Origin of the sequence: Acutalibacter sp. 1XD8-33 (assembly GCF_003612555.1) — a bacterium.
Taxonomy (GTDB): domain Bacteria; phylum Bacillota; class Clostridia; order Oscillospirales; family Acutalibacteraceae; genus Acutalibacter.
Genome location: NZ_RAZF01000001.1, coordinates 1 through 111,144 on the forward strand (window position 1 = coordinate 1; position 111,144 = coordinate 111,144).

Genomic DNA, 111,144 nt, shown 5'->3' on the forward strand with positions numbered 1-111,144 from the left:
TCTGTCATCGAGCTGGAACGGTATCTCTCCGGCGGTAGTCAGGCCGGAACCGATTTTTCAGAAAGTAGTCAATCCGTAAAAGACCACACCTGACCACACAAAGCAAAAACCCCGGAAGCCACATAGCTTCTAGGGTTTTCGTGGTGGGCGCTAACGGACTTGAACCGCTGACCCCCTGCACGTCAAGCACTCCGGGTCAGTACACACTTGTACAAAAACCCGCATAAAATCTGGATTTTTTTGACTTCCCGGCACGGGCGGGAATGGGGTATTTTCAGCCGCCGGGTAGTCAAAAAGTAGTCAGATGCAGGAACACACCAAGTACCAATTTGCCGCGCCCGGCAAATTGGTACTTGACTTTTTGCAACGCAAGTAGTATACTTATTGCGTTGCAGAAAGTGAGGTGACAAGATGCCGCCCAAAATGGGCCGGCCAAAAGCAGACAAGCCAAAAAGTGTAAACTACACTATTCGCATGGATGTTGAAACAGAAAAGCGACTGCAAGCCTATTGCCTTAAACATGAGATTCCTCGAAGTGAGGCAATACGGCAAGGGGTACATCTCCTTTTGGCCCAAGATAAATAACGGAACTGCCCTCCCGTGGAAAGTTGAGCAGTCCGTTGCACACCAATCCCCGAAAGGCTTGGTAAATCTATTCTACCAAACCTCCGGGGAAATTACAAGGAGGTAAATCAAAAATGTGCATTGAAACTGAAAGCACAGCCGAGCCCGCAATGACCACCAAAGACCAGGAGCGTGAGGCCCTGCAGCAGATCAAGGCCCTGGTGGCCGACCTGGGGCCGAATAGCTACATCGCCACCGCTTTCCGCGGCGTGTTCGATATCGCCGAAGAGAACATCGACAACGACTTCTCCGGAAACCCGGTGGACCACGCCCAGGAGCTGGGGGAGCAGCTGGCCCAGCGCACGGTGCAGGTCGGCCAGCTGGCAGATGAGCTTGCCGAGTACAAGGCCCGGGCCGAAACGGCAGAGGCCCAGTTGATTGTTCTGAAAGCCAAACTGTACGACTACATGACAGCCTAAAGAAATACACAAAAGGGGCGGAATAACTTTCCGCCCCTTTGCTATGCCCTGCCGCTTTCCCCTTGCGCTATCCTGTCCAGCTCCAGCAAGTCCTCAATGTGGCACCCCAGCACCTGCGCCACCTTATACAGCTGGTAGACATTTGGGCTGGTGCGCGTCCTCTTGGCCCAGCCCTCTATGGTGCGGATCGGCACCCCGCTCTGCCGGGCCAGTTCCCGCCGGGTGATGCCCTTCTCCACACAGAGCTTGTCCATTGGAGTCATGTCCTCGCTATAAGTCATACGCCTCATTATAAGCGCCTCCTTCTCCATTTTACTCTATTATCCCTCAAATGCGTGGTTTTGTCAAGCCGGCATATGCACCAGGTATCAAAGCGAAAGTTTGTGCGCCTTAGCCTCTTGTAATTACGGCGATTGCATGGTAATATACAGACACAATCAAACCACGGAGGTAAACAAAATGAACGCGAAACTTGCTAAAATGGTCGAGGACATGAAGAAACAAACCATCGGCGTGGAAATCGAAATGGCGGAAATCACCCGCCAGCAGGCCGCAAAGGTGGTAGCAAAATATTTCGGTACCGAGCGCACTGTCCGGCACGATGGCGGCAGCTATGATTCCTGGAGCTGCCAGGACCGGCAGGGCCGGACCTGGAAAATCACCCGGGACGTAAGCATCCATGCCAGCTCCGATATCAAAAAGGCCGAACTTGGCACTCCGATCCTTACTTACGATGACCTGGAGGACCTGCAGGAAATCGCCCGCCAGCTCCGTCACGCCGGGGCCATCAGCAACCCGGCCCACGGCTGCGGGGTACATATTCACATCGGAGCCAACGGCCACACACCCGCTTCCCTGCGGAACCTGGCAAACCTCATGGCCAGCCACGAGAGCCTGCTGGCCAGCGCCCTGAATCTCGACCAGAATCGAATGGGCACCTACTGCAAAACCGTTGACCCCCGCTTCCTGGAGCGGCTGAACCGGGAAAAGCCCAGCACGATGGCGGCTCTGTCCGATGTGTGGTATAAAAGCCAGAACGCCGATTATGGCCGCACCCACCACTACAATTCCAGCCGCTACCATATGCTGAACTTCCACGCCACCTTCACCCACGGCACCGTTGAATTCCGGCTTTTCCAGTTCGACAACCCCGGCGAGGGCCGCAAGGGTGGGATCCACGCAGGCCAGCTGAAGACCTACATCCAGCTGTGCCTGGCCCTGAGCCAGATGGCAAAGGTCGCTAAAAGCGCCAGTCCCCGGCCCCAGCAGAACGAGAATCCCCGGTACGCAATGCGGACATGGCTGCTCCGCCTGGGCTTCATCGGGGAGGAGTTCAAAACGGCCCGGGAAATCCTCACCCGGCGCTTGAGCGGCGATACCGCTTTCCGGCACACCAGCCGCCCTGCAGCTTGAAGGACTTAGGTGCAGTTAATGCAGTTAACTGCTATGCCCATACCGAGAACCCGCCAAAGAGCGGGCTTTCGGTGGTAGGAGAACTATGTTATAATAAACCTGAAAGGAATGTTGAATCATGAAAAAATACTACCTTGCTTATGGAAGCAATCTGAACCGGGAGCAGATGGGGTACCGCTGCCCCAATGCCCAGCCTGTGGGCACTGTCCAGCTGGAGAGCTGGCGGCTGATTTTCCGGGGGAGCGGAACCGGGAACTATCTCACCATTGAACCGGCTCCCGGCTATTCCGTGCCTGTGGCCGTGTGGGCCGTTACAAAGGCCGACGAAGCGGCCCTGGACCGCTATGAGGGCTTTCCTGTGTTCTACCGTAAAGAAACCCTACCTATTACTTATACCGGCCTTAAAACGGCGCAGGAGCGGCAAGTGGAGGCTTTTGTCTATCTCATGAACGACGGGCATCCGGCGGGCCTGCCCACCACCCGGTACATGGACACCTGCGAGGTGGGCTACCGGGACTTTGGCTTTGACCCCGAGGCGCTGCTGGGGGCCAGGGCATACACGAGGGAGGTGATGGCGCTTGAAAGAAACGAGGGATAATCTGTACCAGCTGATGGTCTGCCCCAAATGCGGCAAGCCCTACCGGGGCGCCCCGGCGATCTCACGGGACAACACCCGGCTGATCTGCCCGGACTGCGGCACCCGCGAGGCCCTGGAGGGGCTGGGCCTGAGCCAAGAGGAACAGGAGCACATCCTGGGGAATATACACCGATACCAGGAGGAGCAAGAGTAAAGGCATGGAGCGGTCGAGTTGGCAGCCAACTCATGGGCCGCTCCCATGCGTTATTCCTATCAATTATTTGCGTAAAAAAACAAGCCGTTTGTGTAGACACACACACGAATTCGTGCTATAATGACAAAAAAACGGAGGTGGAGGATGTGCTAACTATTTTGAATAATGTCTCACCATCATGCTGGGAATCCTTTTGCAAATTGGTTTCTGCATCTCCATTTGAGTTTATTACTATGCTTATTGCTGGCTTATCGGCTATTATCGCTTTTTGTGCGTATGTGCATCAACGCCGGCAATCAAAAAAGGCATCAGCCTGTAAATTGGCGCAATACTATGCTGAGAGCATCATTCCCAGAGCATCTTATACTTCTTCCGTTTATGTGGCAAATAAGTATGCTGAAACTAATAAGGTTGCCTTTCCTTTGGACAAGATTACATCATTCTCAAAAAAGGAAATGGATAGACTAATTTCTGAGGCTAAAAAACAGTTAGCAATCGAAGAAACTGAAAAAATTTCACCCACGTCTTTGAGGATAAACAAGATTATATTTGCTAGTTCTGAAGATGAGCGCAAAATGTATGTAGATATGCGCGTCGAAGAAAACAGTGTAGGCAAGTCTCCTGAAAACTTAAATGCAATGCTTTTGCAACGGGACTTTGATAGAGAAGTCAATCTATTATTGAATGATCTTGAGTGGTTTTCAATGCAATGCCGATATAAAGTTGCAGACGAGAAACTGATTTATCAATCCTTACATCAAGTTTTTTTATCCGAAGTACAGATGTTATACCGCTGCATCTGTGCACATAACATTAATGGGGAAGATAAATATTACACTAATTTGATTTGGTTGTTCAATATTTGGAAGAAACGATTGCTAAAGTACAGAAAAAAGAATGATAGAGCACGGAAAAAGGCTCAAAAGCAGGTTGTTTCTGCCACCAGAAAAGCTGAGCAAGCAGGAGAAACTACTCATCACGGAAAGTCTGTATAGAACTTGACATTTCACATCTTTTCGGTTATACTAAAATACGTGTAGAGGTATTCTGCACCTGAAAGGAGGGCTTTCGATGTGGTCTACGGCAGCAGAATTCTTTAATCCGTATGAGGAAATTTTGCCCAAGACTTTCTCGAAAGACGACAAAGGCAATTCCTCAGAAGAAAAAGCAAAGGACCGTCAAGAAGAGAACGGCTAAAACAAAAAGCCCCCGACCCTCCCAGCCGAAACATCGGCCCGGGAAAGCCGGGGGCTTCCGTATGTCCTTATGCGCTAAACGTCAAAGTGCCCACGCCCATCTTCTGATTCCGCACCTCCGCCTCAATCCGGCTCTTGAGGTACTCATTCAAGTCGCCGTAGGCGTTCTCGAGAAAGGCCGCGGCTTCGGCAGTCAGCAGGTTCTTCGCCTGAGCCACCGCAATCCCCAAGGCCTCCCGCTGGTTCTCTTTGGTGAACTGGCCGGTCTCCTTCAGCTTGTCTACATACACCTGGCTGGTGTACGTCACGGCGGTGGCCACCGCGTCAGCCGCAGCGGCCAGATACTTCTTTGCCGTCTCGTTCTCGGACTTCTGGCCCAGGTATCCGGCCAGAGCCTTGAGCCCCTTACCGATGAACGCCGCGCACACGGGCACGGCGGCCACCAGGACAGCCTGCAGCAGGGTTGTCAGAAATTCATTCATACAGATTCCTCCTAGCCCATCGGGCCCTCAGTATTGGTTTCGTCAGCTACGAAGCTATTCGCTTTTGCGCTCTCAAAGGTGATACCGCCCTCCTTATGGTCGGACTTGGCCATGTTCAGGTAGAATGAACACACCACCCCGTGAGCCGTCCAGGGCAAACCCACCATCGCCGAGAGCCAGGGCAGCGACCCCACATAGCCGTTATGGATGCAGTACGCTGCCAGCAGCAGGCCGCCAATCGTTACGGCCCACAGCAGCCAGCGGATGTCGGTAATCAGCTGCTTGGAGTAGTCGGGACGGGTTTTCACCTTGACAGTCTGCTCCTTCATGTGCGCGGCCATTACAACTTCTCCCGGATGCGCTTGGCAATCACAGCGGCCTTGCAATCGGACTTGGTGAGGCCCAGCTTGCCGCCGCCAGTGCCGGCAATAACGCCCTTGTCCACCAGTTCCTTGATATCGGCTCTCCAGTAACTGGGCACTTCCTCCAGCGTGTTGTAGGTGGGATTGATTTCATCGTACATTTTCTTGAAAGTCTTGCCGTCCATAATCGTTTCCTCCTTAGCCGCCGGGTCTTTGGCCGACGCGATTTTGTTGATGTAGTCCAGGCACACCCAGCCCTCGCCGCAGTAGCCCCAATTCCCATCCTCTTTGGTGATGGTCAGCACCGTACCGTCAGGATAGGTCTTGAGGACTGCGCCGCTCACAGGGGCCGTGCGGCAGTTCAGGCCGTCATCGGCATTTACCTGGCCCTGGTACGCCTTGAAAGGCTCGGCGGGAGCGCCGCTGAGTTTTTGGTTGACTTCCTTTGCCAGCTGGCCGTACCGGCTATAAAGGTAATCGCCAGGACAGGATTTGTTGTCAAACCAGCGATGGGCGCTGAGCACCATTTCGTTTGCTTTGGGCGAGTAGGCCAGGGTAGCCTCTTTGCTCCCCAACCAGAGCACCTTGTTTTTGCCGTGTCTTTTGCAGATGTCCGCACACAATTCCACCAGAGATTTCCAGACGTTGGCGTTGACGGCGTAGGGATAGAACGCGTCACTGGCGCACTCGATGGTGATGGCCCGGTTGTCGTTGCTGGGGCTGGAAGAGCACCAGGAGCGGTCGCACTCATCCACTACGACGCCGCTGCGGCCATCGCAACCGATGCCATAGTTGCAGCTTGCGCCTTTGGACGTCCGGCTGAACTCATTGCATAAAGCCTCTACGCTCATCTGCCCAACCGCACAGTGGGGCGTGAGCGTGTCAGTATCGTGATTTCTGGGGCTGTTGCGGTTGGGGCTTATCAGCCGCATACAGCTGAGTGGGCTGTTGCTCATAGAAAAAACCTCCTTGTCTAATTCCGATTCGCGCTTTCCAGAGTGGTGATCCGCACCTCGTGGTCGTTCACCTTACCATCTACGGCATCAATGCGCTCATGGAGCCGCGCCCGGGCTTGGCGTGTGGATTCCTGAAAATCCTTGTCGGCCACCTCCAGCTTGTTCAGCCGATCAGTGACGCTGTCTAAAATGGTGGAAATTTTCGTCAGGTTGGAGCTGACTTTTATCATGGGCCCAGCCACGGTCACGATCAGGCCCACAACGGCAATCAGCACGCCGACTACACCCCATTCGTTCATGATCTCACCTCCTTCCGCGCGCAAAAGGAAAAGCCGGAGCACACACCGTGCTCCGGCCACAGCCTTTGTTAAATTTTCGCGCCCACCAAGTCTGCAATGTGCTGCAGATCCCCGATGGGCGCGTTGTAGAAGTCCTCTGTCCATATCCAGTGTTCTTCCAGGTCAGGGCGCTTGTAGGCCCTGCATCTGCGGTCGGCCCATATCTTCTCCCACCTTGCGTTGGAGGCCCCTTGCCGGGCCTCCTGCGGGTCGAGACAGGCAAGGATAGCCGTTACCAGCCGCCCCCGCGTTTCACCCTGCCCGTCATCATCCTGCACAAAGAAATCCTTTGTGTTTTGGGCGCTGGCCGCACACAGCAGCTTGTCGCCGCGCCAGAGAAAACCGTCCCGCTTCTCGGCCGCCGTGCCCCAGGGGAGATTCACCACCCCATTCAGGCTTTGGAACCGAGCACGCCTGCGTGTGATGTACCGTTTATACATCAGTCTGCTCATCTCCCCGCAGCCTGCCCAGCATGGCCGTCAGTTCCAGGTATTCCGCCTGGGTCAGCCTGTTGGCGGCGAAGAAGATATCCAGCTTGCTGTCCATCCCGTCAAGCTGGCCGCGCTCGATCATGCGCTTCAAGGTCCTATACAACATTCTTTTTCCCTCCCCTCTTTAGTTATTCTCATCAGCCGCGGCCAGCCCCAAGCTCACCAGGGTCAGCCGGTACTCATGGTCTATGTTCATGGCGTCAATGTCGGAAAGAGCGTCAGTGGCTATGAAAAGGTCCGGGCCGCTGTCCATTTCCTCCAGCATGACGGTTTCGGCGCCCTCCAGCTCATCCCGGCCCAGCAGATGGAGGGGCGTCCCCTCCCAGACTATGCCGACGGCCTCGCTTTCCGGGCATAAAACAAGGCACCCATTGGGTGCCTGCTTAATATAGGTGGGGCGCTCGGTCAGGCCGAGGCTGGCCCCGTCTCTTGTGATTTTATACACTTTGTACCTCCTGTCTTGCTCATGATATCCCCGAACAGAGCGTAGCAAAGCTGCAAGAGCCGCAGCTCCCGTCCGTGGTCGTTATAGCCTTTGTAGTACGCCAGCTGGCAGTCCATGAACTGCTTCACGGTTTTGATATCCCGCTTGCCCGCTGCCACCTGTTCCTTAAAGAGCCTCAGCTTGCGCCGGGCGCGTTTCACTCCGTCCCGGCAGCCGTTGACGATTACCTTCCCGGTTTCGCGTAAACGAAACTTAGCCTTGCAAAACTTGAAAGGCTTCGTCAGGGGGATAATTTTGCACTTGCGCTGGTTCACTGGGATCCCGATGGCCGCGAACCGCCGGACCATCTCATGGGCCAGCTTCTTGAGTTGGTCGATGTCCGGCAGAATCACATAGTAGTCGTCCATGTAATGGCCGCAGCAGTGGATCCCCTGCTGGCACTTGAGCCAGTTATCCACGGGGCTTGGCAGGGCCACCATCTCCTGCTGGGACGGTTCCACACCCAGGGGCATACCCCTGCCCGGCGCGGATGATGGCACACCCTCCACGATGGCGTCCCCCACCCACCTCAAATCCGGGCTGGTTATCAGCTGCTCATGCCGCTGGAAGATGGCCTTTCGCGGCGCGCTGGGGAAAAACTGCTTCAGGTCCATCAGGAGAACCGCGCCCGCCCGGCCATAGTGCCGGAAGTGCCAGCGGAGCTGCTCCTTCAGCTCCCGGAAATGCCAATGCAGGCCCTTGCCCTTTTGGCTGGCTCCATTGTGCTTTATCATGCTGGGGCTGTAGAGCGGCACCAGCACCTTGTTGCAATACACCTTTTCAACTTGCCTGTCCGTTACATGGGGCGCGTCAATAGGCCGCACCTTGCCCCGCTCACACAGGGTGAAGTGCGTACACTTTTGCGGCTTCCACTTCTTTTCTAGTATCAGCCTCCGGCGCTTGGCCGTGCCGGAGAAAAGGTGCATTTCGTAATTCTGGACGGATTGTTTCCAGCGGACCCCATTGCAGCACTTGGTCCCATACTTGAACATATCCCGGTATGAGAACACTTCCTCAATGGGGCCTAGCCGGAAACACCTCTCGTCCTTATTCGCCGCCCGATATGCCTTGCGGCGTTGGTATCGCGCCTCCCGGCGCTGTTCGCTTGTCAAAATGATTCGCTCCTCCGAACAGATATCTTGTAGGGTGCCGTCTAATCTGCTTTGCCCCAGCACATGAAACGGGATAGGGCACATCCACCCGCCATGCAAGCAGCGTCCGTGCAAGGGCGTCAAAGGGCACTTTCGGCCTTACGACCGGGAAGCATCTCTCCTTCTGAAGAGGTCGTCTTTCACTTTTCAGCTACTCCGTTTGACCTATGTTATATCAGAATCCGGCGCGCACGCCGCCAGAGTAGTAGGCGTTGTTGTTGTTGTTGTAGTTGCCGTTGTTGTTGACAATGCAGAAGTTATTGTTGTTATTGTAATAGGGCGACCGCAGCCACCACCACACCGCAGAGCACGCATTTACAGAGATACACCCATATCAGGAATTACTTTTTCAGTTCACGCCTCTTTTTGGCTACATAGTCCAGAGCTCCTTTCAGCAGGTCGTTTTCTTTATCGATAAGCTCTCCCAGCTTCTGGGCCATTTTGTCCAGCTTTTCCTCAGCTTTTTTAGGCGGCAGATACTGGCCGGCCGAGTTGGTGAAAGCTCCCTGGGGATTCTTCATCATGAGCCGGTAGCACCGGCCCAGCCGAACGTCCAGGGCCATAAGAGCGGCCCTGGCTTCCAGCAGGTGGACTTCCCGCCGGTCTACCCGCAGCAGACTGGATGGGAAAATGCTGTTTGCCTTTTCCGCCTCATCCAGAACTTCCCCGGCAAGGTCGGCGGTCTTATCCGCTATCAGCCGGGAATACCGGGCCGAAAGCCGGGACAAAAACGCCACGGTTTCATCGAATATCTCGCCGGCTGTGTTCACAAATTCCGCCTTGCTGACAGCGCGCATATCTTTCAGGACCGACAAAAAACCACCTCTTTCCGCAGAACATTATAGCACAACGGCGGCAGGCGGAAAACCCCTATTTTTGAAATTTCGCGCGACCGCCTTACGGCGGTATGGGGTAAGGGCTTTAAGGGCATTTCCCGCCGCCTCGCTGCCCTGCAGTACGGGCCGCTGGCGCGTCCCTGATGGTGGGGCCGATCAGGCCGCCGATACGCAGAAGCCGGCGCGCACGCCGCCAGAGTAGTAGGCGCTGGTGTAGAAGTCGTAGGTGCCGCCGGTGTTGACAACGCAGAAGCTAGTGTTGGTATTGTAATAGGGCGACCGCAGCCACCACCACACCGCAGTAGTCACTGCGGTGTGACGATTTGCTATCTTCGGGTTTCCTGCCTTAAAGTAATCATACTGCTGCTGGTAGGTTTGTTCGGCGCTATTTGCATAGCTTCTGCCTCCGAATACCTCAAACTCCGATAACAAGAACAGTTTGCACGGTTTGCCGGTTACACTGGCAGCATTGTTTTGATTTCCACCCACATTGTCAGTGTATTTGGTAATAGACTTGATGGCACTCTGCAGGGCCGCAGGCAGGGCTTTCAGCAGGCTGTTGCTGGCACCGTTCAGCAGTGTCTTGTTCATGTAGCAGCCATCCCAACCACCACTGTTGCTGTTATTCGTATTCATGTTGAAGTAACCGCTGCTAGTAGTATTACTGCCGTGCTGACTGTCACACAGCGCGATCTCCGCCGTGCCTATCTTGCCCAGCAGGAAATGCACGCCGTTGCCCTCCCGGCTGCTGTTGTGGTTGATGCCAATGATGAACGCCTTGACCGTCAGGTTGGAGAATGTGAAATTACCCACCTTGCCGTTTATCACCACGTCCTTGCTGTCGCCCACGCTCCAGAAGTTGGCGGCATTGCCGGCCGCGCCCACGTCCGCTATCACGTCCCAGCTGTTATCGGCCATAGACGTAGTGGGCAGAGTAACCGTTACCGGAACCTGCTTGCTCTCGGGAGCCGTGTGGTTCGTCCCCTCCGACACGTTGATGGTGATAGTGGCGCTGCCCTTGGTTTTGGCCTGCACCGTTACCCTCTCACCGCTCACCGTGGCCGTAGCCACTGCCGCGTTGCTGGAGGTAGCCGTAATCACGCCGTCACCGGGCCGGGTCACCCCTATGATCTGGCTCATGGCCGAGGCTTTCAGGTTTAGGGAGCTTACGGACAGGGTAATGCTGCCAGGGGCCTTTGCAATCGTCCACATGACCTCTTTTGTTCCGTGCGTCCCATCCGGCCACTGATAGTTGCGGCCTGGCGTGACGTCTACCGTGTAGCCGCCCGCGTCCGTGGCGCTGGTGGGGCCGGTCATCGTCATCTTGGTTTCATCATAGCCCGTCCAGCTGGGAGACTGCTCCGCGCCGGTATACACGTTCTCCACGCTCTGGCAGGGGACGGACTCCAGCGTGATCCGGGCGATGCTCCACGGGAAATCCTTTTCACCGCAGGTACCGTCCGGCCAGCAATAGTTGTTGTCCAGCGTGATTTTCTGGATGTACTCCCCGGCCTCTGTCCCGCTGACATCCCCGGACACAGTCATGATATCCTCCCGGATGCCCTCCCAGGTAGGGGCTTGTTCCTCCCCGGTGTACGTCAGTTCATTGCTCTGCGTCACTGCCTCTACCGGCTGCCGGCCTATCTTCCACTTGATGGGCTTGGTGTCGTTAGAGCCGTCCGCGCCCCAAAAATAGGGCTGTTTCGGCGTGGCCAGGGCTTCATATTCACCCGCGTCCGTGGCCTTGAGGACGCCTGTCAGCAGCACTGTGGCACTGTCGTAACCGTTGAGCACCAGGGCCTGTTCCTCGCCGTTGTAGGTCAGTTCCCCATACTGCGTGGGGATATTCTGGATGGCGCGGTCCGTGCTGGCCGATTCTTCCAGGGTTTTCAGAAACGCGGTCAGGGGCTTGCCCTCATACATGATCTGGCTGGCGTCCACACCAGCGCCGGTGATCATCCACAGGTAGTTTCCTTCCTCGTCCTGCCCGATGCAGATGTACTCCTTTTTCGCCTCGGCGTCAAAGTAGTGCTGGCCGGGTTCCGCGGGGGTGTCCGGGCCAGGAGGCTCCGTCCCCGGCTCCAGATTACCGCTCCCCGCTTCCTCCAGCGCCTGGTCCAGCACCTGCTTAATAGCCAGCGTCAGCCCAGGATGGGCCTGGGGGTCGGCGTTGTGGTCGGCCAGCAGCTGGGCCAGCATAGCCGGGGTTACCATGGCCTTGCTGCCCTCCAGGCTGATTTTTATCTCCACATCGTTGGTGATGTAGATGAGGCCCTGCACCTCCAGGGCAAAGCTGGGGTTGTCCGACACCGAGGGGATCTCGATACCGTTCTCATGCTCGTCCTGCAGGATGAACAGCAGCTGTTCCGGCTCGTCATCCAGACGCGCATACACGCCGATCTGGTGCAGCTGGTAGCCCTGTTCAATGCCCACATTGTTGATCTGCACCCGGACCATCTTGCCCTCCGGGGTCTTTTCCAGCCCCAGCAGGCCCAGCTCATGCCGCTCCCCGCATACGTCCGTAAGACCGGCCAGCTCGTCCTCCGCGGCCTTTTCCGTGCCGCCCCAGGCGCTGCAAATGGTCATCTTCCGGCCGGCCATCAGGTCATTGAGCATTTCATTGCCCACGTCCGTGACAGCTCTCTGCTGCCAGTAGGCCATTACAACCACCTCCCCGTTTTCGCCCACTCAAAAGTTTTGCGGTTTTGCGAAGCAAAATTGCGGCGCTTCGCGTCGCAAAGCGAAACTTGGTAAGTTGAAAACACAGTTTTCAAGCTTATCATCTCCTTATACTGATAATTTTTGATATACTCCCAGCACGGCCACGCCGAACTTTGTTGTGGCTGTGCTTTTGGGCCATGATAATTTCCCGGGCCGTACCGATGCCCGGTGACGCATGGTCTGACTCAGCACTACCATTCCCGCGGCCCCGGACACCTCTGCTTTCGGCCAGCGGAGCGTCACCCTGGGGACATCCACGGAACACACGCTGGACATCCCCAGCAGAGCGCCGCCCAGCAGCGCCCGGGTCTTTACCCTGGGCCATTGCAGGCTCACTCTGGGAAGTTCAACCGAACACACGCCAAAGGCGCCCAGATGGACCGCCCCAGCCAGAGCGCCTGTCCTGACGCGCGGCCAGCTGGCCTTTATCTCCGGCAGCTCCACCGAGCATACGCCTGAAGAAGCCAGAAACACAGCGCCGGATGCGGCGCCGACCTCCGACCGGGGCCAGTGGGCATCGGGCTTCAGGTCAACGGATACTTGCCCCGCGTGGCTCAAAAGGACAGCCCCCGCATATGCCAGGGCTGTGGGCGCTTTTATGAAATATTCGATACTGTCTAAATGGGAGCGCAGATTTTTACATACGTTGATTGCATTGATGACCTGGCGGTCTTTTTCCAAGCTGAAGATGTCATCCGTTATATTCACCCGCATCTTGAAATGGTACGGCTCCCCGCCATACTCAAACCATTCCTGCATCTGGCTCCCGCCGAAGATGGTTTGCGTAGCCCAATTGATAGCCTTTGGCGTCCCCAGCTTGGCATAAAAGGGCAGGGTACCCGCTATCAGCTCCCGCTTTATCTCAATGGGGAAACTGTCCTCATAGGCCGGAGCCCGCAGTTCTACAGCCAGGTAATCCAGTACCCACTCATCCAGATTTTCCACCACGGCCATGAGCCTGGTACGATCCACAAGGGACATGAGCCTCTGCTTCTCCTGCAGGATGGCATACCCGATGGACATGGTTTCCGGGTTATAAGCCATCTGGTTGTTTATCAGGTCTGTGATTTTACCGTCCCGAAGGTCAATCATCTTCCAGCCCCCCATACTTCACGGACAGCTCGCCCAGCTGGGCCACCTGGGTTTCCATTACCGGGGTGAAGATGGGGCTTGCCAGCTCCACCCTTTTTGCCCCGGCCTCCCGGATCCGCCGCACCAGCTCCGTAGGGTTCACGTCCCGGCCTATCTCTGTGGTCTGCCAGATGATGAACTCTTGGATCGCTTTCTGCACCTCTGCCTGGATGGCAGCCGCTGTGGCCTGGTTGGAGCGGGCGATGCGGTAGGTGAGCTTGAGGTCAAAGAACTTGACATCCGGCGCAGACACAGTCACATGGTCGGTCATGGGCCGTACTTCCTCCCTGGCCAGATACTCTGTCAGGCCCTGCACCACTTCCTCACCCGGCAGACTTCCATCCCGCATAATGATGTACACTACCACTTCACCTGGCGTGGGGCTAACAGGCCGCACGGAGCCGATATCCGTGTTGTAGGTCTTGGTCCAGAAGGTATAAGCGTCCTGAGAACCGGCGGTACTGTAGCCGGAGGGGGCCAGGAACGTGCGCTCCGCCAGGCTCTTGTCGTCCTCCACATCCGTGCCGCCAGCCGTAATGGTGACATTTTCCACGCTCTCAACATAGGGCAGGGGATCTACCAGGATATTGAGCTGTCCCGGCAAGAAGCCGTTGCCATCCACACCGCTGACGGTACACTCCGCTTCCACGTCCGCGAACATCTCCCCGGCGGGCACCTCCCCATACTGCAGGGTCTTGAAATACAGATTATTTCCGTTGGTCACCCGGGTTTCCGCCGGGATGGCGCTGGCGTAGGGCTTCTCCGCCGAGAGAGTAAACCGCAGGGTAGTCCGGGCCGGGCTGGCCCCGTGCCGGGTGACTCCCCTGGTTCCGGCCAGGTTGTCCAGAAAGCCGCCATAGCTGTACTTGAGCAGGTCCTGCTTCCCGGCCCTGTCCACGAACTGTTCTATCTGGTACAGGTCCAGGGCGATAGCGTAAAGCTGCACCCGCACAGGGTCGGCGGCGCCCAGGCTTACGGTTTTCCCTGTGACCTCCTTATACCGCTTTTCATAGTTGCCCACCAGCCTCTGCATCATAGCGTCCAGGCTGTCGTTCTCTATGAAGGAGATATCCGGCAGGTCATACACCGATTTTAAGAGGTTATCCACTTCCAATCACCACCTTTACGCCCAAGCTGCCCGACGGATCGGGGACAAAACTCACATCCCGCACACGCACACGGGGCTCCCATTTCTCTATGGCGTCTATCACCTCCACAGCCATCATGCTCTGGGCCGTGTCCAGCGGGTAATCCAGAGCGGAGGTATCAATGCCGAAATCCCGGTAGAGCGGGTCAGTGCCCACCGGGGTCAGAAGGATGTTTTCGATGTTTCGGACGACCTCCCGCCGCAGGGCCTCATCGCCCCCGGCGCGGTCAAAGGATATTTCTATTCCGGACAGGGTGATACTCATACACGCGCCCCCTACAGGTATTCTTCCATCGTCACAGTGACTTTGGCCCTCACCAGCTCGCCCCGGTTCAGCACGGTTTCCCATGCCTCACTGAGATTGGTGATGCGCCACTTGTTCTTCCCGATGCGCCTGCTGCCTATCACCAGAGGATACACCCGGCCTGTTTCTGTATACTCGGAGAGCCTGTCCAGCATGGCCCGGGGCCGCACCCCCAGAAGGGCGTTGAGCTCCATCGTGAAGGTCAGTTTCTGCAGCGCCGGCCGGAGATACTCCACCTGATCCTTCAGCCCGATCCGGCTGTGGGTGGCCCACTCGGAGGCCACGGTCCGGCTCATATCGTTAAAGGTAAGCACTTTTTTGTCGCTGACAGAAAACACCAGGCCCGGCCCCCAGCTGCCGATTGCCATACGCACACCTCCCCTTAATGCGGTTTACTCGTTTCTCCATGCACACCAGAATGGGTGTGGTTTTCCAGGCTGATACCGTCCGCTATCACATCGCCGTTCACGGTCACATTGCCCGGAGCGGTAATGCTGATATTCCCGCTGTCCCGGTTCATCTCCAGGATGCAGGAGCCCACCTGAATCTTATAAACTCCGGTATTGGCGTCATACCGTTCATAGGCTTCTCCCGGCTTTTTGTAGTTATACTCTTTGCGGTACAGCCCCTTGAAGCCCTCCACCGGGCGCCACTCGTTATGCCAGGTAGGGCCCAGGATGAACGCCATGCCGGTACCGTTGGACAGGTGTGCCACCAGCACCTGATCCCCAACCTCCGGCATCATGTACTGCCAGGAGAGAAAAGGGAACTCGGCGGTGGTGCTGCCGTCCTTGTCCTCATAGGTCACCCGGGCTGTGCCTTTGGGATAGTTAAAGCTGGATATTTTTCCGATACGCAGGTATTGGGTCTGCATGGTATCACCTCTATGAAACCGTACTTGAGGCCGATTTGGCCGCTGTCACCCTGGGCTGCACCAGCCGCATATCCAGGGCCATCTTGTAGCCGCTGCCGATATCGTGGTCTATCTTCTCCACATAGAACTTGCCGGAGAGCTTGCCCAGGCCCTTGATCTCCACGCAATCAGAGGCAATCAACCCGGGCCGGGCCATCATGGTGATGCTCATAGTGGTGGCGTCCCGGTTGGCCTTGTTCAGCGCGGCCAGGGCTATCAGTGTAGCCTCTCCCAGATTCTCGGCGGCGTCGTTCACCTCCAGGATGCGGTCGCCGCCCCCGGCGGTCACTGTGAAGGTGCGGTTCTTTTCGCTGTTGGTGTACTGGTACTTTACCCCAGTATAGGTCTGGTCCAGTTTGGTGTTCCAGGACCAGCCGGGCTCAAAGTCCTTTTCGGTGAGGGTGAATTTCGGGGCTTTGGCCTCATATTTCCCCTCATCGAACACCACCAGCTTGTCATTGTAGATTTTCAGCGCGTAGCCGTACTTCTCCACCAGGGAGCCGAAGAACGCGCAGTCGGTCTGGTTGTTCTGCTCCACTTTCTCAATGCTCACCGCCCCTGCCTCATAGTGCAGCGCTACTTTGGCCCTGGAAGCCACGATTTGGCCGATTTCCTTGAGGGTGGTACTCTCATAGGTTTCTGTGCGTTCAGTGGCCTTAAAGCCGCTGGCAGCGGGCAGAGCGAGGCCCTCCAGGTCCAGGCGGATGGGCCCGCCCTTGAAGCTGAAATCGTCCACCAGAAACTTCCCGCAGGGAAACTTCTTCTTTTGGCCATCCCTCTCCCAATTATAGGTTTCTATGGTGGGCTGCAGCCGGTCCCCCTTTTGGGGGAACCAGCCGTTTATCCACTTGCGGTCCCGGTCATTGATGGAGATACTGATACTGTCGCTGGAGCCGGAGGCCACGTCCGTATACTTAAAGGCGCTGAGATAGGGGGCCAGCTGTACCTCGGCTTTCACACCGTTGTACAGTATGTCCACCGTTGCTTTTCTTGGATCCATTGGCTATTTCCTCCAATCGGGCAGGCCGTCCACCCCGTCATAATCGTCCGCCACCGGTACCGCTACCACGATGCCGGTGGGGAACACCTGATAATCCAGAAGCCGGATATTCTCTCTGGCCTCCATAAGAAGCTGGGTGTGCCGGGGGAGAGCGCGAGGCTCTCCCCCATAGGCCCGCAGCGCGATGGTGTCCCAGGTATCGCCCATTATGGTGGTTATGGTGTTCACGGCCTGCACCTCCTAGAAGTCTTTCCTGCTATGGTCTTTCATCCACTTGCTCATCATCTCATTGAACTTGCTCTGGGACATTTCCTCCGCGCCCTCCAGGTCCTCTTTGGTGGGAGCCTCGCCCTGGAAGTAATACTGGGGCGAATAGTTTATCTGCATGGGGGGCCCGCCCGCGGCTGCAGGCTGCGGCCCGCCTTTCACACCGTCCAACAGGTCGGCAAAGGAAAGCCGCCTGCTGTTTTCCGCAAGCCCCAACTGCTGGCCCAGAGAGTTGATGCGCTCACGCACACCGCCGATGGACTCAGCGAACATCCCACGCATCTGCTGCCACAGCACGGAAAGGGGCAGTACGGCCTCTTTCCCGTCCTCGCCGCCGCCCAGAAGGTGGTTGCCCTGCATACCGAATATCTGAGCCCCGCTCAGGATGCCGCCATCCTTATACCAGCTCACGCTGAAATTGGGAGCGGTAGGCGGCTGCAGGCTGAAAGCCCCGCTGATATTCACATGGGGCACCTTCAGGTGGGGCAGCGACCAGGAGAAGTTCATGGCCGCCCGCATCTTGCCTACGGCGTTGGTGACTGCCGTAGCCGCGGCGTTCATCTTGGTTTCCACAGCGGACCGCACCCGCTCGAAGCTGGAGGTGGTCTGCTGCACCACCGCGTCACAGCCGGTCTGAGCGGCGCTCTGTACGCCGGGCATACCGCTCTGCAGGCCGGCGGTCATACCGTCCGTGTAGGCCGTACCGGAAGCCACGGCAGAGGTATTCACGGAGGCCAGGCCCTGACTGATGGAGCCGTTCAGGGAGGCCGTGGCGGACGCGCCCATGCTGGCTACCGTGCTGTCCAGCTGGCCCGCGCCGGACGCCACCCCGGAGTTGATCCCGCTGGTAAGCGCCGCGCCGGCCGCGTTGGCGCTGGCGGTCATGCTGGGCAGGGCCGTGTTCAGGCTGTTCTGCATCCCGGTCACGGCGGAGCGCCCCACGCCGCTGGCAGCTTCCTGCACTGCCGGAGTGGTGCTCTGTATGGCCGCCGCCGTGCTGTCGCCGGTTTCCTTGCCCTTGCCGGAGAAGAAGCTGGTCACATTGTTCCAGATATTCCCCACAGATTCGAACAGGCCGCCAACCGCTGACAGGATACCGTCCTTAATTCCGTTGAGAATATCCATGCCCAGCTGGAGCCAGTCAATGCTCAGAACACCGTCCACCAGGGTCATGAAGATGTCCCAGCCCACCTGCAGCCAGTTCACCGAGGTGAGGGCCGTAATGATGGACCAGCATATCTGGGGGATAGCTGCCAGCAGGGAGGGGATCGCCTGCAAAAGCCCTTGGGCCAGCGTGACGATCAGCTGAACGCCTGCCTGCAGGATAGTGGGGATATTGGAGATGATGCCGTTTGCCAGGCTGGAAATGATGGATGGTACCGCCGAGATAATTGCCGGCAGTCCCTGCATCAGCCCACTCACCAGGCCGTTGATAAGGGCGACCGCCCCATCAATGAGCATTCCCGCGTTGGCGCATATGGAGGCCACCAGGTCGACCACCATCTGCACCCCCTGCTGGATGACCGTCGGCAGGTTCGCCTGCAGCTGGGAGCCGAAGTCGCTCATCAGCGTGAAGGCGGCGGTCGCTATCTGCGGTATGGCGGTGAGGATCCCCTGCACCAGCTGGCCTAAGATTTGACCGCCCATAGAGAGCAGCTGGGGCAAAAGCACACCGATCCCGCCGATGAGCTGGACAATGATGTCCGTCCCCGCGGACAGGATGGCGGGCAGATTGGCTGTGATTCCGGCTCCCAGGCTTTGGATCGTCTGGGAGCCTATTGCAATGATGTTGGGTATCTCCCCGGCCATGCCCTGCAGGAATTGGGCCAGAAGCGCGGCCCCGGCGCTCCAGAATTCCGCGTAAAAACTGCCGAAAGCTCCCAGCCCCTGAACTACCAGCTGGGAGAGGCCCTGCGCCAGCACCGGTCCGTTCTGCACCAGGCCGTTCAGTAAACTGGTAGCGATGACCGAAGCCATCATCACGAACTGTGGGGCAAAGTTTACCGCTTTCGCCAGCACGTTGCTCAGCACGTTTCCGACGGCGGAGGCCATGCCCTCAAAGCCGCCATTGGTGAGAGCGTCCGACAGGGTGTATATCTGCTCTGTGGCAAACTGCGCCGCTCCCCGGAGAGGCTCCTGCAGGTTCTGGTATACCCTTATCCCGGTATCCTCCAGGGCCGATTGCAGGGTAGCCAGGTCACCGTTGAGGTTGTCCAGCTTGGTGGCCCTCATGGCCTCCAGCGCGCCGTCCGCGTTATACAGCTGTTCGCTCAGGGCCTCCCATTCCGTCACGCCGTCCGCCGTAGTGGTGTTCAGGCCGGACATCAGATCGTTCAGCGCGTCAATATGCTGCTTGCCACCTATTGCCGCAAGCGCCGCGTTGCGCTGTTCCTCCGACAGCCCGGCGGTGGCCTGGTTTACTTTCTGGAGGGTAGCTTCCAGGCCGATAAACTTCCCCTCACTGTCAAAGGCAGAGATGCCCAGGCTTTCCATCATCTTGCCCGCCGCGCCTGTGCCCGTGGTCAGATTCGCCATGATGGCGTTCAGAGCGTTGCCGGCCTCCGAGCCCTTCAGGCCGCGGTTGGCCAGCACACCCAGCACAGTGGCCGTATCCTCTATGGGGATATTCAGCCCCTTCATGGTTCCGCCTACGCCGATGAACGCTTCCATCATCTGTTCGGCGCTCTGGTTGGATTTGTTCTGGGCCTTTGCGGCTATATCCAGATATCCAGCCAGATTGTCCACGGACACACCCGCCGCAGACATGGAGTCCGTTATCATGTCAGAACAGTGGGCCAGCTCCATACCAGATGCCTCGGACATTTTCAGCACCGAGGGCAGAGCCGATATGGAGGTGTCCACGTCCCAGCCCGCAAGGGACATATACTCCAGGGCGTTAGCGGATTCCGTTGCGGTCTTGGAGGTAGTGCGGCCCATTTCCATTGCCGCCGCCTCCAGCTTTTTGTACTCTGCTTCGGTGGCGCTTGCCGTAGCCGCCGCGGAGGACATAGCCGCCTCAAATTCCCGCCCTGTGTTCACAGAGGCCACGCCAGCCGTGGCCAGCGCCCCGCCTACAGCGGCCAAAGAGCCGGCGGCGATCTTCATACTGCCCGCCGCCATGCCCCCCAGCCCCTTCAGGCCGGATACCGCTTTCTGTGCTGCGGAGATGGCAGAGCCAAAGTCCTTTTCCAGCTTGGCCGCGATCTTTATTGTTACTTGGGACGGCCCTGCCATACTCTCACCTGCCCTTGTTGGCCTTTAGGTTCTTCACATAGTCCGCTAGTTCTTTGGCTACCTGCAGAAGCTCCAGGTAGTCCATGTTCATCAGCTGGAATAAGTCACAGCGCATAGAGAAGGAGAGCTGCACACACAATTTGCGCAGCTCCCCTCCGTCTCCCGGTCTTATTCCTCGCCGTAGAAAAAATTTGTTACCTTATTCTTGACCTTCTCCATCTCCCTGGGGGGCAGGCCCTCGAAGAACTCCACCGGGAGCTTTGCCGCCTTTGCCGCCATGATGCACACATAGTTGATGTTCATCTCCGGCAGCGGGGTGAACACCCCGGTGCGGGCCAGCCGCTTCTCCGCCTCGATCATATCTTTGGTGGAGAGGTCCTCCAGGCCCGCCAGGTCCACCTCGGTGTAGTCTTTGTCCTCGAAGCGGTACGGCTTCTTAAACTCTACCAGGGTATCGGGTATAGGCTCCGCCTCGGGGGCCGCCGCCAGCTCGGTCACGTTCTCGGTCACGTCAATGATGTTGTTGTCTTTTGCCATGATGATTGCCTCCTAAAATTTTTTTTGCTTTCTATCAGGTGAGGGCGCGGACCTTTGCCAGCTGATCCACACCGTTTACCACGTACTTGGGGTTGAGCTTGTCCAGCTCCAGCTTCTTTTCGTCGCCCATCTCAATGAGAATGTAGGTCAGCTCCAGAGTGACGGAAGCGTCCATCACGTCATGCAGCTTGACCGTGCCGGGCTTGACCTTCTTGCACTTCCCCCGGAACACCACACGCAGGCCCATATAATTGGTGTTCTGCGTGGCCTGGTCCGTATACTGGATGGCGCCCCGGAGGGTAAGGTCTACCGCTTTCGTGGGGGCGATCATGTCAAAGAAATCTTTGTTGACCACCCGGAACGGTACCTCCTGCTCCAGGCTGCTGAAGTGCCCGGCTACCACAGCCTCGTATTCGCCCAGGATACCGGCCCCGGATACAGAAGCCGTGAGGGCCTCCAGGTCGGGGAGCGCAACCTCGCCGGTTACACCGACCTGCTTTTTACCGGTATTATAGGTGTTGAAGTCATGGACGACTTCGGGGATTCCTGTTACTGCCATTTCAATTCATCCTTTCCAGAGTTTTGCGGTCCCGCATAGCGGGATTGCGGTTTTTCAAACCGCAAAGCAAAACTCATTAAGTTGAAAAATTTATTTTTCAATCTTATCAACCCCCAGTCAGAGCCGCGCTGAGAGCGTCGGGGTCAAATTCCAGAATGTTCAGAATGTCCTCCGCCGGCACATAGGGGGCAAGGTGCTGGTGGAAGGTGAGCTTGCCGTTGATCAGGTCCGTCACCGCGTTTTCCTCGGCGTTGAACTCAATATAGGCCGCCGCGCACTTCCCCTGGGCCACATAGGCCCCGCCCCGGATATTCTCCGTGTCCACAATGGCCTGGATCAGCCGGGGGTCAGCGGGATCGTCCACCTTCTGGGCGTAGGTCAGGATGAAGCTGTTGCCCCACCAGCTGAAGAACCGGCGGCAGCAGAACCACATATCTTTGGGGTCAGAGTTGGCCGGGTAGGCCGCCGTGCGGTTGCCCCAGGTTTTCCAGCCGTTGTTGTTGATGGCCGCAGTCACGCCAAAGCTGTTGACGGCGTTCCCCTGCAGCTGGTCCAGAATGACCTCCGTCCCGTCCGCCAGCACGGTGCCGGTAGCGCCGATGAGCTTGTTGGAAGGGGAAAGGTTCGGCACATCATCGTTGCTGGCGTCCAGCTGGGCAGTCACAGCGGCCATAATGGCGGAGTACCAGAACCGCTGGGAGCCCACCTCGATGCAGGGCCACAGGGCCATAATGTGGATGGAGGTACACCCTGCCGACTCTTTGGACATCTTCACCTTGTCATAGGAGGTGCAGCCCTCGGAGGTGCTGTCGATGTCAATGAAGCCCTCGCAGGAGAAGTAGCCGTTGACCTCCACACACTTGGCCGCCAGAGCGATGCCCACGTCCGGGATATGGCTCCAGCCGGGGGCCAGCAGCAGGCCGGGGGTCATACCAAACCGGGGGTACACCTGCCGGAGCACCTCCAGGCCCTTCTCGCCGCCGGAGGCGCTTGCCCCGATGATGTCCCACTGGTCTACGGCGTCCGGGTCGATGGAGGTACACTCCACCTTGAGGGTGGCCGCCGCGGCGCCAGCCCCTGCAGGGGTAAGACTTACAGCCAGCTGGCCGTCATCGTCAAAGGAGAGGATGTAATCCACGTCCGGGGCCAGGTCGGTTTCCGTGGCCGCGTCCCCCTCGCCGGATACGGCCTTGATCGTGACCGTGTCCGGCAGGATGCCGGTCAGGGGAACTACGGCCTCCATATCCTCCACAGTGACGGTCTGAGGGTCGTTTTTCTTCTTATGGGTCTTGGGGTCCAGGACGTTCACAAAAATCACCGGGGCTACCGCCGCCAGCTTGAAGCTGGCGTACATGGCTTCACACAGGGTGTACTTGTGATGCCCCAGCTCATTCAGTTCCTGACTGTACCCCAGCTTCTTCACCGCCTCCGCCCAGGAGTAGGCGATCACCGGGGTGTTGGTGACGGAGTAGGGATCCTCCGCCAGATTGACAGGTGCGGTACCGAACACTACCTGCAGCCCGGCAGTCCCCAGAATAGGGGCCACCAGGCTTGTGGCCTGTTCCTGCACCCTTACGCCATGCTGAAACGCCAATTAAATCACCTCTTTCTGGACGATTTCCTGAATCTTGGCGCTGTCCTCCTGCGCCTTGCAGAACAGGGTATAGCTGCTGCCCGCCTGCCGCTGGATCTGCGTCATGGCCTTGCCAAGCCCGGAGAAAGGAATGCAAAGCCCCGCCATGTACGGCAGGGCCTTTACAACCTTATTCAGTTCCTCCGGCAGGTCGTCGTACACCGTGTTCCTTGCGGCCACGCCGGTAATGGTGGGGCCGATGTACACGGTCTTGGTTTTCTTTGCGGCCTTTTCCGCCGTCTTTACGGCTTCCTTTTTGGTCACACTAAATCACTCCATTTCGCTCTGGGAGCCTGCATCGCAAAGGTCAGCTGACAGGCCCCGAAATAGTAAGGGTAGCTTTCTTCTTCCTGAAGCGCCCACTCAAAGGGTTCCTGGCACACGAACTGCCCGGCGAGGAGGGACGTTTCCTGGTAGTGCATCTGGATGCGCTCGATGATCTCCAGAACGGCCTCATGGCCCTGGTTTTTAGGGTCGTCGTCAAATATCCCAATGAGCAGGATAACATCGGCCTTGTGGGCCGCTGTGGGGTCCTCTATGCCCCCTTTGTCCGCCCGGACGATAATGTAGGGGAACGGGTCCTCCGCGCTGGGGTCAATGGCGCCGTTGTCCATCGTCTTGAGGGGGAGATACTGCTCATAGGCTTTGGGGGCCGCCATACGGTGCAGATGCCAATCGGGCACCGGCTGGGGCAGCTCCTTCAGCCATTCGGGCCATTCTTCCTCCGGGGCCGTTTCCGGGGTCTTGAAAAAGTCATTCTTGAACAGGGCCTCCAGGTCGGCGGCCACAGCCTTTCGCAATGCGCGGACGGTCATTTACCCATCAGCTCCCCGATTTTCTGATTCACTTTCTGGCTATAGATCTTCTGGATCTCAGGTTTTAGCGCCCGCTTGGCCGCGCCCCGGCCCTCATACACCATTTCCAGCATTTTGGGCACCGACACCGAGTGCAAGACCTGCACCGGGTACCGGGCAGCGCCCTGCCGCTGAAGGATCTGCTTGGTGCGGCTTTTCCCGGATGGGACGGTAGAGGAGAACGCCTTGATGCCGCTTGAGCCGCGAATCTCCTTCAGCCCGCCGCCGGCCACCACCTCGGCCTTTGCGCCGGGAGCGCCTTTCTTGTGGCTCCTGGGCCGGGTGACATGGAACCGGGGGATGTCCAGCCGCTTGCCGCCCGCCTGGATGGTGGCCACCAGATTGCTCACTGTGGCCCGGCGTATCTTGGCCGCGGAGTTAAAGCCGGGGTTTTTCACCGTGTACCGGCTCTGGGCCTCCTGGGCCAGTATCTTCCGGGCCTCCACCGCCGTGCTGTTGATGGCGCTACGCAGCACCTTCGGGGCCTGGTCTTTCATTTTCCCCAGCCGCCGTTCTACGTCCTCCACGCCGGATACCGTTACATCGATATCTATCATCGGCTTCTGTTCACCTCCAGCATGATGGCGTACACGCCGCATTCGTCTGTGGCGTCCGTCACCCGGTATTGCTGGCCATCCAGTTTGATAAGGACGCCCTGGGGCGGCAAACTGCCGAAATCCTCAGAGGCTACATAGAGCAGGAGCTGACGCACATACACACCGTCCATGTTGGACTTCATGCGCTTCTCCCGCTCGATGTGCTCCATATCGTCCAGGACCGCCATCATCTTGCGTCCATTGACCACATGAGGCTCCCCAAACTCAGCCGGGTTCAGGAACACCGCCTTGACGTCATTCTGGAGGGTCTCCTTAAAATTCAGCGGCCTCATCCCAGCAGCTTCACCAGCACAGACTTCTCACTGGCCTCACTGGGGGCCGCGGCATAGCCCGCCGGGGTGGTGGTGCCCTCCGCCGCCGTGGCGGTAATACCAGCGCCGTCAAAGTGGACAGCCGCGCCCATCTCGATAGCGCCCTCGCCGCTCTTGGGCAGCTTGAACACACCCACCATGTGCAGGGAGCCCAGCTCCCCGGGCTTTATCTCACCGCCGGTAATGCCGAGCCTGCCGCCCACGACTACCACTGTATTACAGGGGATGGCCGTGTCTGTGGCGTTCTTGTAGTCCAAGGTTTCGCCCCGCTGGACATATTCAGCGGTCACACTGGCCTTTGAGGCCTCTTTTGCAGTTGCCATAGTTTATCTCCTTCCTTTACGCCAGAAGCGAGTTCTCAATTTTAATACCGGGATTCTTCACCGCGCCCCGGAAGTCCATAACCTGGATACCCCAATCCAGATAAATATCCCACACAAAGCCCAGCTGGCCGGCGGTTTCCATGCGGCGGATGCTGGGGATCTCCTGGCCGTTGAGGTAGTCCACCTCGATAAAGGCGGTGTCCTCAGTAGCGCCCAGCAGGAACCAGGGGGCCGCGCCAGCCCCAGCCAGCCGGTTGATCTCCGGGTCCTCCACCTGCTCCAGGCCGTAGCGGTACAGAGGGTTCACCGCCTGGGTGTTGTCCGTGGTCTGGATGGTGGGGGAGTTGAACAGGGTGAACAGGTCGAAGCCCATACCCACCGGCAGCACCAGCATGGCGGGTCGGATGGTGATGGCCTGTTCGAACTGGTCTTTCTGGGTGGAGATGGCCATAATCATGGCCTGCACAGCCTCTTTGGTGATGCCGGTGCCGGTTTTGAGCAGGTTCTTGTGGTCCGCGCTGAACAGCACCTTGTCATCGTAGATTTTGGGATTCTTCATGAGGATCTCGTAGCACTGGCGGTTGATGGTGCGCCGGGCCGCGGCGGCGTGGCGGGCGGGGATGGAAGTCACCAGCCCGATATCGTCATTGATGAACGCCTGGCGGGTAAGGGTGAACTGCTTGCCGTAGGTTTTGAGCTTACGGGTGGGCAGCTTGGCGTCCACCGGCTTGTCATGTTTCAGCTCGCCGCCCTCGGGTACCTCCACAAAGTCGCCGATAGGCCCGGCCAGGTAGTTGTTGTCGTGGGTCTTGAAGTCTGGCAGAGTGCCCTTCTTCGTCCACTTGTCAAAGGTGACAGGCACCTGCTTGTGTCCGGCCACATACGCCTTTTCGATGGCGTTATCGAGAATAGCCGGGAACGCCGCCGTGGGGGTCAGGTACTGGCGCTGCATGATGGCTGTGAACAGCTCATCCGAACTCATACGCCGGGCCCCGGCCTCGCCGGCCCGCTCCAGGCACTCAATGGCCAGGTCACGAAAACTCATAGCGGCAAACTGCCGCGCACCGTCCCCGGCGCCCTCGGGGGTATACCCGCCCCGCATGACCAGGCCGTCAGCCGCATCCCGGCGGAACTCATCCTCGCCGCTCTCACCCACAGTGATTCTACTGCCCAGAGGCGCGCCGTTCTTCTTCAGGTGCTCCAGCACGGCGGCGCGGGTTTCATCCAGGGTCTTGCCCTCGGTGATGAATTTGTCCGGCTCCATACCGAACTCCCGGCACAGGGTGGTGATTTCCGCGCTGCGCTGGCGTTCAGCCTGCAGAGCCTCATCCACCAGCTGCCGGGTGTTCTCCGGGGGAACAGGTTCGCCGTCCGGCTCCTTTTCCTCTGCCTCGATTTCACGGGTCAGGTCGTCGATCTCTCTCTGGAGAGAATCGAACTCTGCTTGTTCCGTTGCGGTAAGGTCGCGGTTTGCGTCCTTTGCAGCATTTACAAGCTCCTGCTGGCGCAGCAGCTTCGCCGCCCGAATTGCTTTTCTGCCCATTTCACATACCTCCAATGATATTTTTGTTTATTTGTAACTGCCGCTCATACACCGAAAGGGGAGCGCCAGCGGTCAACGTTGCCCTGCGGGCAAGTTGCGGAGTTTCCCCCAATGGGGAAAACTCCGGGCCGTCCCATTCCCGGCCCACACCAACAGTGGAATCGGCGGGAATGCTTACTATGCTGATCTCATAGGGCTGCCACTTTTTCATCACGCGGCATGGGCCGGAAAATCGGCCATCCTTGGACTTCTTTCCGGCCCGGACGTCCTCCGCTTCCCTCATGTTGACCATATAGCCCACGGATACACCCTTGAGGGAGCCGGATTTCACCTTGCGGTATATGGTGTCGGATTCAGCGTCATCATCAAACTCCACCTCAGCCTGCCCCCGGCCGTTTTCCACCCAGGCGCGGGTGATTTTGCCAATCACCTTATCCCGGTTGTGGTTGTAGAGCACACACCCGATGGAGTTGAGCCGGGAGAGGTCCACCGCCCCCTCGGAGTGGTCCAGAATCTCCGGGCCGAAGATGCGATCATAGGGCTCCTCACTGGAAAAGGAGAGGGTGACCTTGCGCCCCTCTCCTTCCTCCGCCCGGATGGCCGATACCGTCATGTCCCGGTGGAAATTATTCTCCGTCTCCGCTGCCCTTGTCATCGGTATCGTCATTCCCGGCAGCATCGTCCTTATCTGGCTCATCTCCGTCGCCGTCCTCTTTGTCGGGGTCAGTATCATCCTCGCCGCCGGAGCCTGCCTGTATTGCCTGTCCAAAAATCATCCCTCCCAAATCCAGGCCGTGTTCGTCCTGGGCGTATTGTAAAACCTCCGCGATATCGTCTATCTGATCCCGCCAGTCAGCGCCGTTCTCAGCCGCCACCTGCTTAAAGGTTTTCTGGCCGGTTTTCAGCGCGGTCATCACCGCCGTGGCCTCTTTTGCCGGATCGATCCAGGGTTTGGGCGGCTTTACCCATTTATGGGCAAAGTACACCTCTTTCTGGTTCCAGAAGTCGGGAGCAGAGATTTTTCCCGCCAACATGGCCGAAATGACAAAGGTTTCATATATCTCATCAATGACCTCCACCAGCAGTTCTACCTCGTCAGCATAGGTCATGCCGTCCTCAATAAGATTCTGCCGGGTGGAGCTGTAGGTGCTGCCGCTCATGTCACGGGCCACGGCCTCATAACTCAGCCCCTGGCCGGAGGACACCAGCCTCTGGAGCAGCTTGATATAAGTGGCGGCGTCCGTGGCCTGCCCCTGGGGGTTGATCATGTCCACCTCATCCCCCACGTTCAGCTCACTGACCATGCCGGGGGTGAACATGGCCCGGGAGTAAGTCTTTCCCGTCTGCCCTCCCGCGGCGCGGCCCAAGCCGGTGGGGTTCAGCCTCTTGATGAACAGCGCCACACACGCCTGGATGCGCTGCTTGGTGTCCTCCGCCACCATGAACTCATTGGCGTCCCGGATGCGGGGGAGGGTCTGGCTCATGTCGCTCATCTCCCGGAGCTGGGAGGGCCGGCGCTTGCTGAAGTAGAAGATCACGTCCTTTGCCTCCACATACACCGGCTCCGGGGCGGTAATACCGTCAATGGAGTACTGCCGGAACCAGTACCCCACCGGCTTATTGTAGGGGGTGTACTCGATGCCCCCGCACACACGGTTGCCCTTGTGCTTTGCCACAATGGCGCTGCCGTCCAGCTCGTCCACCTCCATAGCCTGGAGCTTGAACGGCAGCAGGCCGTCCCCGGTGTACCGCTTGACGAATAGCATACCGCCGTCCACCTTTTTTCGGCGGATGGCCATGCGCAGCATCTGGCTGAAGCTCTGTGTGCCGGTGACGTCGCAGTTGCGCTTTTTGCACCACTGAGCCCACAGCTTTTCGATCTGCTGATTGAGGCCCGTGTCCCCGGTTTCCGCCTGAAGAGTAAAGCCCCCGCCCACCACATTGCGGACGAAGGCCCCCATCACTCCATTGAGCATATCCGAGTTGCGCTCCAGGTCCCGGGCCCGGGCGCGCACCGTGTCCCGGCTGTAGCGGTCGGTCTGTTCCGCGCTGGCATTGATGGCCCGCCAGTTTGCGTTGAGCCGGGAATCGTCCCCGGCATCGTAGTTGCGCAGGGCGTCCCGCCAGGCCAGCCGGGTAAAGCCCCGCTGGGGGCTCACCCAGCCCACCACTCTGTCGATTATATTCATGTAAATCACCTCCCCTCAAAAAATGCCGCCACCGTTCCCGGCAGCAGGCTTCCATCTCCAGCGTTTTCCTGAGCCAGCAGTTCATTGCGCATCTGTCGCAGAAGCCCCAGGTCGGCGCGGGTCAGGCTCCGGCTCCCCAGCTTGTAGCTCTGCCCACCCACCAGGATGTTTTGGATGGCGGCGTCAACATGGGCCAGCAGTTCCCGGTTGGGGAAGGTTTCCAGGTTGATAGCGGTGCCCTCGTTATTCTCAGACATGTGAATTCCTCCCCGAACTTCCCGGAGCCAAGTCGACAATAATTTTTGCTTGAGGATATTTCTCCAGTAAGCGGTCGATAAATTCACAGATGTGTTCTAATTGCGATCTCCCGGTCAAATTTACATGAATTTCCAGGCTTCCGTTCATATGGCATTCCTCCCTATATCCAGTTCTCGTGGGTCTTGATCCATTCTTCCTCCGGCGCGGGCGCGGGTTCAGGCGGCACCGGGGGCTGGGCGATATCCTCCAGATACAGTTTCCGAACGTCCAAAATATCAGCCGCCGCGGCGGCATACACCTCGCAGTCCAGATAGTGGTTGTCGCCGTGGGAGTTTTTCTGCACCCATGTCAGCACGTTCTTTTTCCCGGAACGCACATTCACCTTGTGTTCGGCGGTCACCTGTTCAGCATATTCCCGGTCGCAGCCCTGATACACCATCCAGCTCCCTTTGTCCGCGTTTTTCTTGTGCATCCGGCCCGCTATCATATCCTTGTATAGCCCGGTATTCACCAGTACCATCTGCATACCGTGGGCCCGGCTGGTGGGCCGGTTCACCTGAGTAATACGGTAGTGGTCGTTCATGGCCCCGCTGGCCCCCTTGCTGGGCAGTGCCCACTCAGAATTTTCCGAGCAGAAGTCATACACCATATCAGTATCATAACCGCTGTCGATGAGGCAGAGGTTCACCACCATCGGCGCGCCGCCGTCCTCTCGCTGGTACTGCAGATTCATGACATGCTCCACATCCGCAAGGCTCAGCGCCTGGCCGTGGGCGATGTTCTGAGAGGTGATGTAGCTGCCCCAGGCCCGGATGGTCCAATACACACAGGTCTTTTGCACGTCTACCCCGGCAGTAAGCAGCTTGGCCCAGGAGGGAACCACCAGCTCCGGCACATGGGTCTGTCGCTCCAGTACCAGGTCGGCGTCAGTCTTGAGGGCTGTGTCCTCCCAGGGCTCTGCCATCCAGGAATTGATGAAGTTCTGATGGGATTCCGGGTCGTGTCGGCTCTTGAAGTATTCTTTGGCGATATCCGCGAACCGCACAAAGGGAGAGTAAAAGGTGTTGATCCAGAAGCCCACCCGCTTTCCGTGGGGGCTGTTCTGTTTGACCACCCGCCACTCCCCGAGCCTCAGCATCTGCCCCTTGTGCTGGTCTGTGATAACCCCGCCGCACTCCGGGCAGGCGTACACCGCCAGCTCCGCCCGGTCAACATAAGACATGCCCTCATCATTGGGGAACTTGAGGTTTGCCCACTTGAACTCTATCATCTTCCCACAATGGGGGCAGGGGACAAAGTAGTGTTTCTCGATGTCACAGTTCTGCAGGGCTTTCCAGACGTGCCCGGTGGTGATGGTAGGGGTACTGGTGATAAATATCTTGCGGTTCTGGAAGGTCTTGGTGCGCTCCCGTGCCAGGGCGATAGGGTCCGCCTCTTTGGCGCTGGCGCCGGGGTACTTGTCCACCTCATCCAGGAAAAGAAAACGGATAGCCTTGCTGGCCAGGTTCGAGGGAGAGTTGGAGCCCACCAGGCTCAGGTACATCCCGTCAAACTGAAGCTCCAGCTTTTTGCTCTCCAACGCCTGGTACCGCTCCCGCAAGGATGGCGAGGCCAGCACCATCGGCACGATACGGTTTTTGGAGATGCTCTCTGCCAACACGTCAGATGGATACACTACCATTGTGGGGGACGGGTCCTGCTGGATGATGTAGCCCAGGGCATTGAGGATCGCCTCTGTGCCGCCCAGCTGGGCTGACTTGCACAGCACAATTTCCTCTGTTTCGTAGTCCAGCAGCGCGTCCATGATGCCCACCAGATACGGTGTCATCTCATTGCGCCAGGGGCCGGGGAGGGCGCTGGTCTTGCTGTCCAGCATACGATACTTCTCGGCCCATTCAGATACAGTTAAGTCCTCCGGGGGCATGAGGCTTTCCAGGGCCTTGCGCTGGTAATCTGTCACCGGGTACTTGCGTATCCGAGGGGAGCGTTTCATTTTGCACCAGTCCCTTTGATCTGGCTCTCATCCACACCCGCCACCACAAAGGCCCGGAGCAGCTGAGTCACGCCCCCCTGCATCTCCTTTTCAATGCGCCGGGCCTCTGTGGGCTCCACCGCCCCGCCGATCCGGCTGATCAGCCGCCCCGGCAAAGACAGCGCAAACTTCTTAAAAGCCACGAAGAACCGGGCGTAGTCCAGGGTCGCTTCCTCCACGGGGATGTATTTTCCCGCAGCTATGTCCAGCTTTAGGCGGTGCAGTTCATTTTGGGTACCCTTGAGGGCCAGGTCGGCCTCCAGCTTCTGCTGCTTCAGCTCCTGCTCCCTCTCGGAGCCGGTCTTGCCGTGGGCGGCGTCCCGCAGGTAGCGGATGTACGCCTGGATGGTGGGCACCAAGTCATACTGCCGGCCGTTGGAGGTTTCTGTGGCCGGGAGCACACCGTCCTTTGTCAGTTGCTGGATGTGCCGCTCCCCCACACCGAACAGCTTTGCAATGACGCGGGTGGGATACATGGAGCCGCCGGTTATTTCGCCATTTGCACTCACGATGAGTTCAACTCCTTCCAAAATCAATTCCAGGGTATCGAGCGCAAGATTGCGCCGGTTGGTTTTTTGCCGTCCCCTGCTCATAACCTCACCGCTTTCTCCCCGGTGTATTCCTCCCAGCGCCGAACGATGACATCACAGTTGCGCTCATCCAGTTCCATGAGGTAGGCCGTGCGGCCCAGCTGCTCACAGGCCATGAGCGTGGATCCGCTGCCGGCAAAGAAATCACCTACACACCACTCCGGCTTGCTGGAATTGTTCACCAGCCTGCCAACCAGGGAGACCGGCTTCATGGTGGGGTGCATATCGTTCCGGCTGGGCCGTTTTTCGTAGAGGACGGTGGTCAGGTCTTTGTACTGCTTGACGTAGCCCTCCACAAAGGTCAGCAGTTCCTGCTTGCTCATTTTCTTAAAGTTCGGCTCATCCTCCAGAAGGATGGTATCCTGGGAGCGGTCATTGATAAAGTAATGGCCCGCCCCTTCCTTCCAGCCGTACAGAATAGGCTCGTGCCGCCATTGATAATCCTGCCGGCCGAGGACAAAGCTGGACTTTTCCCAGATAAGGCATTGCGCCAGCTTAAAGCCCGAATCGCTGAACGCCTCCCGGAACTTGGTGCCGGTGCTTTCCGCATGGAAGATGTAGGCAGCCGCGCCCTTCTTCATCACGTCAAAGGCGCAGCGGAACGCCGCCCGAAGGAATTTGTAAAAGTCGGCGGAGGTCATCTTGTCGTTCTTTATCTCGCTGGTGGCCCTGGGGCCTGTCTGGCCCAGGTAATTTTTCAGGAACACGGCCTTGCCGCCGTAGTCCACGTTGTAGGGCGGGTCTGTTACCAGCAAGTCCAGCTGGGCGCCGTTCATGAGAAGGGCCACGTCCTCACTCTCGGTGGCGTCGCCGCACAGCAGACGGTGGCGGCCCAGCTGCCAGATCTCTCCCCGGTTGGTGACGGGAGTCTGGATCTCAGCCGCCGCAGCATCCGGGTCGAATTCATCATCCTGGGCCTCATCGGGAATGTCCAGGGACTGTATCAGGTCCTCCAGCTCGTTCCGGGTGAAGCCCGCAGCGGTGAAGTCATAGCCGTCCAGATCCAGGCCCACCAGGATCTCCTTCAGCTTCTCAGTGTCCCAGCGCCCGGAAATCTTATTGAGGGCAAGGTTGGCCATGCGCTCCTTGTTCTTGTCCTGGATGTTCACCACGACTACACTTGCCTCGGTGTAGCCCAGGTCCATCATCACCCGGCGGCGCTGATGCCCGCCGATGATGGTGCCGTCAAAGTTCACCACGATGGGCTCCACGTAGGTGTTCTCCTGGATGCTTTTCTTCAGGGCCTCGTACTCCGGGTCGCCGGGGGCCAAAGGTTCTCGGGGGTTGTAGTCCGCGGGGACCAGGTCAGCCAGCCGACGGACTTCCATCTTCATGTCGGCCCCGGCGGTCATGGGGGTGATTTCCATATGGTTTCCTCCTTTAGACGCCCCTGCGCCATATCTCCGAGAGGTTTTCCAGGGCCCGCAAAACTTCCTTGCGGGTCTTGCTGGCTTCCTCGGGGAGAGGCTGGGCGGCGTCAAATTCGTTTATGTACCCTCGGATGATATCCTCTATCACAAAGCCGCTGAGGTCGTCCTGAGCGGGGGCCTTGTTCCCGGCCTTGTCGTCCCAATATTCACTTGCCCCCACCTTGCGCGGGGCGGTGCCGAAGGCGCTCACCCATTCCGGCAGGCTCTCGTTCACGGCGTCAAACCGCAAGCCCCACTTGCGGCATGCATCCACCGCTGCCTGGAGCAGCTCCCCCTCCCGGCAGGTCCAGAGTATCAGAGCCGCGCCGGATCTCTGGGCTATCAGGGCCTCGGATATGACCCTCCAGTTGGGCTTGCCGATGCCGGGGTAGGAGTTGGTGCATATGCACCCGTCAAAATCTATCGCTATCACTTTTCTCATGGCTGGGCTCCTTTGGGGGGAAAATCAGGGGCAAACGAAGCGAAGTGGCGTTTTCAAAATTCTTTTCATGCACAAAATCCGCGGGGTCACGCGGCCGCATTGGGTGCCTGGGTCAGGTAGTACCTACTCATGGGGAGGCCATAGCGGCCTCACAGACGCGCTCTGGCGGCCCTTGTGGGCCTCTCATGTGTACGCGCCTCTCCCTGTGTGTGCTGCCTGTCAGCGGCCTTGTCAAGCCCTCTGCTGTGCGCCCTCTCATGTGTCTTGCTTGCTGTGTGTGCTATGCTATGACACATGGCCTGGGCCTATGGCTGGTGCCTGTGTGTAAGTGCGCTGTCCCTCATGTTAGCTGGGCCATGCTGGCCCCTTGCTATGGGGAGTATACAGAATAACCCCCATATGTAGGCCCTGTGTACCCCCAGAAATTCGGGGCTATACACGGCCCCGCCATATAGGGGTGCGCTTTTGCGGGTGGGCCTCCAAGGGTAACACACAGCGCCCCATGCCAAGCTGCACGGGGCGCTAGTGGGAGGACAACCACATGGATGAGCCTGCTATCTGCGGGCCCTAGTATTTATTATATCGTGCGCTTTGTGCGTTTGGTGCGAAAAGTGACTTTATTTTAAATTTTCAAAGAGCTTGTAATAATGGCGCTTGACGGAGTACACAGATACCCGGTGCCCTATTTTCGCGGCCACTTGTTCCCAGCTCATGCCCTGAAGCACCCTATAATCCACGATTCTACGAAGCCTGCTGTTAGGCAACCCCCTTATAAATCCCTCTATTTCTTCTTTTTGTGCTTGTAACCCGGCCTTAACCGCCAGTAGTTCAGGCTGGATGCCGCGTATGGAAACCGTATGCTGTGTAAAGGGGAACTCTGACCCACTGCCGGACACGGTATCCGTTACAGGCTGATGCAGCTTGCGTTCTACGTCCTCCAGCTCCCGACAGATATCCGGGTACTGCTCTAAAAGTTCTTTAGTCATTGGAAAGCTCCCCCTTTTTGCTGAAATTTCACGCTGTGTATTTCTCAATCCGGGCCTTAAGGGCCTCCATCATGGACGCCTGCTCATCGGCCTTGATTTTCAAGGACTGCATGGCCTCTTCCTCCACGGTACCCTCTGCTACCAAGTAGATGATGCTGGTAGTCGATCTTTGCCCCTGGCGATAGAGGCGGTCATTGAACTGTTCGTCAAGTTCTAAATCATAAGTGGGCCCAAACCAGACGATAATGTGCCCTCCGTCCTGCAGGTTCAGGCCATGCCCTGCCCCGGCAGGATGCGCCAGCAGGATGGGTATCTCTCCCCGGTTCCAGGCGGCTATGGTGCTGCTGTCCTTCATCTGTACCGCTTGCGGGAACCGGGCTAGGATGCGGTCCCGCTCATGCTGGAAGCGATAGGCGACCAGAACTGGCTCTCCATTCGCCTCGGCTATGATATCTTCCAGGGCATCCAGCTTTTCGCAGTGAATCTCACGCGCCCTGTGGTCGTCATCATACACCGCACCGCCGGCAAGCTGTAGGAGTTTACCGTTGACGGCTGCGGCACTGGCCGCGTCTATGGTACAATCGGCCAGGGGAAGAACCGCCTCCCGCTCCAGCTGCTCATACTGGGCTTTGGATGCGTGGGAGAGAATGACGGGCCGGTTTGTTACCACCAGCTCTGGCATCTCCAGGTTGCCATCTGTTTCCAGGCTGACACAGATGTCAGAAATGCGCTCCGTGATTTCTTCCTCTGCCCCTGGCCGGGGATCCCAATCAAACACCACATAACCGTTGCGGCGACCGGGAGTGAAATACCGGTCTTTGTACCCGCCGTAGGTTTCCCCCAGCCGCTTTCCACGGTCCAGAAGGTACACCTGCGCCCAGAGGTCAAGGAGACTGCGGGGCCTGGGGGTGCCGGTAAGGCCCCAGATATGCTTAATAAGCGGTCTAACTTTCCGTAAGGCCCGAAACCGCTTAGAGGTAGGGTTTCGGAAATTGGACAGCTCATCAATAATCACCAGGTCAAAAGGCCAATGTGGGCCATAGTGCTTTACCAGCCAGGAGACGTTTTCCCGGTTGATGCAGTAGAGGTCTGCATCGGCCTCCAAAGCCGCCAGCCGCTTCTTTGCGTCTCCCAGGACCTTACTCACCCGGAGGTGCTTCAGGTGGTCCCACTTGGCGCTCTCCCGGCTCCAGGTATCCTCCGCCACTCGCAGGGGTGCAATCACCAATACCTTTGACACCTCGAAGCTGTCGTACAGAATATGGTCGGCGGCAGTCAGGGCGATAGAAGTTTTTCCCATGCCAGGCTTCAGGAAAAGCCCCGCTGCTGGATGTTCCAGAAGGAAGTCGATACAATAAGCCTGATAATCATGGGGTATGTACCTCATAGGTATCCCTCCCGGATACACGCCATCATGCTGTCTACCGCCGCTTTACTGTCTGGCACGAACACCCAGAATCCCAGCTCTCTCAGCTTTTCATGCACTCGCTTCTGCCGGGGCCGTGGCGTTTTTCCTGCATCCTTCGTCTCTGCAAAGCACATCTGACCTCCCGGCAGGAGAATGAGGCGGTCCGGCACACCAGTGAACCCGGGGCACACCAACTTGAGTGCAAGGCCCCCCGCCTTTTTCACCTGTTTGCGTAGGTATTGCTCTACTGTTTTTTCCATGATTCTTTCTCCTTTTCACGGTTGGTATCAAAATGCGGTATCAAAACGTCAATTTTTCCCTTACGCGCGTGTATTAGGCGCATTAGGCGTGTGTGCGTGTGCGCTTTCCCTTTATTCTCTTTATTTTTAGCCTTATTAACTAAAAACTGATACTTGTGATACCAAAGGCCATGAAGCCTAGCGGCTATTGGGTTTTCACGGTAGCAGTTTAGTGATACCTTACTGTTACCAGTGATACCAGCGGTATCACTTCTCATTGCGGTTTTGATACCGCTTTTTCTGCGTTCTGATATAGAGGCGGCGTCCGCCTAAAACGGTTCTGCAGGCCGTAGGGGCCGCATTTTTGCCGCCCCTTTTCCTCTGTCCATCCGTCCAGCTGGCGCAATATGGCCATAATCTCATTGCGTTCCTGCCGGGGCATCCTGGCTACATCGTTTCCTAAGCATTCACTCCATACCTCTATTGCGCTGATGGTTTCCCGCTGGATACGGCCTACAGAGGTCAATTCATCGCAGGCAGTAAACCACGACCGGCGCTGCGCTTTATCCTTTTTGGCCCAATCATCGGGGAGCAAGGTTTCCAGGTAGTCCTCTATGAGCCCCCGCCGGGGGTCGTCCTCTGTAAACTCCCGCTGCTGTTCGGCGGCATAGCTGTCCAGTTCATGGGGCAGCATCAGGGGCTCCCCCTCATGGTACCGAAAGAGGGCTTCCGCCCAGAGCTGATTTACCACGTCCGGGGTCAGGTCGTCCCACACAGTTTTCACCGGAGGCTGGGCATCCAGGCGAACCGGCCAGAAGCGGCGGTTGCCTGTGTCGTCCCGGAGAAAGCTGGTGGAGTTGGTGGTGGCGATGAACACGCACTGCCGGGGGTGGTCCTCCACCCGGCGGCCGTAGGCGGCCCTGAAGCTGTCTATCCGCTTGCTGATGAAGTTCTTGATGGCTTCGATCTCCACTTTACGCAGAGCGGCCAACTCTCCCAACTCTATGAGCCAGAAGCCTTGTATCCCCTCATACGCCTCTTTGGTGCCGATCCCGGCCACGCTGTCGGTGTACCAGCCCTTTGACATGACGGCCACCAGAGTGCTCTTGCCCCGGCCCTGGGGGCCGGAGAGGGTGAGCACATAGTCAAACTTGCAGCCGGGATCCAGCACCCGGGCCACCGCCGCCACAAAGGTCTTGCGGGTAACGGCTCGGGTGTATGGCGTGTCCTCGGCCCCCAGGAAGTCCACCAGCAGGGTGTCAAGGCGTGGGGTGTTATCCCATTCCAGCCCCGCGAGGTAGGTCTTTATGGGGTGTATGGCGTTATCTCTGGCGGCGGTTATCATCCCATCCATGATCTTTTCCTTGCCGGAGAGCTTATAATATTTTTCCAGGTAGCGCCGCAGGGCGCTGTCGTCGGCGTCCGTCCAGGTGCTGCCGTTTACCCCGTCCGTCACCTTGCGCCAGGGCAAGTCCCGCAGGGCTACTGGGCGCACTTTCAGGTCGTTATAGGCCACACAGCCCTTGAGCATAGGGTCGTGCTGCAGGATGGTGTAGGCGTTGTCAATTGTATTAAGTACATTGCCCTTGCGGTCTACCTCCAGCTTGCTGAGCCAGTCTGTATCGGCATCCGGCTCCAGCGGCGTGTCAAAGTCCGCCTGGGCCCGCTCCTGCCGCTCCCGGTTCAGGAGCCGCTTTACCTCTATGTCATTGGCGGCCAGCTCTTGCATTGCTAAAAATGACGGCCTCCGGCTCATGGGGGTGTCAGGTGCCGCATCCTCGTCCTGTTCGCCGTAAAGGTGGACGCGCACCAGGTCAAAGGCATTGCACAGTTTGCCGCTGGCGGGGTCTGTGGCGTGGTTGGAGTAGGCGAACAGGCTACCGTCATACACCACCAGGCCGGCCGCTGTGGAGCCCTTTGCGTAGGTGTAGCGGCCCTGCATGGCGCATTCAGTGTACACCTCCGAGAGGTACTTCTCTATGGCCGCATCGATGTCATAGCACCGGCAGAACGCCCCCACCAGCCCGGGCTTCATCCGGGGGTCGCCCTGCTTTTTAGCTTCTCTCTTTCGTGCTTCCCCGGCGTAGGGGGATACCGGCCAGTAAGAGGTATCCCGCCAGTCAGGGTATTGTCTGAGGATTTCGTCCGGGTCAAGCCAGGGGTTGTCGATATAGGCCGGTTCGAATACGCCATCCGCTGCAGTGCTGGGGTAGTACATGATACGCGTCGGCTGGTGCGTGGTGTCGTCAAACTGTTCTATTCCCAGGTCGTAGGCCAGTTTTCGGCTCATAGCTTCGTATTCTTCCGCTCCGACGGGGCGGGAGAGGGGTATGACCAGCCGGAGCCGGTTTCTTTCCGGGGTGTGTTTATGGGTGGGGTATACGGCTCCGGCGCAGCCGTATACCAAATCCAGCGCATCCAGCAGGCCGGGCTTGGCAAAGTCGGCATCCAGGGTGAGCAAGGTGCGGTGTTCCAGGTGGTCTGCCTTGCGGCGGCCCTCCTTCAGCCAGCCCCCTACAAAGCCCCCCACATCTTTTAGGGCGTCTTGTTCCTCTTTGCCCATCTTGAAATAATCCCGCAAATTCTCTTTGGTGCGGGTCGTGGTCAGCAGCGAATCCAGGAACTCTGACCAGGGGAGCTCTTTGTTTTTGCCGGTCTTTGCTTTTCTGGAGGAAAATACCGCGATGTGAATACCACCGTCATATTGTAGCGTTGGCATGAGCCGCCCTCCTTTTAATCTTTCATGTAAAAATCAGCTTCAAAGCCAGCCGCCCGAAGCGGCAGGCCCGGAGCCCAGGGCAGGGGCCTGCTCATGATTTCCTGCATTTCTGCCAGGGAGCCCTTTCCCTCCGGCATATCCGCTATGATCTCATCATGTACATGAAACACGATATTGTACCCGGCGGCATCCAGCGCGGTCATGGCGTCCCGCAGGCAGTCCCGGGCGGTGGCCTGGGTGATGTTTTCCACCAGCTTGCCGCCGTAGGTCTTTTGCCGGGCCAGGCGTCCGTTCTGGCCCTTGCCCAGATAGGTCAGGCACATTTTATTGAACTCCGGCTCCCGCCGAAGCTCCGGCTGGAAATAGGCCAGCTTGCGGCCCGAGGGCAGGGTGATAAACAGGTACCCAGCTTTGCATTCAAACTCGACCATGCCATTAAGGCGGCCGGGGTGGCCTTGTACGGCCTCGATGGCGCAGTCCTCAACCTGATACCAGAAGTCCACGATGTTGGCGTTAGCGTCGCGCCAGCGTTTCACAATGCCCGGCAGTTCGTCCTCCGGGATCCCGCTTTTCAAAGCACCCATGTTGATGAGCGCGCCCACGCTGCCCTGATAGCCACAGGCCAGGGTCGCGACCTTACCTTTGGAGCGCAGGTCGGTTTTGGGGCCTCCCTTTTTGATGTCGTTCTTTTCAGCGTGGAACATCATGGCCGCGGTGGCCTCATAGATCAGGCCCTCCCCGGCGAACTCATCCAGCACCCATTGTTCCCCGGCCAGCCAGGCCAGCACTCGGGCTTCTATTGCGCTGTAGTCCGCAATGATGAAACGGCACCCCTCCGAGGGGATGAATGCCGTGCGGATCAGCTGGGACAGCACGAAACTGGGGGAGCCGAAGGCCATCTCCAGCATTTCAAAGTCGCCGCTCTTTACCAGCTGCCGCGCTAGGGCCAGATCGTTCAGCTTGTTCTGGGGCAGGTTGTGCATCTGCACCTGACGTCCCGCCCAGCGCCCGGTGCGGCCGGCGCCGTAAAACTGCAGGGTGTTATGTACCCGGCCATCCCGGCACAGCCCTCTTTGCATGGCTTCATACTTCTTTACTGAGGTCTTTCCCATCTCTTGCCGAAGCTGCAGCACCCGCTTAGTGATCTGGTCGGGGGCGGCAGCCAGCAGATCGGGGATAGCGTTTTTGTCCAGGCTTTCCACCTCCATGCCGCGCTCTGTCAGCCAGCGTTTCAGCTGGGCATCGCTGCGGGGATTCTCCAACCCGGTGAGACGCTGGGCCTCGGCCCGGAGCTGAGAGGAATAATCCTTGTCCAGCTCCAGAGCCTTTTCCAGCAACCCGGTGTCGATCCGCACACCTCTTTCATTGATTTTCTGATCCAGCGCCCAGGCGTCATGCTCCGCCTGGGGCCGGGGAAATTTGGAAAGCCGGTCCCGGATGTCGGTTTCCACATCCACATCCCGAACGTTGTACTGCCTAAACCGTTCCCATTTCTCCGGGGCCTCAGATGGCAGACGTCGGTGACCATCCTTTGTGGGGCTGCAGAAGGTTCGGATCAGCTCCTTGCCTTCGGTCATTTTCTGTTTGTCCAGCCCCAGTGCGGCACCGACCTGGGCCAGCGTTCCCGGCAGGCCCAGCGTGGCCGCTTGCACCATCGTACAGCGCCATTGCTCTGGGGGCAGGGTTATGTGGAATTGCTGTTCTAAGCACGTCCGCTCAAAGGGGGCATTATAAGCGGTCTTGATGAGCTCCGGGTCTGTCAGCATGGGGAGGAACTCATCCAGGCTGCCCTCGGGTATTGCAGAGAGCTCGGGAGGCAGCAGCGTGAGGGCTTTCTGATTCTCATCCTCGCCCAGGTCAATGAGCTTCGTGAGCTGATTCCCCAGCTTGTAGCCTATCAGCAGGATCCGAAAGTCCGGGGATTCCACATAGGGCCGGACGCCTGTTTTGGTGAGGTCTACGCTGGAGTAGGTTTCAAGGTCTATGCCTAGCTCAATCATACGCATCCCCTCCCATTTTTTGTATCCGCTCTTTCAGATCTGCGAATGCTGATTCAGTTAATGGCCGACCGCAATTCTCGCAATAGGGATGAGCGGGAGTCCACTGACTATGCCCAGTACAATGTTTGCACTCTGTCTCGTTTTTGAACGTGACACCCCAGAAACAGGTGCCGCAGGTTTTGCTTACGCAGCTTACGCAAGGTTCCCAACGGTCGGGCAGTAATACGATTGCATTATTTGTTTCCTGGGCAGCCTCGATAATTTTTGCGGCTTCCTGCAGCGCAGCCATGTCATGAGCGAATATACTGTCTGGCTCATCTGCTGGTATCATGCTCTCCCGGTCCTGTGCCTGATCGAGCAGGCTGTCAATTATTTCCTTTATGTTCATTTTGTGCGCCCTTTCCTCTTAGTCACCTGCGGCCTTACCAGCCCACACTTTTCCGGGCTGTTCTTACATGGCCGCTGGCAGGTTTTCTTGTATCCGCAGTCGGCACAGCAGTAATTGCCGTGCCGGCGGTCGCAGTTGAAAGTGACGCAGCCGCGGGGGAACATTTTACTCATTACTTGTTTCTCCTGTTTGCTTCTCCAAAGCCGCTATATAATTATCGGCCTGAGCCTTCGCGATTTCCGCGTCCATCTTTTCACCGCAAAATGGGCAGTATAGGAATTCTGGAGGGACTCCTGGGTCATCATACTCATCAGGGAGTACTGACTTGCATTTTGAACACCGCCAGCCATACTCCCACTCATAAGCGTTAGGGTTTGATATGGTTTCTTCATACCACGCCCAGTAGCTAGGAGGGGGAGCCGGCTTATCCATAGCATCTTCTGCCCGGAACACGATGCCCACTGAGACAGTTTCTCCATCCTCAATAATGTTAAATGTCTCATGCGGGATGTCGGTAAGGATGGTCCAACAAGGGCCAGACCCATTGTGCCAGACAGTGGTCATCTTATGGGCCGTGCTTAGGAACTCCTGGTACAGTTTGCACTCATCGGCCTCGACACCGCAGCTGGGTTCGGGAATCAACTCGCCCTTTTTCAAATAGGCAGTCACACCCCCATACGCACCGACCTCATCGCAGATAGCGCCCTCAAATTCCAGTAGGTCGTCGGAATAGCCGTAGGCCACCACCAGGTTGGCGGCTTTCGCTTCAGCTTGTTCTTCATCAGTAATCACATAACCATATTTCCGCCCATCCAAAAGGCAGGCTAATTCTTTTACCGTCATAAGTCTATATATCCTTTCCGAATCTGTATTTTGTCACCGCCACCGCAAACTCATCTATCTCACTTGCCCACAGGCAGGTGCCGGGGCCGTTGAGCCGCTCCCAGATCAGCGGGAAGCCTCCGATTCCGTCAAACAGGCTGGCCATCGTTGCGGGGTGTTCATAGCAAGCGCACAGGCGCTTGAGCACCCAGGCCCAGGGCGGTATGGCTATGGAGTTGCCCAGGGCCGTGTACCGGGCGCTGGCAGTGCATTCCTTGTGCCGCTTGCCTTTGCTGTCCACCCAGGGGCCGATGTCCGTCCACCCGTCCGGGAAACCCTGGAGCCTTTCGCACTCCAGTTCCGTCAGGCGGCGCACAATACGGGCGCGCCTTACCACGTTGTTCAGATTAAGGCTCTGGCCCCCGGTGCTTTTGGCCTGCAGGGTGCCGTTTACCTCTGCACACTCCCTGCCGTTGCGGCAGTCCACGGCGGCCACGATAGGCTGTTCATGGTTGCAGTTCAGGGTGGGGCTGGCGTCTACGGTAATTTCCGCGTTGGATTGCCCGGTAGCCATGACCAGCGGAGTGTTGTTCCCGCCTGTCCCAAATTGCCGGGCTACTGTGGGAGCCACATCCAGAGGCCCTGTCAGGCGGCTGTCTTGGCCGTGGTTTTCGTACACAGCGCATTCCTGCTCTGCCGTAAGGGTGGGGGCCTGCTCCGGCTGGTAGCCGATACTCCCGGCCTTTGCCCCAGCGAAAGGCTTGAATCCAGCGCACACCACCGGCTGGTGGCCGTGTGCCTCTGCCCGGAGGGTCCCAGCCTTGTCGGCGCTGACGTCCATCAAGCTGCCGCCCTGGTCGTTCAAGCACAGCACCGCATGGCGGTCTACCGTGTTCAGGGTGTACATAGGGCCGTCTGAAATGCCGGAGCCGTTCATGCCTACGTCCCGATCCACGGCGTTGCCCTGGAGGCTCCATACTTTTTCCCTCATGGCTGGGGGTAGGTGGTCTGTCAAAACACAGGGGTAGCTTTCACCCTCTGAGGGCGCGGCGGTAAAAAGAGCCTGGTCATTATGGCAGGCCAGCGTCCCGGACTTCTCTGTCTGAAGGAGTGCCCCTTTGCCGCCGCCCTCACACCCGGTCCTCATGCTGAGCGTGACTGCAGTATTAGCGCCGCCTCCAGCTCCGGGGGCAGGGGTTTCCCCCTCCGGCTGGCCCGGTTCAATATCCCCGCACACGCTTTTGCGGACAAAGAGTATTTCTGGTGCGGATTGTCCTCCAAAATCTGCGACAAGCGCGATCCTACGTCTACGCTGGGGGACTCCCCAAAACTGAGCGTCGAGAACTCTGTAAGCGATTGACCATCCGTCTCCCATGACGCATCCGCTGGTAGTCCACTTCCCCTTTGGAGGTCCAGGTATAACGGCGGACGGGTCCGCAATTTTCGCCGTTTCCTCAAGGACGGCTCTGAAATCGGCCCCCTTGTTGCTGCTAAGTGCCCCGACCACGTTCTCCCATACCATGTACCGGGGTCGGATGAACCGGCCCTCGTTTCCTCGCTCTGCATCTGCCTGCCTCATCTCCTTTATGATTCTGATCTGCTCCATAAACAGCCCGCTGCGCTCGTCAGTGAGCCCCTGCCGCTTTCCGGCTATGCTAAGCCCCTGACAAGGTGAGCCGCCGATTACTACGTCCACCGTGGGCGCGGTATGGCCGTCTATGGCGGTTATATCTCCTAAATGTTCCATATGTTGTATACCTCTATTTTTGGAAAATCTCCGCCAGCCACCGCTGGCTGACGGGGTTTCCATCTTAAGTTACCATTTCCGTTTTCCGAATCACACGGGCCTCTGCCAGCTTCGTTTTGACTTCCTGATTGAGCGTGTTCAAATGCCTATGTATCTCGAACAGACCATCCAGGTATCCCTCTGCTTTGTATTCGCCGCAGGACATGGCGACTTGAATAGCGTCCAGGGCGTTGAGAGCGCAGGCCATTTGAAACTGCAGGTCCTCCAAAGCTCCAAAGAGGGAAGCCATGCTCTGCTTGGATTCATTACAAGAGGTCATCATCATCCTCCAGCAGTTCGTCGATGAAGTCATCATCAAAGTCATCCTCCGCCCGGCTGCCACCGCCCAGGCGCTCACCATCGCACACCTTTTGGATGTTGTTCAGGCCAGCTGCGACACCTTTGTTACCCCTGACGGAAAAGGGGTAGAAGTTCAGGGAGAACCGGCAGTAGCACCCGCTGTACACCAGTTCCTCATCGGTGATTTCCTGTCTGGACAGATCCACGATGCCGGGTTTGTTATTGGAGGTGGCGTTGAGGAAGTAGCACCCCACATAGTTGGGATCATCGGGCCGGTCCTCGTCACCATCACGCAGGGGGAGCTTCAGCTTGGCGGGCTTCTTGCCCTCCCACTTACTCTGAACGCCGTCCTTAACGGCGGCCTCTTGGGCGGCTTTAATCTTTGCCAGTGTGGCGGCATCCGTCTTGGGGATGATAATGCTTGCACTGTACTTAGCCTGGGAGTCCTCATCCATCTTGCTGGGCTTCCAGATGTGCTCAAAGGACAGGCGGCACTTGCCAGTGATAACTTTCGTGGGGTTGTTTGCTTTGTCAGCCATTTTGAATATCTCCTTTATGTTATAGAAATTTTAGGTTGCAAAATCTTCAGCCGCTTTGGCGGCAGTGTTCAGTTCAGGGCGCTTGTCGCTCAACGGCACCAGCGTGGGCGCACCCTCGGGTTTGATGATGTACTTCCCAGCCAACTCTCCGAACTTTTTCTTGCCCACCAGCTTTTCCATTGCGGTGATGCCTAGCAGTTCTTTGGGCTTGTAGATGGCTGCTGAAGAAAAACCTGCCCTGATCAGCTGATCTGCGATGGCATCTTCATTTGTGTACTTGCGGTTGCTCCGGCCCTCGACTACCTTGTAGCCGGGGAAGTGGACACCGTGGTTCACGGCGGCGTCCTGGGCGTATTCTTCGAGCTGTTTTACCCAGGCCTTAAACTCGGGCAGCCTTGTCAGAATATCGGCAATTTCGCTTTCGTCCAGAGTGGGAGGCGGTGCAAAATCGTGTTTGGCCAGCTCCATCTGGTATTCCGCCCTAGCCCGGCAGGTAGCCGCGGCCTTGCACCACTTACATTGCTTTTCGCCGGGATTGAATTCGCCCTTGCCCTCCCAGGCCAGCTTAGCTTTGGGCTTCAGCTCTTTCTCCGCCCATTCCAACAGGTCAGTGACGGTCATGGTGTCGCTGGAGATGCTGTCCAGTCGGGGCTGGTAGATGGTCATGCGTACTCTTTGGATATCATAAGCCCAGCACCATGCCAAGTAAGCCCCCAGGCCGTAAATACGCATTTGCGGGTTCCCCTCCGCGCTGACCGGGATGCCAGAGCCGTATTTCAAATCCACCACCTCCATCTGCCCATCGGTGATGATCACCACGTCCGAGGTGCCGAAGCCTTCAGGAGCATACTCTGCAAAGGCTACCTGCTGCTCTATAAAGATGTGTGGGTCTGAACACTGGGCCTTTGCCTCTGCCATGCGTTCCTCCACAAAATCGGCGTAGGCTTTCATGTACTCAAGCATGGAGGCAGAATACAGAGGGTCTGTTTGCGCTGAGGCCATGTCCTCGCTGATATCCATATCTTCCCATTTCTCCCGGAGGAGCAGTTCACCGACATGGTGGGCCAGTGTGCCCTCTGCAGCGTACTCGCTGCCAGTGTCCTCTATCTTCTCCCCAAGCCGGGCGCTGGGCGGACAGGCCATCCACATGGCTGCGCTGGAGGGCCCCAGCAGGGCGTGGACGTCAGGCATCGCCATCACCCAGGCTTTCCAGATTCTGGAGGAATACGGCCCGGTCGCCCTCGGCCAGCTCGGACATCTTTGCGACACCCATCTCCTTCAGGATGGCTTTCACTTTCGGGTTGCCGTATTTTTGTCCGGCGGCAACCCCCGCGGCCCTGACTTCCTCCATTGTAGGGATCTTCTCAGCCGAGGGCGCTTTCTCCGGCGCCGGATCGGCGGCAGGGGCCTCGGGCTCAGGGATCAGGGTATCGCACTCGGGCGGCACCGTAGGGGCGGTAGGTTTCGATACGGAATTTCCCGTATCGGGCTGGCCAGCTGCTTGCTTGGTAGCTTTCCAGTGCTTCTCCATGTTCAGGACTAGGTCGGAAGCCTCGGACACCTCCGGGATCTGCAGGAGCTTCACTCCATAGACAGCTGCCTGAGCGAAAACCTCCAACGGGTTCTCGCCTGAGATTTCAACTTTGATCATTATGTTACCATTCCTTTCTATGGGGCGCATAAGGGCCCCTGGTTTCTCTATTCTTTCCTTTAGTATTTGCTTCCCTTTTCGTGCTCCAGCAGGTTTAACGCCTGCGTGATTAGTTTGGGAAGGTTGTAAGGATTGGCGACTGACACCATAACCAGCCAATGTGGCCTAGCTTTATGCTTTTCATCTGTCTCTATCCAGTGAATCTCTACGTTGTCGTCATTTTTGGGGTAGACGTCCACGAGCCAATGGTCGCGTTCGGGGGCAACCTGAGAGATGGGGATAATTTTGGCCGGTTCAGCGTTCATGTCCTGCCCTCCCTGCACTTTACCACCCGGTCCAGAATGCACTGGGAGAGGGAGGCTGGGCTGGCAGACACCTCCTGGATGGCCTGGGCTACCCGCATACCGTAAAGGATGGCAGGGTAGTCGGTTGCGCTAGCCAGGCCCCAGGCTGCGGCCCGGAGACTTTCTATCTGTTCGTCAGATACAATACCCTCCAGAGCTTCCAGATTGCTGTCCAACTCTTTTTCAGCGTCTTGAATCAGCGGGTCGGTCATCAGGATGTTATTCCACATCTCAGTTTGAGTCACATGGTCCATGATGTCATCCATAATGGCTACGCTGTCTTTCATAGGGTTCACTTAAAATCCTCCTTGCGTTCCCGGAGGGGCTGTGCTATAATAAATACAGAACCTTCGGGTTTGATTGTGCCTTTATTCGCGTTGCTTGGTGGCGGTTGCGAATAAGGGCTTTTACTTTACCAATTTTCCGGCCAGGTGGATTCATCCCACCTGTAAATGCCCATGCGTGGGTCGTGGGGAGGGGTCTTGACCTTGTATGTTTTACGGTCGTAACAACCGCCGGGCCGGCCGCATTCCTCATATTCGCATCCGTGTGGGTCAAATTTTTTGCGGGCGTATTGACAATACTTACAGTCTTTCATGGTTTTCCTCCTTGCGGCGTGTTTCATATAACGCCACGATTTCTCTGTATTTTTGAATCTGCCGGGCTTGGATGCACGCGAACTTTGAAAGGCGGATGATGTAGCTGAACAGGGCCGCATATAAAAGCGCATTTCCGCATATGGTCAGCATCAAGCGCCTTTCCTCCCTTCCACGCTCTCCAGCACCTCCTGCATCTGGGCTAGGTAGTTGGCATGCCGGCGATGAGAGTCCTCCCGACGGTTGAGCCGATGCAGCTGGCGCTCCTGCCGCTTTGCTTTCCTGTTCTCCTGCCATTCGATGATAGTGCCCAGCAGGGCAAGACCGCCCAGAAAAAGGGCAAGGGCTAAGAAGAACAGTATGTAGTCTTGCGGGCCATACATTTTACCATCTCCCGTCTTTCGGGGTGAGGATCTCCCTGGTGAGGGTGATGCGCTCATGACAGTAGGCGCCGAAGTTGCCATCTATCAGCTCAGAGTCCATAAACTCATCCTCGCTGTAGATGTCAGCGCAGTTGAGCCTTCCGGCACTGCCAGGGCGGTTGGGGTGGTAGATCTGAAACAGTTTGCAGGCCGAGGGCCTGTCCGGGGCCTCGATCTCCGTCCAGCCGCCCAGGAAAGGATAGGCCGGGTCGGTACCGTAGGAAAAGTAAAACTTTGGCATAACTTTACTCCTTTCAAATTCCCAGCGGCTGACCCTGACGGGCGGCCGCCGTTCGGCTTGTGCGTGTCCGGGCTTTGCTGGGCTGCTTTTTCATGGGGCCGCTGTGGTCGGCGATGAACTTGTCCACTCCGGCCTGGGTCACCCTGGTGGAGCTGCCCACCGTCACCGGCTCCCCGAACTTCCCTGCGCGTACCCACTCCCGCACCGTGCTCTTGGACTTGCCCAGCATCTGCGCCAGGTCGTCATAGGTGTACAGGCGGGTGGGGGGCGGGGGCTCGTCCCTGCCGTTGCCTAACAGTTCCAGACAATCCATAAGCGCTTGAGCTAGGTTGGCGCAGATGGTTTCTTGTGATTTCACAGTGCTTCATCCTCCTCTCCAAAATCCCTAAGCAGCGTTGGAAGGTTAAGATCCCCTATACGGTCCTCCCAAATTGCATAGGTGATGGCCCGAAACAGTTCAAAACCCATGCAATTCAGCGGGTCGTCTTTATCTGGGCCCCCGGTTACGATCAGGCCGTGGTCGCTTTTCTGCACCTTGTAGCTGTTCTGGACGCAGTAGGCGTAAAGGCGCGGGTCCTGTTTCTGCAGGTCATCCATAGCCGAGGGGTAGTGCGTTGTCCAGGGGATGATGTGGGCCTCTGCCGCTTCTTCCAGCGTTACACCGAAATGGGAGCAGGTCATCTGTGCTTGCAAGGCTATCACCCTCGGTGGCAATCCTGCATCTTGCATGGTCTTTCCTACTGTGTCTATCAGCTTGGCCACGCCTACTACGTGCTGTTCATGTTCAACTTCTGATCTTCTGCTGTTGGCCACTGTAGCTACTCCTTTCTCTTTGCAATCAGCTGGTCGAGAGCTGCAGTCAACTTGTTCTTTGCGTCCTTTGGATTTCTGTGACCATTCATCACGGCGCTTAGGTACTTTTCATGCCAGCCAACCTCTTTGGCCAGCTCTTTGAAGGTTATGCAATTCAAATGCATTTGCCCAATAATATCTGCTGTCCATTGTGCAGGCATACAAATTTTCACCTCCTTATAATTATGGTGTTGACCTTGGTAAGCGTTTGTGATATCATTACGTTGTCTAAAGTCAATATCACAAGTGCATTCGCTTTTGTTGTCTGTGGTCAACTTATGGGCTTATTATACGTTGTCTTTGGTAAACAGTCAAGTCCTTTTTGTTGACTTTGGGAAACATTGTTACTTTGCACAAAAAGGGAGCGTTGTTTTCTATGGCTTTTGTCTTTTATGATGTGTTTTCAATGCTGTGTAAAAAGAAAGGGGAGAGTGAGTCAAAAGCGGTAGAAGGGAACGATGTACAACTAAATCGGTCTGCTGTTGTAAAATGGAAAAAGGGCTCGACTCCAGAGATGGCAACCATCCAGAAATTAGCTGCACATTTTTCCGTGTCTACAGACTATCTTATTGGCACCGACTCGGCAGCGCAGTTAGATGTGGCTCTGTTTAAGGTACAAGATAGCCTACGCCTTTGGGGCGCCAAACTGGACTTTGCTGAGAATGAGGAGCAACGTGCTGAAGCTGAAAAAGAAATCAAACAATTAACAAAGGAGCAGGAGCGCCTCAAAGCAGAAATCTCCGAAAGCAAAAAAGCGCCCGCCCAAGAGGGCGAGCGCAAACCTGATATCGAGGAGCTAAAGCTGGCTTTATTCGGCGGTGACGGCGAGGTTACGGATGAAATGTGGGAGGAGGCTCTGTTTGCTGCGGAAATGATTAAAGCACGTTATAAGCGAAAGAAGGCGCAAGATGAATAAACTATTTCAAATTGCCCAGCGTTCGGGTGTGACTGTTGAATACTGCCATATCCCTCTGAATGAATCTATCTCTGTGGAGGACGCTGCCGGAGATTTTGTCTTGCTCGACTACGGCCTTATCTCTGCTGGAGCCAAGGAGCGGACGCACCTTGCCCACGAATTGGGGCATTGCGTGACCGGGAGCTTTTATAACCGCCATTCTGGCCTGGATGTCCGCCAGAAACATGAGAACCGAGCAGACAAATGGGCTATTGAAGAACTGATAGGGGAGGAGGCTTTGAATGAGGCGGTGTCTGAGGGAAACACCGAAGTGTGGCAGCTCGCCGAGTATTTTAACGTCAGCGAGGCTTTCATGAAGAAGGCGGTCTGCTGGTACAAATTTGGGAACTTAGATGTGGAATATTATATGTGAGGAAATGGAGATGAGAATGTGCTCTTGGATTCTACAACTGCTTCACAAAATCTTGCAGACTCGACCCCTCTTTGGGTAACGATTATTGGCTGGGGTATTACTCTTTTAGCAGCCGTTTTGCCAAGCATTTTTAACTTTTTTTCGACACGCCATTTGCGAAAAGATGTCGAAGCCTTACAGAACGCAAAGAAACAGGCTATCGATAAAGTGAAATTTGTTGAGCAACGTATAGGGATTATAAGTAATCTTGAAAAATTTATAAAAGCATTAGAATCCGATGTAAAAGGGAAAAGCACGGTAGCAAATCTAAGCCGTACCCTTGCCACAGTTCAATCGTATGCAGAACGCCTCGGGTTCTCTACGACCGATAAAAAAGAAATTACCGATTTACTTGAGCTTACTCGGGATATGCAAATGAACAGTACTTTACGATGTAATATCACACCTGATATGATACAGAGTATAATTGAAATTCTATCTAAAGGAGAATATTTGGCATGATTACTGACGTAGCAAATCACTTCATTAAGGAACTCACTGCAAAAACAACAAAGTCTGAAATAGAATGGAAACCTTTGTGCGAACTATACTCAGACACCAGTGGTTTCCCCGATTTTTTAAATCAATCCTGGGAAATGCTGAATTGTAACGAATTCAAGATGGTCCAAAGGGAAAACTCCTTTTTCTTCTTCCACAATCAAGGCATTATTTCACTTATGCGCATCGAGAATTATAGCGGAAGAGATTCCTCTCACTATGCCTCCTACTCCATTATTTTGCAAATACGGAAAAACTATCCTCCCCAAAGTCTATGCGAGGGTTTGTTCCAGGATGAATTGGAAATATTATATATGGCTGTTTTAGATTATATAAATCGTGATATTTCCCTACCCGATGATTTATACAAGTTCCTCAATTTCTGATGCGAGAGGCTGGTGATCTTCAAGATAGCACAGTAGGTCAAATACCTCCGCCGACATGGAAACATCTTTACCATACTCGGTGCATTCTGGATTGGTGCAATGATAATGAATTGTTCTGCCCTGATTTGTGCATAAATCAGATACCCCACTTTGTAAGCACTTAGGACACACGCCGAATCGGAGCACTTTCAGGAACGGTTCTTGTTTTATGATATCTCTTTTCAAGATTGATCCCTCCTTAGCAATTTGTGATGCCTCTATATTTATATGATAGAACACTTGTTCTATTCTGTCAAGACCTTTTCTACAATAAAAAAAGCCGCTTTCGGTGCTGGAACACCAAAAGCGGCAAGTAATGAGGCCGGATAGGGCACATCATCACCTAGACAATGATATTGTACCCCATCCCGCCCTTAAAAGCAAGAGGGAACGTATTTTCTCTTTGCAGAAAGGACGGTTTTATTTTCATGAAAAAAAGAAAGGACGGACGCTATCAGAAAAAAGTCACCCTGTCAGATGGCCGGCAGAAGCTGGTCTATGGCCGCACCATTGCCGAGGTGAATCAGGCCGCCGACGCTCTCCGCGACCAGGACCGGCAGGGACTGGTAGTGGGGGATACCACCACGGTGGATGAGTGGGCAAAGACTTGGTTTGCCACCTACAAGAGCGGCCTGCGAAACAACACCCAGAACGTCTACCGCAACGCCTATAACAACCATATCCTGCCGCTTTTGGCTACGCTCAGGCTGCAGGACATCCGCCCGGTTCACGTCCGGCAGGTGATGCAGTCTGTGGCTGACAAATCAGAGTCCCTCCAGGGGAAAGTGCTTGTCACCATGCGGCAGTTGTTCACCACCGCCAGGCAAAACGGCCTGATGCAGGGGGACCCAACCGAAGGTATCAAGATTACGCCTCACGCCCGGCCAAAGAAAAAGGAATACCTCACCCTGGAAGAACAGGACGCTCTTATTGCCGCTCTGGAAAGCGCCGATCCCCGCGCCCGGTGCTTTGTGGGGCTGTGCCTTTACTGCGGCCTGCGCCGGGAGGAGGCCCTGGGACTCCAGTGGGGGGATATTCAGGGGGACAAGCTGACGGTGAATCGGGCGGTTACGTTCCTGAACAACCAGCCGGATCCCATTCAGGAACTGAAAAGCAAATCTGCCCACCGCACTCTCCCGGTTCCCCAGCGCCTGCTGGACTTACTGGCCGCTGTGCCCCGGACGAGCCTTTACATCATCACCTGCGCCGATGGGGAAATCATGACCCGTATCGGGTTCCGCCGGATGTGGGACAAAGTCAAACGGGTTTCTCCCTGTGAGGTGAGGCCCCATCAGCTCCGGCACAGCTATTGCAGTAACCTCTACCGAGCAGGCATCGACCTAAAGACCGCACAGTACCTTATGGGCCACGCCACCATCCAGATGACCGCCAACATATACACCCACATGGAGAAAGAGGACGCCTCTGCCTCCCTTTTCCAGCTGGAGCGGTATCTTTCCGGCGGTAGTCAGACCGGGGGTGATTTTTCAAAAAGTAGTCAAAAGGTAGTCAACCCATGATTGACCACACCTGACCACACAAAGCAAAAACCCCAGAAACCGCATGATTCCTAGGGTTTTCATGGTGGGCGCTAACGGACTTGAACCGCTGACCCCCTGCACGTCAAGCAGGTGCTCTAGCCAGCTGAGCTAAGCGCCCTTAACGTGCCTTATTATACACTATCTCAAGACAAAATGCAAGCCTTTTTCTAGGATTTTTCTCGTGTGTCCAATTCGTTTTTGGCAATACAGAGAAAATCCTGGCGGAAGCAAGCCTGATAGATACGGTGACTCCTTTTTTGCGCCCTGCGCGGCGGCTGGTTGGGTATCCGTTTTAGAAAAGGAGGCCCCGTGTAAGCTGCCGCTTTTCATAGTGTCTCGTGTATGGAATCCGAATTAGTCCAGAATCATCAGGCTGCGGATGTATTGAATTGTATAGCGTACGCCTTTTTCGCCCTTCTCCCCCTGCCAGGTACGGGAGTGGGGCTCAATGGCCAGATATCCATCGTATCCGTACTTATACAAAATGGCAAAGAACGCCCGCCAATTGATAGCGTCGATGCCTGCGGGAGGGTTATCGTAGTAGTCATTTTCACCCCAGCTGCCCATCAGTTCATCCTTCAGCTCGGGGTGCTTTGCCAGCATGGCCCAGGTTTTCATATGTTCCGGCTCTCGAGACTCGCCTCGCTGAATCACGCCCTTCACATGGCAATACTGAAAATGCGCGCCCCATTCCAGGCCCTCTTCCAGGTACGCGCCATTCTGACCGCCATGAACAAAGCTGTGGGAGGGGTCGTACTTGATACCCAGGCCAGGTACTTCGCTGAGCACCAGCTTCCATTGTTCCGGGGTGCGGATGTAGTTGCCGCCCATCATGCAGTTGACGATGGAGGTCTGCATCCCCCGTTCTTTGGCATAGGCCACAATGTCTTTCAAAAGCGCGATGGCAGCGGTGATATTCTTATAATAGCTCAGTTCTTTCGCGTAGTTCACGCTGCACAGATAGTGCTTAGCTCCCAGATAGGCACCCAGGTCGATAACGGCTTTCACTTCTTCCCACTCTGCGGGAATGACCTGACCGTTCTCGTCCAGAATCTGGCTGGCCCAGCGGCCTACCGCGCCCACCTCCACGCCGGTTTCCTGGCTGGCGGCCTTCAGCTGTTCTTTGACAGCCAAAAGCTCGGCCATAGGCACGCCAAAAAACGGAGGCGGGTTGCAGTCGAACTCCACAAATTCCAGGCCCAGGTCTTTGGCCTGCTGGAAGCTTTCAGGCTTCGGGGGCATGATGATCCCAAGTTTCACAATGGTTCCTCCTTTGAAAATGTATATTTTTAAGACTTGGCATTTTTATATGGGCGCGTGGGTGCGTGCGCTGGCTGATTGCGGCACACGGCGCGAAGAATGGCGAAAGGATATAGCTGAGTTTCGCCGTGGTGTCAAAAAGATAAACACTCGCGCGGCTTGGTTTATCTTTCCGTTTTCCTGCGGAAAACTCTGCCGGGCTGGGTGCGAACGTTCGCCGCGGGCTGGTTCCGGGACTAGGGGTGCTTTTTATTCAGTTGCAAAAGAGTTTCATCTCGTTACACGAGATGAACTCTCCGCCCCCCTCTTGTATAGTTAACCGAGCGCAGCGAGTGTTAACCTATTATTCACCACCCGCAAAAATTGCGCTTCTCAGGTGTTAAGGTCAAGGACAAGACCGTGGAGCTCCGCTCCACACCTCGCAAACTTTTTGAAAAAAGTTTTGTCCACTTTTTCAAAAGTGGTGGGGTTCTTAGGGGGCGATAATCGCCAGTGGCGATTTCCCGTCGCCGACCGAAGCGGCAGCTGAGACTCAAAGCCCCTGAGCCGCCGGAGGCCGTCCCCATCTCAACCGGGCAGCTTCCCGTCTCCAGCCATGGCATCGGTCATCTCCTGGATCCGCTCTAAGGGAAAGGGGGGCTGGGCTAAAGGGCGCATGGCAATGGACATGAGCTTCATGGGGTTGTCATCGGCGGCCACCCGGTTGGAGCTAAGCGCGCCGCAACGCTTGCAGCGGTGGATGAGGGCCCACTCGCCGTTCTTTCGCACCCATACGCCGATGGGCTCCATAACGCCCCCACAGTCTGCCGCCCGGTCCCCGGGGGAATCGTCCACATGAAGGCTGGAAAGACAGTTGGGGCAGTGGTTGCGGTGCTGGGTGCCGGCCTCCTCGGGAGTGACCAGTCGCCCACAGACCTTGCAGGTGAAGCTGTCGTTGCAGGGATGATTTTGGAAATACCCTTTTTCATATTGTTTCCGTTTGTTTTCTCTGTTCAAGCGGATTCCCTCCCTCGCGATTTTCTGAAAGAGCCTCCCTCTGCCGTAGCCACATGGCCTCCGGCGGCTGGGGGTTTCACCCCCAGACCCCTAACCAGCTTAAGGCCAGCTGGACCGGCCAAAGCCCTCCAGGGTAAAAGTTTCGCCCGCCTTTTCAAAGGCGGCGGGGTGGAGGGGCGGAGCCCCCCTGTCGGAGGGCACGAACTGTGTGCCCGGAGGCCAGCATATAACTATTATAAACTATACATCCTGTAAAAACAAATGCGGCCAGCTTGCACCGGCCGCATAGCTTCCCTCTTCTCTATTGTACCGTAAAACCGGACGATTTGCAAGAGGGGGCCAGGGAGAATGTGAAAGAAATCTTCTCCTCGTTCAGCTGGTACTGGGGCAGAAGGGCGGGGCCGCAGCTGTTGGAGCCCACGCCGCTCATCTTGTAGTCCAGGCAGAACACCGTGTCCCCGCAGGGGGCCAGCTCGTAGTCGTGGGCCTTCTCCGTCAGCTCCTCCTGGGTGTAGAGGGAGGCGTTCATGGAGAAGGTGTCCGGGGAGGCGGCCGTGAGGGCGAAGTCCCCGTCGGAGAGGGAGGCCCGGCGGCAGCCGTAGTGGGAGCCGTTCTCCTGGGGCATGAGATAGTGCTCGGTCTGCTCCTCCACCGTGCTCTGGAAGATCCCCAACCGGGAGGCCCGGCGCTTGTCCTGATAGCTCTCATAGGGCCCGAAGCCGAAGTACTCCACCTGGGCGAAGTATTTGGGCAGGAACATCCGCAGGCCGAACCGGGGCAGGAAGGGGAACCGGGCGTCCCGCTCCGCCTCCAGAGCGCAGGAGATCTGCCCGGCGGCGTCCACGGTCCAGGTGGCCTTCACGTCCAGGAAGGGCTTGATGGCAAGGGCCCCGATGCCCAGATGGCAGGTGACCTTCGCCGCGCCCTGCTGGGTATTTCCCGCCGCGATGGAATAGACCCGCACGGTATGCCGGTCGTAGCCCGCCTCGGTCCACTTCATCTTGATATACTGGTCGTTGTCCGTGGGGGCCCGCCAGACGTTCCACTCCATGGGCCGGGAGAGCAGGGGCTTGTTCTCATAGCACAGGCTCTGGAATGTACCGGTCTGCTTGTTGAACTCATAGCGGAAGCCCGGGCCGGTGAGCACCAGCGCCCGGCGGGTATTGGCGATCTCCACCTTGCCGGGGGCGGGGGCGGACAGGGGTTCCCTCTCCTCGCAGAGGGGGATCTGGTCGAAGCCCAGGGGGTGCCCCGCCGGGAAGAAGAGCCCGTCCTCTTTGGCCTCGTAGAAGAAGGTGACCGTGGAATCCCCGGAATCCGGCAGGCCGGGCAGGGCGACCTCCCTCTCTCCGTGGGGCGGGATGGAGGGCATCTCCAGGGCCCCCTCCGCCACGACTTTGCCCCCGGTCTCCGCCTGATAGCGCAGCACGGCGAAGTCCCTGGCGTCGGTGAAGTCCCGGTAGTTGTGGAGGGTAAAGGCGTCCGGCCCGGCCTTTCTGGCCCGGATGGGGCGGATCACGTTCTTGAACTCCAGAAGGCCGGTATGGGGGGTGCGGTCCGGGTACACAAGGCCGTCCATGCAGAAGTTTCCGTCGTGGGGGAACTCCCCGAAGTCCCCGCCGTACCGGTAGATGGGCCGGTTGTCCGGGGTCTGGCCCCCGTAGACCGAGTGGTCGCACCACTCCCACACGAAGCCCCCGCAGAAGCCGTCGTGCTTCATGATCAGCCGCTGGTAGTCCTCCGCGTCTCCGGGGCCGTTGCCCATGGCGTGGATGTACTCGCACAGGATGAAGGGCATCCGCCGTCCGTGGAGGTTCTCGTCCAGCTCGCCGCCGGAGAAATACTCCTCAATGGACAGCTCCTTGCCGGGCCAGGGCAGGTCCTGGGCCACGGTGGGGGCGTACATGCGGCTGTAGAGGTCCAGCATGGAGAAGTCCGGCTTGTAGCCCTGGTGGTAGGTGAGGAAGTTTTCGTAGTGGAGCAGGCGGGAGGGGTCGTAATCCTTCACCCAGCGGCCGGCGGCCTCCAGGTTCTCCCCCCAGCCGCTCTCGTTGCCCAGGGACCAGATCACCACGGCGGCGCAGTTCTTGTCCCGGATGACGTTGCGCTGGCTGCGGTCCACGATGGCCTCCTTGAACTGAGGGTCCGCCGCGGCGTCCGAGTAGTTCTCCAGACTGTAGGCCCCCAGCTTGGTGGCGTTGCCGTGGCTCTCCAGGTCCGCCTCGCCGATCACATAGAAGCCGTACTCGCTGCACAGCTGGTTGAACCAGGGGGCGTTGGGGTAGTGGCTGGTGCGGATGGCGTTCACGTTGTGCTGCTTCATGAGGAGCAGGTCCCGCACGGCCTGCTCCCGGCTGATGGCATAGCCGGTGACCGGGTCGCTGTCGTGGCGGTTCACCCCCCGGAACTTGATGGCCGTGCCGTTGAGGAGCACCACGCCGTCCTTCACCTCAATCTTCCGCAGGCCCACCTTCTGCTCGATTACCTCGTCGCGGGTGGAGAGGATCAGGGTGTACTGGCGGGGGTGCTCGGCGTTCCAGAGCGCGGGGTTCTCCAGCTCAAAGCGGAGGGAGCCCCTGCTCCCCTGGAAGGAGGCGCTGCCCGCCAGGGCGTTGTCTGGATCCAGCAGGGAGGCGGAGAGGGCGATCTCCCCCTCGGCCTCCAGCTCCACGGTCACCTGGGCCTGGGAGAAGTCCTCGGAAAAGCTCTCCTTCACGAAGAAATCCCGGAGGAAAGCGGCGGGGCGCTCCAGCAGGTACACGTCCCGGAAGATGCCGCTCATGCGCAGCTTGTCCTGGTCCTCCAGATAGGTGCCGTCGCACCACTGGAGCACCAGCGCGGTGAGAGTGTTGGGCCCGTCGCTGTGGAGGAATCTGGTGACCTCGAACTCGGAGGTGCTGTGAGAGACCTGGCTATAGCCCACGAAAGCGCCGTTCATCCACAGGTAGAAGCAGGAGTCCACGCCCTCGAAGTTCAGGAAATACCGGGCGTCCTCCCGCTTGTCCAGGCTCAGGGTGAGCTGGTAGACGCCGCAGGGGTTCTCCTCTGGCACATAGGGGGGGGCCACGGGGATGGGGTAGCGGACGTTTGTGTACATATGACGGCCCCAGCCCACGCTCTGCCAGCAGCTGGGCACAGGGATGGAGGTCATGGAGCCGGTGTCCAGGCGCAGAAAGCCGGACTCGTCTACCGCGTCCAGGAAGGAGTCGAAATACCGGAAGGCCCATTCGCCGCTGAGGCTATGGACCCGGGACTGGCTCTCTGGGCCGTGGGGGAGGTAGTAGCCGCGGTTGGGGGTTGTACCCACGTGGAGGGCGGAGGGGTCCTCGTGATAGAGGGCGGGGAGGCGGTACGTGTTGCACATAAGCAAGATCCTTTCTTCACTATATTAAGGATAGGGGATACCCTTAGAGTACACAAAAACCGGGGAGCTGTCAACTGTTATTTTGGAAAGAGGCGGGGGGATTTGACTTTCCCGGTGGAATGGAGTATAGTATAGGGTAAGAGTTTTGTTTTGAAGTAGTATTGTGTGGCCTTCGGCACATGATGCCACGAATGGAAAGATGAGATAGCTGAGTTTCGTCATGTGTCATGAGTTTTCCTGCGGAAAACTCTGCCAAGCTGAGTGCCAAATGCACGCAGGCGGCTTGCTCCGGGGCCCAGGAAACTTTTTTCTCAGTTGCAAAAGAGATTTATCTCGACGTGCGAGATGAACTCTCCGTTTCCTCTTGCTGATGTTTTGCGAAGCAAAACTCAGACAGTTAATCGAGCGAAGCGAGCATTAACTGTTTATTCACACTTCAAAAAATGCGCTTCTGAGGAGTTTAAGACCTTGAGGGCTGCGCGGGTCTCACCTGCCGGCTCGGTCGGTTCGCGGCGTGTCTGCCACTGGCAGACGCTCACCCCTCAAACTCCCCGCCAGCGCAAGGTCCACTGGACCGGCCAATGTTGTTCCGCAAGACGTTCACGACGAGCAAAGCGAGGAGTGGGTAAAATGTTTCGTAGACTTCGTTCTACGAAGTCTTACCTTTCTCAAAGGTGGCAGGGGTTTGGGGACAGCGTCCCCAAGGTCTTAAAGTTTAGGCAATGTGGAGGGATTCTATGACTGGATACATCTACCTGGGCGCGGCCTTCTGCGGCGGCGCCATTTGGCTTTCCAACCGGCCCTGCGGCCAGAAGCGGCGGCAGGCCTTCGGGCTGTGGGCGGGGCTTCTCTTTCTGGGGGCCCTGGTGCTGCGCCTTTGGCTGGGCTACTATTCCGAGGGCTTCAGCGTGGATATGGGCACCTTCAAGTCTTGGGCCTATTCCGTCAAACAGGTGGGGTTCGGAGAGATCTACCAGCAGGACATGTTCCTGGACTACCCCCCTGGATATCTGTACATTTTAATGCTCCTGGAGAATATCCGCCAGCTCTTCGGCCTGACTCTGGAGGGCCAGACCTATACCGTGGTGATGAAGCTGCCCTCCATCCTCGCGGACCTGCTCTGCGGCGGGGCCCTGCTGTGGCTGGGCCGGAAAAAGCTGGGAGATTTAGATGCCCTGCTGGTCTCGGCGGCGTACCTCTTCTGCCCGGCGGTGTTCGTGAACTCCGCCCAATGGGGACAGGTGGACTCCTTCTGCACCGCCATTTTGCTGGCCTCCGCCCTGCTGCTCTATGGCGAGCGGTACGTGCCCTCGGCCCTGCTCTACGGCCTCTCCATCATTTGCAAGCCCCAGATGCTGGTGTTCGCCCCCCTATACCTGTGCTTCGCCATCAAACAGAAGAAGTGGCTCCAGCTGGGGGCGGGCGTGGGCTGCGCGCTGGGAGTCATTCTACTGGTGGCCGCGCCCTTTACCCGGGACTTCAATTACTGGTGGCTGGTGGAAAAATACAAGGCCACTATGGACTATTACAACTACTACTCGGTGAACGCCTGTAATTTCTGGGCCCTCATCGGCCGGAACTGGTGGGGCCTGCCCGAGGGATTTTCTTCGGCGCTGCTTACGGTGGCCGCGCCCCTCTTGGCTACCGCCGCCTGCTGTGTCCTGATCTTTTTCTCCAAGCGGAAGGACGCGGTGTTCGCCGCGCCCCCGGTCCTGATGAGCATCGTCTACCTCTTCGCGGTGAAGATGCACGAGCGCTACCTGTTCCCCGCCCTGCTGTTCATCCTGGTGAGCTTCCTCTTTGTCCGGGACAAAGGCCTTATGCGGGCATACGGCTTTTTAGCCGGGATACACTACATAAATGTCAGCTACGTGCTGTGGCTGTTCCGGGAGCTGGGGGGTAGCTATGATCCCAACGCCTTTGCCAGCAGGTTTATTTCCGCAATGCAGGTGGCCGCCGTGGCCTACCTGTTGTGGACAACCTACCGGGTCTATCTGCGGGGAGGCCTGCAAAAGGCCGGGAAACCGGGAGAAGAGGAGGAAGAAGAGATGAACCAGAGAACTGTCCCTGCGGAAAAGCGGAAGCAGGGAAAAAAGAAGGGCCGGAACGCCCGGCCGCAGAGCGGCGCCCCGGTCCGGGCGGAGGCGGTCACCTCTTTGCGGCCGCCGGAAAATCGGAAAATGCTCCGCTTGGACTGGATCGTCATGGCGGGGATCACCTTGATATACGCCTTTGTGGCCTTCTGGCATCTGGGAGACGCCAAGCTGCCTGTTACCAACTGGACTCCGGCGGAGGGGGAGAGCGTGGTGCTCCACTGCGAGGAACCCGCCAACAGTTTGGCCTTCCTGCCCGGCCTTGCGCCGGACGCCGAGCACTATGCCGCCCGGGTGGGCTCCTCCATACGGGTGGAAACCAGCGAGGATGGCGTCACCTGGACACCCTGCGGAGAAACCGGGAACAGCGGCGTTTTCGCCTGGGTCATCAAATGGCTGGACGTCCCCGGCAGCTATGTGCGCCTGACGGCCCTGAATGATTCGGTGACCATCAGCGAGGCGGGACTGCTGCCCGCCGGGGCCCTCAGTGCTCCGGACATCACCGCCGAAGGGCCCGGGGCCCAGCTCCTCTGCGACGAGCAAAACACGGTGCCCGCCTTTAAGACCTACGAGAATTCCAGCTATTTTGACGAGATCTACCACGCCCGCACCGCCTACGAGCATATTTTGGGTCTGGAGCCCTATGAGAACACCCATCCCCCTCTGGGCAAGCTGATTATCTCCCTGGGCATCCGGATCTTCGGGATGAATCCCTTTGGCTGGCGGTTTATGGGGACCTTCTTCGGTGTGCTCATGTTGCCTGTGCTATATCATCTGTGCAAGCAGCTCTTCGGCAAGACCTGGCTCTGCGGTCTGGGGACCTTCCTCTTCGCCTTTGACTTCATGCACTTCACTCAGACACGTATTGCCACCATCGACACGTATTCCGTGTTTTTCCTGTTGCTTATGTACGACGCCATGGTGTGTTTCATGTATAAGGATATTGTGAAGGACCGGATGCGGGACCTGCTGGTTCCCCTGGGCCTCAGCGGGATTTTCATGGGCCTGGGCGTGGCCTCCAAGTGGACGGCGGCCTATGGCGCGGTGGGGCTGGCGGTGCTCTTCTTTGGAAAGCTCTACAGCGCCTGGCGGCTGGAGGTGAAAAACCGCCGGTCCACGACGCCGGTGCTCAAACGCTGCGGCCTGCTGTGCGCCTGGTGCTGCCTCTTGTTCATTGCCATTCCCTTTGGCATCTACTTCTGCGCGTTTCTGCCCATCACCGCTCTGCCCCATAACCGGCAGCGGATGCTTTGGGCCTTCGGCAACTACCAGACCACCATGTTTAATTACCACTCCCAGCTGGAGGCCACCCACGATTTCTCCTCTCCCTGGTATGACTGGCCTCTAGACGTGCGGCCTATCTGGTTCTTTGGCAGCGACAATGTAAACGCCCAGGGCCAGTACAGCACCATCTCCTCCATGGGCAACCCCCTGCTGTGGTGGTCCTTTATTCCGGCGCTGGCGTTTGGAGTCTGGCGTTGGGTCAAAGAGCGGGGTCTGGCTTGGAGCGTAGCGATTGTAGGCTTCCTGGCGGTGTACATGCCCTGGGTTCTGGTCCCTCGGTGCACTTTTATCTATCACTATTTCACGGCGGTGCCCTTCCTGACCATCGCGTTGATGGCGTGTTTCAACTATTTTTCAGAGACGGGTCCCCTCAGCCGCCCTCTGGCGGCTGAGGACAAGGGCAAGGACGGTTCCGCCGCCGGCCTGGGCTTCGCGCTCAATAGGAGCCAGGCCCTTATGGCCGCGATGGTCCTATGCTGTCTGGCGCTCTTTATCGTGTATTTCCCGGTGATTTCCGGCGCGCCCACAACCCGGGAGCATGTGAAGTCTTTGGCGCTGTTTAGCACATGGTATTTTGGCTAACCAGAAAAGGACGGCGTGCTGCGGCGTCCAAAAGATAAAGAATCCCGCGCGTTTTATAAGGCGGGACCTTGGCCTTTTGAGTGTCAGATGCCGCTTTGGCCGGCGATTGTCGCCCCCAACCCCCTGCAATGGGGTGGAGTTCCAGCCGCCGGGGGTGAAAACATCTTCCCGAAAATCCGCGCTTGACTTTTTCAAAAAGAGATGCTATCATAGGAAAACCGTCACATCATTTTAAAGCGATTGAATCGCGACTGTCCATATTTTGCCCCATGCTGTGTACGTTGCACAGAGATCGGCGCAGTATAGTTCAGGCCGGGCGCTCCCATCCGTGCTGTGGGAAGCGTCCCCCTGAGGCTTGCTGCGCTTTTTTGCGGCAAAAAACCATTGAATCCAGTTTTGAGGTATCGTATGAAAAAGAAAGAAAGTTCCAAGAAAAAATCCAGCATCCTGCGGTTTTTCCCCTTTACCAGGGGCCTGCGGGGGAATTTTTTGCTGGCCATGGCCACGGTCATTCTCTCCGCCCTGGCCAGCTACATGACGCCCCAGGTGGTCCGGGTCACGGTGGATTCCGTTATCAACAACCAGCCCTTTGTCCTGCCCGGCTTCCTGCTGCGCTGGGTGGAGTCCATGGGCGGCCGGGAATTTCTGCGGCAGCATATCATCGTCTGCGCCGGGGCCGCGCTGTTTTTCGCGGCCATTGCCGGAGCGGCCAACTATGTTTCCCGCATGAACCTGGCCAAGGCCTGCGAGGGTACGGTAGAGCGCCTGCGCAATCAGCTCTTTTCCCATATCCAGCGCCTGCCCTATGCCTGGCACAACGCCCACCAGACCGGCGACATCATCCAGCGCTGCACCCAGGATGTGGAGCTGATCCGGGTGTTTGTCAACGACCAGTTGACTACTGTGGTACGCACGGTGCTGTCTATCCTGATTTCGCTGGGGCTGATGTTTCTGATGAACGTACAGCTCTCTCTGATCGTGCTGGCCTTCATTCCCATCGTCATCGGCTATTCCATGATCTTTTTCGTGATTGTGGGAAAAAAGTTTGAGCAGGCTGACCAGACCGACGGCCAGCTCACCGCCCTGGTGCAGGAGAACCTCACCGGCGTGCGGGTGGTGCGGGCCTTTGGCCGGGAGCGGTTTGAGATCGACCGGTTCAACAAAAAGAACCAGGAGTTCGCGGACCTGTGGTCCCATCTGGGCAAGATCCTGGGGGTGGACTGGGGCATTGGCGAGCTTTTTGCGGGCCTGCAGGCCCTGGTGATCATGGTGGTGGGCGTGTTTTTTGTGGAGAACGGCGCCATTACCGAGGGGGAATTCCTGGCCTTTACGGCCTATAACTCCATGTTGGCCTGGCCCGTGGCCCAGCTGGGCCGGGTGCTCAGCGAACTGAGCAAGACCTCCATCTCAGCCACCCGTATTTTTGAGATTTTGGACGCGCCGGAGGAACAGGACTGCCAGAGTCCGAAAACGCCCCCCATAGATCGGGACATTGTGTTTGACCATGTGAGCTTTCGCTATGGGGAAAGCGGCGAAGTGCTGGAGGACGTGAGCTTTACCATCCCGGCGGGGAGCACTTTTGGCATTTTGGGGGCCACAGGCAGCGGAAAATCCACTTTGATATACCTGCTGGACCGGCTCTATGAGCTGCCGGCGGGCAGCGGAGCGATTACCATCGGCGGGGTGGATATCCGGCGCATGAGCCTGGAACATCTGCGCCGGAACATCGGCGTGGTGCTTCAGGAGCCCTACCTGTTTTCCAAGACCTTCCGGGAGAGTATTGCGGAAGGGGCTAGCCGCCAGGACCTGGATACGGTCCGCCGGTATGCCCGTATGGCGGTCATTGACGACGCCATCGAGGGCTTTGCCCAAGGCTATGAGACGCCCATTGGAGAACGGGGTGTCACCATCTCCGGCGGGCAGAAGCAGCGGGTGGCCATTGCCCGGATGCTCATGCAGGACACGCCTATCAAGATATTTGACGACTCCCTCTCTGCGGTGGATATGGAGACGGACCAGAAGATCCGCCAGTCCATTCAGGAAAATGTCCATGGCACCACCATCCTCATCGCTCACCGGATTACCACCCTGATGAATGCGGACCGGATTCTGGTGCTGGACAAGGGTCGGGTGGCCCAGATGGGGACCCACCAGGAGCTGATCGCCCAGGAGGGAATTTATAAGAGAATTTTCGAGCTGCAGAAGGCTTAAGGCGGGGGACGAAAACCGCAAGAGGCCAAAGCGCACTTTTTTGAAGTATTAGAGGGCCTTCGGGGGCAAAGAAACGCGCGTTTTGGGGACGATGTTTACGGCCTCCGGCGGCTCAGGGGTTTCACCCCTGAGAACCCCACCACCTTTGAAAAGGTGGACGAAACTTTTACCCTGGTTAGCTTGAAATGCTACAGTGAACAATATCGACCGGTCCAGCTGATCTTAAGCTGACGAGGGTGTGGGGCGCGGAGCCCCACGACCTTGCCGTAGGGGTGAGCGTGTGCCTGTGGCACACAAGCCGCGAACCGACCGAGCCGGCAGGCGAGATCACGTCCTTTGGCCCGGAGGCCTTCTAACACTCAATAATATTTTTCGCAAATGACAAGGAGATAATTTATGGATATGGAAACGAAAACGCCAAAAAAGGCCGGCGTCTTTCGCGTTTGGGGCAAAATGCTGCCCTATATCAAGCCCTACCGCAAATGGGTTGCGGCGATTATCGCGGCCATGCTGCTGGACGCGTGCATTGCCGTGGCCTATACCCTGATTGCGGGATACGTGGTGGACCGCTTCGTCACGCCCCGCACCCACCAGGGAATCACGACCTTTGCCATCCTCTATTCCGGCCTGGTGCTGATAAAGACTCTCTGCCAGATTGTCCTGGGGAGCCTGGCGCTCAGGCTGGAGATGTACATTGGCCGGGACCTGAAGCGGGACCTGTTCACCCACCTGCAGACCCTGAGCTTTTCCTACTACAACCAGACTCCAGTGGGAACCATCGTGGCCCGGGCTCTGAACGACCCCGGGCGGATCGCCGAGGGAATCCCCTGGATTCTGGTAGACGCGGTGTATTGCAGTGTGTATGTGTTCACCTGTCTTGGAGTGATGCTGGTGCTCAACTGGAAGCTGGGCCTGCTGGTGCTGGCGGTGGTGCCCTTTATCGCCCTCTTTACCGTATACTTTGAAAAGAGGATCCTCAAGGTGAACCGGAAGGCCAGAAAGATCAACGCCGAGGTCACCCGCCACTATAATGAAGGAATTTCCGGGGCGAAAACCTCCAAAACCCTGGTGATTGAGGACAAAAACCTGGACGCGTTCCGGGAGGTCAGCGGTAGCATGTGCCGCACCAGCATCCAGGCTGTGATGCTGGACGCCATCTATATTCCCATCATCAGCTTTCTGACAGCGCTGGCGGTGTCCTTTGTGATTACCGGCGGCGGAAACATGGCTATGGCCGGAGGAATCAGCATTGGCGAACTGACGGTGTTTGTGAACTTTGCCCTGCGAATCGCCGACCCGGTGCAGGGCTTTGCCTTCCAGGCAACCCGCTTCGTGTCCATGCAGGCCAATATCGAGCGGGTCGTGGAGCTGCTGGAGCTGAAACCCCAGATCACCGACACCCCGGAGGTGGTGGAGAAGTACGGCACCTCTCTGGAGCCCAGGCGGGAAAACTGGGAGCCCCTTTTGGGGCGGGTCACTTTCGAGGATGTGACGTTTCGGTATCCGGACGGCACAGAAAATGTGCTGGAGCACTTTGACCTGGAGGTCCCGGCCGGCTCTACCGTGGCAATCGTGGGGGAAACCGGCGCGGGAAAGTCCACTCTGGTGAACCTTTGCTGCCGGTTCTTTGAACCCACGGCCGGGCGGATTCTCATCGACAGTCGGGATTACCGGGAGCGAAGCATGCTCTGGCTCCACAGCAATATCGGCTATGTGCTACAAACGCCTCATCTGTTTTCCGGCACGGTAAAGGAGAATATCCGCTATGGCCGTCTGGACGCCACGGACGAGGAAATTGTGGCGGCGGCCAAGCTGGTGAACGCCCATGACTTCATCATGCGCATGGAAAAGGGCTATGACAGCGATGTGGGCGAAGGCGGCGGGCAGCTCTCCACCGGAGAGAAACAGCTGGTGTCCTTTGCCCGTGCGGTGCTGGCGGATCCCCGGATCTTTGTGCTGGACGAGGCCACGGCCTCTATTGACACCAAGACCGAGGCGCTGATCCAGGAGGCTATCTCCACGCTGCTGGACGGGCGGACCTCCTTCCTCATTGCCCACCGGCTCTCCACCATCCGCAAGGCGGACATGATTCTGGTGGTGCGGGACGGCAAGATCGTCCAGCGGGGAACCCATCAGGAGCTGATGGACCAGGGTGGTTATTACGCGGACTTGTATAACAAGCAGTTTGAGGCGGAAAACACGGAGGCGGCGTTCCGCGTCTGATACTTTATATAGAATGGACGCCTTGTGAAAAGCGGCCGGGAAGCATCTTAGGCGGAGGCTTTCCGGCCTTTGCGTTTCGGGGAGAGCCGCTGCCTGGGATTCCCGGGCCGGCATGCTTTTGCTTCCGGTAGCATCGTTATGGTAAATTAACTATAACATAACGCGGTTCAAAAGGGTAGAATATCGGCGGCTAAGGCGGTTCGGATTTCGTGATGGCGGCCGAAATGAAAGAAACGCTCCGGCCTTCTGAAAAGGAGGGCCGGAACGTTTTTCATTGGGCGATGCTCTGTTGCTGCCGAAAGATCGCTGAAAGGTTAGTGGACTATGAGATGAAAAGAAGATTTGATGAGAGACAAGTCTCCAACAGGATCTTTCGCGAAGGTGTTTTCTTCAAAAAAGAAGAAACAACGCAAAGAGCCAGAGGATGTATCCGGGACGAGAAAAAACAGGCGATTGACCAGATGCCGGTCATTTTCAAAGACATCCAGGTCCGCAATAGGAATAACCGGAAGTTCCTCGACGGGATAGGCCGCAAAATCACCAAGCCAGGCTTGGCAAGCCTGTAGCAGTTCAGTTTTTGTCAAAATCATCACTCCTTATTACGAGTTGGGCTCTGGCCTTTGAGATCCATCAAAGCCTCCACGGGAACATCCAGCGCCGCGCTGCACTGGAACAGAAATGCCGCAGAGGGGTTATCTTTCTGGCCGTTTTCCAGGGCGCTTATATAGCGGGGAGAACAGCCGGTCTTCTCGGCAAGGGCCTCCTGTGAAATGTTTTGGAGCTTGCGGAATTTTCGCATGGCGGAGCCATTGAACGAGATCAAAACCTCACCCCCTTTCCCAATATCAAGGATAAAGGAAGATGGGAAAAAGAGTAAGGAACTACGGTGCAAAAAATAGTTGAAAATGGTAAAAAATCAATAGAAAATGAGATTTTCGACAAAAACCTCCCGAAAAATCCGTGCTTATGCACAAAACAGTATCGGGCGCAATCTGGTCTTGACCAGCATTGTCCACAAGGGCGCGGGCTCATCCTGCCGGAAATTCGCTGGGAGAGAAGAAGGCCCGAAAGAGCGGCAGCATCCCCGGGAGAATAGCAAAAGCCCTGAAAACCACGCGGCTTTCAGGGCTTGGTGACCCATCGGGGATTCGAACCCCGGACACCTTGATTAAAAGTCAAGTGCTCTGCCAACTGAGCTAATGAGTCGTTTCGCTGTAAACATGCGGCCAGACAGCTTTCTCATTATAGCAAGTTTTTTCCTCTCTGTCAACTGTTATTTCGCGATAAAATGCTTTTGCGGGCTTCGGGGCAGAGGAGAAAGGTCCCGCAGCATATCAGGGCAGCCCCTTGTTTCTCAGGCAGTCGGAAGAGCTCGGGACGCAGCCTGTGGAAAAGTTGAAAATACTGGGGAGAAAGAAAAATTTTGAAAACCTCTTAATATTCTTGAAACGCCGCCGATATACTGTGTGAACGGGGAAATGTCCGCCCCTCGCAACAAGCCTTTCTCCGAAATGTCATGACATCTGGAGGCGGCTGGCGGACGATGAGACTGCGTTTCAGATTTCCGCCGGTTCCGGGCCGGTAGAAATAAAGCAAAGCGTCAGGAGCACATGCTGGAGGGGTTTGGCCAACTTCACGGCCGGCATGTGCCACGGACGCAGAAACCTCAGATTTCCGGCGAGGAGCGCTGGGATGAAGTTTACGCTTAAATTTTATATAAGGAGAAAAGAATTATGCGTATCCAACACAACATTATGGCGATGAACGCCTACCGTAACTACAACAACAACACCTCCAAGCTGTCCGCCAACCTGGAGAAACTGTCCTCCGGCTACCGCGTAAACCGCGCCGGCGACGACGCCGCTGGTCTGGCCATCTCCGAGAAGATGCGCGCCCAGATCACCGGTCTGGAAGCTGCCACCAAGAACGCCAAGGACGCCAACGGCCTGATCAAGACCGCTGAGGGTGCTCTGCAGGAGGTTCAGGACATGCTGAACCGTATGGTGTATCTGGCCGAGCAGTCTGCCAACGGCACCTACGATGATGATATTGACCGCAACGCTCTCCAGGACGAGGTGGACTCTCTGACCCGTGAAATCAACCGTATCGGCGAGACCGCCAACTTCAACGGCAAGAAGCTGCTGAACGGCGAGATGGGCTTGGCCAAGACGTCCGGTGGCACAGTTGGCACCCAGGGTATGGTGTTCCAGATTGGCGACTCCGCCGCCACCGCCGACCGTCTGAAGATGACTGAGGCTCTGGGTTCCACCTACAAGAGCTTTGACCTGACCAAGTTCATCAGCTCCAAGAACTTCACGGCCAAGAGCAGCGGCACCGGCAAGTTCCTGGGCAATAAGTCCTCTTCTATTTACACCATCGACATCACCACAGCCAGCAAGGCTTTGAACGCAGTGGCGTTCCTGCGTGGCGGCACCTTGGCGATGAGCCAGACCACCAACTACAAGAAGGGCGGCAAGATCAAGGCTACCCAGGGCTTGATCAACATCATCTCCAAGTTCCGTGGCAAGCTGGGCGCTGTGTCCAACCGTTTGGACCACACTGTGAACAACCTGAATGTAATGCGCGAGAACATCCAGGACGCCGAGAGCAGCATCCGCGACACCGACGTGGCCGACGAGATGATGAAGTACACCAAGAACAACATTCTGATCCAGTCCGCTCAGGCGATGCTGGCCCAGGCCAATGCTGTTCCTCAGGGTGTACTCCAGCTGCTCCAGTAAGCTGTGTGATTCTTAGCCCGGTCATTTGGGTAATGTTAGTACACAGCCCGGTTATAACAGAAACCTCAGATTTCCGGCGAGGAGCGCTGGGATGAAGTTTACGCTTAAATTTTATATAAGGAGAAAAGAATTATGCGTATCCAACACAACATTATGGCGATGAACGCCTACCGTAACTACAACAACAACACCTCCAAGCTGTCCGCCAACCTGGAGAAACTGTCCTCCGGCTACCGCGTAAACCGCGCCGGCGACGACGCCGCTGGTCTGGCCATCTCCGAGAAGATGCGCGCCCAGATCACCGGTCTGGAAGCTGCCACCAAGAACGCCAAGGACGCCAACGGCCTGATCAAGACCGCTGAGGGTGCTCTGCAGGAGGTTCAGGACATGCTGAACCGTATGGTGTATCTGGCCGAGCAGTCTGCCAACGGCACCTACGATGATGATATTGACCGCAACGCTCTCCAGGACGAGGTGGACTCTCTGACCCGTGAAATCAACCGTATCGGCGAGACCGCCAACTTCAACGGCAAGAAGCTGCTGAACGGCGAGATGGGCTTGGCCAAGACGTCCGGTGGCACAGTTGGCACCCAGGGTATGGTGTTCCAGATTGGCGACTCCGCCGCCACCGCCGACCGTCTGAAGATGACTGAGGCTCTGGGTTCCACCTACAAGAGCTTTGACCTGACCAAGTTCATCAGCTCCAAGAACTTCACGGCCAAGAGCAGCGGCACCGGCAAGTTCCTGGGCAATAAGTCCTCTTCTATTTACACCATCGACATCACCACAGCCAGCAAGGCTTTGAACGCAGTGGCGTTCCTGCGTGGCGGCACCTTGGCGATGAGCCAGACCACCAACTACAAGAAGGGCGGCAAGATCAAGGCTACCCAGGGCTTGATCAACATCATCTCCAAGTTCCGTGGCAAGCTGGGCGCTGTGTCCAACCGTTTGGACCACACTGTGAACAACCTGAATGTAATGCGCGAGAACATCCAGGACGCCGAGAGCAGCATCCGCGACACCGACGTGGCCGACGAGATGATGAAGTACACCAAGAACAACATTCTGATCCAGTCCGCTCAGGCGATGCTGGCCCAGGCCAATGCTGTTCCTCAGGGTGTACTCCAGCTGCTCCAGTAAGCTGCTTAGCTGGTTTAAGGAACCAATTATTTGCTATTCCGGTTCTGCTTGTTCCCCAAGCAGAATTGAGCGAAGGAAAGGGTTGGGGCGGGCAGGTGCCCGTCCCAATTCTTCATTATTGCCTGAAATCCTGAGATATAAAATTTGTTTGCGCTTTTTGGGAATTTTCTACGATAGACGGCTATGGAGAGGAAATTTATGGAAACCATACAGATGGCGAAACGCCTGGCAGAATTGGGAAAGCCGGAGGAGGCCTGCAAGGGCTATGAGCTGGCGCTGCGGCTGCAAAAAGACCTGGCTCCGGAGGATAAAATGGAGGCGGCGCTGTTTGTGCTGCAATTTGGAGGGGACTACACCTACGCGTACAGGGCGTTTCTGGAGCTGAACCATCAGGGAAAGTTTAAGGAAGAAACCGCGGCGATTATGACAGAGGCGTTCTATGCGCCTAATGAAAAGCTGCTGCGTTCCCACTATGAGAACAACTGCAAGCAGCTGAGGAAGTACAAGTACATTTTTCGGAAAGATTTTCTGCCTTTTGAGGAACTGCCTATCCGGTTCTATCCTTTTGACGACAAGTCGTATGTGCCCTACTATCCGGGGGAGGACCGCTTTGGAGAGATAACGGATTATAGCTATCCGGTGGTGAGCCGGAGCTTCTTCCATGATTTGGAGAACCCCATCCTGGCAAAGGATGTTTATTCCCAGTATGAACTGGAATATTTGAACGACAATGTGCGGCCCAGCGAATATGTGGCAAAGGAAAACCATATTTATCTGCACTATACGGACTGGGCGGAGTTCTGCGCCTATTTGCAGGTGCTGTTGCTGCGGAAGATGCTGGTAGACCAGAAATTTGTGTTTTTGATTGATGATGAGATCGAGATGTATCCCATAGACTTCAAGGAAAAATATGGGATGGACTATGGCAGCTTCCCCTTGAAGCCGGTGGGCCTGCGGGAGATCAACCGCCTGGTCTGGCACACGCAGCTTTCCTATCATAACGGCGGCGACTTTTTCAACGAGGTGCTGGACGGCCACCCCAACCTGATCTGCACCAACTCCATTATGAACCACAGCATGGAGGAGGCCCTGGAGGACATCCGGGAAACCCTCAACGAGGTGCGGAGCATTCAGGAGCTGATCGAGGTGTTTGACGCCAATGACTGGGGAGATCCGGAAATTATCAAGGATCTGTATCGGATGCGAAATCGGACGGATAAGGACATCCTGGTGGGACTTCTGTGCCGGGATAAAAATCTGATGAGCTGTCTGGACCCGGAGTCGCGGATTGTGCCGGCCATCATGTATCAGCCCCACTTTGGGCACGTTGCGAATAACCTGGTGGGAGACAGTCAGGGTCGGGCTATGATGACCTCGGATCAGTTCGACGCCATCAAGAAATCCTCTGTGTTCAAAAACTTTAAATATATCAAAACATTCACGCCCATGCGCCGGATCACTACCAGCTATGGAGCGACTATGCGGTTTATGGCCCTCCAGCCGGACCATCTGCCGGACGGAAAGGTAGGCCTCATCAACGACGAGGTGTTAGCTAGGGTGACGTTCCGGGGATTTATGAAGGACGAGGAGCAGAGGGTGTTCAAAGACTGCGTGGTGGTGCGGTTTGAGGACGGGAAGCTGAATCCCACGGCTACCTTTAAAGCGCTGGCGGAATTTCTGGACCTGCCCTATACGGAAAGCATGACCTATTGCTCTTTTAACGGCCAGCAGATGGATGAAATCGTTCCGGGCAATGTGCAGGGCTTTGACGCCGCTTCGGTGTATAAGACCTATGACGAGTACGCCAACGACGCGGAGCGCACGTATATGGAGTACTTTCTTCGGGACGCTTATGAGTATTATGGCTATGACTTTCACTATTATGACGGCGAACCGATGACGAAGGAACGGGTAAAAGAGCTTATAAAGGGATTTGATATCATCAATTCGTACATTCGCAAAACCCGCCTGCTGGGATATAGAGAGGGCTTTGAGAGGCTCCGGGAGGAGGACAAAAAGGCGGGTCTGGAGAAGGAATATGCCATGACGCCGGAAAAGGAAGCGGAAATGAAAACCGAGGAAGAGATGGAGTACTATGAGGAAAAGCGGCTCTTTGTGGCGGATCTGCTGATGAAAGGGCTGAACTTTGTAAACGAGGCCGGGGCGCCGATGGCTTTTATGCCAAAGCTGAAACTGGATCCGGCGCTTTTAGAGAAGCCGCTGTATCGATAGGAGGAATTATGAAGAAAAAGGGAACAGTGTATTTTTTCACGGGCCTGGCCGGCGCGGGAAAAACGACCATTGGAGGATTGTTTTATCAGAGGCTGAAGAAATACCGGCCAGACGCGAGGCTTTTTGACGGCGACCAGCTACGCAGTTCAGGCGGAGATCGGGACTATTCCACCGAGGCCCGGCGGCGGGGCGCGAAGGGCGTGTTCCTTCAGTGCAGGGATTTGGCCGAGCAGGGGATAGATTGTGTCTACTGTGGTATTGGCATGTATGCGGATGTGCGGGCCTGGAACCGGGAGAATATTGAGAATTACAAGGAAATCTATATAAAAGTAAGCATGGACACCCTGTATCGCCGGGACCAGAAGGGGTTATATTCTTCCGGGGTGAAGCAGGTGGTAGGGGTGGACCTGCCTTGGGACGAGCCCACGACGCCGGATATTGTGGTATGCAACGACTACGACGAGTCTCCGGAAACCATTGTGGACCGGCTGGAAGAGCAGCTGGGGCTCTTGGAGGAAGAGGCATGAATATTGCGCTGATTCTGGCCGGAGGCACAGGCCGGCGGATGCACCAGGAAGTGCCCAAGCAGTTTTTGAATGTGAACGACAAGCCGGTCATCATCTATACGCTGGAAGCCTTTCAAACCCATCCGGATATTGACAGGATCGGCGTGGTGTGCGTGGACGGCTGGCATGATATTCTGAAAGCCTATGCCCGGCAATATAAAATAGACAAGCTGGATTGGGTGATTTCCGGGGGAGAGAATGGCCAGGGATCCATCCGCAATGGGGTGTTTGAAGCCGAGAGCCGGTATTCGGGAGAAGATATCATTCTGGTTCACGACGCTATCCGGCCGATGGTGTCCCATGAGATCATCTCAGACTGTATTGTCCAGTGCAAGCGGCATGGGTCGGCGATTGTGGTGACGCCTTGCAACACGGTGGTTTTAAGACGGGGAGAGGGCGAAAGCTCGAAGGAAGTGGTTCCCAGAGATCAGCTGGCAGTGACGCAGACGCCCCAGGCCTTTCCCATCAAACGCCTGGCGGAAGCGCATCGCAGGGCATTGGAACAGGGGATTACCAATTCCATTGCCAGCTGTACGCTGATGATTGAGCTGGGGGAGGTCGTGCATTTTTCCATTGGCGCGGAGACAAATATCAAGCTGACAACGCAGGATGATCTGAAAATTTTTAAAGCCCTGCTGGCACTGCGGGAGTAGTACGAAGAATATGGAGAAAGGGCGGCACATACCTCGGTCCTTTTGCGCGGATTTTGTGCCCCATGGCCATTGCAATGAAGATCAGGGAAAATTCAAAGTATACTGCCCAGCTGCGGGAGATCCGGGAGCTGAGCTTTTTAGCGGGAAAGACAGTTTTGGTCGCCGGGGCCGGAGGAATGCTGGGCGGCTGTCTGGTTGACGCGGTTCTTCTGTGGAACCAGGAGCAGGAGCGGAGATGCCGGGTGGTCGCCATGGGCAGAAATCGAGGGACCCTTGAAGCGCGGTTTCAAGATTCTCTTGGGGATCCGAATTTCACAATAGCGGCCCATGATGTATGCCATCCCCTTGAGGATTCCTTGGGGCATGTGGACTATATCATCCACGGGGCGAGCAATGCGGACCCGGCCAACATGGCAAAATATCCGGTGGATACCCTTCTGGCCAATGTAACCGGCACGAAAACCCTTTTGGAATATGGACTCTCCCATGGAATGGAACGGTTTTTGTATGTTTCTTCCGGAGAGGCCTATGGACAGCCGGACGGAGAGCTTCACGCGTTTTGGGAGGATTACTGCGGACCGGTAGACCTAAAAAATCCCCGATCTTGCTATCCAGAGGGCAAACGGGCGGCGGAAGTGCTGTGCCAAAGCTACGGCAGCCAATATGGGGCTCAGGTGGTGATTGTCCGGCCCTGCCACCTTTTTGGACCCACCATGGCCCAAAAGGACAGCCGGGCCGCCGCTGAGTTTTTTTGGCGGGGCGCAAGGGGCCAGGACATTTTGCTGAAAAGCGCTGGAACAACGGAACGCTCCCATTGCTATGTGGTAGACGCGGTGGACGCCTTGCTGACAGTGCTGGCACGGGGTGAGGCGGGAAGTGTCTATAATATCGCGGACAGGCGGTATCAGATGACAGTCCGGGAGCTGGCGGAAAAGGCTGCTGCCGCTGGCGGAAGCCGCGTGATCTTTCAAGAGGCCGGGAACCAAGAGAAGAAGAAATACCTGGCGGTTAGCAGACAGGTATTAGATAGCGCAAGGCTGGAGAAGCTGGGCTGGAAGCCGCTGGCCGGAACAGAAAACGCCATAGAGGATACGATAACGATATTGAGGGAGGCGGAGAAATGAACATTGTGGATCTGCACACCCACAGCACCGCCTCAGACGGGCAGTATAGCCCCAAAGAGCTGGTTCGGCTGGCGAAAGAATGGGGAATTGAAGTGCTGGCGCTTACCGACCATGACAGCTTTGCTGGGACGGCGGAGGCACAGCAAGCCGGAAAAGAACAGAATCTTCTGGTCCTCCGGGGGATTGAACTGGGAGCGCGGGAGCTGAGAAACCTACATATTTTGGGTTACGGGTTTTCCGGGGAGGACGAAAGGCTGAACCGCCTGTGTGAAAAGCTGAAAAAGGGCCGGAAGGAGCGGAACCAGCGGATCATTGCCTTTTTGAAGGAGAAGGGCATTGAACTGGACCTGGGAGAAGTGGAGGAGCTGGCTGGAGGCGGAGTCATCGGGCGGCCCCATTTTGCCCAAGTGATGGTAAGGCACGGATATGTGTCCAACAACCGGGAAGCCTTTGATAAATATTTGGATACCCATGAATATAAGCGGATAGCTCCATGGAAGGCCAGCGCGCAGGAATGTGTGGAAACGCTGAAGGCGGCGGGCGCGAAGGTTTCTCTGGCCCACCCCTATCAGTTGGGGTTGGAGGATGCCATTCTGGAAAAGGTAGTGGCGCAGCTAAAACTCTATGGTCTGGACGCGTTGGAATGCTATTATCCCAAGCATACGGCACGGCAGCAGGCATTTTATTTGGAACTGGCAGAGAAGTATGGGCTGTATGCCAGCGGCGGCAGCGACTTCCATGGGGAGAGAGTGAAGCCGGAGGTGAAACTGGCCCGGCTGGAATTGGATGTGGGGTGGCTGTTGACATGAGCGGCGCAAGAAGTGAAATTCCCGTGACCCGATCGTCCATGCCGGACTTTGTGGAGTACTGCCAGGAGATCGCCGGGCTATGGGATTCCCGGATGCTCACCAACATGGGGGCAAAGCACCGGCAGCTGCAAGGAGAACTTGCCCAATATCTGGGGGCGGAGCATGTAGATCTGCTGGCCAACGGGCATATGGCCATTGAGATGTCCTTACAGGCGCTGGGCCTTTCGGGTGAGGTGATCACCACGCCTTTCACATTTGCCTCTACCACCCATGCCATTGTGCGCAGCGGGCTGGAGCCGGTATTCTGCGATGTGGAGCCGAAGAATTTCACCATGAACCCCCAGGAAATTGAAAGGCATATTACGAAGAGAACCACCGCGATTCTGCCGGTGCATGTATACGGTGCCCTGTGCGACATAAAAGCCATTGAGAAGATTGCGGGACAATACGGCCTCAAGGTCATATACGACGCGGCCCACGCCTTCGGAGCGCGGTATCAGGGCCAGGGGGCTGGGAGCTTCGGGGATGTAAGCTGTTTCAGCTTTCATGCCACCAAGGTGTTCCACACGGTGGAAGGAGGCTGCGCTTGTTTTCGGGATGCGGAATTTGGACAGAGACTGGCCAGGATAAAGAATTTTGGGTTAGCCGGCCAAGAGTCTGTGGAAGAGGCTGGGGGCAATGGAAAGCTGGATGAGTTTCGGGCGGCCATGGGGCTGTGTAATCTCCGGCATGTGCAAGAGCAGATTGCGAAACGCCGCCGGGCGGCGGAGCGGTATCGGGAACGGCTTCTGGGGGTGCCCGGGCTGCAGCTGGCGGCGGAGCAAAAGGATGTGGAGTCCAACTATGCCTACTTCCCGGTAGTGTTTCATCCGGAAGAGTTCGGCGCGGATCGGGACGAGGTCCTGAGCTGCCTGGAAAGCCAGGGCATTCGGGCTCGAAAGTACTTCTACCCCCTGACCAGTGCTTTCGGCTGCTATCAGGGAAGGTTTGACTCGGACAAGACGCCGGTGGCCCAAGGGATCAGCCGGCGGGTGTTGACGCTTCCGTTGTATGCGGACCTGACCCTGGAGGATGTGGACCGGGTGTGCGATGGTGTGCTGAAGATCAAGAGGAGGGGATGAGGAGGATGAAGGGGATTATCCTGGCCGGCGGCGCGGGCACTCGGCTCTATCCGCTGACGAAAGTGCTGTCCAAGCAGCTTTTGCCGGTGTACGACAAGCCCATGATTTACTATCCTCTGTCCACGTTGATGCTGGCGGGGATCCGGGACATTCTGCTGATCTCCACGCCGGAGGATTTGCCCCGGTTCCGGGATCTTCTGGGAGACGGCGGGCAGTTCGGGACCCGGATTTCCTATGCGCCCCAGGAAAAGCCGGAGGGTTTGGCCCAGGCTTTTCTGATTGGAGAGGAATTTATTGCCGGGGAGCCCTGCGCCATGATCCTGGGCGACAATCTCTTTTATGGGGGCTGGTTCAGCCAGAACCTGAAGGAGGCTGTGGAGAATAGTGCCCAGGGATTTGCCACGGTGTTCGGGTATTATGTAAAAGACCCCCGGCGGTTCGGTGTGATGGAGCTGGACGGAGAACACAAGGTGCTCTCTATAGAGGAGAAGCCGGAGAAGCCGAAATCCAACTATTGCGTCACGGGACTATACTTCTATGATGGGGACGCGGTGAAGATGGCGAAGCAGGTGAGACCGTCTCCTCGGGGAGAGCTGGAGATCACAGACATGAACCGCCTATATTTGCAGGAAGGCAGGTTGAGGGCCCAGGTGCTGGGCCGAGGATTTGCCTGGATGGACGCGGGCACCATGAACAGCCTGATGGAAGCGGCCACTTTTGTGGAGACGGTGCAGTCCCGACAGGGAGTAGTGATTTCCGCGCCGGAAGAGATCGCCTATTATGCTGGATGGATCAGCAAGAAGGAGCTGCTGCGGGCCGCCGGAGACTGCGGAAACTCGCCTTATGGAGAACACCTGAAGCGTGTGGCGGAGGACAGATTTATTCGATAAGGAGAGGACTAGAATGACCATTCTTGTAACCGGCGGCGCCGGGTTTATCGGTTCCAATTTCATATTCTACTGGATGAAGGGGCATCCAGAGGACCGGGTGGTCTGTCTGGACAAACTCACCTACGCGGGAAATCTGTCCACGCTGAAGCCCGTGATGGAGCACCCGAAATTCCGGTTTGTGCGGGGGGATATCTGCGACCGGGAGGTAGTCAAGGCACTTTTTCAGGAGGAGCGCCCAGAGGTTGTGGTGAACTTTGCCGCTGAGAGCCATGTGGACCGGTCCGTCACCGGGCCGGAGGTGTTCCTGCAAACCAATGTGATGGGGACGGCTTCCCTTTTGGACGCCTGTCGGGAGCTGGGGGTGGAGCGGTTCCACCAGGTTTCCACCGATGAAGTCTATGGGGACCTGCCCCTGGACCGGCCTGAGCTGTTCTTTATAGAGGAAACGCCCCTGCATACCAGCTCTCCCTATAGCGCTTCCAAGGCGGCGGCGGACCTGCTGGCGTTGTCTTACCACAGAACTTACGGCCTGCCAGTGACGATTTCCCGGTGCTCCAACAACTATGGGGGATATCAGTTCCCAGAAAAGTTTATTCCGTTAATGATTCTCAACGCGCTGCGGGATATGCCCCTGCCGGTCTATGGAGACGGCCTGAACGTGCGGGACTGGCTGTATGTGGAGGACCACTGCCGGGCCATTGAGCTGATTTTGCAGCGAGGCCGGACCGGCGAGGTCTATAATATAGGCGGGCACAATGAGAGGCAGAACATCGATATCGTAAAGTTGGTATGCAAAACCCTGGGAAAACCGGAGAGCCTGATTTCCTATGTGGCCGACCGCAAGGGGCATGACCGCCGCTATGCCATCGATCCGGAGAAGATCCACCGGGAATTGGGCTGGCTGCCGGAGACACCCTTTGACGATGGAATCCAGCGCACCATCCAGTGGTACCTGGACAACAAGGCCTGGTGGGAGGAAATTGTCTCCGGGGAGTACCAGCAGTATTACGAGAAGATGTATGGGAACAGGCGCTGAATGCGTTCAACAATTTCTGGAGGTTGTAGAAGAGATGAGCAATTTTGACGTAAAAGCGATTCGGGAAGAACTGGAAAACGCTCTGAGCCGCAAGTTTGACACAAGCCGTGGCATCGCGGTATATGGGGCGGGAGATACATCCACTAGATATAGCGATATATTCGCAAAGGAAACACAAAATATAGATGGGGGGGGGGTATAACCCGATCAACCCCGCCTACTTTATAGACGACACGCCGGAAAAGCAGGGAACCACCTTTTTGGGCAGGCCGGTGATCAACTATGAGGAAGCCCATGAACTGTGCAAGGGATATGTGATTCTGGTCTGCAGCGGCTCGCCCCAGGCCCGCAAGATTATTTTTGACGGGCTGAGGAATGACGGCGTGGAGGACGCTGATTTCTGTGGCTTCCAGGAATATTTTTTCTGCGCCAATAGGGATAAGGTGCTGGCTGTTTTTGACATGCTAGAAGATGATCTTTCGAAGGCAACATATGCAAACTTAATTCTGCTTCGGATGGAAAGGGCGGAACAAGCTCAGGATTTGGTCCGAAATCCGGCATACTTTGACATTCCTGTTTTTGTAAAGGCCGATAAGAATGAAGTTTTTGTTGACTGCGGAGCTTATGTAGGAGATACGGTGGAGGAATATTTGTTCAGCCATATGATGTTCAAAAAAATAGTTGCGTTTGAGCCTAGTGATATGGCTTTTCAAGCTCTGTCGGCACGAGTTGAAAGACTAAAAAAAGAGTGGGCTATTCCGGATGAGAAATTTGAACTTGTTCAAGCCGGGGTAGGAGAAGGAAACTATCAGGCGGATAAAAAATATGCTGACGAACAGCTGAAAAATGGAATACAATTGTGCGCGCTCAAAATTGAAAAGGTAAGTGAGCCGATAGAGAATGCCATTCCGGTATATGCCCTTGATGACTATTTTGCAGAGCAGCCGCTGTCTTTTATAAAGGTAGATATTGAAGGTTATGAATGGAAAATGCTTATAGGAGCTGAAAACGTTATAAAGCGAGATAAGCCTAAAATGGCACTTTCCATTTATCATATGCCGGTAGATATGTTCCGACTGGCTATAAAACTAAAAGAAATTTGTCCGGAGTACAAGTTCTATGTCCGGCAGGACCAGCCGTCTTGGGAAGATACTGTCCTTTGCGCATATGTTGAAAAACCCAGTGGCATTTTGGAATAAACAAATTTTGAGAAAGGTGAAAGACGCATATGGAAATTTTTGATGTGAAAGCGATTCGGGAAGAACTGGAAAACGCCCTGAGCCGCAGCTTTAACACAAGCCGTGGCATCGCGGTATATGGGGCGGGAGATACATCCACTAGATATAGCGATATATTCGCAAAGGAAACACAAAATATAGATGGGGGGGGGGTATAACCCGATCAACCCCGCCTACTTTATAGACGACACGCCGGAAAAGCAGGGAACCACCTTTTTGGGCAGGCCGGTGATCAACTATGAGGAAGCCCATGAACTGTGCAAGGGATATGTGATTCTGGTCTGCAGCGGCTCGCCCCAGGCCCGCAAGATTATTTTTGACGGGCTGAGGAATGACGGCGTGGAGGACGCTGATTTCTGTGGCTTCCAGGAATACTTTTTCTGCGCCCATAAGGACAAGGTGCTGGCCGTGTTTGATATGCTGGAGGATGACTTCTCCAAAGCGTCCTATGCCAACGCGATTTTAACCCGGATGGGCAAAACAAAGGTGCGTTCGGAGCTGGTAACGGAGGATTCCTATTTTGAACTGCCTGCTTTCGCAACATTTGACGGAAATGAGGTTTTTGTGGATTGCGGCGCATATGTGGGGGATACCATCGAAGAGTATGTGTCAACGCACATTGACTTCAAGAAAATTGTAGCCTTTGAACCGGTGGATAGAAACTTTTGCGCCTTAATCGCTCGAGTGAATAGATTGAAGCAGGAATGGAATCTTCCAGATAGTAAGATTGAAATGGTCTGCGGTGGGATTGGAGAGAGCAGCTATTACGCGGGAAAGGAGAGCATGATTCAACAGGCGGAGCACGGAGTGCATCTTTCTGGAATCCGGCTTTCTCATAAAGACCCTTCAGGAGAGGGGGGCGTTCCGGTCTATGCGTTGAATGAGTACTTTGCAACCCAGCCGATTTCCTTTTTGAAAGCGGACATCGAGGGATATGAGTGGAAGATGCTTGCCGGTGGAGGAAAGGTCCTTCGGCGGGATTTGCCCAAACTGGCGGTTTGCATTTATCATACTCCGGCAGATATGTTCCGGCTGGCTATCCAAATAAAAGAAATTTGTCCCGAATACAAAATCTTTGTTCGACAGCATCAGTTAAACTGGCATGATACGATTCTGTATGCCTATGTAGAAAAGGAATATGGAATTATAGAATAACCAAGCGAGACCTCAAAAGAAAGGATGATCTCATGAACGGAAACGCAGGCTCTATAGACGTCAGCGTGCTGGTCCTGAGCTACTATCACGAAAAGTATATCGCGCAGGCGCTGGAGAGCGTATTGACCCAAGAGACAGATCTCACCTATGAAATCCTGGTGGGAGACGATGCCTCAGGGGATCGGACGCCGGAGATCGTCCGGGAGTACGCGCAGAGGTATCCGGATATTATAAAACCTGTACTGCGCAAGAAAAACACAGGAGCTGGCTATAACGGCTGGGATTTGATCCGCCGGTCCAAGGGGACTTATACCGCTACGCTGGAGGGGGACGATTTTTGGCTGGATCCGAAAAAGATGCAGAAGCAGTGGGAGTTTTTGGAGGCGCACAAGGAGTATGTGGGCTGCACAGGAAAATGTGTCATTGTGGATGAGAACGGGACGCCGGATTACCAGCGGGGATGTCACTTTGCCTGGAACAAAAAGGTATTCACCCTTCAGGACCTGATCGACAGCTGGCAGGTGCCTGGCCAGGTCGGGGCAGGTATGACCAGGAACTTTCTCCGGGATATGGATCCCGAGGAGTATTCCATTTTTTACACAGCTCATCCCAACGTGGGAGATAAAACGGGGACTTTGCTGGCGCTGGCACATGGCCCCATCTATTGCTTCAACGAGGTGTTCTCCTGCTATCGCGTGGTGGATAAAAAGGGAGAGCACAACTGGTTTTCCATCCACCACTCGAACCCCTACCGGAACTATGATATGTTTATGTATCCCTGCAAGCTGGAGAGCTGGGCGCGGAAGAATATGGACCTCCCCCGCAACCAGCACTTGGGAAAGCGGAACGCCTACCGTTTCGCCCGGTTTGTGGAGGAGTGCGTCCATAGCCCCACGCCCAAGCGCCTGAAATATTTGGCGGAGATGGTGGCGGGCAGCCATCAGCCTCTGAAATATTGCTGGTACATTTTGAAAGCACTCATTGAGATGGAGGATTGAGCATGAGCAGAGAACAGCATCCAATGATGAAAATGGTTGGGCTGGGCGTGGCGGCGCTGGCAGGGGCCGTAGCGGGAGGCGCATTGGTAAAAAAACTCTGGCTGGAGAAATACCGCTGGCAAAAAGAAACGCTGAAGGAAATCAATGGGGAGCGGGACCTGCTCTACACCTGGCTGCGGCTAAAAGCTGCGGGAGCAAGGTTGAGCGAGTATTTCACGGAGAACGGCTGTCAGAGTATAGCGGTGCTGGGCATGGGCCGGGAAGGCCGGTTCTTCCTGGAGCAGCTGGCGGAGGAGGGCGAGATTTCTGCCGCCTACGGCGTGGAGGCCGACTATTTCAGCGCGGTCCACGAAACGCTGACAGTATACCGCTTGGGAGAGGATCCCTTGCCTTCTGCGGATTGTTTGGTGGTGTGCGACCTCTGCCGGACAAAGGAAAAAATCGGGGCGGCTCGGGAGGAATTTTCCAACCGGGTGGTAACGCTGGAGCAGGTTCTCAATTGGCTGGCAGAGAAGCACAGCGTGAAGCCCTGGAGGGGACAGTCTACCTCCAGTCGACCGGCAAAATAAATCAACCAATGAAGAGGTATCCTATATGAAATTCTGTAAGCGCCCGTTCATGTATGCGTATTTAGGAGATAAAGGGGAAGTATGGCCTTGCGGCTGGATGCATTATACGATCGGAAATCTTTATGAGCAGGATATTGATGAGATCTGGCATAGCGAAGCGGCAGAAAAAGCCCGGCAGTCCATTACAAATGGGTCTTTTGCTTTTTGCAGGGAAACTTCTTGCCCGTTTTGTGAGCGAGGGGAGTTATTAAACCTGTCAGAAGAAGAGATTGCGCGGGAGGCTGTGCCTACAGAGCTGCCTTTGGTGGTCAATATGGCCAACGACCACATTTGCAACATCGCCTGTACCAGCTGCCGGAAATCGGTCTATTGTCCAGAAGAGGGAGAGCGAGAGAAAATTGATGGAGCTCTAAAGCGCTTTCTGCCTTTTGCCAACAAGATGGAAGAGATCAGTATGAACGGCGGCGGGGAATTTTTGGCGAATTCCAGCTTTATTGAGTTTTTGGAAAACTTGCGTCCGGAGCGCGAAGATTTTAGGCTGGGCTTTGAAACCAATGGCGTCCTTTTTGACGAGGAACATTGGGCGCGGTTTTCACATCTGGGGAAATACAACATCTCTGTTACCGTTACGCTGAATAGTTTGCAAAGAGAGGTTTACCGTTATCTCTCCGGTGGATTCGACCACATGGAGAGAGTAAAGAAGAATCTGAAATTCCTCAGCGACTTGAGACGGGAAGGAAAAATCAACAAGCTGAACGTCACAATGGTGGTGCAGGAATGTAATTTCTGGGAGGTGCCCAGTTACATAGGCGCCTTTACGCAGTCAGATGAATACGCTGTTGATGAGATTGTGATGAAGCCTTTGTATAAGTGGTGGAAGATGGACGAAGAAACCTATTGGTTCAAAAACATCCTGAACCCCATGCATCCGTATCACAAGGAATATTTGAAGATTCTCGCGGACGACTGCTGGAAGCACCCCAAGGTGTATGATTGGGGTTGCCACAATATCCGGGAGGCCATGCCCCATCCCCTGAAGCAGGAGGAGATCTATCGGAAGCTGCTAACACAAATTTACGCCAACGAGAGGGGGATGTCTCCGACGGAGTATGTGAAGGAGCGCCTGGAGAAGCTGGGCGCGAAGCGCGTGGGATTCTATGGGAAGAACGATTTCTCACAGACCTTTGCCAAGCTGATGCGGAAGGCGGGCGCGGAGGTGTTCCAGCTGACCTGGGTGCCGGAAGATTGCTGTGGGTCGGAATTCCCCAAGGTAGCCAAACAGGATTTTAAGCCGGAGATGGCGGACGCTATGATCATCATCGACTTCTTCAAGGGCGGTTATTGGTTCAGCGATCTGCGCGCCCTGGGCTATCAGGGGCCTCTGATAAGCGTGGAAGAATTTGTAGAGGGATGATTTGCTCCGGCAAACCTTAGAGGAAAGGAACGCGGTGGTTGGATGAAACTTGCGATTTACGGAACCGGCGGGGCGGGACGGGAGATGCACGAATTGATCGTTTACTGTGCCGCGCTGAATAAAAGATGGACGGAGATTGTGTTCATTGACGACACAAAGGAAGCCGGGGTCTGCTATGGCGCCAGGATGTTTCCCTTTGAGGCCTTCCAGCGGGAATTCGCCAGGGACGAGATCGAGGCGATCATCGCGGTGGGGGAGCCGTCAGCTAGGAAGGCGCTGTATGAGAGACTGAAAGACGCGGGATACCGTTTGGCTACCATCGTCCACCCGACCTCTGTTGTAAGCCCCAGCGCGGTCCTTGGGGAAGGCGTTATCATCAAGGACAGCATCTCCATCTCCTCCGACGCGGTAATCAAAGACAATGTCTGCGTGAACGGGATCTCCATGATCGGCCATGGGGTGGAGATTGGGGAGCACTGTGAAATTTCCAGCCATGTGGTTGTGGCGGGGAATACCAAGGTGGGGCCTGGGGTATATATCGGAATTTCCGCAAGCATTCGGGACCACATCGAAATAGGGGAAAATGCTATTATCTCCATGGGAGCGGTGGTGCTGAGAAGCGTCCGCCCCAACATGACGGTGATCGGGAATCCGGCCAGAGAAATTGCAGAGAATAAAAAGCAAAAGGTGTTTTAGTTGTGAGCAGAAACGTTGTGATAACTGGGGCAAACAGGGGAATCGGCAGGGCGATGGTTCAGGCCTTTGCGGAGGCTGGAGATAACCTCTGGGCCTGCGCAAGAAAACCCTCTGTCGAGTTTGAAAAGGATATGGCAGAGCTGGCCGCGTCAGCCGGCGTTTCGATCCAGCCGGTCTACTTTGACTTGCTGGACGAGGCGGATGTGCAGCGGGGAATGCAGCGGATCCTTCAGGAAAAGAGACCGCTAGATGTTCTGATCAACAACGCGGGCATCCCCCATGGTGGACTCATGATGATGACGCCCCTGAAAACCCTCCGAGAGGTTTATCAGGTGAATGTGTTTGCTCAGGTGCAGATGATGCAGCTGGCTGGAAGGCAGATGATGCGGCAGAAGCGGGGATGCGTCATCAATATCTGTTCGGCCGGCGGAATCGAGGCTGAACCGGGGTATCTGGCCTATGGCTCCAGTAAAGCCGCCCTGGCGTGGATCACCCGGATGGCCGCCAAAGAATGGGGCGCCTATGGGATCCGGGTAAACGGGATTGCGCCGGGATTGATCGACACAGATATGGGGGCGTATAAGCCGGACGGGGAGAGGGAAAAGATGCTGAAGCGCATGAGCATCCAAAGAGCCGGAAGGCCAGAGGAGGTCGCTTCCGCTGCGCTCTACATTGCTTCGGATCAGGCGGCGTTTATGACAGGGCATATCTTAGTGCTGGATGGAGGACGGGTATGACAATTGATGTTTCTGCAAAGAATGCCGGCCGGCTGGCGGAGATGGCCCAAAGGATGCGCTTAAGCGCTTTGGATATGGCCTTGCAGGCGGGAAACTATGGGTCGCATGTGGGGGGCAGCTTGTCCTGCATTGAAATTCTTGCCGTTCTGTATGGCGAGGTGTTGCGCTATGACATCAATCATCCGCTGGATGAGAACCGGGACAGATTCCTGCCCAGCAAGAACCACTGTGTCCTGGCCCATCTTCCCGCCCTTGTGGAGGCCGGTTTTCTTTCCCGGGAGGAGCTTTTAGAGTTTCAGAAGGATGGAGGGCGGCTGACAGGATATCCCCGGCGGCCGGAAATTGGGTTGGAGTATTCTGGCGGAAGTTTGGGAATGGCCATTTCCGTGGGAATCGGCCTGGCACTGGCGGCGAGAGAACAGAAACGGCCCAGTCGGATTTATGTTCTTTTGGGAGACGGCGAGTTGAACGAGGGATGTATCTGGGAGGCCTTCATGGCGGCAGCCCATTATAAGCTGGATAATTTGACTGCGATTATCGACCGCAACCGGCTTTCCTATGATGGGGATACGGAGGAAGTGATGGGCCTGGAAGACCTGGAGGAAAAGCTGGCCAGCTTTCACTGGTCCGTTTCCCATTGCGACGGGCACAGTAGCCAGGAACTGCTCTATGCGTTCCAGGACACACGTGTGGGCCTGCCCCACGGGATTATAGCGGATACGGTGAAAGGAAAAGGACTATCGTTTGCGGAGAACAGGCCGGAGTGGCACCACCACAGGTTGTCTCGATCCGAATATGAACAGGGAAGAAAAGAGATTTTGGGAGTTGACCGATGAAGAATACAGCGGCAAATATACGGATGCTGTCCAAACTGGGACAACGAGGCGCGTTTTTTGGCATTGCCCTGCCGGAAATAGCGGAGCGTCAAAAGAACGTGAAACTTCTGACGGCGGATCTTGCTCTTCTTTCCGGCATGGATCGCTATGAGAAAAAATATCCGGACCAGTTTCTGAACGTGGGGATTGCGGAGCAGAACATGATTGGTATTGCGGCGGGGTTGGCAATGGAGGGATACTGTGTGTACGCTTCCACGTATGCCGCTTTTATTGCTGTCCGCAGTCTGGAGCATATCCGGCAGCACCTCTCCCATATGCGGTGCAACGTGAAGATAGTGGGTACAAGCGCGGGAGTTGTGGCTGCAAAATCTGGAATCTCCCACTGGGCTACGGAGGATCTGGCTTTTATGCGGGCGCTGCCCAATCTTACGGTTCTATCCGCCGCAGACAGCCTAGAAGCGGTAAAGATGGCGGAGTATGCGGCCGAAACGGAGGGGCCCATGTATATCCGGCTGAGCGGTGGACAGAACTGTCCCGTTGTCTATCAGGAGGATTACGACTTTGTACCCGGCAGGCTGGCAGAAATAAAAAAGGGCAGCCAGATTGCCCTGATCGCGACGGGCCTAATGGTGGCGGAAGCCTGGAAAGCTGCGGACCTTCTGGAGGAGCAGGGGCTGTCGACTGCGGTGTACAACATGCACACGATCAAGCCTCTGGACTGTGCTGGATTGCAAAAAATTTTTTCGGACTACCAGCTTATCGCGACGGTAGAGGAGCATACGGTGCTGGGAGGCATGGGAAGCGCGGTAGCGGAGTATAAGGCTGGGTTTGCGAAGGGGCCCCGGCAGATCTTTATTGGGTTTCAGGATTCCTTTGCAGAGGCGGGATCCCAGCGGTATGTCTGGCAGCAAAAGGGTCTGACGGATGTCCAGATCGCGGAACGGGTCCGGCAAGAATGGGGGCAAGTGACTTGATAGATGATTTTTATTCCTTTCAGCCCTATGAACTGGAAGCGGAAAAAAAGGAAGGGCTGCTGTTGAGAGAGCTGACGGAGCTGACAAAATTTCATCAGGAACATTGCCGTGCCTACGCGGATTTTTTGGAAATGACAGGATACGACCCGGCGAAGGTTCAAGCACTTTATCAGATTCCTTTTTTTCCAGTGCGTCTCTTTAAAGAGTATGATTTGATCAGCATTGACCGAAAGAGTCTCTTTAAGACCATGACATCTTCCGGTACCACAGGACAGAAGGTGTCCAAAATCTTTCTGGACAAAGAGACGGCCATGGCTCAGCAGAAGGTAATGATCCGGATTTTAAGCGATTTCTGGGGGAAAAAGCGGCTTCCCATGCTGATTATCGATACGCCGGACGTGTTGAAGGATCGGGCGAAGTTCTCCGCTCGGGGAGCGGCCATTATGGGGCTGAGCTTTGTGGCCAGGGAGTCCGTATATGCCCTGCGGGAGGATATGTCTTTGGATCTTGACAAGGTCCGGGCCTTTGCAGAAAAATATGCGGGGCAGAGGTTCATTATCTTCGGTTTTACCTTTTTGGTTTGGCAACATTTCTATCAGGAGCTGTGCCGGACAGCCCAGAGGTTTGACTTCTCCCAAGGCTTTCTGATGACCGGGGGCGGCTGGAAAAAACTTATGGGGCAGGCGGTGTCTCAGGCGGAATTTAAAAGGCGGATTCATGAGGCGTGCGGGATCCGCCACTTTTTGGACCACTATGGAATGGTGGAACAGACGGGAGCTATCTATGCGGAATGCGAGTATGGGCATCTTCACGCCAGCATTTTTTCCGATGTGCTTATCCGGAACTACCGGGATTTTTCCCTTTGCCCTATAGGACAGAAGGGAATTATTCAGGTGGTGTCGGCGTTGCCCCGCTCTTACCCGGGGCATTCCCTCCTGACGGAGGATGAGGGCGTTATTCTGGGAGAGGACGATTGCCCCTGTGGCCGGAAGGGGAAGTATATTCAAGTACTGGGCCGGATGGCTCAGGCGGAATTAAGGGGGTGCAGCGATACCTATGCGGAGGAACATGGAAGGGATCCGGGACGCGCAGTTTCTAGTAGGTGATGAGGCGTGTTTAGCGGCTATGGAGAGGGTCCCGGTATTGCCGGCATTTTCCCAGCCTGCCATAGAATTTCTTTCGGGTCTATCCCAGAAATTGCGCCGAGACCCCGTGGCAAAGGAATATGGAGACATTCTTTCCTATGCGTACTGGATCCGCCGTGCCTCTCTGGAACAGGCCAAGGAAGCCTGTGCTGGCTGGGAGAACCGTCTGGGTCGGGGGATCGCTTTTCATATTACTCCCTCCAATGTACCGGTCAACTTCGCGGTATCCCTGACCTCGTCCCTCTTGGCGGGGAACTGTACCGTGGTGCGGGTATCCGACAAGGTTTTCCAGCAGGTTGGCATCATATGCGGCGCGATAAACCAGCTTTTGGAGGGAGAATGTGCGCAGATGAAACCATATCTGTGCATTTTGCGGTATGGCCACCAGGAAGAGGCCACTAGGGCGCTATCTGATATGTGCAGCATCCGGATTATCTGGGGCGGCGATCAGACTATCGAGGCGATCCGGCAAATCCCCATTCCGCCCAGGGCAAAGGAATTGACGTTTGCAGACCGGTTTTCCCTGGTGGTTATCCATGCGGACCAATATTTGAAAAAGGATCCCAGGCAAGTTGCCAAGGGCTTCTATACAGACACCTATTATACCGACCAGAATGCGTGCAGCTCCCCACGGATGGTGGTTTGGATGGGAACGGAGCCCGCAGTGAAAGAGGCCAAGAGAATCTTCTGGAAAGCCCTGGAAGATCTGGCGGCAGAGGAATATCCTATGAGACCTGTTCAGGCGGTGGATAAATTCACATCGCTGTGTATGCTGGGAATGAGCCGTTCCGGCGTGCGGCTGCGTTCAAAAAACACCTATGTGATGCGGGCTGAGCTGGAGAGCCTGACGCCGGATCTGTCCCAATATTTCAGCAAAGGCGGACTGTTCTACGAATATACCGCCCTCCGGTTGGAGGAGCTTCTTCCGGTTCTTACGGAGCGGTGCCAGACGGTGTCCGTTCTGGGGGTTGAGAAAGAAGCGGTGCTGAACTTGGTCTTTGCCAATGGGGTCCGGGGTGTGGACCGCATTGTAAATCTGGGGGAGACCATGACGCCCTCGTTCATCTGGGACGGATATAAAATGATCGAAGAAATGAGCCGGTATGTATTCCGGCAGAAAGAATAAGGAGAGGCAACAATGCTGTTACAAGGATTGACGGCGGTGGTGACCGGATGCAACCGGGGAATCGGGAAGGCCATATTGACCGCGATGGCGTCAGAGGGCGCTTCCGTTTTTGCGATAGTCCGGAAAGAAGATCCGTCTTTTACGGAACATTGCGCCAGCTTGGCGGAAGCCCACGGCGTAGAGATTCCGATTGTGTACGCAGATTTTGAACAGGAAGACGAGGTCAAGGCCGCCGCGAAGCAGATTCTGCAATCCAAAAAAGGCGTTGATATTCTGGTGAATAATATTGGCGTTGCACAGCCGCCAAGGATGCTGGCCATGACAAATATGGAAACCATTCGGAATGTCTTTCAGGTGAACCTCTTCTCAGGAATTCTTTTTACCCAGCTTATTACCAAAGCGATGATGCGCAGAAAACGGGGAAGCGTCATTTTTCTGTCCTCCAGCGCCGCCTTTGACGGAGGAGCGAACATCGAGTATTCCGCCAGTAAGGCGGCTGTGATTGGAGCGGTAAAAAGGCTGGCGATTGAGCTGGGGCAGTTTGGCGTCCGGGTGAATGCTGTTGCCCCGGGACTGACTGACACAGATATGGGCAACATGACGCCTCAGGAGGATATGCAGGTTGCGGTCAGCCGGAATGTAATGAAGCGGCTGGGAAAGCCGGAAGAAGTGGCGGATGCCGTCGTATTTTTGGCGTCGGAGCTTTCCCGATTCATAACCGGGCAGGTGCTCCGGGTGGACGGCGGGCTGTTGTAGTTTCGGCATGAAAGGGAATCGAAAAGATTAGGAGGAGATTGCCAATGACAAAACAGAGGGATAAAATTAGCCTGTTGGACTGTACTCTTCGAGACGGAGCCTATATTACGGAATCAAAATTCGGCAGCGCGGCTATCAAGGGAATTATAGAAAAATGCCAGAGCGCCGGAGTGGAGATTATAGAGTGTGGATGGCTAAAAAATGACGATTACCGCCCTGGCACGACGTTTTATCATGTGCCAAGCGATCTGGAACCTTATTTGTCTGGAAAAAGCCGGAATACGGTCTATGTGGTTATGATCGACTGGGACCGCTATGAATTGGACTATCTTCCGCCCTATGATGGAAAGTCCATTGATGCCATCCGGGTGGTATTTCCCCACGGAAAACACCGCCAGGCGGTGGAAGTCGGCCGGCAAATCAAAGAGAAGGGCTATCAGATCTATTTTCAGGCGGCCAATACGCTGGCATATTCAGATGAAGAGCTTACCGAGCTTGCCGGAGAAATGAACCGGTTAGGAATCCAAGGTCTCTCAATTGTCGATACCTTTGGGGCGATGTATCCAGAGGATTTGGAGCGCATTGTTCATGTCCTGAATGAGAATTTGGACCGGAAAGTCAAGTTGGGTTTTCACTCGCACAATAATCAGCAGCTTTCTTTTGCATTGACAATGAACTTTATTCAGCTGCTGTGGGAAGAGGAGCGGGAGGTTATTGTTGACGCCAGTCTGTGCGGGATGGGCCGCGGAGCGGGAAATGCAACCACAGAGTTGGTTGTGAGTTATCTGAACCGGAAATGTGGATGCCATTATGATATGGATTCCATCATGGACGCGATTGATATTTATATGGAATATTTTACGGAGAACTATCATTGGGGGTACTCCACGCCATACTTTATCGCGGGGTTGTATTGCTGCCATGTCAATAACATCGCCTATCTATTAAAAAACCACCGGACAAACGCGAAGGATATGCGCAATATTATTGAGTCTCTGCCAGCGGAGGACAGAAAGAAATACGACTATGACCTGCTGGAAAAGAAGTATTTGCAGAATCAAGAACTTTACGTAGACGATCAGGCCGCGCTAGAGAATTTGTCGGCATGTTTGAAGGGTCGGGAGCTGCTCTTGATCTGTCCCGGAAAATCATCCTTGGAGGAGCAGCAAACGATTCAAAGATATATCCAGGAGAACCGCCCGAATGTTCTTGGTGTTAACGCCATTTTGCAGGGCTATAATTATGACTATTTGTTTTTTGTCAGCTCCGCGCGCTATGAATATGCAAAGGCCACCTATCAACGCTCTTTCGAAAAGGCCGAACGGATCATTCTTTCTAGCGTGAAAAATGTTCCGGAGGGCAATGAAAGAATTGTGGGATACCACCATGTGGTAAAACGGGGATGGGACTATTATGATAACGCGGCAATCTGCGCCTTGCGGCTGGCGGATTTGCTGGGGATAGAAAAGGTTACGATTGCGGGGTTTGACAGCTTTATGATGAAATATAACGAGAGCTATGCAGATCCCTTCCTGCCCACCCACAGTTCTGAAGATTGGAAGGCCATCAACGCCGAGATCGCGGATATGTTCTCTGATTTTCGGAAAAACGCGGTACATTGCAGGGAGATCACATTCCTCACCCCCAGTGCTTTTGGGCCTTGAGAGGATGAAATCGCATTTTTCGGACGCTGGAAATTGAATACAGGAGGTTTGACAGTGCAATGATTCGAGTGGCGGATTATATTATCAAGCGGATTTATGAAGAAGGGGTTCATCATGTTTTTTATGTCCCTGGCGGGCAGTGCGTCTATTTGACCGACGCCTTGAGGAGGCATACAGGGATTCAAAGCATCGCGATGCACCACGAGCAGTCAGTTTCCATGGCAGCGCTTTCTTACGCGCTTTACAATGAGAACCTGGGGGCCTGCATTGTGACGACAGGTTGTGCGGGGACAAATACGATGACAGGAGTTCTGCATGCTTGGCAAGACAGCATTCCCTGCATCATTGTTTCAGGGCAGCAGGCTTATGACCAGACAGTTAAGGCCTCTGGACTGCCTCTGCGGCAGGTCGGCATACAAGAGGCAGATACGGAAACTATTATGAAACCCATTACCAAATTCGCGGTAACAGTAGAAAGCGCGGATAAGATTGCCTTTTATATGGATAAAGCGATTTATTTGGCAAAGACGGGCAGAAAAGGCCCGGTCTGGCTGGACGTGCCGCTGAATATTCAGAACACCATGGTAAATGAGGAGGAACTGGAACGGTATGTGCCGGAGCCTGCGCCAGAGCTTGCCGTCTCCCAGGAAGAGCTGGACTTTGTAGTTGACTCGCTGAATCGGGCGGAGCGGCCCATTATTCTGGCGGGACAGGGAGTGCGCAGCGCGGGGGCGGCTGTACAGCTGAGAAAGTTCGCGCAAAAGAACTCCATTCCCGTAACGTTCTCGCGCTTTGCCTACGATATGTTCCCCTATGAAGATCCGCTTAATATGGGGATTGTAAGCGGTGCGGCGGGCGCGTCTCGGTATGGAAATTTTGCGCTCCAGAACTCCGACCTTGTGATTAGTATCGGGTGTCGTTTGGCTATAGAGACGACCGGGCCGGAACGGGAAAAATTTGCCCGGAGCGCCAAAGTGATTGTAGTAGATATTGATGCGGTGGAACACTCCAAAAAGGGCGTGCGGATCGACCGATTCATCCATGGAGACGCGAAGGACTTTTTGGAAAAAATGAATGGAATGGAAACACATGCTGTTTCTCAGAGCTGGTTAGATCAATGCCGGCATTGGAAAGATATTTTCCAATATAAAAGCGAGTGGAATGATGCGGATCACCTGGTGGACTTAAAGGTGTTTATGGAGAAGCTCTCCCTGCGTCTGCCGGAAAAAAGCGTTCTGGTTTCCGATGCGGGCTTGACAGGCGCGGCTGTTTCAGCAGCCAGCAGAATAAAAGAATCTGACAGGTTGATTATCTCCTTTGCGCAGGGAGAGATGGGCTATTCTCTGCCAGGTGCCTGCGGCATTGCGCCGATTTCAGAAGGGCCGGTGATCTCCTATACAGGCGACGGCTCCTTTATGATGAATTTGCAGGAGCTGCAAACCGTGGTGCGCAATCAGTTCAACATCAAAATTGTTATCATAAACAACAATGGATACTCCGGTGTGCGCCATGGGCAGCGGGCCCATTTCCGGGGGAAAACTATTGGGACCGATCCCAGCAACGGATTGGACTTTCCCGACTATGGAAAGCTCGCGGCGGCCTTTGGAATTCCTTATGGAAAGGCGGAAAAGACAGGGGAAATTGATGATGCCATCACCCAACTGTTGGCATCAGATGGTCCGTATATCTGCGAAGTCATGTGCGACCCGGACCAGTTCGACCTGCATAACGCCCTGGTGACCTATGGGAAGCGGAAATTCGGGTTCCGGCCCATTGAGGACCAGTCTCCATTTATCGACAGGGAGGTTTTCTTCCAGGAAATGATCGTGGAGCCTATGGAAGAAAGCCATGGAACGCCGGTATAATTTGGGCGGATACTTTTGTAAAGATAGAAGCGGAACAATAGAACGGTAAAAATCAGAAAGAGGGATTTCATTATGACAAACGCAGAAAAATATAACCAGGCTTTTTGCGAGGCATTGGAAATTGCGGAGGACCAGCTGGAGGGACTGGAGTATCAAGGGATTGAACAATGGGATTCCGTGGGGCATATGGGCTTGATTGCCGCTTTAGAGGATGCCTTTGATATCATGATGGACACGGATGACATTATTGACCTCAGCTCTTATGAGAAGGGGAAGGAAATCCTTGCCGGCAATTATGAAATTGCGTTCTGAGGGGAAGGAGAAAGACAGATGAAATGCTTTGTGTGCGGTTCTGAGATGAAGGACTACCTGAAAAAAACCATTGAGCCGGAGCCCTTTGAGAGGGATTATGTGCGCTGTGAGCGCTGCGGCCTGAAGGACCCAGTGATTATTTAGCGGATGAGGACATGCTGCCCGGCGATTTCGACGCGGTGGTATCGTGCTCTGTATTTGAGCACCTGCTTGGCAGGCGGGATGTGGACGAAATCATAGGCCTTTTAGAAGAAAAGGGTACTCTCTGTATGCATACATTAGTCTGTGAGGAGGTTCCCCAGGACCCAAACTGGTTCTATCTGTTAGGCGGGCATTGCACGCTGTGGACAAACGCCAGTATGGGCCTGCTGTTCCAGCAATATGGATTTGTTGGCTGCGCCTATCACATAGAAGCGCGCATGTGGTTTTTCTTTAAGGACCGCCGGCGCTTTGAACTGCTGAAGGAGAGAAGCCCGCTGATACCGGGAGAGTGGGTGTTCTCCGATCAATTTGTGGATTATTGGAAGCAAAAGCCGTATCGATGAACCTGCCTCCATCCGAAGGGAGAGAGAACGCGAATGATTTGGGATTTTCAAAAATACCGCAGCGACATTGCCATACTAGACGAATACGGTATGTCCTTAACCTATGGTGGACTGTATGAGGAGGGGCGACGCCTGCAAGAGGCGATAGGCCGCCGCTGTCTGGCTTTTGTCCTGTGTCGGAATGAAACCGGCGCGCTGGCTGGCTACACTGGGATGTTGAACGGCGGGATTGTTCCGGTTTTACTTAACAGCCAGCTGGACCGGTCCTTGCTGGACAATCTTCTGAAGGCATATTATCCGGCGTTTCTCTGGGTCCCGGAGGATATGCGGGAACAGTTCCCAGAGATGGGTTTGATTTTTTCATCTAATCGGTATTGCTTATTAAAAACCGGATATCCGGAGGCCTACCCTATGCACCAGGATCTGGCTCTGCTGCTGACCACCTCCGGTTCTACAGGTAGTCCGAAGCTAGTACGCCAGAGCTATAAAAATGTTTTGGTAAATGCGCAAGCTATTGCAGAATACCTTGCGCTCACCGAAGCGGAGCGGCCGATTACCACGCTGCCTATGAACTACACCTATGGCCTGTCGATTATCAACAGCCATCTGCTGGTGGGAGCGATGCTCCTTGTCACAGATAAATCTCTAGCGCAGAAAGAATTTTGGGCATTTTTTCAAGAGAAAGGAGCCACGTCCTTTGGCGGCGTCCCTTATACCTATGAGATGCTGGACAGAATGCGCTTTCAGCGGAAGGATCTGCCTTCTCTGAGGACTATGACCCAGGCGGGGGGAAAACTCACCCCTGAGCTTCACAAAAAATTTGCGGAGTATGCCAAGGAAACCCACAAGAAATTTGTGGTGATGTATGGGCAGTGCGAGGCGACTGCCCGTATGGGCTATCTCCCTGCGGAAAGGGCCATTGAGAAATACGGCTCTATGGGAATTGCCATACCGGGGGGGAGATTCCATCTGATTGACGAGGCGGGCACGGTGATTACGGAACCGGGAATTACCGGCGAACTGGTTTATGAGGGGCCAAATGTAACCCTAGGCTATGCGGAACGGGGAGAGGACTTGGTAAAGGGGGACGAGAGAAACGGCGTTCTCCAGACCGGCGATATGGCGAAGTTCGATTCTGACGGATATTATTATATTACTGGAAGAAAGAAGCGGTTCTTAAAGATTTATGGAAATCGGGTGAACCTGGACGAGGTGGACTGCCTTGTGAAGGAGAAATTTCACCACATGCCCTGTGCCAGTGCCGGAGTGGACGACCACATGGTTCTCTTTATTACAGACGGTGGCTTAGTGGAGAAAGTTGAGAAATATGTGAGCCGGACGCTGAAGCTGAACCCTGCGGCCATTCAGGTGATAGCGATTGAGGAAATTCCAAAGAACGATGCGGGAAAGATACGGTATACCGAGCTGGAGAAGTACTATAGCCCAAAAGATTGAAAAGTATCCATTTGACAAGTCTTTTGGCTATAGTTTAAGTAGGTTCTTGGGTGGAGGAGAAGTTCTGTGCAGCTATTTTGCTTTCCCTATGCAGGTGGTACGGCATCATTTTTTGATAAGCTGGAGAGTTGCCTGCGCGCTCAAATCAAGGTGGAAAGGTTGGAGTACGCAGGGCATGGTGCAAGGAGGAAGGAAGCGTTTTATCAGAACTTTGCGGAGTTATCTGGGGATATGTATGCTCAGGTAAAAGAGCGGTGGAAGCCGGAAGAGGCATACGGCCTTTTCGGATACAGCATGGGGAGCATCGCTGTGGTGGAAGTGCTGAAACGTATTTTGCTGGCCCAGGAGATAGATCCCCCCTGTCATGTGTTTCTTGGCGCTCATGGTCCTGCCATGAAACGAGAGCTTCGGGAGGACTCCCAATGGGAAAGCGACGAGTGGGTCAAAAAGCGGACGATAGAGTTCGGAGGAATTCCGGAGAGCCTTGTGGAAAACCGAGCCTTTTGGCGGGTTTATCTGCCCCAGTACCAGGCGGATTACCGGTTGATTCGAAGATATCCCTTTGACAAAATGGATATCGCCTGTCGAATTCCGGCAACGGTTTTCTATTCAGAGACGGATACCCCTTTTCCAGAGATCCGCCGGTGGACGCAGGTGTTCCAAGGAAGCTGCAAGTTTATAGAATATCCGGGAACTCATTTTTTTATCATAGATCATTGGCCGGAAGCTGCGGAGATCGTGAAGGCAGAACTGGCACTTTGAGAGAAGGAAGGGAGGATAAAAATGCAGTTTGAAGAAATCCAGCGAGTGGAACCTTATTTGCTGTCTAAAGAGGAGAAGGAACCGCTTCTAACAAAAAGACTCCTTTCCTTGACCGAACATCACAGAAAAAATTGTCCGGAGTATAGAAGAATCCTGGAAAGCATTGGGTATAGCAACAGGGAGATATCCTCTTATACGGAGCTGCCGTTTTTGCCGGTGAGATTGTTCAAGGAAATTCCGCTGAAGAGCATGCCCGGGCAGGAGATTGTAAAAACGGTCACCTCTTCAGGTACCACAGGTCAGGCAGTCTCCCGGATCTTTCTGGACAGGACAACGGCATCAAATCAGCAGAAGGCCTTGGTGAAGATTGTGTCCAGCTTTACCGGATCCAAGCGTATGCCAATGATCCTGATTGATTGTCCTTCCGTGCTGAAAAACCGGGCGGCTTTTTCTGCAAGGGGAGCGGGGATACTGGGTTTCTCCATCTTTGGAACGGAAAAGATGTATGCGCTGGATGATGAGATGAAGCTGAACCTTTCTGCCCTTCGAGACTTTCTAGACAGGCATCGGGGAGAGCGCATTCTGCTCTTTGGATTCACCTTTATGATCTGGCAGCATTTCTATCAGGAGCTGCTGCGTCTGAAGCAGAGTGGTACGGTTTTTGATCTGTCTGGCTGCATGCTCATCCATGGGGGCGGGTGGAAGAAGCTCATACAGGAGGCGGTTTCCCGGGAAGCCTTTCATCAGAAGCTGGAGGAGGTGTGCGGCCTTACGGAGATCCACGACTATTATGGAATGGTGGAGCAGACCGGCTGCATCTATATGGAGTGTGAATATGGACATCTTCATGCTTCGGTTTTCTCGGACGTTATAGTCCGCAGCCCCTGGGACTTTTCCCCGCTAAAACCGGGAGAGCGGGGGATCCTGCAAGTGCTCTCAACGATACCGGAATCCTATCCGGGCCACTCCCTCTTAACGGAGGATAAGGGAATCCTGCTGGGCGAGGATGACTGCCCCTGTGGAAGAAAGGGAAAATACTTTACAGTGTGCGGAAGATTGGCAAATGCGGAGATCAGGGGGTGTAGCGATACCTATGCGGCTGGATTTTGAGAAGATTCAAATTTGTCTGGGAAGCCAACAAATTCTGGAGCGTATGTCAGAGCTCCCCGCAGAACTTCCCTTTGCCCCTGCTCGGATCGAGTTTTTAAACCAAGTTTCGGGCATGCTTTTGGCCAGCCGGGAGGCCAAGAGGTATCCGGATGTGGTTACGTTCGCTTTTTGGATTCGAAAAGCAAATGTACTTCGAAAAAGAGACGAGGTGATGCAAGAGGGCAAATTCCGCATGGGCAGGGGGCTGGTTTTCCACATTGCGCCCTCCAATGTCGCGGTAAACTACGCATATTCTTTTGCGGTGAGTTTCCTTTTGGGAAATGCCAATATTGTCCGGCTGCCTAGCAAAGAATTTCCTCAGACAGATATCATCAACCAGGCGATCCGAAAGGTTCTAGAAGAAAGAGGTGGGGGGCTGGAAAATACGATGGCCTTTGTCCGCTACTCCAGGAGCAAAGAGATTAACGACTATTTCTCCCAGAACTGTAACGTGCGGATAGTGTGGGGCGGCGACGAGACGATCCGTGAAATCCGAAAAAGCGAGCTTCCTCCCCGAGGAGAAGAACTCACCTTTGCAGACCGGTATTCTATCTGTGTGATAGACGGAGGAACGTATATATCGATACCTGATAAAGCGCGGGTTGCCCAGGACTTTTACAATGATACGTATCTTTCGGATCAGAACGCCTGCAGTTCGCCCAGGCTGGTATGCTGGACAGGACAGAAAGACGAGGTAGAGCGAGCCAGAACGGTATTCTGGGAGGAGCTTTGGAAGATAGCGGCGGAGAAGTACCATCCACAGCCTGTACAGTTTATGGATAAGCTTGTAAACGCCTGCCTTGCGGCTGTAGAAATTTCAGGGATTCGTGTTGTAAAGATGAAGGATAATCTGATTACGAGGATAGAGCTAGAGAGTATAACCTCCCAAATACAGGAACGCCGGGGGCACTCGGGATTCTTCTATGAGTGCTATCTGAACGAGGCGGTAGAGCTGGCGCCGGTCTGCGGAGAGAAGCTACAGACCATTGCCTGCCTGGGATGCAAGGAATGGCTGATGCCCTTGATTGGCTCTGGGGTAAAGGGAATCGACCGGGTTGTCTCCATTGGCGACACGATGGATTTCGACTTTGTCTGGGACGGATATGATCTGGTAGAAAGGCTAAGCCGCGAGATTTCCATAGGATAGCCTTACGGACCGGTTTTAAACGAGGACGTCCTCGTTTATTGCCACAGTGCACTGTGGCAATAAACGCATCATGATAATGAGCGATTGAAAATAGCAAATTAGCTAAAAAAGAAAGGTTTTCTGGAAGGAGAAGGTATGAAGGCTATCATCCTTGCGGGAGGCTTTGGCACCCGCATATCGGAAGAGTCCCAGTTCAAACCCAAGCCCATGGTGGAACTGGGCGGTATGCCCATTATCTGGCATATCATGAAGCTCTATAGCTACTATGGCTTCCACGAGTTTATCATCTGCGCGGGTTACAAGCAGCATGTTATCAAGGAATATTTTGCGGATTACTTTCTCCATACCTCGGATATCACATTCGATTTTACCGAAGGCAGAAACGATATGACTGTCCACAAAAGCACGTCCGAACCTTGGAAAGTAACCGTTGTGAACACAGGACTCAATACCATGACCGGCGGACGGGTAAAACGGGTAAAAGAGTATATTGGCGGAGAACCCTTTCTGCTTACCTATGGAGACGGGGTGGCAGACTTGAATATTGCCGAGTCGGTGCGGTTTCATCAGTCCCACGGGAAAATGGTAACGATTTCAGCCTATAATGCGGGGCAGCGCTTTGGCGTACTGGACATTGACGAAAGAGGCGGCATCCGGGAGTTCCGGGAGAAAACCCAGGGTGATGGAAACCTGATCAATATTGGCTTTATGGTGTGCCAGCCTGAATTTCTGGATTACATATCTGGAGACGGCGATATACTGGAAAAAGCGCCGCTGGAGAGCGCCGCGAGAGACGGTCAGCTTATGGCCTATAAGCATACAGGGTTCTGGCAATGCATGGACACGGTGCGGGAGAAAAATCTACTGGAAACCATGTGGGCGGAAGATCGAGCCCCGTGGAAGGTTTGGTAGAGGAGATGAGTATGATGAATTTGGCTTTTTTAAAGGGCAAAAGGGTCTTTGTGACAGGGCATACAGGCTTTAAGGGAGCCTGGCTCTGCCGCATTCTAGTTGGTGCGGGCGCGGAGGTGACGGGTTACTCTCTGCCGCCTCCAACAGAACCAAATTTGTTTTCTTTGGCCGGCTTGGATGGAAGGATGACCTCAGTGCTTGGGGATATCCGAGATAGGAGCAAGCTGGAACAGACCTTTCATGCCGCTCAACCAGAGATCGTCTTTCATTTAGCAGCGCAGCCTATTGTGCGGGATAGTTACAAAGCCCCTGTGTATACATATGAGATAAATGTGATGGGAACGGTAAATTTGCTGGAGTGCATTCGGACCTCGCCGAATCTTGTGAAGTCTGTGGTAATCGTTACGACGGATAAGGTATACGAAAATCAGAATTGGGCCTGGGGATATCGAGAGAGTGATCCATTAGATGGACATGACCCCTATTCCAATTCTAAGTCCTGCGCGGAGTTGGTAACGCACAGCTATGTCGGCAGCTTTTTTGCCGATACGGAGACGGCGGTATCCACAGTGCGGGCAGGCAACGTGATTGGCGGGGGCGATTTTGCCAATGACAGAATTATTCCGGACTGTGTGCGGGCGGTTCAGTCTCAAATGCCTATTGTTGTTCGGAACCCTCATTCTGTCAGGCCCTATCAGCATGTGTTGGAGGCCCTCTTTGCCTACTTATTAGTTGCACAACGGCAATATGAGAACAAAGGGGATTCTGGATGGTATAATGTGGGGCCGGAGGATGAGGACTGTTTGACTACCGGAGCATTGACAGATTTGTTTTGCCAAATATGGGGGGAGGGAGCGGCCTGGGAGAACCGGTCCGAGGCTGAGGCGCCTCATGAGGACCAGTTTTTAAAATTGGACTGCTCAAAGCTGAAGTCAACGTTTCACTGGAGGCCCCGTTGGAATATTGCGAAAGCGGTCGGCCAAACCGTGAAATGGACAAAGATTTGGCTGGAGAATGGTGATTTGCCCCGGGAAATGGACAGACAGATTGAAGAATTTTTGAATAAGAAATAAGGAGAGCCGTATGCGTACAAAAGAGGAAATCCGGCAGGAGATATTTTCCCTGGTAAAAGAGTATCATGAAATGGAGCAGGCGGCAAAACAGCCTTTTAGGCCCGGGCAGAAAATCCCCTATTGCTCCCGAGTCTATGATGAAAAAGAACAAATCAATCTGGTGGACTCAGCCTTGGAATTCTGGCTGACGGCCGGACGGTTCTGCCGTGAATTTGAGCAGGGACTGGGTAGCTTTCTGGGTATAAAGCATGTGGCCGCAGTAAACTCCGGTTCTTCCGCAAATCTGTTGGCTTTTATGACGCTGACATCGCCCTTGCTTCAGGAGCGTGCTATCCGGCGAGGCGATGAGGTGATTTGTGTAGCGGCAGCATTCCCCACTAGTGTAACGCCAATTTTGCAGTATGGTGCGGTGCCGGTGTTTGTGGATGTGGAGCTGGGAACCTACAATGTGGATGTTTCTATGTTAGAGAAAGCGCTTTCGGAAAAGACGAAGTGTGTTTTTCTGGCCCATACCCTGGGGAATCCCTTCAACTTGAAGGCGGTAAAGGATTTTTGCGACAAACACGGCTTATGGCTGATTGAGGACAACTGTGATGCCCTTGGCGCGGCTTATGACAGGGGAGAGGGTTATGAAAAAACAGGCACTATTGGCGACCTGGGGACCTCCAGCTTTTATCCAGCTCATCATCTGACCATGGGAGAAGGCGGCGCGGTATACACAAACAATGATCTGCTCAGCCGCATTATGTTCTCCATGCGGGATTGGGGGCGGGACTGCGTGTGCCCGCCTGGAATGGATGATACCTGTGGGCACCGGTTCGACGGGCAGTATGGCCTGCTGCCCAAGGGGTACGACCACAAGTATGTTTACTCCCACTTGGGATACAATTTGAAGATCACGGATATGCAGGCGGCGGTTGGGTGCGCCCAGCTGAAAAAATTAGGCGGCTTTGTGGAGAAAAGGCGGGAAAACTGGCAAATCCTGCGGGGAGGGCTTGCGCCGGCAGAGGATAAACTGATTTTACCCTATTGCGAGAAAGAGGCCTGGCCTAGCTGGTTTGGTTTTTTGCTCACGGTGCGGGAGGGAATCAGCCGGGAGAAGGTTGTGAAGTATATTGAGGACAGGGGCGTGCAGACGCGGATGCTGTTTTCGGGCAACCTGCTGCGGCACCCCTGTTTCGATGAACTGCGCAAGGCGGAAACTGGCTACCGCGTGGTAGGTGATTTGGCAAACACGGATAAAATCGTGAACGACACTTTCTGGGTAGGCGTGTATCCGGGGATGACAAAGGACATGCTGGACTATATGGTCCAGACAATTTTGGAGGCAGTGGAGGAACAGTGAATATTCTGCTGACAGGTGCGACGGGGTATCTTGGAAGTTGTCTGGCTCAGATGCTGTTGGCAGAAGGGCATACTGTTTCCTGTATAGTAAGAGATGTCAATCGTTTAAATCGATTAGCCCCATTCAGCAATAAAGTCAATTTGGTATCTATAGAGCAGATAAAACCTTGCATGGAGCAATTGAAATGTGAAATGGTGGTTCATACTGCATGTACCTATGCCCGAGGGAGTAATACCATAGAGGACGTAATTGCCGGAAATTTGACATTTCCCCTGAGGGTTTTGCAAATTGCGGCAGAGGCTGGCGTTCAGCGGTGGATTAATACAGGTACGGGGCTACCTTCTCAGGTGAATTCATATGCTTTGGCAAAAAAACAGTTTGCCCAATGGGGGGAAAGGTATGGGAAAGGAGGGATGCTCCAATTTATCGAGTTGCAATTAGAGCACTTCTATGGGCCTAACTTGCCAGAAGAAAATTTTCTAGCTTGGGTTACGTATAAGTTAAAAAAGAATATGCCATTAGAATTGACGGAAGGAAAGCAGCGTAGGGATTTTATCAGTATCTATGATGTTTTGCGTACATATAGGACGGTTATAGATGCCAACTTTGCGGAACCATACTTAGAGATTCCCGTTGGAAGTGGAATTTCAGTAAGCCTCCGCGAGGTGGTCGAATATTTAAAGGAAAGAATTGCCTCTCAGTCTCTTCTGCAATTTGGGGCGATTCCCTATCGGGAATTTGAGCCGGATAGTTGTTGTAATGTAGAAAAGATGAAGTCTCTAGGCATTAAGTCTACAATATATTGGAAGGATGGCATGCAGGCTTCGCTTGTTATGAATGAATCGACTACAAATAAACTCTAAAAGGAGTTATTGATAATGGAAATATGTGAAGTAGAAAAGAAACTGCGAAATGCAATTTTAAAATTTCAGCCTAATTGTGGCTTAGGATTTCTGGTTCCTGTTGTGGAGCATTGCAATCTGAATTGCAGATCATGTGTTCATTGTGCGCCGTTGGTAAAAGAGAAATTTATGGATATAGCAGAATATGAGAAAGATCTGGCGCAGTTATCAGAGCTTTTTCATGGAGAAATGAATTATGTCTTGTTGATGGGAGGGGAGCCGTTGCCGCATCCGCAAATAAATGAATTTATGAGGGTGACTAGAGCTGCATTCCCAACGGGAATAATTGAAATTGTGACAAATGGTATTCTTTTGCCCGCTATGGGAGAAAAGTTTTGGCGTACCTGCCATAGCTGTAATGTGATCATTAGTCCAACAGAATATCCAATCAACTTTGATTATAATTATTGCTCTGAGATTGCAAGTCAATTCAATGTGAAGTACCAGTTCTATTTTTCTGGCAGCAAGAGAATGAGCAAGTGGTATCCGCTTTTTCCAAGCGCAGTGGGAGAGGCGCGAAGGTCTGCTCCAGAGCATTATTCTCGTTGTTCTATGGCAAATCAATGTGTTACTTTAAAAGAGGGTAAAATGTATCCCTGCACACCGGCTGCATTTGCCTACCATTTGAAAGAGTATTTCAAAATAGATTTGGCTTTGTCTCAGCGTGATGGGATTGATATCTATTCGGTGAAAACTGGAGATGAATTACTGGAAAAATTGGCAAGGCCGATTCCTTTTTGCAGCTTTTGTGATATTGTTGATCAGGATAAGGCGATCTCTTTTGAATGGGAGATATCAAAAAGGAATCCCTATGAGTGGCTTGGTTTTGAATTTTCGGAATTCGATATCCAATACCTGAAAGATAATAACTTAACTATATACATATTTGGAGCTGGCGAATGGGGGCGAAAGGCTGTTAAAAAGCTACGGGAAGCCGAAATTTCTGTAAAGGCGGTGCTGGCAACGCGGTTAAAGGGCAATAGAAATGAAATTGAAGGCGTACCAATTCTCCACATACACAGTTGCGGGGATGTAGAAAAGGACAGTGTCTGCCTTGTAGCAATAGAAAAGTACGAAATGAAAGAGGAAGTTTATCCTGTGCTTTCTGAAATGGGCTTTGGAGATGTAATTCCGGTCAGAATAAATTTTTGATCCAAGGAATTTGAATGTAAAGAACAATTTTTTGGAGGAACTGGCTGATGATGAGAAAGATTGCCATGTGTATTCCCATTTACAGGACATATGAGCTAGCGCAGGAGTTTTTAGAGAATTATTCAAAAAATTATCTTGAAACGGGCATTGACATCTACTATTATGATTCTACTCCCGACGACAGCGTAAAAAGTGTAATAGACAAATGGGTGGACAATGATAGAATATTCTATCTAAAAATGGATTCAAAATTGCATTCGTCTGAGAAAGTGTTTAAAATTTATCAAGGATATGGTCTGCAGTATGAGTATCAGTATATCTGGCTCTGCAATGATGGAATAAGATGCTCTAAGATGGCTTTAGAAACGATTTCATTACAATTAGCGGAGAACTACGATTTTATAGTATTGGACCCTTTATCAACATCAAGGACGGATCAGAATATAGAAAAAAACCAGAAAGTGTTCTATTCTCAGAGTGAATTTTTTGATAAATGCTTAGTTGCAACAAGGCTATATGGAGGAACGATCTTAAACGCTCGCACCATGTTGGCGGGGGTGGATTGGGAGCGTTACGAGTCGGCATACTTAAAGCAAGGGGAAACCATGATATGGCATGCCTATATGAGTTTCTATTTCCATCGAATTTTAGAACTTGAGACATTTTCTGCGGTGTATTTGCCATTTAGAAGCGATGGTATGAGAATTTCTGAACTAAAGGCAGATTCGCAGTGGACAAATGGATTCTTTTTTGTACTCTGTGAGGGACTGGTGCAAACGATAAGAGAGCTGCCGGATTGTTATCTCAATAAGCAGACGATCTGTGTCCGGAATACCGAGGAACTTTATTTTGACCGATTATCTACATTGATACGTGCTTATAGAAGAGACAACAGATACTCTTTGAAAGTGTTTTTACATTACTTTCAAGTATGGGACTGGGTTACCTCAATACCTAGATGGCAGCTTTTCCTGGCAGCGCTGGTGCCCAAGTGGACGGTCTCAGCGATTGGCGCTTACCATAAACGGATGGGTCAGCGGAAGCTGGAAAAGCTGTGCCGCACACATTCTCGAATCATACTTTATGGCGCGGGGGGATGCGGATATGTTTACTCCGACTATTTCAAGAAAATGGGAATGGACTATGAGGCATTCTGCGTCACGCGCCGAAAGCCGGGCAAATTCCAGTACTGCGGCCATCCAGTGTATGAGCTGGAAGAGTTGAAGTCGAATTTGAACAATGTTGGCTTCATCGTGGCGGTAGGAGGAAATTCTACTGGCGTTGTATTCCAAAACTTGCTTGCCCTGGTAGACCGCAAAGACATCTTTTTTGAGCCCAAATTCCAAGCGGAAATAAGATATGAGTGGGCGCGGGAAAAGAGAAAGAGCCGCTAAAAAGCTGATCAACTTCGACGAATGATGACAAAAAGAAAAAGCAGCAGGGTTAGGTTCGTTCCCCGGCAGCTTTTTCTTTCCTTTATCAGCTTTATTGATTAACTTCCCAGTACATTCGGGTCTTGGTATTCACGGAGCCTTCCGAGAGGGTGAACACCAGAGCGGGGGCAGGCAGATCCCCCAGGCCAACAGGTTCGGGGAGAGTTGATTCGTCGGTGATGGTGAGCTTGTCCCCGGCAAAATGAAGTAAGAGCCGCCGACCGGTGGCCATGCGGATATTGCGCAGCTGTACTTCCAGCACATCGCGGGACCGCCAGGAGGCGTTGGCGCCAAAAGGTATCCCATTGATCATGGCAGAGGCGAAATGTCCCTCCATGCCCAGGTCAATGACGGTTTCACCGCTGTCCTCGGAGGCAATCAGCTGAGCCGCGTTCTCCTCAAAACGGAAAGCCAGAGAATTCAGGCAGTTCCCCTTGGGCTCGAAGCTCCCCGCGCCGCCCACAATGTCCAGAACACCTGGCAGGGGCTGGTTGGGCACATAGACCGCCCCGTTAAGCGAGGCCTCCGCACCGGGGTTGCGCATTCCTAAAAGCGGGTTTAGCTCCAGCTTTTCCAAACGTTTTTGAAGCATGTGCTGGGCCTTGGGATCGTCCGGAAGAGGCGCGGCGGCAATTTGGGGCAGGAGCTTGTCCCAGATCGACTGGAGGACTCCTTGCAGCTTCAAAGAGGCGGACTGAATCACCAGGGCCGTGTGCTGTTTCGTCATCACCACGCCGAACTGGCCATAAGCGCCGTCTCCCCGGAACACGCCATCAGGAGCACAGCGCCAGAACTGGAAGCAATATCCGGCCTGCCAGTCTGGGTCGCCGCCCCAGCCGGCCCCGGCGTTCTCAATTTGCTTGGCGGTGGCCAAGTCAAACCACTCGGAGTTTAAGAGCTGCTTTTCCTCCCAGGCCCCCTTATTGGCAACGAACTGTACAAACCGGGCCATATCCTCCAAGGTCAGGAACATGCCCGCGCCCCCCATTTCTGTTCCATCAGGCAGGGGCTGGCAGAAAACCTCTCCGATGCCCAGAGGATCAAATAGCCGGGGCTTTAGGAACTGGGTGAGGGTGAGGCCGGTTTTCCGAGTAATGATCGCGCTAAGCATATTGGTGCCGGCAGTATTATAGAGGAAATGGGTGCCAGGCTCGTAGACAAAGGGATGGTGCATGAAGGTTTTGATCCAGCTGCTGTCACCGCCGGAGGCCCACTCAATCTCCGACTCGTGACCACAGCCCATCATCAGCAGGTGGCGTATCTGGCACTTTTGCAAATTTTCGCTGGGGTTTTCCGGAGCCTCCTGGGGAAACAGGTCCAGCAACCGGTCGTCCAAAGAGAGAATTCCCTCTTGCACAGCGAAGCCAATGGCGGTGGAAGTCAGGCTCTTACTGAAGGAGAACATGATGTGGGGCACATCCGGCCGGTAAGGAGCCCAAGAGCCCTCGGCACAGACCTTGCCATGGCGCAGGAGCATAAAGGAGTGCATCTCGATGCCCTGGCGGTAGAGCTCGTCCAGCAGGTCCAGCACGGCGGCGGAGGGGATGCCTACAGATTCGGGGCTGACACGGGTGAATTGCATGGTGATTACCTCTTTTCATAAATGTATTTCAGTTGGATTGAGCTTTGCGTACAGATAAGTGTCTTTCCAGACAGGCCGGCCCGCCTGGTCTTTTTGAAAATAGACATTCTGGCGGAGATGACCTTCCCGGAAAAGGCCCAAGGCCTCCAGGAGTCTCCAGGAACTCTCGTTCTGCGGGTCACATTCGGCGAAGATCCGGTGGATTCCCCCCGCGTAGGCGGCCTGCATCAGCGCCCGACAGCTCTCTGCCGCCAAGCCCTTTCCCCAGTACGCCCGGTTGAATACAAAGCCCAGTTCCAACGACTGAAAGTCCCGGCTTCCCAAGTAGACGTTTCCAATCATTTTGCCGGATTCCTTCAGCTCGGCGGCAATCATCTCCTCTGTGGAGACGCGCCACTCCAGATTTTTCTGAGCTTCTTCCAGGTTCATAGGTTCATAGGGCTCGAAAGCTACAGTTTCGGGGTCGGAAAGGTATTCAAAAAGATCTTGCAGGTCGCTGGGGCGGTATCGCCGAAGAATCAGCCGTTCCGTCTCCATGGCGGGGGTGACGAAGTCCATGGGGGACCCCTCCTATCTCTAGAATATATTTTTAAGATTGGCGGTTTTGCCTCCCTGTTCCAGGGAGCCATTTTATCTTTTTGAACTATATTAACTATACCACAGTTTATTTCCACTTGCAATGCGCAATACTAAAAATATGCTAAATACGGAAAGGTGGAACAGCTATGGTAAGAATTCAAAAAGTATATGGCTGCGAGATTCTGGACTCCCGGGGCAACCCCACGGTAAGCGCCACGGTGCAGCTCACAGATGGCACTATGGGCACTGCCGCTGCGCCCTCGGGGGCCTCCACGGGGAAGTTCGAGGCGGTGGAGCTGCGGGATGGGGACGACCGGCGCTATGGAGGCAAGGGCGTGCTCAAGGCTGTGCGCAATGTGAACGAGATTATCTCCCCGGCGCTGGAAAAGCTCCACTGCCTCACCGTGCGTGAGGTGGACAGCGTGTTGAAGAAGCTGGACGGCACCCCCAACAAGGCCCATCTGGGTGCCAACGCTACCCTGGCGGTTTCCCTGGCTTGCGCCCGAGCCATTGCCGCCCACTACCGGATGCCTTTGTATCGTTTTTTGGGAGGCGCGGCGGCCTATAAACTGCCGGTGCCCATGATGAATATTCTCAACGGCGGGGCCCACGCCAGCAACAACATCGACATCCAGGAGTTCATGATCGTGCCCACGGGGGCGGAGTGCTTTAAAGAAGGCCTGCGCTGGTGCAGCGAGATCTATCATGTTCTGGGAGCCCAGCTGAAGGCAAAGGGACTCTCCACCGGCGTGGGAGACGAGGGGGGATTTGCCCCGGACCTGAGCTCTGACGAGGAGGCCATCGAGGAGATCCTGAGAGCGGTGGAGAAGGCCGGGTATGGGGGCCGGGTCCAACTGGCCTTGGACGCGGCCGGCAGCGAGTGGGCCCAGGAGGACGGCAACTACCGCCTGCCCAAGCGGGGAAAAACCATGGATCCGGACGATCTGATGGAGTATTGGGAAGGGCTGATCGGCCGGTATCCCATCATCTCCATTGAGGATCCCCTGGGCGAGGAGGATTTTAAAAGCTGGACAGAGCTGACAAACCGCATTGGACACCGAGTCCAGCTGGTGGGGGATGATCTGTTCGTCACCAATATAGAGCGTTTGCAGCAGGGGATCGACCAGGGGGCGGGAAACGCCATTCTCATCAAGCCCAACCAGATCGGCACCCTGAGCGAAACCCTCCAGGCCATTGACCTGGCCCGGCGCAGTGGGTACAACACCATCATCTCCCACCGCTCCGGGGAGACGGAGGACACCTTCATCGCGGACCTGGCTGTGGCGGTGAACGCGGGGCAGATCAAGACCGGCGCCCCCTGCCGCACGGAACGGGTCGCCAAGTATAACCGCCTGCTGCGGATTGAGGAGTGCTGACCGGGAACGCGTTTTTGGGACGATGTTTACGGGGTCTCGCCTGCCGACTCGGTCGGTTCGCAGCTTGTCTGCCGCAGGCAGACGCTCACCCTCCACCCCGCCAAACTTTTACCCTGGTTAGCTTTAACGCACTCAGCCAGCCAGGGTAAAAGTTTCGTCCACCTTTTCAAAGGTGGCGAGGTGTGGAGCAGAGCTCCACGACCTTGCCGTAGGGCGCGACCGCTGCGCCCGTAGGCCTTCCATTACTTCAAAAAATATGCGTACGAGAGCTCCCCGATTGACAAACCCTGCAGGATCAAGTAAGATAGTAATAGTAAACGCACTTGAAAATCGGTGAATACCGATTTTCAAGCTAGGCGGCTATGCCACCGGGTTCAAAAGAGATATTCCACCTCTTTTGAACTGCGTTAACTATATAAAAGGGGGGACCGCTATGGGGATCATATGGGACCGGATTCAGCGCTGTGTGGAGGATATCCGGAAGGTGACGGACTTTCAGCCGGAGGCGGCTCTGGTGCTGGGTTCCGGCCTCGGGGGCTTCGCCGCCCGGATCCAGCCGGAGGCCCAGGTGAGCTATGGGGAGATTGAGGGATTTCCGGTTTCCACTGTGCCGGGGCATGAGGGCCGCTTTCTGTTCGGCTATGTGGACGGCCGCCCGGTGGCGGTGATGCAGGGCCGGGTACACTATTATGAGGGCTACTCCATGGAGGACGTGGTGCTGCCCATCCGGGTGCTGGGAGCCTTGGGGGCAAAAGAGCTGCTGCTTACCAACGCGGCCGGAGGGGTGAACGAAGCTCTTTCGCCCGGAGATTTGATGCTCCTCACCGGGCAGATCACCAGCTTTGTGCCCTCGCCCTTGATTGGCCCCAACGAGAACCAGCTGGGGCCCCGGTTTCCAGATATGACAGAGGTCTACTCCCAAACCTTGAGAAACCGGGCAAAAACAGCGGCGGAAGGGCTGGGGGCTCCCCTGAAAGAAGGGGTCTACCTGCAAACCACGGGTCCCAGCTATGAGACGCCGGAGGAGATCCGCATGTTCCGGCTGCTGGGGGCGGACGCGGTAGGGATGAGCACTGCCTGCGAAGCAATGGCGGCCCGACACATGGGCCTGAAGGTCTGCGGCATCAGCTGCATCACCAATATGGTGGCGGGAATCAGCTCCGTGCCTCTCACCCACCAGGAAGTGCAGAAGGCGGCCGACCAAGCGGCGGATCGCTTTCAAAAGCTGGTGTGGGAATATT

123 protein-coding genes and 2 tRNA genes (1 of these 125 only partly in view) are annotated in these 111,144 nt (G+C 55.3%); 55 read left to right on the forward strand and 70 right to left on the reverse strand.

What is annotated here, in order from left to right:
* The first annotated feature begins 698 nt into the window (after positions 1-698).
* On the forward strand, positions 699-1,043 hold the full coding sequence (locus D7X94_RS00015; RefSeq protein ID WP_120425649.1) for a hypothetical protein: 345 nt from the start codon (positions 699-701) through the stop codon (positions 1,041-1,043).
* A 41-nt stretch (positions 1,044-1,084) separates the two neighbouring features.
* On the opposite strand, the gene D7X94_RS00020 is transcribed toward D7X94_RS00015, so the two are convergent.
* A complete protein-coding gene (locus D7X94_RS00020) occupies positions 1,085-1,333 on the reverse strand; it encodes a helix-turn-helix domain-containing protein (RefSeq protein ID WP_243111032.1) in 249 nt (82 codons plus the stop codon).
* Positions 1,334-1,502: 169 nt separating this feature from the next.
* On the opposite strand from D7X94_RS00020, the gene D7X94_RS00025 reads away from it, so the two are divergent.
* The 5 genes from D7X94_RS00025 to D7X94_RS19415 all read left to right on the forward strand — a co-directional run bounded on the left by D7X94_RS00025 (position 1,503) and on the right by D7X94_RS19415 (position 4,444).
* The gene (locus D7X94_RS00025; RefSeq protein ID WP_120425650.1) at positions 1,503-2,456 is read left to right on the forward strand and encodes an amidoligase family protein; all 954 of its coding nucleotides are present in this window, start codon (positions 1,503-1,505) and stop codon (positions 2,454-2,456) included.
* A 118-nt stretch (positions 2,457-2,574) separates the two neighbouring features.
* Positions 2,575-3,054, forward strand: coding sequence for a gamma-glutamylcyclotransferase family protein (locus D7X94_RS00030; protein WP_120425651.1), 480 nt, complete (start codon positions 2,575-2,577; stop codon positions 3,052-3,054).
* A complete protein-coding gene (locus tag D7X94_RS00035) occupies positions 3,035-3,247 on the forward strand; it encodes a hypothetical protein (protein ID WP_243111035.1) in 213 nt (70 codons plus the stop codon). The genes D7X94_RS00030 and D7X94_RS00035 overlap by 20 nt, the downstream gene beginning before the upstream one ends.
* 146 nt (positions 3,248-3,393) lie before the next feature.
* On the forward strand, positions 3,394-4,242 hold the full coding sequence (locus D7X94_RS00040; RefSeq protein ID WP_147401623.1) for a hypothetical protein: 849 nt from the start codon (positions 3,394-3,396) through the stop codon (positions 4,240-4,242).
* A 76-nt stretch (positions 4,243-4,318) separates the two neighbouring features.
* Positions 4,319-4,444, forward strand: coding sequence for a hypothetical protein (locus D7X94_RS19415; RefSeq protein WP_279221722.1), 126 nt, complete (start codon positions 4,319-4,321; stop codon positions 4,442-4,444).
* Positions 4,445-4,511: 67 nt separating this feature from the next.
* Here the strand turns inward: D7X94_RS19415 and D7X94_RS00045 are convergent, their stop codons facing one another.
* From D7X94_RS00045 to D7X94_RS18905, 37 genes are all read right to left on the reverse strand, one after another.
* Entirely contained in the window at positions 4,512-4,925 is a 414-nt protein-coding gene (locus D7X94_RS00045; protein WP_120425653.1) for a hypothetical protein, read from the reverse strand.
* Between the two features lie 11 nt (positions 4,926-4,936).
* Complete coding sequence (locus D7X94_RS00050) at positions 4,937-5,266, reverse strand: hypothetical protein (RefSeq protein WP_120425654.1); 330 nt, start codon at positions 5,264-5,266, stop codon at positions 4,937-4,939.
* Positions 5,266-6,243: an N-acetylmuramoyl-L-alanine amidase gene (locus D7X94_RS00055; RefSeq protein ID WP_120425655.1), complete on the reverse strand. Its 978-nt coding sequence runs from the start codon at positions 6,241-6,243 to the stop codon at positions 5,266-5,268. Before D7X94_RS00055 ends, D7X94_RS00050 begins: the two co-directional genes overlap by 1 nt.
* 17 nt (positions 6,244-6,260) lie before the next feature.
* On the reverse strand, positions 6,261-6,542 hold the full coding sequence (locus D7X94_RS00060; protein WP_120425656.1) for a hypothetical protein: 282 nt from the start codon (positions 6,540-6,542) through the stop codon (positions 6,261-6,263).
* Between the two features lie 68 nt (positions 6,543-6,610).
* Positions 6,611-7,033 (reverse strand): isoaspartyl peptidase, encoded by a 423-nt coding sequence (locus D7X94_RS00065; RefSeq protein ID WP_243111037.1) that lies wholly within the window; start codon positions 7,031-7,033, stop codon positions 6,611-6,613.
* On the reverse strand, positions 7,014-7,178 hold the full coding sequence (locus D7X94_RS18695; RefSeq protein WP_199714965.1) for a hypothetical protein: 165 nt from the start codon (positions 7,176-7,178) through the stop codon (positions 7,014-7,016). Before D7X94_RS18695 ends, D7X94_RS00065 begins: the two co-directional genes overlap by 20 nt.
* 18 nt (positions 7,179-7,196) lie before the next feature.
* The gene (locus D7X94_RS00070) at positions 7,197-7,517 is read right to left on the reverse strand and encodes a hypothetical protein (RefSeq protein ID WP_120425657.1); all 321 of its coding nucleotides are present in this window, start codon (positions 7,515-7,517) and stop codon (positions 7,197-7,199) included.
* Positions 7,478-8,668 (reverse strand): reverse transcriptase domain-containing protein, encoded by a 1,191-nt coding sequence (locus tag D7X94_RS00075; protein WP_243111039.1) that lies wholly within the window; start codon positions 8,666-8,668, stop codon positions 7,478-7,480. The genes D7X94_RS00070 and D7X94_RS00075 overlap by 40 nt, the downstream gene beginning before the upstream one ends.
* A 214-nt stretch (positions 8,669-8,882) precedes the next feature.
* The gene (locus D7X94_RS18900) at positions 8,883-9,008 is read right to left on the reverse strand and encodes a DUF6273 domain-containing protein (RefSeq protein ID WP_243111041.1); all 126 of its coding nucleotides are present in this window, start codon (positions 9,006-9,008) and stop codon (positions 8,883-8,885) included.
* 40 nt (positions 9,009-9,048) lie between these two features.
* Positions 9,049-9,522 carry a hypothetical protein gene (locus D7X94_RS00080; RefSeq protein ID WP_120425658.1) on the reverse strand — a complete coding sequence of 158 codons (474 nt, stop codon included), beginning with the start codon at positions 9,520-9,522 and terminating at the stop codon, positions 9,049-9,051.
* A gap of 177 nt (positions 9,523-9,699) precedes the next feature.
* Positions 9,700-12,204, reverse strand: a complete 2,505-nt coding sequence (locus tag D7X94_RS00085; RefSeq protein ID WP_120425659.1) for a DUF6273 domain-containing protein — start codon at positions 12,202-12,204, stop codon at positions 9,700-9,702.
* A gap of 126 nt (positions 12,205-12,330) precedes the next feature.
* Positions 12,331-13,356 (reverse strand): phage tail protein, encoded by a 1,026-nt coding sequence (locus tag D7X94_RS00090; RefSeq protein ID WP_158590825.1) that lies wholly within the window; start codon positions 13,354-13,356, stop codon positions 12,331-12,333.
* Positions 13,349-14,503: a baseplate assembly protein gene (locus D7X94_RS00095; RefSeq protein ID WP_120425994.1), complete on the reverse strand. Its 1,155-nt coding sequence runs from the start codon at positions 14,501-14,503 to the stop codon at positions 13,349-13,351. The genes D7X94_RS00090 and D7X94_RS00095 overlap by 8 nt, the downstream gene beginning before the upstream one ends.
* Complete coding sequence (locus D7X94_RS00100) at positions 14,496-14,807, reverse strand: GPW/gp25 family protein (protein ID WP_158590826.1); 312 nt, start codon at positions 14,805-14,807, stop codon at positions 14,496-14,498. The genes D7X94_RS00095 and D7X94_RS00100 overlap by 8 nt, the downstream gene beginning before the upstream one ends.
* A gap of 11 nt (positions 14,808-14,818) precedes the next feature.
* Positions 14,819-15,214 carry a phage tail protein gene (locus D7X94_RS00105; RefSeq protein WP_120425662.1) on the reverse strand — a complete coding sequence of 132 codons (396 nt, stop codon included), beginning with the start codon at positions 15,212-15,214 and terminating at the stop codon, positions 14,819-14,821.
* Positions 15,215-15,228: 14 nt separating this feature from the next.
* Entirely contained in the window at positions 15,229-15,720 is a 492-nt protein-coding gene (locus tag D7X94_RS00110) for a hypothetical protein (protein ID WP_120425663.1), read from the reverse strand.
* A 10-nt stretch (positions 15,721-15,730) separates the two neighbouring features.
* Complete coding sequence (locus D7X94_RS00115; RefSeq protein ID WP_120425664.1) at positions 15,731-16,759, reverse strand: phage late control D family protein; 1,029 nt, start codon at positions 16,757-16,759, stop codon at positions 15,731-15,733.
* 3 nt (positions 16,760-16,762) lie between these two features.
* Complete coding sequence (locus tag D7X94_RS00120) at positions 16,763-16,987, reverse strand: tail protein X (RefSeq protein ID WP_243111043.1); 225 nt, start codon at positions 16,985-16,987, stop codon at positions 16,763-16,765.
* Positions 16,988-16,999: 12 nt separating this feature from the next.
* A complete protein-coding gene (locus D7X94_RS00125) occupies positions 17,000-20,260 on the reverse strand; it encodes a phage tail tape measure protein (protein WP_120425665.1) in 3,261 nt (1,086 codons plus the stop codon).
* A gap of 4 nt (positions 20,261-20,264) precedes the next feature.
* Positions 20,265-20,399 carry a hypothetical protein gene (locus tag D7X94_RS19420; protein ID WP_279221723.1) on the reverse strand — a complete coding sequence of 45 codons (135 nt, stop codon included), beginning with the start codon at positions 20,397-20,399 and terminating at the stop codon, positions 20,265-20,267.
* A 29-nt stretch (positions 20,400-20,428) separates the two neighbouring features.
* Entirely contained in the window at positions 20,429-20,797 is a 369-nt protein-coding gene (locus D7X94_RS00130; protein WP_120425666.1) for a phage tail assembly protein, read from the reverse strand.
* Between the two features lie 34 nt (positions 20,798-20,831).
* On the reverse strand, positions 20,832-21,356 hold the full coding sequence (locus D7X94_RS00135; protein ID WP_120425667.1) for a phage major tail tube protein: 525 nt from the start codon (positions 21,354-21,356) through the stop codon (positions 20,832-20,834).
* A gap of 106 nt (positions 21,357-21,462) precedes the next feature.
* Positions 21,463-22,950: a phage tail sheath family protein gene (locus D7X94_RS00140; RefSeq protein ID WP_120425668.1), complete on the reverse strand. Its 1,488-nt coding sequence runs from the start codon at positions 22,948-22,950 to the stop codon at positions 21,463-21,465.
* Positions 22,951-23,253: a hypothetical protein gene (locus D7X94_RS00145; protein ID WP_120425669.1), complete on the reverse strand. Its 303-nt coding sequence runs from the start codon at positions 23,251-23,253 to the stop codon at positions 22,951-22,953.
* Positions 23,250-23,804, reverse strand: coding sequence for a hypothetical protein (locus D7X94_RS00150; RefSeq protein WP_120425670.1), 555 nt, complete (start codon positions 23,802-23,804; stop codon positions 23,250-23,252). Before D7X94_RS00150 ends, D7X94_RS00145 begins: the two co-directional genes overlap by 4 nt.
* Positions 23,801-24,400: a phage tail protein gene (locus D7X94_RS00155; protein ID WP_158590827.1), complete on the reverse strand. Its 600-nt coding sequence runs from the start codon at positions 24,398-24,400 to the stop codon at positions 23,801-23,803. Before D7X94_RS00155 ends, D7X94_RS00150 begins: the two co-directional genes overlap by 4 nt.
* Positions 24,397-24,732, reverse strand: a complete 336-nt coding sequence (locus D7X94_RS00160; protein WP_120425672.1) for a hypothetical protein — start codon at positions 24,730-24,732, stop codon at positions 24,397-24,399. Before D7X94_RS00160 ends, D7X94_RS00155 begins: the two co-directional genes overlap by 4 nt.
* Positions 24,729-25,094, reverse strand: a complete 366-nt coding sequence (locus D7X94_RS00165) for a DUF2190 family protein (RefSeq protein ID WP_120425673.1) — start codon at positions 25,092-25,094, stop codon at positions 24,729-24,731. The genes D7X94_RS00160 and D7X94_RS00165 overlap by 4 nt, the downstream gene beginning before the upstream one ends.
* Before the next feature lie 16 nt (positions 25,095-25,110).
* A complete protein-coding gene (locus D7X94_RS00170; protein WP_120425674.1) occupies positions 25,111-26,637 on the reverse strand; it encodes a phage major capsid protein in 1,527 nt (508 codons plus the stop codon).
* Position 26,638: 1 nt separating this feature from the next.
* The gene (locus D7X94_RS00175) at positions 26,639-27,334 is read right to left on the reverse strand and encodes an HK97 family phage prohead protease (RefSeq protein ID WP_243111044.1); all 696 of its coding nucleotides are present in this window, start codon (positions 27,332-27,334) and stop codon (positions 26,639-26,641) included.
* On the reverse strand, positions 27,264-28,826 hold the full coding sequence (locus D7X94_RS00180) for a phage portal protein (protein WP_120425676.1): 1,563 nt from the start codon (positions 28,824-28,826) through the stop codon (positions 27,264-27,266). The genes D7X94_RS00175 and D7X94_RS00180 overlap by 71 nt, the downstream gene beginning before the upstream one ends.
* Positions 28,827-28,831: 5 nt before the next feature.
* A complete protein-coding gene (locus tag D7X94_RS00185; protein WP_120425677.1) occupies positions 28,832-29,083 on the reverse strand; it encodes a peptidylprolyl isomerase in 252 nt (83 codons plus the stop codon).
* Positions 29,076-29,231, reverse strand: a complete 156-nt coding sequence (locus D7X94_RS18260; protein WP_158590828.1) for a hypothetical protein — start codon at positions 29,229-29,231, stop codon at positions 29,076-29,078. The genes D7X94_RS00185 and D7X94_RS18260 overlap by 8 nt, the downstream gene beginning before the upstream one ends.
* A 13-nt stretch (positions 29,232-29,244) precedes the next feature.
* Positions 29,245-31,077, reverse strand: a complete 1,833-nt coding sequence (locus D7X94_RS00190; RefSeq protein WP_120425678.1) for a phage terminase large subunit family protein — start codon at positions 31,075-31,077, stop codon at positions 29,245-29,247.
* Positions 31,074-31,625 carry a hypothetical protein gene (locus tag D7X94_RS00195; protein ID WP_243111045.1) on the reverse strand — a complete coding sequence of 184 codons (552 nt, stop codon included), beginning with the start codon at positions 31,623-31,625 and terminating at the stop codon, positions 31,074-31,076. Before D7X94_RS00195 ends, D7X94_RS00190 begins: the two co-directional genes overlap by 4 nt.
* Positions 31,626-31,705: 80 nt before the next feature.
* Positions 31,706-33,073 (reverse strand): site-specific DNA-methyltransferase, encoded by a 1,368-nt coding sequence (locus D7X94_RS00200; RefSeq protein ID WP_243111047.1) that lies wholly within the window; start codon positions 33,071-33,073, stop codon positions 31,706-31,708.
* 13 nt (positions 33,074-33,086) lie between these two features.
* On the reverse strand, positions 33,087-33,557 hold the full coding sequence (locus tag D7X94_RS18905) for a hypothetical protein (RefSeq protein WP_243111049.1): 471 nt from the start codon (positions 33,555-33,557) through the stop codon (positions 33,087-33,089).
* 185 nt (positions 33,558-33,742) lie between these two features.
* Between D7X94_RS18905 and D7X94_RS18065 the strand changes: the two genes are divergently transcribed.
* Positions 33,743-33,949, forward strand: a complete 207-nt coding sequence (locus tag D7X94_RS18065) for a hypothetical protein (RefSeq protein ID WP_147401625.1) — start codon at positions 33,743-33,745, stop codon at positions 33,947-33,949.
* 225 nt (positions 33,950-34,174) lie between these two features.
* On the opposite strand, the gene D7X94_RS00210 is transcribed toward D7X94_RS18065, so the two are convergent.
* From D7X94_RS00210 to D7X94_RS00310, 22 genes are all read right to left on the reverse strand, one after another.
* On the reverse strand, positions 34,175-34,543 hold the full coding sequence (locus D7X94_RS00210; RefSeq protein WP_120425679.1) for a sigma-70 family RNA polymerase sigma factor: 369 nt from the start codon (positions 34,541-34,543) through the stop codon (positions 34,175-34,177).
* A 28-nt stretch (positions 34,544-34,571) separates the two neighbouring features.
* Positions 34,572-35,930 (reverse strand): SNF2-related protein, encoded by a 1,359-nt coding sequence (locus D7X94_RS00215; protein ID WP_120425680.1) that lies wholly within the window; start codon positions 35,928-35,930, stop codon positions 34,572-34,574.
* Positions 35,927-36,211, reverse strand: coding sequence for a VRR-NUC domain-containing protein (locus D7X94_RS00220; protein WP_120425681.1), 285 nt, complete (start codon positions 36,209-36,211; stop codon positions 35,927-35,929). Before D7X94_RS00220 ends, D7X94_RS00215 begins: the two co-directional genes overlap by 4 nt.
* A 253-nt stretch (positions 36,212-36,464) precedes the next feature.
* On the reverse strand, positions 36,465-38,909 hold the full coding sequence (locus D7X94_RS00230) for a virulence-associated E family protein (protein ID WP_120425683.1): 2,445 nt from the start codon (positions 38,907-38,909) through the stop codon (positions 36,465-36,467).
* Positions 38,910-38,923: 14 nt separating this feature from the next.
* Positions 38,924-40,909 carry a DNA polymerase gene (locus D7X94_RS00235; RefSeq protein WP_120425684.1) on the reverse strand — a complete coding sequence of 662 codons (1,986 nt, stop codon included), beginning with the start codon at positions 40,907-40,909 and terminating at the stop codon, positions 38,924-38,926.
* A complete protein-coding gene (locus D7X94_RS00240) occupies positions 40,902-41,297 on the reverse strand; it encodes a hypothetical protein (protein WP_120425685.1) in 396 nt (131 codons plus the stop codon). The genes D7X94_RS00235 and D7X94_RS00240 overlap by 8 nt, the downstream gene beginning before the upstream one ends.
* On the reverse strand, positions 41,294-41,470 hold the full coding sequence (locus D7X94_RS18265) for a hypothetical protein (protein WP_158590829.1): 177 nt from the start codon (positions 41,468-41,470) through the stop codon (positions 41,294-41,296). Before D7X94_RS18265 ends, D7X94_RS00240 begins: the two co-directional genes overlap by 4 nt.
* Positions 41,463-42,140: a hypothetical protein gene (locus D7X94_RS00245; RefSeq protein WP_120425686.1), complete on the reverse strand. Its 678-nt coding sequence runs from the start codon at positions 42,138-42,140 to the stop codon at positions 41,463-41,465. Before D7X94_RS00245 ends, D7X94_RS18265 begins: the two co-directional genes overlap by 8 nt.
* Positions 42,141-42,144: 4 nt before the next feature.
* The gene (locus D7X94_RS18910; RefSeq protein WP_279221726.1) at positions 42,145-43,929 is read right to left on the reverse strand and encodes a DNA cytosine methyltransferase; all 1,785 of its coding nucleotides are present in this window, start codon (positions 43,927-43,929) and stop codon (positions 42,145-42,147) included.
* 1 nt (position 43,930) lies between these two features.
* Positions 43,931-44,185, reverse strand: a complete 255-nt coding sequence (locus D7X94_RS00260; protein WP_120425687.1) for a hypothetical protein — start codon at positions 44,183-44,185, stop codon at positions 43,931-43,933.
* Positions 44,172-44,744, reverse strand: a complete 573-nt coding sequence (locus D7X94_RS00265) for a DUF2815 family protein (protein ID WP_120425688.1) — start codon at positions 44,742-44,744, stop codon at positions 44,172-44,174. The genes D7X94_RS00260 and D7X94_RS00265 overlap by 14 nt, the downstream gene beginning before the upstream one ends.
* Positions 44,745-44,774: 30 nt before the next feature.
* Positions 44,775-45,941: a DUF2800 domain-containing protein gene (locus D7X94_RS00270; protein ID WP_330558122.1), complete on the reverse strand. Its 1,167-nt coding sequence runs from the start codon at positions 45,939-45,941 to the stop codon at positions 44,775-44,777.
* Positions 45,928-46,395 (reverse strand): hypothetical protein, encoded by a 468-nt coding sequence (locus tag D7X94_RS00275; RefSeq protein WP_120425689.1) that lies wholly within the window; start codon positions 46,393-46,395, stop codon positions 45,928-45,930. Before D7X94_RS00275 ends, D7X94_RS00270 begins: the two co-directional genes overlap by 14 nt.
* Before the next feature lie 59 nt (positions 46,396-46,454).
* Positions 46,455-46,700 carry a hypothetical protein gene (locus D7X94_RS00280; protein ID WP_120425690.1) on the reverse strand — a complete coding sequence of 82 codons (246 nt, stop codon included), beginning with the start codon at positions 46,698-46,700 and terminating at the stop codon, positions 46,455-46,457.
* On the reverse strand, positions 46,697-47,035 hold the full coding sequence (locus D7X94_RS00285) for a hypothetical protein (protein WP_147401626.1): 339 nt from the start codon (positions 47,033-47,035) through the stop codon (positions 46,697-46,699). The genes D7X94_RS00280 and D7X94_RS00285 overlap by 4 nt, the downstream gene beginning before the upstream one ends.
* Positions 47,036-47,151: 116 nt before the next feature.
* On the reverse strand, positions 47,152-47,337 hold the full coding sequence (locus D7X94_RS18070) for a hypothetical protein (protein ID WP_147401627.1): 186 nt from the start codon (positions 47,335-47,337) through the stop codon (positions 47,152-47,154).
* Positions 47,324-47,491 carry a hypothetical protein gene (locus D7X94_RS18270; RefSeq protein WP_158590830.1) on the reverse strand — a complete coding sequence of 56 codons (168 nt, stop codon included), beginning with the start codon at positions 47,489-47,491 and terminating at the stop codon, positions 47,324-47,326. Before D7X94_RS18270 ends, D7X94_RS18070 begins: the two co-directional genes overlap by 14 nt.
* Complete coding sequence (locus D7X94_RS00290; RefSeq protein WP_120425692.1) at positions 47,488-47,718, reverse strand: hypothetical protein; 231 nt, start codon at positions 47,716-47,718, stop codon at positions 47,488-47,490. The genes D7X94_RS18270 and D7X94_RS00290 overlap by 4 nt, the downstream gene beginning before the upstream one ends.
* Before the next feature lies 1 nt (position 47,719).
* Positions 47,720-47,998, reverse strand: a complete 279-nt coding sequence (locus D7X94_RS00295; protein ID WP_120425693.1) for a hypothetical protein — start codon at positions 47,996-47,998, stop codon at positions 47,720-47,722.
* 13 nt (positions 47,999-48,011) lie between these two features.
* Entirely contained in the window at positions 48,012-48,356 is a 345-nt protein-coding gene (locus tag D7X94_RS00300) for a helix-turn-helix domain-containing protein (protein WP_120425694.1), read from the reverse strand.
* The gene (locus D7X94_RS00305; RefSeq protein ID WP_147401628.1) at positions 48,353-48,691 is read right to left on the reverse strand and encodes a hypothetical protein; all 339 of its coding nucleotides are present in this window, start codon (positions 48,689-48,691) and stop codon (positions 48,353-48,355) included. Before D7X94_RS00305 ends, D7X94_RS00300 begins: the two co-directional genes overlap by 4 nt.
* Before the next feature lie 125 nt (positions 48,692-48,816).
* Positions 48,817-49,011 (reverse strand): helix-turn-helix domain-containing protein, encoded by a 195-nt coding sequence (locus D7X94_RS00310; RefSeq protein ID WP_120425696.1) that lies wholly within the window; start codon positions 49,009-49,011, stop codon positions 48,817-48,819.
* 215 nt (positions 49,012-49,226) lie between these two features.
* Here D7X94_RS00310 and D7X94_RS00315 point away from each other — a divergent pair, with 215 nt between their 5' ends.
* Genes D7X94_RS00315 through D7X94_RS00330 form a run of 4 tightly spaced genes read left to right on the forward strand, consistent with a single transcriptional unit; the run spans position 49,227 to position 51,101 of the window.
* Positions 49,227-49,766, forward strand: a complete 540-nt coding sequence (locus tag D7X94_RS00315; protein ID WP_120425697.1) for a hypothetical protein — start codon at positions 49,227-49,229, stop codon at positions 49,764-49,766.
* The gene (locus tag D7X94_RS00320) at positions 49,759-50,178 is read left to right on the forward strand and encodes an ImmA/IrrE family metallo-endopeptidase (RefSeq protein WP_120425698.1); all 420 of its coding nucleotides are present in this window, start codon (positions 49,759-49,761) and stop codon (positions 50,176-50,178) included. Before D7X94_RS00315 ends, D7X94_RS00320 begins: the two co-directional genes overlap by 8 nt.
* 24 nt (positions 50,179-50,202) lie before the next feature.
* On the forward strand, positions 50,203-50,679 hold the full coding sequence (locus D7X94_RS00325; RefSeq protein WP_147401629.1) for a hypothetical protein: 477 nt from the start codon (positions 50,203-50,205) through the stop codon (positions 50,677-50,679).
* The gene (locus D7X94_RS00330) at positions 50,676-51,101 is read left to right on the forward strand and encodes a hypothetical protein (protein WP_120425700.1); all 426 of its coding nucleotides are present in this window, start codon (positions 50,676-50,678) and stop codon (positions 51,099-51,101) included. The genes D7X94_RS00325 and D7X94_RS00330 overlap by 4 nt, the downstream gene beginning before the upstream one ends.
* Here the strand turns inward: D7X94_RS00330 and D7X94_RS18075 are convergent.
* On the reverse strand, positions 51,078-51,326 hold the full coding sequence (locus D7X94_RS18075; RefSeq protein WP_147401630.1) for a hypothetical protein: 249 nt from the start codon (positions 51,324-51,326) through the stop codon (positions 51,078-51,080). The two genes, D7X94_RS00330 and D7X94_RS18075, sit on opposite strands and share 24 nt — an antisense overlap.
* A 242-nt stretch (positions 51,327-51,568) precedes the next feature.
* Between D7X94_RS18075 and D7X94_RS00335 the strand changes: the two genes are divergently transcribed.
* The gene (locus D7X94_RS00335; RefSeq protein ID WP_158590831.1) at positions 51,569-52,660 is read left to right on the forward strand and encodes a tyrosine-type recombinase/integrase; all 1,092 of its coding nucleotides are present in this window, start codon (positions 51,569-51,571) and stop codon (positions 52,658-52,660) included.
* 62 nt (positions 52,661-52,722) lie between these two features.
* Here the strand turns inward: D7X94_RS00335 and D7X94_RS00340 are convergent.
* The 4 genes from D7X94_RS00340 to D7X94_RS00355 all read right to left on the reverse strand — a co-directional run bounded on the left by D7X94_RS00340 (position 52,723) and on the right by D7X94_RS00355 (position 58,301).
* Positions 52,723-52,799 (reverse strand) — tRNA-Val (locus tag D7X94_RS00340).
* Between the two features lie 236 nt (positions 52,800-53,035).
* The gene (locus D7X94_RS00345; RefSeq protein WP_120425702.1) at positions 53,036-53,941 is read right to left on the reverse strand and encodes a sugar phosphate isomerase/epimerase family protein; all 906 of its coding nucleotides are present in this window, start codon (positions 53,939-53,941) and stop codon (positions 53,036-53,038) included.
* A gap of 567 nt (positions 53,942-54,508) precedes the next feature.
* Positions 54,509-54,937: an RNHCP domain-containing protein gene (locus D7X94_RS00350; RefSeq protein WP_120425703.1), complete on the reverse strand. Its 429-nt coding sequence runs from the start codon at positions 54,935-54,937 to the stop codon at positions 54,509-54,511.
* Between the two features lie 301 nt (positions 54,938-55,238).
* Positions 55,239-58,301, reverse strand: a complete 3,063-nt coding sequence (locus D7X94_RS00355; protein WP_120425704.1) for a glycoside hydrolase family 2 TIM barrel-domain containing protein — start codon at positions 58,299-58,301, stop codon at positions 55,239-55,241.
* A gap of 737 nt (positions 58,302-59,038) precedes the next feature.
* Here D7X94_RS00355 and D7X94_RS00360 point away from each other — a divergent pair.
* The 3 genes from D7X94_RS00360 (at position 59,039) to D7X94_RS00370 (ending at position 66,694) form a co-directional block, all read left to right on the forward strand.
* The gene (locus D7X94_RS00360; protein ID WP_158590832.1) at positions 59,039-62,260 is read left to right on the forward strand and encodes a phospholipid carrier-dependent glycosyltransferase; all 3,222 of its coding nucleotides are present in this window, start codon (positions 59,039-59,041) and stop codon (positions 62,258-62,260) included.
* A gap of 408 nt (positions 62,261-62,668) precedes the next feature.
* The gene (locus tag D7X94_RS00365) at positions 62,669-64,471 is read left to right on the forward strand and encodes an ABC transporter ATP-binding protein (RefSeq protein WP_120425706.1); all 1,803 of its coding nucleotides are present in this window, start codon (positions 62,669-62,671) and stop codon (positions 64,469-64,471) included.
* 396 nt (positions 64,472-64,867) lie between these two features.
* Positions 64,868-66,694, forward strand: a complete 1,827-nt coding sequence (locus D7X94_RS00370) for an ABC transporter ATP-binding protein (protein ID WP_120425707.1) — start codon at positions 64,868-64,870, stop codon at positions 66,692-66,694.
* A gap of 314 nt (positions 66,695-67,008) precedes the next feature.
* On the opposite strand, the gene D7X94_RS18080 is transcribed toward D7X94_RS00370, so the two are convergent.
* The 3 genes from D7X94_RS18080 to D7X94_RS00385 all read right to left on the reverse strand — a co-directional run bounded on the left by D7X94_RS18080 (position 67,009) and on the right by D7X94_RS00385 (position 67,900).
* Positions 67,009-67,278 (reverse strand): hypothetical protein, encoded by a 270-nt coding sequence (locus tag D7X94_RS18080; protein WP_147401631.1) that lies wholly within the window; start codon positions 67,276-67,278, stop codon positions 67,009-67,011.
* Positions 67,279-67,283: 5 nt separating this feature from the next.
* Positions 67,284-67,517, reverse strand: coding sequence for a helix-turn-helix domain-containing protein (locus D7X94_RS00380; RefSeq protein WP_199714967.1), 234 nt, complete (start codon positions 67,515-67,517; stop codon positions 67,284-67,286).
* A 307-nt stretch (positions 67,518-67,824) separates the two neighbouring features.
* A tRNA-Lys gene (locus D7X94_RS00385) sits at positions 67,825-67,900 on the reverse strand.
* Positions 67,901-68,427: 527 nt separating this feature from the next.
* On the opposite strand from D7X94_RS00385, the gene D7X94_RS00390 reads away from it, so the two are divergent.
* The 38 genes from D7X94_RS00390 to D7X94_RS00565 all read left to right on the forward strand — a co-directional run bounded on the left by D7X94_RS00390 (position 68,428) and on the right by D7X94_RS00565 (position 106,327).
* Positions 68,428-69,435, forward strand: coding sequence for a flagellin N-terminal helical domain-containing protein (locus tag D7X94_RS00390; protein ID WP_120425709.1), 1,008 nt, complete (start codon positions 68,428-68,430; stop codon positions 69,433-69,435).
* A gap of 132 nt (positions 69,436-69,567) precedes the next feature.
* Entirely contained in the window at positions 69,568-70,575 is a 1,008-nt protein-coding gene (locus D7X94_RS00395) for a flagellin N-terminal helical domain-containing protein (RefSeq protein WP_120425709.1), read from the forward strand.
* A 198-nt stretch (positions 70,576-70,773) separates the two neighbouring features.
* Positions 70,774-72,807, forward strand: coding sequence for a hypothetical protein (locus tag D7X94_RS00400; protein ID WP_120425710.1), 2,034 nt, complete (start codon positions 70,774-70,776; stop codon positions 72,805-72,807).
* An 8-nt stretch (positions 72,808-72,815) separates the two neighbouring features.
* Entirely contained in the window at positions 72,816-73,334 is a 519-nt protein-coding gene (locus tag D7X94_RS00405; protein WP_120425711.1) for an adenylyl-sulfate kinase, read from the forward strand.
* Positions 73,331-74,026: an IspD/TarI family cytidylyltransferase gene (locus D7X94_RS00410; RefSeq protein WP_120425712.1), complete on the forward strand. Its 696-nt coding sequence runs from the start codon at positions 73,331-73,333 to the stop codon at positions 74,024-74,026. Before D7X94_RS00405 ends, D7X94_RS00410 begins: the two co-directional genes overlap by 4 nt.
* 62 nt (positions 74,027-74,088) lie before the next feature.
* Entirely contained in the window at positions 74,089-75,150 is a 1,062-nt protein-coding gene (locus tag D7X94_RS00415) for an NAD-dependent epimerase/dehydratase family protein (RefSeq protein WP_147401632.1), read from the forward strand.
* On the forward strand, positions 75,147-75,959 hold the full coding sequence (locus tag D7X94_RS00420) for a PHP domain-containing protein (protein ID WP_120425714.1): 813 nt from the start codon (positions 75,147-75,149) through the stop codon (positions 75,957-75,959). Before D7X94_RS00415 ends, D7X94_RS00420 begins: the two co-directional genes overlap by 4 nt.
* Positions 75,956-77,080 (forward strand): DegT/DnrJ/EryC1/StrS family aminotransferase, encoded by a 1,125-nt coding sequence (locus tag D7X94_RS00425; RefSeq protein WP_120425715.1) that lies wholly within the window; start codon positions 75,956-75,958, stop codon positions 77,078-77,080. Before D7X94_RS00420 ends, D7X94_RS00425 begins: the two co-directional genes overlap by 4 nt.
* 5 nt (positions 77,081-77,085) lie before the next feature.
* Positions 77,086-77,970 (forward strand): glucose-1-phosphate thymidylyltransferase RfbA, encoded by an 885-nt coding sequence (gene rfbA, locus D7X94_RS00430; RefSeq protein ID WP_120425716.1) that lies wholly within the window; start codon positions 77,086-77,088, stop codon positions 77,968-77,970.
* 13 nt (positions 77,971-77,983) lie between these two features.
* A complete protein-coding gene (gene rfbB / locus D7X94_RS00435; protein WP_120425717.1) occupies positions 77,984-79,006 on the forward strand; it encodes a dTDP-glucose 4,6-dehydratase in 1,023 nt (340 codons plus the stop codon).
* Positions 79,007-79,191: 185 nt separating this feature from the next.
* Complete coding sequence (locus D7X94_RS00440) at positions 79,192-80,205, forward strand: FkbM family methyltransferase (protein ID WP_120425718.1); 1,014 nt, start codon at positions 79,192-79,194, stop codon at positions 80,203-80,205.
* A gap of 29 nt (positions 80,206-80,234) precedes the next feature.
* Positions 80,235-80,402 (forward strand): hypothetical protein, encoded by a 168-nt coding sequence (locus D7X94_RS18275; RefSeq protein ID WP_158590833.1) that lies wholly within the window; start codon positions 80,235-80,237, stop codon positions 80,400-80,402.
* Positions 80,386-81,399, forward strand: a complete 1,014-nt coding sequence (locus D7X94_RS00445; protein ID WP_120425719.1) for an FkbM family methyltransferase — start codon at positions 80,386-80,388, stop codon at positions 81,397-81,399. Before D7X94_RS18275 ends, D7X94_RS00445 begins: the two co-directional genes overlap by 17 nt.
* Positions 81,400-81,431: 32 nt before the next feature.
* Positions 81,432-82,397 (forward strand): glycosyltransferase family 2 protein, encoded by a 966-nt coding sequence (locus tag D7X94_RS00450; RefSeq protein ID WP_120425720.1) that lies wholly within the window; start codon positions 81,432-81,434, stop codon positions 82,395-82,397.
* A gap of 2 nt (positions 82,398-82,399) precedes the next feature.
* Positions 82,400-82,966, forward strand: coding sequence for a hypothetical protein (locus D7X94_RS00455; RefSeq protein ID WP_120425721.1), 567 nt, complete (start codon positions 82,400-82,402; stop codon positions 82,964-82,966).
* A 25-nt stretch (positions 82,967-82,991) separates the two neighbouring features.
* Positions 82,992-84,380, forward strand: coding sequence for a radical SAM protein (locus D7X94_RS00460; RefSeq protein ID WP_120425722.1), 1,389 nt, complete (start codon positions 82,992-82,994; stop codon positions 84,378-84,380).
* A gap of 42 nt (positions 84,381-84,422) precedes the next feature.
* Positions 84,423-85,076 (forward strand): NeuD/PglB/VioB family sugar acetyltransferase, encoded by a 654-nt coding sequence (locus D7X94_RS00465; RefSeq protein ID WP_120425723.1) that lies wholly within the window; start codon positions 84,423-84,425, stop codon positions 85,074-85,076.
* 2 nt (positions 85,077-85,078) lie between these two features.
* On the forward strand, positions 85,079-85,813 hold the full coding sequence (locus D7X94_RS00470) for an SDR family NAD(P)-dependent oxidoreductase (protein WP_120425724.1): 735 nt from the start codon (positions 85,079-85,081) through the stop codon (positions 85,811-85,813).
* A complete protein-coding gene (locus tag D7X94_RS00475; RefSeq protein ID WP_120425725.1) occupies positions 85,810-86,649 on the forward strand; it encodes a transketolase in 840 nt (279 codons plus the stop codon). The genes D7X94_RS00470 and D7X94_RS00475 overlap by 4 nt, the downstream gene beginning before the upstream one ends.
* The gene (locus tag D7X94_RS00480; RefSeq protein WP_120425726.1) at positions 86,646-87,623 is read left to right on the forward strand and encodes a transketolase family protein; all 978 of its coding nucleotides are present in this window, start codon (positions 86,646-86,648) and stop codon (positions 87,621-87,623) included. The genes D7X94_RS00475 and D7X94_RS00480 overlap by 4 nt, the downstream gene beginning before the upstream one ends.
* Positions 87,620-88,729, forward strand: coding sequence for a LuxE/PaaK family acyltransferase (locus D7X94_RS00485; protein ID WP_243111053.1), 1,110 nt, complete (start codon positions 87,620-87,622; stop codon positions 88,727-88,729). The genes D7X94_RS00480 and D7X94_RS00485 overlap by 4 nt, the downstream gene beginning before the upstream one ends.
* Complete coding sequence (locus D7X94_RS00490; RefSeq protein WP_120425727.1) at positions 88,680-89,894, forward strand: acyl-CoA reductase; 1,215 nt, start codon at positions 88,680-88,682, stop codon at positions 89,892-89,894. The genes D7X94_RS00485 and D7X94_RS00490 overlap by 50 nt, the downstream gene beginning before the upstream one ends.
* Positions 89,895-89,906: 12 nt before the next feature.
* Complete coding sequence (locus D7X94_RS00495; protein ID WP_120425728.1) at positions 89,907-90,650, forward strand: SDR family NAD(P)-dependent oxidoreductase; 744 nt, start codon at positions 89,907-89,909, stop codon at positions 90,648-90,650.
* A gap of 44 nt (positions 90,651-90,694) precedes the next feature.
* The gene (locus tag D7X94_RS00500; RefSeq protein ID WP_120425729.1) at positions 90,695-92,314 is read left to right on the forward strand and encodes an aldolase catalytic domain-containing protein; all 1,620 of its coding nucleotides are present in this window, start codon (positions 90,695-90,697) and stop codon (positions 92,312-92,314) included.
* A gap of 59 nt (positions 92,315-92,373) precedes the next feature.
* Positions 92,374-94,179 carry a thiamine pyrophosphate-binding protein gene (locus D7X94_RS00505; protein WP_120425730.1) on the forward strand — a complete coding sequence of 602 codons (1,806 nt, stop codon included), beginning with the start codon at positions 92,374-92,376 and terminating at the stop codon, positions 94,177-94,179.
* A gap of 72 nt (positions 94,180-94,251) precedes the next feature.
* Positions 94,252-94,491, forward strand: coding sequence for an acyl carrier protein (locus D7X94_RS00510; RefSeq protein WP_120425731.1), 240 nt, complete (start codon positions 94,252-94,254; stop codon positions 94,489-94,491).
* Positions 94,492-94,509: 18 nt separating this feature from the next.
* The gene (locus D7X94_RS19425) at positions 94,510-94,635 is read left to right on the forward strand and encodes a hypothetical protein (RefSeq protein ID WP_279221728.1); all 126 of its coding nucleotides are present in this window, start codon (positions 94,510-94,512) and stop codon (positions 94,633-94,635) included.
* Positions 94,636-94,646: 11 nt separating this feature from the next.
* Positions 94,647-95,036, forward strand: coding sequence for a methyltransferase domain-containing protein (locus D7X94_RS00515; RefSeq protein ID WP_120425732.1), 390 nt, complete (start codon positions 94,647-94,649; stop codon positions 95,034-95,036).
* 33 nt (positions 95,037-95,069) lie between these two features.
* On the forward strand, positions 95,070-96,491 hold the full coding sequence (locus D7X94_RS00520) for an AMP-binding protein (protein WP_199714969.1): 1,422 nt from the start codon (positions 95,070-95,072) through the stop codon (positions 96,489-96,491).
* Between the two features lie 66 nt (positions 96,492-96,557).
* The gene (locus D7X94_RS00525; RefSeq protein WP_120425733.1) at positions 96,558-97,253 is read left to right on the forward strand and encodes a thioesterase II family protein; all 696 of its coding nucleotides are present in this window, start codon (positions 96,558-96,560) and stop codon (positions 97,251-97,253) included.
* Between the two features lie 21 nt (positions 97,254-97,274).
* Positions 97,275-98,363, forward strand: a complete 1,089-nt coding sequence (locus D7X94_RS00530; protein WP_120425734.1) for a LuxE/PaaK family acyltransferase — start codon at positions 97,275-97,277, stop codon at positions 98,361-98,363.
* Positions 98,364-98,574: 211 nt separating this feature from the next.
* Entirely contained in the window at positions 98,575-99,549 is a 975-nt protein-coding gene (locus D7X94_RS00535) for an acyl-CoA reductase (protein ID WP_158590834.1), read from the forward strand.
* A gap of 135 nt (positions 99,550-99,684) precedes the next feature.
* A complete protein-coding gene (gene rfbF, locus D7X94_RS00540; RefSeq protein ID WP_120425736.1) occupies positions 99,685-100,461 on the forward strand; it encodes a glucose-1-phosphate cytidylyltransferase in 777 nt (258 codons plus the stop codon).
* Between the two features lie 11 nt (positions 100,462-100,472).
* Positions 100,473-101,534, forward strand: a complete 1,062-nt coding sequence (rfbG, locus tag D7X94_RS00545; RefSeq protein ID WP_199714971.1) for a CDP-glucose 4,6-dehydratase — start codon at positions 100,473-100,475, stop codon at positions 101,532-101,534.
* Positions 101,535-101,544: 10 nt separating this feature from the next.
* Positions 101,545-102,879, forward strand: coding sequence for a lipopolysaccharide biosynthesis protein RfbH (gene rfbH, locus D7X94_RS00550; protein WP_120425738.1), 1,335 nt, complete (start codon positions 101,545-101,547; stop codon positions 102,877-102,879).
* On the forward strand, positions 102,876-103,742 hold the full coding sequence (locus D7X94_RS00555; protein ID WP_158590835.1) for an NAD-dependent epimerase/dehydratase family protein: 867 nt from the start codon (positions 102,876-102,878) through the stop codon (positions 103,740-103,742). Before rfbH ends, D7X94_RS00555 begins: the two co-directional genes overlap by 4 nt.
* 15 nt (positions 103,743-103,757) lie before the next feature.
* On the forward strand, positions 103,758-104,933 hold the full coding sequence (locus D7X94_RS00560) for a radical SAM protein (protein ID WP_120425740.1): 1,176 nt from the start codon (positions 103,758-103,760) through the stop codon (positions 104,931-104,933).
* 47 nt (positions 104,934-104,980) lie between these two features.
* Positions 104,981-106,327: a PglD-related sugar-binding protein gene (locus D7X94_RS00565; RefSeq protein ID WP_120425741.1), complete on the forward strand. Its 1,347-nt coding sequence runs from the start codon at positions 104,981-104,983 to the stop codon at positions 106,325-106,327.
* Between the two features lie 91 nt (positions 106,328-106,418).
* Here the strand turns inward: D7X94_RS00565 and D7X94_RS00570 are convergent, their stop codons facing one another.
* Both D7X94_RS00570 and D7X94_RS00575 read right to left on the reverse strand, forming a co-directional pair.
* A complete protein-coding gene (locus tag D7X94_RS00570) occupies positions 106,419-107,948 on the reverse strand; it encodes a serine hydrolase domain-containing protein (protein WP_120425742.1) in 1,530 nt (509 codons plus the stop codon).
* Positions 107,949-107,963: 15 nt separating this feature from the next.
* Positions 107,964-108,506, reverse strand: a complete 543-nt coding sequence (locus tag D7X94_RS00575) for a GNAT family N-acetyltransferase (RefSeq protein WP_120425743.1) — start codon at positions 108,504-108,506, stop codon at positions 107,964-107,966.
* 167 nt (positions 108,507-108,673) lie between these two features.
* On the opposite strand from D7X94_RS00575, the gene eno reads away from it, so the two are divergent.
* Complete coding sequence (gene eno / locus D7X94_RS00580) at positions 108,674-109,903, forward strand: phosphopyruvate hydratase (protein WP_120425744.1); 1,230 nt, start codon at positions 108,674-108,676, stop codon at positions 109,901-109,903.
* Between the two features lie 433 nt (positions 109,904-110,336).
* Positions 110,337-111,144, forward strand: the 5' portion of a protein-coding gene (locus D7X94_RS00585; RefSeq protein ID WP_120425745.1) for a purine-nucleoside phosphorylase. Its footprint extends 14 nt past the window's final position; the window shows 808 of its 822 coding nt (coding positions 1-808); its start codon is at positions 110,337-110,339; its stop codon lies off the right edge, out of view.

Excerpts from the sequence above, each read along its gene's own strand:
- D7X94_RS00370 (WP_120425707.1), top strand. The coding sequence starts at position 64,868 with ATGGATATGGAAACGAAAACGCCAAAAAAGGCCGGCGTCTTTCGCGTT.
- D7X94_RS00495 (WP_120425728.1), top strand. The coding sequence starts at position 89,907 with ATGCTGTTACAAGGATTGACGGCGGTGGTGACCGGATGCAACCGGGGA.
- D7X94_RS00265 (WP_120425688.1), bottom strand. The coding sequence starts at position 44,744 with ATGGCTGACAAAGCAAACAACCCCACGAAAGTTATCACTGGCAAGTGC.
- rfbA (WP_120425716.1), top strand. The coding sequence starts at position 77,086 with ATGAAGGGGATTATCCTGGCCGGCGGCGCGGGCACTCGGCTCTATCCG.
- D7X94_RS00295 (WP_120425693.1), bottom strand. The coding sequence starts at position 47,998 with ATGCCAAAGTTTTACTTTTCCTACGGTACCGACCCGGCCTATCCTTTC.
- D7X94_RS19425 (WP_279221728.1), top strand. The coding sequence starts at position 94,510 with ATGAAATGCTTTGTGTGCGGTTCTGAGATGAAGGACTACCTGAAAAAA.
- D7X94_RS00560 (WP_120425740.1), top strand. The coding sequence starts at position 103,758 with ATGGAAATATGTGAAGTAGAAAAGAAACTGCGAAATGCAATTTTAAAA.
- D7X94_RS18265 (WP_158590829.1), bottom strand. The coding sequence starts at position 41,470 with ATGAGTAAAATGTTCCCCCGCGGCTGCGTCACTTTCAACTGCGACCGC.
- D7X94_RS00170 (WP_120425674.1), bottom strand. The coding sequence starts at position 26,637 with ATGGGCAGAAAAGCAATTCGGGCGGCGAAGCTGCTGCGCCAGCAGGAG.
- D7X94_RS00190 (WP_120425678.1), bottom strand. The coding sequence starts at position 31,077 with ATGAAACGCTCCCCTCGGATACGCAAGTACCCGGTGACAGATTACCAG.
- D7X94_RS18275 (WP_158590833.1), top strand. The coding sequence starts at position 80,235 with ATGGAAATTTTTGATGTGAAAGCGATTCGGGAAGAACTGGAAAACGCC.
- D7X94_RS00110 (WP_120425663.1), bottom strand. The coding sequence starts at position 15,720 with ATGCAGACCCAATACCTGCGTATCGGAAAAATATCCAGCTTTAACTAT.
- D7X94_RS00405 (WP_120425711.1), top strand. The coding sequence starts at position 72,816 with ATGAAGAAAAAGGGAACAGTGTATTTTTTCACGGGCCTGGCCGGCGCG.
- D7X94_RS00045 (WP_120425653.1), bottom strand. The coding sequence starts at position 4,925 with ATGAATGAATTTCTGACAACCCTGCTGCAGGCTGTCCTGGTGGCCGCC.
- D7X94_RS00570 (WP_120425742.1), bottom strand. The coding sequence starts at position 107,948 with ATGCAATTCACCCGTGTCAGCCCCGAATCTGTAGGCATCCCCTCCGCC.
- D7X94_RS00500 (WP_120425729.1), top strand. The coding sequence starts at position 90,695 with ATGACAAAACAGAGGGATAAAATTAGCCTGTTGGACTGTACTCTTCGA.
- D7X94_RS00090 (WP_158590825.1), bottom strand. The coding sequence starts at position 13,356 with ATGATTGACCTTCGGGACGGTAAAATCACAGACCTGATAAACAACCAG.
- D7X94_RS00310 (WP_120425696.1), bottom strand. The coding sequence starts at position 49,011 with ATGCCTGCACAATGGACAGCAGATATTATTGGGCAAATGCATTTGAAT.
- D7X94_RS18905 (WP_243111049.1), bottom strand. The coding sequence starts at position 33,557 with ATGAGAAAAGTGATAGCGATAGATTTTGACGGGTGCATATGCACCAAC.
- D7X94_RS00115 (WP_120425664.1), bottom strand. The coding sequence starts at position 16,759 with ATGGATCCAAGAAAAGCAACGGTGGACATACTGTACAACGGTGTGAAA.
- D7X94_RS00475 (WP_120425725.1), top strand. The coding sequence starts at position 85,810 with ATGACAATTGATGTTTCTGCAAAGAATGCCGGCCGGCTGGCGGAGATG.
- D7X94_RS00025 (WP_120425650.1), top strand. The coding sequence starts at position 1,503 with ATGAACGCGAAACTTGCTAAAATGGTCGAGGACATGAAGAAACAAACC.
- D7X94_RS00130 (WP_120425666.1), bottom strand. The coding sequence starts at position 20,797 with ATGGCAAAAGACAACAACATCATTGACGTGACCGAGAACGTGACCGAG.
- D7X94_RS00100 (WP_158590826.1), bottom strand. The coding sequence starts at position 14,807 with ATGAGTATCACCCTGTCCGGAATAGAAATATCCTTTGACCGCGCCGGG.
- D7X94_RS00260 (WP_120425687.1), bottom strand. The coding sequence starts at position 44,185 with ATGACCTCTTGTAATGAATCCAAGCAGAGCATGGCTTCCCTCTTTGGA.
- D7X94_RS00410 (WP_120425712.1), top strand. The coding sequence starts at position 73,331 with ATGAATATTGCGCTGATTCTGGCCGGAGGCACAGGCCGGCGGATGCAC.
- D7X94_RS00505 (WP_120425730.1), top strand. The coding sequence starts at position 92,374 with ATGATTCGAGTGGCGGATTATATTATCAAGCGGATTTATGAAGAAGGG.
- rfbG (WP_199714971.1), top strand. The coding sequence starts at position 100,473 with ATGATGAATTTGGCTTTTTTAAAGGGCAAAAGGGTCTTTGTGACAGGG.
- D7X94_RS00150 (WP_120425670.1), bottom strand. The coding sequence starts at position 23,804 with ATGACCGTCCGCGCATTGCGAAAGGCTGTGGCCGCCGACCTGGAGGCC.
- D7X94_RS00220 (WP_120425681.1), bottom strand. The coding sequence starts at position 36,211 with ATGGAAAAAACAGTAGAGCAATACCTACGCAAACAGGTGAAAAAGGCG.
- rfbF (WP_120425736.1), top strand. The coding sequence starts at position 99,685 with ATGAAGGCTATCATCCTTGCGGGAGGCTTTGGCACCCGCATATCGGAA.
- D7X94_RS00180 (WP_120425676.1), bottom strand. The coding sequence starts at position 28,826 with ATGAATATAATCGACAGAGTGGTGGGCTGGGTGAGCCCCCAGCGGGGC.
- D7X94_RS00015 (WP_120425649.1), top strand. The coding sequence starts at position 699 with ATGTGCATTGAAACTGAAAGCACAGCCGAGCCCGCAATGACCACCAAA.
- D7X94_RS00335 (WP_158590831.1), top strand. The coding sequence starts at position 51,569 with ATGAAAAAAAGAAAGGACGGACGCTATCAGAAAAAAGTCACCCTGTCA.
- D7X94_RS18070 (WP_147401627.1), bottom strand. The coding sequence starts at position 47,337 with ATGAAAGACTGTAAGTATTGTCAATACGCCCGCAAAAAATTTGACCCA.
- D7X94_RS00390 (WP_120425709.1), top strand. The coding sequence starts at position 68,428 with ATGCGTATCCAACACAACATTATGGCGATGAACGCCTACCGTAACTAC.
- D7X94_RS00085 (WP_120425659.1), bottom strand. The coding sequence starts at position 12,204 with ATGGCCTACTGGCAGCAGAGAGCTGTCACGGACGTGGGCAATGAAATG.
- D7X94_RS00565 (WP_120425741.1), top strand. The coding sequence starts at position 104,981 with ATGATGAGAAAGATTGCCATGTGTATTCCCATTTACAGGACATATGAG.
- D7X94_RS00105 (WP_120425662.1), bottom strand. The coding sequence starts at position 15,214 with ATGGCAATCGGCAGCTGGGGGCCGGGCCTGGTGTTTTCTGTCAGCGAC.
- D7X94_RS00330 (WP_120425700.1), top strand. The coding sequence starts at position 50,676 with ATGATTACTGACGTAGCAAATCACTTCATTAAGGAACTCACTGCAAAA.
- D7X94_RS00510 (WP_120425731.1), top strand. The coding sequence starts at position 94,252 with ATGACAAACGCAGAAAAATATAACCAGGCTTTTTGCGAGGCATTGGAA.
- D7X94_RS00315 (WP_120425697.1), top strand. The coding sequence starts at position 49,227 with ATGGCTTTTGTCTTTTATGATGTGTTTTCAATGCTGTGTAAAAAGAAA.
- D7X94_RS00460 (WP_120425722.1), top strand. The coding sequence starts at position 82,992 with ATGAAATTCTGTAAGCGCCCGTTCATGTATGCGTATTTAGGAGATAAA.
- D7X94_RS00290 (WP_120425692.1), bottom strand. The coding sequence starts at position 47,718 with ATGTATGGCCCGCAAGACTACATACTGTTCTTCTTAGCCCTTGCCCTT.
- D7X94_RS00240 (WP_120425685.1), bottom strand. The coding sequence starts at position 41,297 with ATGAACATAAAGGAAATAATTGACAGCCTGCTCGATCAGGCACAGGAC.
- D7X94_RS00060 (WP_120425656.1), bottom strand. The coding sequence starts at position 6,542 with ATGAACGAATGGGGTGTAGTCGGCGTGCTGATTGCCGTTGTGGGCCTG.
- D7X94_RS00200 (WP_243111047.1), bottom strand. The coding sequence starts at position 33,073 with ATGGAAATCACCCCCATGACCGCCGGGGCCGACATGAAGATGGAAGTC.
- D7X94_RS00450 (WP_120425720.1), top strand. The coding sequence starts at position 81,432 with ATGAACGGAAACGCAGGCTCTATAGACGTCAGCGTGCTGGTCCTGAGC.
- D7X94_RS00135 (WP_120425667.1), bottom strand. The coding sequence starts at position 21,356 with ATGGCAGTAACAGGAATCCCCGAAGTCGTCCATGACTTCAACACCTAT.
- D7X94_RS00065 (WP_243111037.1), bottom strand. The coding sequence starts at position 7,033 with ATGAGCAGACTGATGTATAAACGGTACATCACACGCAGGCGTGCTCGG.
- rfbB (WP_120425717.1), top strand. The coding sequence starts at position 77,984 with ATGACCATTCTTGTAACCGGCGGCGCCGGGTTTATCGGTTCCAATTTC.
- D7X94_RS00280 (WP_120425690.1), bottom strand. The coding sequence starts at position 46,700 with ATGAACGCTGAACCGGCCAAAATTATCCCCATCTCTCAGGTTGCCCCC.
- D7X94_RS18065 (WP_147401625.1), top strand. The coding sequence starts at position 33,743 with ATGTGTACGCGCCTCTCCCTGTGTGTGCTGCCTGTCAGCGGCCTTGTC.
- D7X94_RS00490 (WP_120425727.1), top strand. The coding sequence starts at position 88,680 with ATGCGGAGGAACATGGAAGGGATCCGGGACGCGCAGTTTCTAGTAGGT.
- D7X94_RS00530 (WP_120425734.1), top strand. The coding sequence starts at position 97,275 with ATGCAGTTTGAAGAAATCCAGCGAGTGGAACCTTATTTGCTGTCTAAA.
- D7X94_RS18910 (WP_279221726.1), bottom strand. The coding sequence starts at position 43,929 with ATGGAAACCCCGTCAGCCAGCGGTGGCTGGCGGAGATTTTCCAAAAAT.
- D7X94_RS18695 (WP_199714965.1), bottom strand. The coding sequence starts at position 7,178 with ATGTTGTATAGGACCTTGAAGCGCATGATCGAGCGCGGCCAGCTTGAC.
- D7X94_RS00425 (WP_120425715.1), top strand. The coding sequence starts at position 75,956 with ATGAGCGGCGCAAGAAGTGAAATTCCCGTGACCCGATCGTCCATGCCG.
- D7X94_RS00210 (WP_120425679.1), bottom strand. The coding sequence starts at position 34,543 with ATGACTAAAGAACTTTTAGAGCAGTACCCGGATATCTGTCGGGAGCTG.
- D7X94_RS00360 (WP_158590832.1), top strand. The coding sequence starts at position 59,039 with ATGACTGGATACATCTACCTGGGCGCGGCCTTCTGCGGCGGCGCCATT.
- D7X94_RS18260 (WP_158590828.1), bottom strand. The coding sequence starts at position 29,231 with ATGAACGGAAGCCTGGAAATTCATGTAAATTTGACCGGGAGATCGCAA.
- eno (WP_120425744.1), top strand. The coding sequence starts at position 108,674 with ATGGTAAGAATTCAAAAAGTATATGGCTGCGAGATTCTGGACTCCCGG.
- D7X94_RS00125 (WP_120425665.1), bottom strand. The coding sequence starts at position 20,260 with ATGGCAGGGCCGTCCCAAGTAACAATAAAGATCGCGGCCAAGCTGGAA.
- D7X94_RS00515 (WP_120425732.1), top strand. The coding sequence starts at position 94,647 with ATGCTGCCCGGCGATTTCGACGCGGTGGTATCGTGCTCTGTATTTGAG.
- D7X94_RS00440 (WP_120425718.1), top strand. The coding sequence starts at position 79,192 with ATGGGGGGGGGGTATAACCCGATCAACCCCGCCTACTTTATAGACGAC.
- D7X94_RS00365 (WP_120425706.1), top strand. The coding sequence starts at position 62,669 with ATGAAAAAGAAAGAAAGTTCCAAGAAAAAATCCAGCATCCTGCGGTTT.
- D7X94_RS00030 (WP_120425651.1), top strand. The coding sequence starts at position 2,575 with ATGAAAAAATACTACCTTGCTTATGGAAGCAATCTGAACCGGGAGCAG.
- D7X94_RS19415 (WP_279221722.1), top strand. The coding sequence starts at position 4,319 with ATGTGGTCTACGGCAGCAGAATTCTTTAATCCGTATGAGGAAATTTTG.
- D7X94_RS00155 (WP_158590827.1), bottom strand. The coding sequence starts at position 24,400 with ATGATAGATATCGATGTAACGGTATCCGGCGTGGAGGACGTAGAACGG.
- D7X94_RS00050 (WP_120425654.1), bottom strand. The coding sequence starts at position 5,266 with ATGGCCGCGCACATGAAGGAGCAGACTGTCAAGGTGAAAACCCGTCCC.
- D7X94_RS00160 (WP_120425672.1), bottom strand. The coding sequence starts at position 24,732 with ATGAGGCCGCTGAATTTTAAGGAGACCCTCCAGAATGACGTCAAGGCG.
- D7X94_RS00230 (WP_120425683.1), bottom strand. The coding sequence starts at position 38,909 with ATGCCAACGCTACAATATGACGGTGGTATTCACATCGCGGTATTTTCC.
- D7X94_RS00395 (WP_120425709.1), top strand. The coding sequence starts at position 69,568 with ATGCGTATCCAACACAACATTATGGCGATGAACGCCTACCGTAACTAC.
- D7X94_RS00480 (WP_120425726.1), top strand. The coding sequence starts at position 86,646 with ATGAAGAATACAGCGGCAAATATACGGATGCTGTCCAAACTGGGACAA.
- D7X94_RS00535 (WP_158590834.1), top strand. The coding sequence starts at position 98,575 with ATGCAAGAGGGCAAATTCCGCATGGGCAGGGGGCTGGTTTTCCACATT.
- D7X94_RS00185 (WP_120425677.1), bottom strand. The coding sequence starts at position 29,083 with ATGTCTGAGAATAACGAGGGCACCGCTATCAACCTGGAAACCTTCCCC.
- D7X94_RS00020 (WP_243111032.1), bottom strand. The coding sequence starts at position 1,333 with ATGAGGCGTATGACTTATAGCGAGGACATGACTCCAATGGACAAGCTC.
- D7X94_RS00445 (WP_120425719.1), top strand. The coding sequence starts at position 80,386 with ATGGGGGGGGGGTATAACCCGATCAACCCCGCCTACTTTATAGACGAC.
- D7X94_RS00245 (WP_120425686.1), bottom strand. The coding sequence starts at position 42,140 with ATGACGGTAAAAGAATTAGCCTGCCTTTTGGATGGGCGGAAATATGGT.
- D7X94_RS00415 (WP_147401632.1), top strand. The coding sequence starts at position 74,089 with ATGGCCATTGCAATGAAGATCAGGGAAAATTCAAAGTATACTGCCCAG.
- D7X94_RS00575 (WP_120425743.1), bottom strand. The coding sequence starts at position 108,506 with ATGGACTTCGTCACCCCCGCCATGGAGACGGAACGGCTGATTCTTCGG.
- D7X94_RS00235 (WP_120425684.1), bottom strand. The coding sequence starts at position 40,909 with ATGATTGAGCTAGGCATAGACCTTGAAACCTACTCCAGCGTAGACCTC.
- D7X94_RS00175 (WP_243111044.1), bottom strand. The coding sequence starts at position 27,334 with ATGAGCCAGATAAGGACGATGCTGCCGGGAATGACGATACCGATGACA.
- D7X94_RS00270 (WP_330558122.1), bottom strand. The coding sequence starts at position 45,941 with ATGGCGATGCCTGACGTCCACGCCCTGCTGGGGCCCTCCAGCGCAGCC.
- D7X94_RS00165 (WP_120425673.1), bottom strand. The coding sequence starts at position 25,094 with ATGGCAACTGCAAAAGAGGCCTCAAAGGCCAGTGTGACCGCTGAATAT.
- D7X94_RS00420 (WP_120425714.1), top strand. The coding sequence starts at position 75,147 with ATGAACATTGTGGATCTGCACACCCACAGCACCGCCTCAGACGGGCAG.
- D7X94_RS00320 (WP_120425698.1), top strand. The coding sequence starts at position 49,759 with ATGAATAAACTATTTCAAATTGCCCAGCGTTCGGGTGTGACTGTTGAA.
- D7X94_RS00400 (WP_120425710.1), top strand. The coding sequence starts at position 70,774 with ATGGAAACCATACAGATGGCGAAACGCCTGGCAGAATTGGGAAAGCCG.
- rfbH (WP_120425738.1), top strand. The coding sequence starts at position 101,545 with ATGCGTACAAAAGAGGAAATCCGGCAGGAGATATTTTCCCTGGTAAAA.
- D7X94_RS00455 (WP_120425721.1), top strand. The coding sequence starts at position 82,400 with ATGAGCAGAGAACAGCATCCAATGATGAAAATGGTTGGGCTGGGCGTG.
- D7X94_RS00465 (WP_120425723.1), top strand. The coding sequence starts at position 84,423 with ATGAAACTTGCGATTTACGGAACCGGCGGGGCGGGACGGGAGATGCAC.
- D7X94_RS00215 (WP_120425680.1), bottom strand. The coding sequence starts at position 35,930 with ATGAGGTACATACCCCATGATTATCAGGCTTATTGTATCGACTTCCTT.
- D7X94_RS00355 (WP_120425704.1), bottom strand. The coding sequence starts at position 58,301 with ATGTGCAACACGTACCGCCTCCCCGCCCTCTATCACGAGGACCCCTCC.
- D7X94_RS00055 (WP_120425655.1), bottom strand. The coding sequence starts at position 6,243 with ATGAGCAACAGCCCACTCAGCTGTATGCGGCTGATAAGCCCCAACCGC.
- D7X94_RS00520 (WP_199714969.1), top strand. The coding sequence starts at position 95,070 with ATGATTTGGGATTTTCAAAAATACCGCAGCGACATTGCCATACTAGAC.
- D7X94_RS00275 (WP_120425689.1), bottom strand. The coding sequence starts at position 46,395 with ATGATCAAAGTTGAAATCTCAGGCGAGAACCCGTTGGAGGTTTTCGCT.